This is a genomic window from [Clostridium] citroniae WAL-17108 (genome assembly GCF_000233455.1).
GTDB classification, from domain to species: domain Bacteria; phylum Bacillota; class Clostridia; order Lachnospirales; family Lachnospiraceae; genus Enterocloster; species Enterocloster citroniae.
The window spans coordinates 162032-246750 of sequence record NZ_JH376429.1; the positions used below are offsets into that span (position 1 = coordinate 162032).

The window sequence follows — 84719 nt, forward strand, 5'->3', positions numbered from 1 at the left end:
GCACGAGATGAACCTCTACCCATCGTGCCTACAGCATGACATTTAATGTGTCCGGCCACACGCTGAACGGATACTGAACCAGCGTTCCCAGGACATGCTTACGGCCAACAGCTGGAATGTGTGCCAGTACGCCGTGCTGCTCCACATGTTTGCCCAGGTAAGCGGCCTTAAGGCCGGAGAGCTGGTCCATGTGATCGCGGATGCCCATATCTATGACCGGCATATTCCCATGGTGGAGGAACTGTTAAAAAGAGAGCCCTATCCCGGCCCCACTCTGGCAATGGATACTTCCATCACTGATTTTTACCAGTTTACCACCTCCAGCTTCCGTCTGGAGGATTACCAGTATCACACCTTTGAGTCCAAGATCCCTGTGGCGATCTAAGACCATGGAGGACGGACCGGTGCCTGATCACGCGTCAGGCACCGGTCCGTTTTTAGGATACATATTGACTGTACTCCCCCTCCGGGATGGGATGCTCCAATCCCAGCACCCTGGGCCACAATCCCGTATCGTCAATGATAAATCCCATGATCATACCCATATGGCTGTGCAGATGTCTGAACTGTGCCAGCAACAGCGTAAACCTGTCATACTCACAATCCGGCGGATGATCCAATAGCTGTGCATCTTTCAGATCCAGAATATAGTTCCTTATCTTTTTGTCGATATCCCCAACATATCCATCCATCTCTGCCCTTGAGATCCGCTTCTCTGATATCACATCCAGGTTGTTCAGATCCTTCTCATGTATCTCTGGTTCCTGGTACATCCGGTCGCGGGGGTTGATGAGCCATAGGTCCAGAGAATGGAGCATGTGATAGATATGCTTCCAGCACGGCATGGCACAGTATGTTTTGTCCCACAGTTCATCCGGCACACAGTCGATCACATTTTTCACTTCCCACAGCGCCCGCCATGTCTGGTCTTTTATGACCGCAGTCAATGGATTCTGGTCCATGTACATCTTTCCTCCCTTAAAAGAGCCCCTCATTCTTTTGCTCCAGCACCTTGATGGCATGATAAAACAGTTCATTATAAGGGGTGGGGACTCCCAGCTCCCGTCCCATGCGTATCATGGCACCGCCAAACATTTCCACCTCTGTCCTGCGCCCTGCTTCAATGTCCTGAAGGGTGGACGGCTTATTCTTAGGAGGTACCACGGCAAGGCGCTCTGCCTGTTTTTCCATGTCCTCCTCCGTCAGCCTGACTCCCTTTTTGCCGGCCACGGCCACCACCTCCCGCATCAGGGCCTCCCGGATAAAGTTAGCGTCCGCGCTCACACTCCAGGCCCCAAAAGGGATTCCCAACACGGCTGCACTCTGGTTCTCGCTGACATTGCACATGTATTTATACCAGATGGCCCGTTCCATATCCTTTGGGACAATGGCGCAGATGCCCGCGGCTTCCAGCAGATCCTTCACTGACTGGACCCTTGGGGAAATGGTCTCATTTTTCCGCTCTCCAAATTCGATCCTGGCAACCTTAGGGTCAAAGACAGCCTGCCCATCCTTCATGACCACGCTCACCTTTGCAAGGGAATAAAGCAGGTTATCCCATCCGTAAACAGCGGCCACCATATCCTCGGCCTCCACCCCGTTTAGGGGGGCCATAATAAGGGTCTTTGGCCCAATCTGGTTCTTTATATCCTGGATTGCCTGGTTAAGGCCCGTAAATTTTGTGATGATAATGGCCAGATCCGGATAATCACCATTGCAGTCCTCCTCCGGGGACACCAGATGGAAACGGTAATTGACGCCGTTTACAGTTACGCCATCCCGCTCCAGCCTGTCCTTTCTGCTTCCCCCGGCAATAATCCTGAGTCTGTCCCCTAAGATTCCCTGTAGGTGGGATGCAAAAAAGCATCCGATGGCCCCCAGCCCAATAAGCGACACTGTTTTGATCGGTTTCCTTTGATTCATATCATAACCTTCTTTCTGTCTATACTTTGATACTGCGCTGAAGGGCCAGGGAGTAGATCATACGCTCCTTCACCCGTTTCCCGGTCAGCTGGGTCAAAGCCCGCTCATAGTAATCCAGCTGGACCCGGTAGCGCTCAGCCAGCATAGCCGCCCCCTGCTCCCTGTCATTTCCCGGAACCCGGTCCGTCTTATAATCGATCAGCACCAGTCCGTCCGGTTCATCCAGGTAGGCATCGATGATCCCCTGGATCAGCACCAGTTCATCTGAATCCCCCCGGTCCATTTCCCTGGCCGGGATACCGATGATAAACTGCTGCTCCTTGTGGATCCTTCCCTCTTCCTGTGCTTTTGCCATACGTTTTCCCAGCGGGCTTTTGAGAAAGGCCCATATATCCCGCCCGTTGATCAGTTCCCTGGACTCCTGATCCAGGTATCCCTTTTCCACCAGCGCCTCCAGGGCCTGCTCCGTCTCCTCCAGGCTTTGGATATGGATAAAGGAAATGTGTTCCAGGGCGGCGTGATAAGCGGTTCCCCTGAGTGCTCCCCTGCCGGATGAACCGGACGTCTCCCTTTCCGGCTCTGCCAGCGCTTCCAGCACAGCGCCCTCCGTGTCCGTGCCGGATGTGCCGATTGCCTCCGGGGCCCGTCCGATCTGGCTCTGCTTTTTAAGTTCGGACACGGAAATCATGGCATACAGCCCGGTATCATCCATATGGGGATATCTGTAGTTCACTGCCTGTTCCAGTTTTTCCCTCGCCTCTTTGTCGTATATCCTGGCGCTATCCACGGCCAGCAGATCCTCCTTGGTCATCCGCCTCATAACCTGGCGGCCGACCTCCTCTCCGATCAGCTCCCTAACCTGGACACAGGTCACTTCCAAGTGGGACTTTGGCACGGCAGGGCAGGCCATAAGGACCCAGTCCAGATAGGAACCGGCTGTGGCCAGCACCGTATAGGGAATCTGTCCCCCCACTGCCATGGAGTCCTTCCATTTGGAGCATTTATTTTCAAGGGACTTGTCCGAAGCTGTCATGATCAGCTTTTCCTTTGCCCTGGTCATGGCCACGTACAGGACTCTCAGCTCCTCACCCATGGTCTCCAGTTCCATACGCCGTTTCAGGGCCTGTTTCTTGAGGGTAGGCGCCTTCACCCGAAGGTCCAGGTCCAGATGGTCAGCCGCCACTCCCAGATCCGCATCCAGCAGTATCCTGCCGTAAGCATCCTGTTTATTAAACCGCTTGCCCATGCCGGCCAGGAACACCACAGGAAACTCCAGTCCCTTACTCTTATGAATGCTCATAATGCGGACCGTACGGTCCTGTTCACCTGCCACACTGGCCTCGCCAAAGTCCGTATCATATTTTTTCAGCTTCTCAATATAGCGCACAAAATGGAACAGCCCCTTATAACTGGTGGCTTCATAGGCAGCTGCCTTTTCCACCAGCATATCCAGGTTTCCCCTTCTGGTCTCTCCCGCAGGCATGGCGGATACATAGTCGTAATATCCGCTTTTTCTGTACACACGGTACAGCAGCTCATGGATGGGTAGATGTCTGGCCTCACTGCGCAGCTCACCGAGAAGCTCCCGCAGATAAGCCAGCTTTTTCCTGATGGAGGCAGCGGCTGTTTCAGGTACAGTTCCGGGATGTTCCCATTCCTCATCCATCCACAAGGTCCAGGCGCCATAAACACCCCGGTCCTGCCCTTTTTTGCTGTTCTTTTTGTAGGCTGCCATCATCCACGCCATCTCTTCATCATCCATTCCCACAATGGACGAGCGCATTACGGCCGCCAGGGGTATATCCTGCATAGGATTGTCGATCACGGACAGCAGACTCAACACGGTCTCCACTTCCACCGTGTTAAAATATCCGGTCCTGGTCTGGGCGCTGGCAGGTATGCCCTCGTTCATCAGAACATTTACAAACACCTCGGACCAGCCGGTCATGCTGCGAAGAAGGATGACCATATCCCCCAGCCGTGCCCTGCGGTATGTCTCCTTTGTCTTATCCCAGACCAGGAGCCCCTTTTCCTCACTTACCAGCTCCCGGATGCGCTTTGCGATCATCCTGGCCTCCAGTTCCCTGGCAGTGTAGTCCAGGGCATCCTCGTCCAGCTGCTTTAAGGCTTCCGCTCCCGTATCCACCATCAGCAGCTCCGTGGGCGTGCCGGCTGACAGGGAAATGCCTTCTTTCCGCTTCAGGGTTTCATCCACATTCTCCCCGCCCACTTCCTGGAAAGATGCTCCGGGATAAAGAGCCGTATCCTTTGTGTAGGTGATCCCGCCCAGATTCTTGGTCATAATCTGGTAAAATATATCATTGACACTGGTGAGAACGGATTCCCTGCTTCGGAAATTCTGCTGAAGTTCGATCATCTGGTAAGGACCATCCTCCGCTGAATAGCTTCCATATTTTTCCATAAACAATTCCGGCCTGGCAAGGCGGAACCTGTAAATGCTCTGCTTCACATCCCCCACCATAAACACATTGGGATGCCCGAACCGCTCCCTGGATATGCTGGTAATCAGGGCCTCCTGAACATAGTTGCTGTCCTGGTACTCGTCCACCAGGATCTCCTCAAACTGGCGGCTCAGCTCATCTGCTGCCGGGGACGGGCGGCGTTCCTTGTTTTCCTGCTCCTGCGCCTCCTCCGGCGCCTTCTCCAGCAGCACCTCCAGAGCCAAATGCTCCAGGTCATTAAAGTCCAGGACATTCCGCTCCCGTTTGGCTGCCCGGTACGCTTCATCGAACATTCCCGTAAGGTTTAAAAGCTCCGCGATGACTGTCTTGGTCCCCCGGATGCTCTCCACCACCTCCGCCGGGCTCTGGGCTCCGTACAGGTCCCTGCATTTTCCCACTGCCTTTTTCACCCGATCCCTGCATGCGGTGACAAACGCTTTCTTTTCCCCGTCAATATCCTTGCTGCGTATGGATGCCAGGCGGTCAAAGTTCATGTTTTTAAGGCTCTGGTACAGGACCTCAAAATTCCCCTGGGACGCAGCCTGTTCAATGGCCTCCAGCTTTCCCACATCACTGAGCAGCATGGGCTCGTATGCCTGTGGTCCGTTCTCTTCCCCGCACACTGAAAGGGCGGACCTAAGCTGTGCCGAAAGTTCCTCCATCTGCCGGGCCGTGTCCTGGAACAGGAACTGCATCCAGGGACTCTGCTCCATTTCCTCCAGGTTTCCCTCCTCCAGTTCAGCCCTGCAGTTGAGCAGCCATTCCCCCGGCCATGGATGGCTCTGGGAGAACTGCCATGCCTGGAGGATCACATCCTCGATTCCCCGGTCCGACTTACCCCGTCCAAAATGCTCCACGAATCCGGCAAATTCCTCCCTGCCTTCCTCATAGCATGCTTCCAGCATTTCCCCCAGAACATCGCTTTTTAACAGGGCCAGCTCCCCCTCATCTCCGATACGGAAAGCGGGATCTATATCCAGACTGTTAAAATGGTTCCGTATGATATTCAGGCAGAAGCTGTCAATGGTGGTGATCATTGCCTGGGGGATCAGGGCTGCCTGAAGCCACAAATGCTCGTCCTCAGGCCGCTCCTTCAGCTTCTGCTCCACGGCCGCTCCGATCCGCTCCCGCATCTCTGCCGCGGCTGCGTTGGTAAAGGTCATTACCAGCAACTGGTCAATATCCAGAGGGTGCTCCCCCTCACTGATCATCCGGATAATGCGCTCCACAAGGACCGCCGTCTTTCCGCTTCCTGCCGCTGCAGACACCAGCAGATTGCGGTTCCTGCTTTCAATCACTTTTTGCTGCTTTTCAGTCCATCTCACTGCCATCCTGTTCCTCTTTCCTGTCCGGCGATATCTCCGCCCAGATCTCCTCGGGCTTTAACCCCTTCAGTCTCCTGTATCCATATCCCGCCGTCTTGGTGTCAAAGCCGCACACCGCATGGTAAGGACAGTAATCGCAGGCAGTCCTGTCCGCCTGCTTACTGGGTTTAAGCTCCACATTCCCCTTAAGGATATCCTGCCCTGCTTCCTTCAGCTTTCGGTTCACAAACCGCCTTAAATCCTCAAACCGCCTGGTACTGGCCACGGATGACCGGCTCTCCTGCACATACCCGTCCTTGATGGCGACCGGTATCACATCTGATTCTTTCCGGATCTCCCTGTCCAAATGATTGATAATATCCAGCTGGCTGTTCACCAGACCGTTCATCCTCAGCTGACGCAGAATCTGCTTTTCAATCTCCTCCGCCGTCATTCCCTCCTGCTTGTCAGCCAGGGGATCGTTGATATGGTAATAGAAGATCCCGGCAGGGACCACTTCCTTTCCCGGATGATTCCTCTCCTCCATCTCCATGGCCGCGTCCATATAGACCACCAGCTGAAGCTGGAGTCCATAGTACAGCGCTGCCAGGTCAAAGGCAGTGGTGCCTGATTTGTAGTCAATAATCTTCACATACACATGCTCCTCATCCTCACACAGGTCCATCCGGTCGATGCGCCCCCGAAGCTGCAGTTCCTCATCCTCGGACAATCCGATGCGCATTGCTTTCAGGTTGTCAATGGAGGAAAAGGACACCTCAAAGCCAACCGGCTCAAAATCGCCTTTTTTTACCTGCTCTGCCAGGGCCCAGATGGTCCTGTCCGTGATCTGCTCGATCCTTCCGGCCAGATAGGCGTTGCGGGCTGAGTTCTGCATAATGGTGTTGCCGTATTCCTCCGTCACCTGGGACACGCATTCCTGCACCAGCTTCCTCCTGGCTTCCTCCGTCAGATTCCTCCAGTCCTGTCCGCTGTTCTTCATGACCTCAAAGCAGCGGTCAATGGACTGATGGAACAGGTTTCCCATGTCCACGGCCTCCAGCTCATACTCCTGGCGTTCCATCAGTTCCAGGCCGTATTTAAGGAAATGTGCATAGGCGCAGGAGGCAAACTGTTCCAGCCTGGTAACACTGCCCTGAAGGCTCTGGCCGTAAAGCGCCCTGGCCGCTGCCCTGCCTATCCCCCTCTCCTCATAGGAGTAAAAGGCAGCTTCCACCAGCTGTTTTACCTGTTCCCTGTGCTCTTTGGAGCAGTAAAAATATCTGTACAGTTCCAAAAAAGCGGCTTCCTCCCCGGTCCGTTCCTGCGGGTTTTCCCCCTGGCCCCCCTCCTTGTCTTCCCGCATCTTCCTCAGTCCCCTGATCAGATGTTCCCGGCCATCCTGCACGGTACGCACCGGCCACTCCACAGCGCTCTCATCCAGGGCCTCCAGTTTTGGAAACAGCTTTTCCACTTCACCGATCAGGCTGGAAGGCCTCTGGCTTTTGCCGTCTGCAGACATGCCTGCAAAGGTGAGGACAAGGCTCAGGGACGGCTTGGCCATCATAAGGTAGAGATAGAACTTCTGGATGCATCCATCCTCCCTGGACGTGGGCGCCAGTTCCATGTCCAATGCCTTAAACGCCTCCCTGTCCCTGTCTGAGAGAAGGCTTCCTCCGCTCTTTCTCTGCGGTACGATCCCCTCATTGACCCCCACAAAAAACAGTACCTTCACTGCCTCCAGGCGGCTTCTTGTAATGTCCCCCACCATCACCTGGTCTATGGTGGCCGGGATCACGCCTACTTTGATCTCCTCAAAGCCGGCATCCAATATCTGGGAATAATTTTTCCGATCCGCCTTCTCTGCGCCCAGAAGTCCTTCCAGTCGTCCAAACAGTTCCAGGACCATATCATATACCTGGCCGTATTCCCTGGCCAGATTCTCATCTCCGGGCATTCCCCTGTCCAGGAAAAACTCCTTGTAATCCTCCAGCTTTTCCTTAAGTTCCATGCGCTCCAGAAATTCCCTGAGGGCCGCTGTCACAGATGCAACCGTGGCGCCTTCCTCCTGGAAAGCCTCCCGCAGGGGACGCAGGGGTTCAAGGATCCACCGGCGGTATGCGTTCAGCTCCTTTAGATTCAGCTTTTCACTGCCCCTGTACTGCTTTTCCCACTGGGATTCCCAGCGTTTCCATCCCCGGATGCCCAGGGCTCTTACATAATTTTCCAGCCGATCTGTCATCTGTTCTACCTGGTCACGGGAACCATCAAACTCCTGGTCATTGTCAGACTTCTGAACGTCATCTAATTCCCGGTCATCCCATCCCTTCCTGGAATAGATCAGCCCTGTTTTCAGATACCGGAACACACTTTCATAGGAAAAGTCCCTGACCGTTTCCAGGGCTGCCCGGATCAGTTCTACCAGCGGATTCTCCATGATGCTCTTTTTATCATCCAGAAAATAGGGGATACCGGCATTATCAAACTGGTGAGCCAGCTCCCTTCCATAGGAGGACAAATCACCGGTGATCACAGCCGCGTCCCGGTAACGCATGCCTTTTTCCTGGACCATCTCCTGGATGCGGCTGCACACATAGGCTGCTTCCCCTGCAGGCCCCTGCCCCCTGTACAGCACAATGCGCTCCACCGGATCATTCCAGGAATTTCCATTGTACCGGTACAGGTTCTGTTCCAGGAAATCCAGCTCCGGGCTGTCCTTAAACCGCACCCCGGGCCGTTTGCCGCAGACCACGTCCTGCTTTTTTTCTATATCATGACGCAGCGCCATGTCTGCCAGGCGGCACACGGTATGTTTTCCCATGTAAAACAGATGCTGAATGCTCCCCTCCTTATAAGCGTTGGCCCTGGGGTCAATGGTCACGGAACACAGCACATCCCTGGCATAAAGGAGGAAAAGCTCCACAAGCCTGTACTGCACCGGTGTAAAGCCCGTGTATCCGTCCAGCAGTATGACACTGTCTTGCAGCGTCTTCCAGCGGGGAAGTTCCCTGCACAGGATATCCAGTATCTCCTCGGCCGTGATATAATGCTCTTCAATATACTCCTTAAACCCGCTGTAGATCACCTCCAGGTCCTCCAGCTTCTGCTCCAGAAGGGGACTATTAGCCTCCTTCATCACCTGTCTGAGCATGGGAGGAGTGATCCCATACTGGTAAAGCTCGGATATCTGGGATTTCAGCTGATTGATAAATCCGGCCTGTTCCAGATGGTGGCCGTACATGCCAAGCTCTTTTCTCTTTATGCCTGCCACCTTGCGGATGACCATGGATTTGCCCATATCATCCAGGACCACGGGAAGATGGATCCCCAGGTCCTCGAATACCCTGTAGGCCAGACGCTTAAAGCTTAAGATGTCGATATTCATAACCCCGTGCCTGGGGTGAAGCCGTATGATCTCCTTCTGGGTCTGCATGGTAAACTGCTCCGGCACCACCACCAGGTACTGTATATCCGGGTGGGCCATGGATTCCCTTATGGCTGTCTCATACAGATATCTTGTTTTGCCGGATCCGGCCCCTCCTAATATGAACTGTAATGCCACTTTTTTATCTCTCCTCTCATATTTCCCCCTGTACCATCATAAGCTTTAACAAACTATCTTAGAGGTCCTGACTATGAGCTCTAAAACCAAAATTGTGGTGCTTCGGATGAAAGAGATCATCTACACTGCAATCTTCGTAGGCCTTGCTATCCTTTTGATCACTCTCTGTTTCATCATGTTCCGCCCCAAAAAGGACGCCGCTGCTGTCTCTGCCAATGTCATCAGCTATGTCCCCGGCGTGTACAGCGCGGCACTGACTCTGGGCAGCGAAAATGTGAACGTGGAAGTAACCGTGGATGCCGACCGCATTAACTCCATTGACCTGGTTCCCTTAAGTGAAGCTGTCACCACCATGTATCCCCTGATGCAGCCCACCCTGGATGATCTGGCAAGTCAGATTGTAAGCACCCAGTCCACAGAGAACCTTACATATCCAAGCGCATCCCGCTATACCTCTACCGCACTTTTAAACGCCATCAATACGGCTCTGGACAAAGCAAAGGTAGATTAGCAGGCAAAAAAACAGCATCCTGAATATTGCAAAAAGCCGCTGCCCCAAACTTCAGGGGCAGCAGCCCTCTTTTGCTGTCAACTTTCCTTACGGAATTTTTTACTTTTGAAAACATATACATGGGCCACCAGGGTGGCTGCAAACAGGACCAGCAGAGCCATCTCCACCTGCCTGGGCAGACGGTTCATGCCCACTCCAAAGCTGCAGGCGGCATCGATGAGGAAGATCCACTTCTCAGCCCCGTACACCTTATCCAGATCATAATCTTCTTTCTTCGTGGATCCCACAAACATGAGGAAATCATTCCCTGTGAACAGATCGATCCCCTCTGCCAGGCACAGGGCCCCCATAAACATAAACAATAAATCCATTCTCTTTACCTTTGCGCTTTCGCGGTATCTGTATCCTTCTGCTCCACAAACCTGCGGATATTGGAAGCATTGGCAAACTTCTGGATGATACCGTCCCTGACGATCACCAGCGTGGGAGCCTGCATGATTCCAAATTTCTCCGCCAGTTCAGGGCGCTCCTCGGCATCCACCACCTGGTAGTCCCATCCCTTCAGAAATTCCTTGGCCGACCTGCAGTTTGGACATGTCTTGGTTGTAAACAGATACAGCTGAGCCGGAGCAGATGCCTTCTCGGACTTCACCTGACCGGGCTGAGCCGGCTTTACAGCGCTCTCCGCCACGATCCTGGACACTCCGTGTTTTAACTTGGAACGGCCGATATCATAGGAGGTGCGGTCCTTGTATTCCTGTGTCTTGCCCTCGTTCCAGTTCTGGACCGGACGGTAGTACCCCGTGATCCTGCTGTAAACTTCCGCCTTCCCGCCGCAGATCGGACAGGTGAAATGTTCACCGATCAGGTATCCATGGCTCTTGCAGATAGAGTAAGTCGGTGACATGGTATAGTAAGGCAGCTTATAATTCTCGGCAATGGTGCGCACCAGGTTCGCTGCGGCTTTCCAGTCAGGCAGCTTCTCCCCCAGGAATGCATGGAATACGGTGCCGGATGTGTACAGGGGCTGAAGTTCATCCTGGATATCCAGGGCATCGAATACATCCGCGGTATAGTTCACTGGCAGATGGGAGCTGTTGGTGTAGTATGGGGTCTCACCCTCCCCGCCGGCTGTGATGATCTCCGGATAACGCGCCCTGTCGTGCTTAGCCAGGCGGTAGGAGGTGGACTCCGCCGGTGTGGCCTCCAGGTTATACAAGTCTCCGTACATCTCCTGGTAATCGGACAGACGCTCCCTCATATGGTTCAGCACATCCTGGGTAAACTTCTGGCATTCTCTGCTGGTAAGATCCTTTCTCACCCATTTGGCATTCAGTCCGGCTTCGTTCATGCCGATCAGTCCAATGGTGGAGAAGTGGTTCTCAAAGGTCCCCAGATATCTTCTGGTGTACGGGTAAAGTCCCTGGTTCAGCAGCTTGGTGATCACCTGGCGCTTTGTCTTCAGGGAGCGGGCGGATATATCCATCATATGATCCAGCTTCTCATAGAAATCAGCCTCGTCCTTGGCCAGGTAAGCGATCCTGGGCATATTGATGGTGACCACGCCCACGGAACCGGTGCTCTCGCCGGACCCAAAGAATCCGCCGGTCTTCTTGCGCAGTTCACGCAGGTCCAGACGAAGACGGCAGCACATGCTGCGCACATCGCTTGGCTCCATATCGCTGTTAATATAATTGGAAAAATAAGGTGTTCCATATTTGGAGGTCATCTCAAAGAGAAGTTTGTTGTTCTCTGTCTCCGACCAGTCAAAATCCCTTGTAATGGAGTAGGTGGGTATGGGATACTGGAATCCTCGTCCGTTGGCATCTCCCTCTACCATGGTCTCAATAAAGGCCTTGTTGATCATATCCATCTCGGCCTTGCAGTCCTTGTACTTAAAGTCCATCTCCCTGCCGCCCACAATGGCATTCAGCTCCGCCATATCATTGGGTACGGTCCAGTCCAGGGTAATATTGGAAAAGGGAGCCTGGGTGCCCCAGCGGCTGGGGGTGTTCACGCCATAGATAAAGGATTCAATACACTTCTTTACCTCCGGATAGCTTAAATTATCTACTTTTACAAAAGGAGCAAGGTATGTATCAAAGGAGGAAAATGCCTGGGCTCCCGCCCATTCATTCTGCATAATGCCCAGGAAGTTGACCATCTGGTTGCACAGCACGGATAAATGCTTTGCAGGGGATGAGGTGATCTTTCCTGTGATCCCGCCCAGTCCCTCCATCAGAAGCTGTTTTAGGGACCAGCCCGCACAGTATCCGGTGAGCATGGACAGATCGTGAAGATGGATGTCCGCATTGCGGTGGGCATCGGCGATCTCCTGGTCATAGATCTCACTGAGCCAGTAATTGGCGGTGACAGCGCCGGAGTTGCTCAGAATAAGACCGCCCACTGAGTATGTAACCGTGGAGTTCTCTTTTACACGCCAGTCTTCCACCTTTACGTAGCTGTTGACCACGTCCTTGTAATCCAGGATGGTGCTGTTCATGTTGCGTATCTTTTCTCTCTGTTTTCTATATAAAATGTAGGCCTTGGCCACATCTGTATACCCGGTCTGCTCAAGGACATGCTCCACACTGTCCTGGATCTCCTCAACGGAAATCCTGCCGTCCTTCATCTTATTCTGAAAATCCGCAGTTACCCTTAATGACAGCAGCTCCAGAATCTCATTATTGTAATCCTTCTTTGTTGCCTTGAATGCTTTTTTGATCGCTTCCGTGATCTTGTTCAGACTGAACTCCGCAATCTCCCCATCCCTCTTTGTTACCTGAATCATACCACTTACTCCTTTCAAACCCTCACTACTGCCTCCCGGCTCAAATAGCCCATTCCACAGTGCCTGACGCCAAATCAGGAGGCATTAACTGAAAATATACGGCCCGCCCCAACCGGAGCGAGCTACGAACTCATTATAGCAGACCGCAAGGAAAAACACAATATCTATGCATAACTTTTTGCATCAAACTAGATATTGTGTCTTATTACCTGTACTTATAACTATTTTATCAAATCCCCGCAAAGCCTTATTCCGCCTGCCTTTGCGGCACAGGGCCGTCCATGGGGGGCGTTTTAAAAATGCGATCCGGGAACTCAGTCGGAATAAAGTCCCGCAAAAAGTTCTGCGGGCACATATGCTTTGACAGCAATGCCGTCATCTCTGTATTCCTCTTCCAGCAGCTGTCCGTATTTGCGGATGGTCTGGATGCGCCCGGCCTGGGAGTAGGCATATACCTTTTCCAGAAGGACGCGCCTGCTTCTGATAATGGTCAGAAATATTTTCTCCAGCTCATCCAGCCCTTCTCCGGTTTTAGCCGAGATCCTCACCTGGTAGTCTGAGGAAAAATCTCTTGGAACCTGCTGCAGGGGCTGTCCCTCCGATTCCATTTCCCTGAACCGGTCCGTCTTGTTAAACACGGTCACAACCGTTTTGTCCACGATCTCCAGCTCCCGAAGCGTCTCCTTGACCACATGCATCTGCATGTCCATCTGGGGATTGGCGCAGTCCACCACATGAAGGATGATATCGCTGTAGCGCGCCTCCTCCAGGGTGCTCTTAAACGCCTCGATCAGATGGTGGGGAAGCTTGCGTATAAAGCCCACCGTATCGGTTAAAAGGATCTGCTGCCCGTCCTCCAGATAAAAGCTTCTGGTGGTGGGATCCAGGGTGGCAAACAGCTTATCCTCCGCCAATATGCCCGCTCCTGTAAGGCGGTTTAACAGAGTGGACTTTCCCGCGTTGGTATAGCCCACAATGGCGGCTGTGAGGGCGAAATTCTTCTCCCGCTGCTGCCTGGTCACTTCCCTGTGCCGCTTTACATCCTCCAACTCTTCCTTCAGCTGCCCGATCCTCTGGTGGATCAGACGCCGGTCTGTTTCCAGCTTTTTCTCTCCCGGTCCCCTGGTCCCGATCCCGCCGCCCAGACGTGACAGGGAGTTGCGCATTCCAACCAGGCGGACGGCCCTGTATTTTAACTGGGCCAGTTCCACCTGGATCTTTCCCTCCCTTGTGTTGGCCCGGGCCGCAAAAATATCCAGGATGACCATGGTCCTGTCCATCACCTTGGTGTCCAGGGCATCCTCCAGGTTCCTCAGCTGCGCGGGTGAAAGTTCATCATCACAGACCACGCCCGTGGCGCCAAGTTCCCAGATCAGGTCCCTTACCTCATCGATCTTGCCCTTGCCAAGATACGTGCCCGGATGGACCCTTTCCCGGTTCTGCGTCACTCTGGCAATGGTCACGGCCCCTGCCGTGGCTGCCAGTTCCTCCAGCTCGTCCAGGGATGCCTCTGTGTGGTCCTCCTCCCCGGTGCTCACCGCTATCAGTATTACCTTTTCCTGTAATTCCTTTAAATCGATCAAATCTGCCATCCTATCTTGTTTTCAGGAACGCGATCTCGTGTTCCGCATCTTCATTGGAGCCAAAGGCGGTTACGTACTCCTCAAACAGCTCCAGGGCCTTCTGGTATTGGTTTAAGTATTCGTAGGCCACGGCCCTGTTATACGTCAGTTCCTTTAAAAGAGCCATATCTGAGGACGCATCCTCGGGCAGGGCTGCCGCTGCCTGGACCGCGGATGTCCCGGTGCCCAGCTCATATCCGGTCACCAGCGTTTCATACCCCTGCTCAAATGAATCAAGAGCACCCTGGTAGTCCTCCTCAGCCATCTGGCAAAGGCCCATCTGGTTATAAATCTGCCCATGCTTCATCCCTTCCTTCAGTGCATCCTGGTAAAAGCCCATGGCCTTTTCGTATTCTTTTGCATCCACATATGCCCCGCCTGCCGCCACCAGCGCTTCCATCTTTCCGGCCGATGCCTTTGCATCCTTTTCCAGAGCCGCTCCCGCCTGGTATTTTGCAACGGCATTTTCCGTATCCCCCATCTGGGAATAGCACATGCTCTGTGCATACAGATAGGAGGCTGTGGATGGCTCCATCTCTAAAAGCAGGTCATAGGTGTGGATGGACGCCTCATAATCCCGGAGCTTATACTCTGCCTCCGCCCTGTACATCAGGACATCGCTGTTAAATCCTTTGGATCTCTTGCCCGACTTTTCCAGGGCCGCGTCAAAGTCCTCAATGGCTCCCGCGTAATCCCCAGAAGCCATCTTCTGGGTTCCCTCCTGGCGCATCTGCCGCTTCTTGGAAGAAGCCACGGAGGAAACCGCCCGGAACGTACCCACGGCGATCAGACCAATGAGAAGGACGCATACCGCCCAGGCAATGACCGCCTTCATCACCCTTATCCTCCTGCGCTTCCTCCTCTTTGCATTGCTGCCCGGCTTTCCCGCCCCCTGGTAATATCCGTTTCCCTGGGGCCTGCGTCCGCTGTAATTTCCCCGTCTTCCCCGATTTGCCATATTCACCTACCTCGCATCCGTGCTTCCAAACCCGCCGTTGCGTGAGTCTTTGCAATCATCATCCACAGTGATCCCAAAGGGAAGAAAGATCCCCTGGGCAAATCCGGTCCCGGCTGAAAGTTCCACGGTCCTGCCCTCATTGGTGTCATTGGTCATCTTGACAAACATATGCCCCTGGTTGTCCGAATAAAAATAATCGCTGTCAATAATTCCCACCGTATTATTCAGCTGCAGGCGGAATTTAAAGCCCAGGCTGCTCCGCGGAAAGATCTGAAGCACCCATCCCTCCTCCATCTGGGCACGCACGCCGGTTGGGATCTTAAGCGTCTCCCCCGGCTTTAAGTTCACTGCCACCGGCGTAAAGAAGTCATATCCCGCAGAGCCTGACGTGGCGCGGCGGGGAAGCCTGATATCCTCATAGATCTCCCTGATCCGCTCCGCCGGTGTGTCCGGAAATGTATCAGCCCAGTCAGCCTGGAACTGTTCAAAACTTACTTTATAAAATTTAGCGATTCTCTGCATGATGCCTCCTGTTTTATATTTCATGAATAAAATGTCCTTATCAGTCTATCATAATCCCATGGATTTTTCTACTTTATTTTTCCATGCTTCAGTATTAGAATCCCCTACTTATATAAATTCATTTACAATGAGATGGATACTTCATTTTTAGAAGTATACGATACTGACATAATAGAGGGAACTTCATGAAAATCTCGTATAACTCTGAACCGAGAAAGAATCTCATCGGCGAGCAGATTTGCAGACTGCGCAAAGAAAGGCACCTGTCGCAGCGGTCCCTGGCAGCAAAGCTGCAGGTCCTTGGATACAGTTTCAGTGAGCTTACCATTTTAAGAATTGAAAAAGGCCAAAGGCTTGTCACTGACATTGAACTGAAGATACTCTGCAACTACTTCAACGTCAAACCAAATCAGATGCTGGGATTCGATGATTGATGCCGGTCCTTGTTACTGTTATTAAATTGTGCGGCCATATTCACTATATAGTACATAATTTATACATTGTTTTTCAGCCTAATGTTTTTTTCACCGCTAGGATACAATAATACAAAAGATTTCCTAGAATTCAGACAATGGTGGTGAGAACATGAGTTTTGAGCTGGAACGCATTGAAGAACTTTGCCAGGAACGCGGATGGAGTCATTACCGCCTGGCCATTGAGATGGATACATCCCCTAACAACATAGGCAACCTGTTCCGGCGCACAACGGTTCCCAGCATTCCTACCATCAGGCGTATCTGCGATGTGATGGGGATTACCATTGCCCAGTTTTACAGCACGGACGGTGTGCAGATGACCCTGAACCCGCAGCAGAAACGGGTGCTGGACCTGTACGATAAGCTGGACCAGACGGACAAACTGAGGGCCGAGGCTTACATGGAGGGCCTGTCAGCCAAGGATCAGTCCCATTAGAACAGACACGTGCGCCGCCGGGCGCACCACCCAATAAGGCATGGCTCCGGTTCCCACCAAAGCCATGCCTTAAATTTATATTACCTTATTTGTAACTGTTCAGGACATCCTATTTTCCCGCGGTCCGGAACTGTTACCTTTATTTTAAAGCACCTTCATCAGGGCTAGGATCATAAGCAGTACCCCGCTGATCCAGGACAAGTCGCATTTCCATTTGGACGCCACTTTACCGCCCAGCCACAGTCCGGCATACATCATGCAGACGCCCACTACAAAGGACAACCCCAGGGTGGCGCCTGTGGGGAGGTTCAAAAAAGCGGCCATGGTCCCCGCCACCAGGCTGTCGATGGACATTGCCAGGGCAAGAAAAACAGTCTCCTTCCATCCAAGTGAAAGGGATCCGTCCACATCCGCCGCCATGGGATCCCCGTATATACTCACAATCACCTTTAGCCCGGAAAGGTTAAAACTCAGGTTTCTCCTGATATGGCAGTTGCGGTTGATAAACGCTTTGATGCTGTAATCCAGGAGCTTGACAAATCCCAGGGCAAACAGGCATACAAAGCAGATGATCTTGGTAAGATCCTCAGGCATAAAGGCATCTATCAGACTCCCCATCCCCAGGGCCAGGCCCAGACAGCCGCTGCAGATCCCATTGAGCAGCGCCACCTTTCCCCATGTGACATGGACCCGGTTTGCACCATAGGCCAGGCTTGCCACAAAGGTATCTGTACAGAGAGCAAATACTAAAATCAGACTTCCAAACATGATCTCATCTTTTTCTTTTTATTTTATTATATTCCTCAAGTCCATGTTTGGGAATCTCACTTCCTCACTCTTCTTTTGTGGCAGCCGCCTCCTCCAGGACCGACAGCCCTGTCTCCTCCAGCTTAAGCTGCAGCTCTTCCTCCACCTGTGCCTTGATCTCCGCTTCCTGTTCCGGGTTTATGTCAGGCAGGTCCTGGACTGAACCGACCCCAAACCGTCTTAAGAATTCCTCCGTGGTGGCAAACAGTGCCGGCCGGCCCGGGGCATCCAGGCGGCCCACCTCATACACCAGATTATACTCCACCAGACGGTTCACCGCATGATCCGACTTTACGCCCCTTATCTTCTCTATCTCCATCTTAGTCACCGGCTGTTTATAGGCAATGATGGAAAGAGTTTCCAGCACTACCTCGGTCAGTACCTGCTTTTTGGGCGTGGCGGCTACCCGGATCAGGTTTTCATAATAGTCGGATTTGGTGCACATCTGGTAGCTGTCCTCCAGCTGGGTGATCTCCATCCCGCCTTTGGATCTTCGGTACCGCTCCATCAGACGCTCCACCGCCCGTTTTGCCACTGCCTGGTCCTGGCCGATGGCCACTGCCAGCCGGCGCAGCTCCACTGAATTTCCCATGGTAAAAAGAACAGCTTCAATAATGGCTTCCTGCTCTTTTTCATTCTCAGTGGGCGGAAAGGTAAACTCCATCTGTTCCGGCCCTTCCTGGGGCTGCGCGCCTCCATCCCTGCCGGCAGCGGCCGCTCCCGTACCCGCTGTGCTGATCGTCTTGCCGGCCCGGGTCTTAAGGCTCCCTGCAGCTGCTTCCAATGCTTCCACTTTATCCTTCTTGCTCATCATTCACCCATCCACTTATCATTAAAAATCGTCCATTCCCTCCAGGTCCAGATCCATGTCCCCGTCATCCTGATCCAGGGCCTCTATCTCCATATCCCCGAAGGTTTCTTCCTGCTTCAGCTGGATCTTGCCGATCTTCATCAGTTCCAATACGGCCAGGAAGGTGACCACCACTTCCAGCTTGTCCCCCTGCCCTTCCAGCAGCTGCCTGAAGCTGAAATGCCTCCTGCCTTTTGCAAAGGTGAGAAGCTGACCGATCTTCTGCTCCAGACTGACCGGCTCCCTTTTTATAGTACCGAAATTGCTTCTGATGGGGTCGATCTTATCCTCCTTGCGCTTCATCACCTGCTCAAAGATCCTCTGGAGCTTGGCCAGAGTGAGACCGTCCAGCAGTCGGTCCAGATCCACGGGCGGCTCATATTTTGCCACCTCAGGCGGCAGGGTGGAGGGCTTATACAAATGCTTCTGAGCCCCATCCTCCCGGTCGGCCAGTTCGTCCGCCATCAGCCTGTACCGCTTATATTCCAATAACCGCTGTACCAGTTCAGCCCTGGGGTCGATCTCTTCCCCTTCCTCGTCCACTTCCTTGGGCAGCAGCATTTTCGCCTTGATGTCTAACAGCGTGGCTGCCATGACAAGGAACTCGCTGACCACGTTCAGGTCCTCCCGCTCCATATGGCGCACGTAATCCAGGTACTGGGCCGTAATATCCACAATGGGGATATCATATATATTTACCTTGTTCTTTTCAATGAGATGGAGCAGCAGGTCCAGAGGGCCCTCAAAATGCTCCAGCTTGTATGATATGGTCTCCATGTGTCCACCTGTTCCCATTTATTGCTGAATTGCAACTGTTCAGGACGGCTCATCTTTTTGACCGGAAAAGCCGTCCTGGACTGTAACGCTGAATTTTATATTATCACAAATCCCTCTCTGTTTACAAGGGTCCTGTTATTTCCGCTGTTTTTTAAGGTACACCACCACCAGCTGTGGCCGGTTGTTTAACCGGATATTGATGGAGTGGGTCCCCAGTCCCCGGCTCACCACCATCCGCTTTCCCTGCTGTTCAAAATCCCCGGCGCACCAGGGCAGAAAAAACTGGTACTGGGGCGTCATGACTCCTCCCAGCACGGGAATCCGTATGGTTCCCCCATGAAAATGACCTGCCAGGGTCAAATCGGCCCCCCAGGCCGCATAGTCCGCAAAGTAAAGAGGTGAGTGGGCCAGAAGGATCCTGAACCTGTCTTTTCCTTCCACATGGTCTGTCCGCCCCAGCTTCCGGTCCAGATATTCCTTTCCCATGGAGGGCATTTTCTGGTACAGGGCCTTCCGGTAATAGCGCTTGCCCAGATCGATCCCAGAAATCAGGACATCTGTTCCCAAAGCCGCGGTTTCATCCTCCAGGTACACCACTCCCATGCGTCTTAAAGCGCTTTTGTATTCCTCATACAGAGTTCCGTATACGTCCCGCTCCCAGGTCATACGGTTTTCGTGGTTGCCGTTTCCATAATAGACCGGATACCGGTCTGCCAGCTGCGAAATCAGTTTTATGGGGACGCCCACATCCCCCGTCCCCTTGCACACCATCATATCGCCGCCGCACAGGACGGCGTCCGGTTTTATGCCGCGGACCGCCTCCACCAGCTGGCAGTTGTCCTGCCCGAATTCGTTGTTATGTAAATCCGACAAAAACACAAGGGTCCTGTCCTGATCCAGTTTATCTGATCCCATGGTCACTGCTTCCACGGAAAAATGTTTCTTCTCATATTCTGACAGGGCCAGGCAGGCGCAGCCCAGCCCGGCCATCCATGCTGCCGCTTCTTTCCACATATAATAGTTCTTCCTCTTAATACTCAAATGTTCCGTTTTTAAACAGACCGATGACATCGGACAGCACATCACACCGGGCTGCCAGCAGTCCGGATAGTTCCTCATCCGGCTCATCCTGGTCCGGCACCATCACGGGAAGGAACCCGCCCGCGTAGGCTGCCCTGATCCCGTTAAAGCTGTCCTCCAGTACCATACACTCCTCCGGATCTTCCCCCAGGGTGCCGGCTGCCAAAAGGAAGATCGCGGGATTTGGCTTCGCCTCCTCCACCATGTCTCCATATATGTAATGGTCAAAATATCCTTCCACCCCTGCGCTTTTTACATTTCCCTGGGTCCACTCCCGTCCGCTGGCCGTGGCCACTGCGGTCTTTATATTATGGGACTTCAGGTATTCCAGCAGTTCCTTAAGCCCCGGCTTAACCGGCGCCCCGTTTTTTTTCACCCAGTGATAGGAATACAGCCGCTTTTCCTCGCATATGGAATCAAAATCAATGTCAGGGCCATACTGCCTGATGAACGCCTCTTTCACCTTATCCGGCTTCGTCCCCCTCAGATCCCTGAAAAAATCCTTTTCAAATGTTATATTGTGCTTTGCCGCCGCTGTCTCCCAGCCCTCAAGCACAAGCCGTTCCGTATCAAACATAAGACCATCCTGGTCAAATATGACCGCCTTTACTTTCTTTGCCATGGTTCATTCTCCTTTTGCTCCGGGCGCCTGTCATCATAAGGGACTGGACAGGCCACTGCCCAATGCCAGTCCCTTTGTCTATGATATTCCTCTATCATGTCTGCCGACATTATATCATCTGCACCCGGCTTTGTAAAATCAAATTTCGCGGGGGAATATGCGCCAGAGCGTGTTTGGATACGGTTCTAAGCCTTGAGGAACCAGGGTGAAAGCTCCTGCCCTGCAAAATATCCCTGGTCATGGTGGCAGACCGGACAGAACTGGGGCGGTTCTTCCCCTTCATAAATATAGCCGCAGTTGGTACAAACCCAGCTGTTCTTTTCCTGGCGGTCATAAAGCCTTCCCTCGCCTAACAGGCCGGCCAGATACTGAAAGCGTTCGCCGTGGGTCTTCTCAATTTCCGCGATCATGCGGAAGGATGCTGCGATCTGGGCAAATCCCTCCTTTTCAGCAACCTCTGCAAAGGATTTGTACACCACATCATGCTCCTCATACTCATTGTGGGCAGCGGCATTCAACTGGGCCAGGGTATTTTCCTCCAAATCCACCGGATAACCTCCGTCAATGAATATGGTCTCCTTATCCAATGGCTTCAGATAGTTGTAAAAAATCTCGGCATGTTCCTTTTCCTGGTTTGCCGTGTATTTAAATACCATCTCCACCATGGGCATTTTCTGCTTTTTTGCCAGCCCTGCCGCAAAGGTGTAGCGGTTCCTTGCCTGGCTTTCGCCGGCAAATGCCCTCATCAGATTTTTTGCTGTTTCGCTTGTCTTAAAATCCGTCATAAAAATTCCTCCTTTTCTCAGTCGTGGTACCTGAATCTATGTTCACTCCTAACTATGCCCTGAAACCTTCTCTTTTATTCCCATTTTTACCAATCATTCTTGTAATTATAAGGCCCCCATGATATAATCCATTTATTGATAATAACGATTTAAGGAGGAGTACACTATGATCCGCTATGACCGCTTATGGGCCACCATGGAAGCACGTGGAATGACCCAGTACAGACTGATCAAACAGTACAGTTTCAGCGCCGGACAAATCGGCCGCCTGAAAAAGAACATGCACGTATCCACCCACACCCTTGACACCCTGTGCTCCATCCTGGAGTGCGATATCAGCGACATCATAGAGTATGTCCCCGATGAACTTCCCCAGCCAGAGGAAGTGCCGGCCGGCCAGAGCGCAGACACCCCGGATGATCGTGATCAGGCAGAGGGTCCCGGTCAGGAAGGGGATTATGGCCAGGGAGAAGATTCCGGCCAGGGAGAGGATTCCGGCCAGGAGGACACGCCTCCGGCCAAGCAGAAAAGGTCCGATCCGGCCAAGGGCGACAAGCCTGAAGCGGCCAAGAACGACAAACCCAAAAAAGCAGGCAAGTCCAAAAAGGGCGAAAAGGGTGATAAAAAATCATCCAAAGACGGGAAAAAGGGAAAAGACAGCAAGAAAAACAAATAAACATTCAGCCATATCCGCAGGCGGTCCGAGAATTTTCACTCTCTTCAGACCGCCTGTTGTTTATTTTCCACCTTTTTGATGTATTGTCGGATTTACTTTCCACGGACAAATGCTAGAATTGAGATATGAGAAACAACTGTTGATAAAACAAAGAACTGTTGATCAAGCAAGAGAGGGAGGAGCGATTTAGAATGAGGAAGTTTCAGAAAGTATCAGCATGTATCATGGCAGTAGCCCTTGCAGCCACAGGCTGTTCCGGCGGCAGTACCGGCACAAAGGCACCGGCTGAGCCGGCCAAGACAGAGGCGGCCGGGGAGGCAAAAGCACAGGCGGCAAGCGGGGAAGCGGCCGGGGAAGAGGATCCCGTACTGGTGGTTTACACGGCCCGCAGCGAGGCCCTGAACAATGCTGTGATCCCTGAGTTTGAAAAGGATACGGGCATCAAAGTTGAAGTTGTGGTGGCAGGGACCGGCGAACTTCTTAAGAGGGCCCAGTCAGAAAAGGATAACCCTCTGGGCGATATCTTCTGGGTAGCTGACCAGACCATGCTCTCCGCTTCCAAGGACCTGTTCATGGAGTATGTCTCCTCCGAGGACGGCAACATGCTGGAGGCATTCCGCAATACCACCGGATATTTCACACCTGCATTTGCAGACCCAACGGTCATGATCGTAAACAAGGACTTAAAGGGCGACATGAAGATCGATGGCTTTGAGGATCTTCTAAATCCTGAGTTAAAGGGCAAGATCGCTTTCGGCGACCCTGTAAACTCCAGCTCCGCATTCCAGTCCTTACTGGCCATGCTTTACGGCATGGGAAAGGACGGCGATCCCCTGTCAGACCAGGCCTGGGATTATGTGGACCAGTTCATCGCCAACCTGGACGGCAAGATGTGCAACAGCTCCAGCCAGGTATACAAGGGCGTGGCCGAGGGCGAGTATGTGGTAGGGCTTACCTGGGAAGATCCGGCAGCCAACTATGTTAAGGAAGGCGCAGCTGTAGAGGTTGTATTCCCGGAAGAGGGAGCCATATTCCCCGGAGAGTCCGTACAGATCTTAAAAGACTGCAAACATCCGGAAAACGCCAAAAAATTTGTGGACTACATGCTGTCCGAAAAGATTCAGAACGCAGTGGGCTCCAACCTGACCGTCAGACCCCTTAGAAAGGACGCCAAGTTAGCTGACTATATGACACCACAGTCTGAAATTAAACTGTTTGATAATTATGATGAGGGATGGGTTGCTGAACACAAGACAGAAATCACCAATCTGTTCAGCGAGCACATGGAGACATCCATGGATTAATGATTCCCGTCTGTTAAAAGGACTGCCCTGGACCTGACCACCACTCTGCCGCGGTGCCGTACCATGTTTGCGGTACGGCACCGCGGCACCAACCGCCTCCCCCGGCGGGAGTCGGTCAGATATGGCAGTCCTTTTCTGTTCCCAAAATAAGCTTTTCTGTTCCCAAAATCAGGACAATATCCGCCCGGGCGGTCGGGAGAAAGCCGGACGGACGCTTAATATTAAGGAGGATTTACAGGTATGAGTGTAGCGATCAACATTGAAAATGTCATCAAACGTTTTGGCAAGGACACTATTATAAACGGCCTTTCCCTGGACGTGCGGCCCGGTGAATTTTTTACCCTTCTGGGCCCTTCCGGGTGCGGAAAGACCACTCTGCTGCGCATGATCATCGGCTTTAACTCCATTGAAGGCGGCGAGATCAAAATCGATGGCAAGGTCATCAACAACATTCCCACCAACAAAAGGAACATGGGAATGGTATTTCAGAACTATGCCATTTTCCCCCACATGTCCGTGCGCGACAATGTGGCCTTTGGATTAAAGAACAGGAAAATGCCTCAGGCCCAGATAGAATCCCAGGTGGACGAAATACTGAAAGTGGTAAAGATCGATCACCTGAAAAAGCGTATGCCCTCCAAGCTGTCCGGCGGCCAGCAGCAGCGTGTGGCTCTGGCCAGGGCCATTGTCATCCATCCGGAGGTCCTTCTCATGGATGAACCCCTGTCCAACCTGGACGCAAAGCTGCGTGTGGAAATGCGCAATGCCATCAAGCGGATCCAGCAGCAGGTGGGCATCACCACCCTTTACGTGACTCATGACCAGGAGGAGGCCCTGGCCGTATCGGACCGGATCGCTGTCATGAACGGAGGCGTCATCCAGCAGATCGATACCCCAAAGAACATTTACCAGCGCCCTGCCAATCTGTTCGTGTCCACCTTTATCGGACTCTCCAACATCCTTGACGGCGCCATTGAAACCTCGGGCAATACCACCCTGGTGCGCATGGGCGATTACGCGGTTGCCATGGATAACCTGAACAGCTCCTGTGTTAACGGCCAGCCTGTCAAGGTGTCTGTACGTCCTGAGGAATTTATCCTGAACAGAGAGGCGGACCAGGGCATACCTGCCATTGTGCGAAGCAGCGTATTCCTGGGAGTCACCACCCACTATTTTGTGGAAACAGCGGACGGAAAAGAGATGGAGGTTATCCAGAATTCCGATATATGGGATATCATCCCTGACCACACCCCGGTACGCCTTGGGGTTCAGCCGGCTAAGATCAACGTATATAACCAGGACGGCAGCGAAAGCCTTATTGTCAGGAGGGAGCATTCATGAGGTATGCAGGAGAGAAAAAACTGAATATATGGATCGTCATGGCACTGGGAATCCTGGCCCTGTTCCTTCTCTTCGTGGTCTATCCCCTGGTCCTTGTGCTGTATAAAAGCGTGCTTACCGAGGAAGGTAAGCTGAGTTTTAGCTACTTTACAAAATTCTTTGCAAGAAAATATTACTGGAGCACCCTGGTGAACAGCTTTAAGGTAACTATTGTCTCCACCCTGGTGGCCGCGTTTTTAGGCCTGATCATGGCCTATGTGCTGCGGAGCGTAAAGATCCGTGGCAGCAAGTACCTGAACATCCTGATCGTGATCTCCTATCTCTCACCGCCATTTATCGGAGCTTACGCATGGATCCAGCTGCTGGGCCGCAACGGTTTTATCACCAAGATCCTCAACAGCCTGTTCCAGGTCAAACTGGGAGGTATTTACGGTTTTGCCGGCATTGTGCTGGTATTCTCACTCCAGTCCTTTCCATTGGTATACATGTATATTTCAGGTGCATTAAAAAACCTGGACAATTCCTTGAATGAAGCCGCGGAAAGCCTGGGATGCACAGCGTTCCAGCGTGTCATACAGGTCATCATTCCCCTGGTCATGCCCACCATGCTTGCCAGCTCCCTGCTGGTATTCATGAGGGTGTTCTCTGATTTCGGCACCCCCATGCTCATCGGCGAGGGATACAAGACCTTCCCGGTGCTGGTCTACAGCCAGTTTATGGGTGAGGTGAGTACGGATGACCATTTTGCGGCAGCTCTCTGTGTGATCGTCATTGTCATAACCCTGGTACTGTTCTTCTTCCAGCGCTATTTGGGAAACCGGTTCACCTACTCCATGACCGCCTTAAAACCCATGGAAGCGGAACACTGTACAGGGACCAAGAATATCCTGTCCCACCTGTTTGTGTATGCAGTGGTGTTTGTGGCCATCCTGCCGCAGCTGACCGTTATCTTCACCTCCTTCCTGGCAACAGGCGGAGGCACGGTTTACACCGGAGGCTTTTCACTGGAAAACTACAGGAATACCCTGTTCTCCAAGAACAACAACGGCGCTATTTTCAACACCTACCTGTTTGGCCTGTGCGCCATTGCCATTGTGGTGGTGCTGGGAATCCTTATCTCCTATCTCACCGTGAGAAAGAAATCCTTCCTCACCGGCATACTGGACACAGTGACCATGTTTCCCTATATCATCCCTGGATCCGTACTTGGTATCTCCTTCCTGTATGCATTTAACAGCAAACCCATGCTCCTCAGCGGCACGGCCATTATCATCATCATTTCCCTGTCCATCCGGCGAATGCCCTACACCATCCGCTCCAGCACGGCCATCATCGGCCAGATCAGCCCCAGTGTGGAGGAGGCTGCCATCAGCCTGGGGTGTACGGAGACAAAATCCTTTGTAAAGATAACCGTACCCATGATGATGTCCGGCGTGCTCTCAGGCGCTATCATGAGCTGGATCACCCTGATCAGCGAGCTCAGTTCCTCCATCATCCTCTACACCAGCAAGACCCAGACCCTGACCGTGGCCATCTACGCGGAAGTTATCAGGAGCAATTTCGGCAATGCGGCTGCTTATTCCACCATACTGACATTGACCAGTATCGTATCCCTGCTGGTGTTCTTTAAGGTAACGGGAAGCAACGATATCAGTATATAGAATCATAGAAGGATCCCTGTCTGGAACAGGAACTGAAACTATGGTATAATTAAGTTTACGGCCGCTCTCCTGGCTAAAAGAAGGGCGGCCGGCAGACAGAAGCTTAACAGGAGGCACTTATGGCAGCCAGCAATCAGTACAGGGATTATATTAAACGTTCCTTTCTCAGATATTCGTTTTCCATTATCAGCCTGCTGTTTGTGCTGGTGGGACTGTTTCTGTTCATCAATGTGGAATGGATCAGCGCCGGAGGAAATAAAAAGAACAACGCCCTGCTGGCAGAGATCCTGGACCGGCAGGTGGGCGATTATGAGAAAGGGCTGGTCCGGTTCACCTCGGATTACAGGATCCTGGAAGCCCTTAAGGACAAAGACAGCGGCCGGGTTACCGAGGTAAACCGGCTGCTTTATGAGTTTTCCACCCGGCAGTCCATCCGGTGCAGCTTTGTGCTCACGGACAGCGGCGGCACCATCGTTAGCTCCAACCTGTTTGAGGGAAACCGGGATATCTTTTTAAACAGCACGGTTTATCAGAGTTTATTCGAGAAAATGGCCCTTGAGCCGGATAAGATCTTCACCCTGCCAAGCAGGCTCAATTATGCCCATGGACAGGAGGGGGATCTGATCTTGTCCCGGGCTGTTTCAGACTCATCAAAGGTACTGGGGTATCTTTTTTTTGATCTGTCGGACGAACAGATCTATGAGACGGTTAGGAACTATCCCCTGGATGACGTGATCCTCACGGACCGCTATGATAACCTGATCTTTTCCATCGGCAGGCAGAGCGCCGATCCCATGGAGAAGTATCCGGCAGGCAAGTACAGGATGGAGTGGGAAAAGGGAAATGTGGTCAGGGTAAACGGCAAGCACTACCACGTACAAAAGGAAATGCTTCCGGAAAGCACCCTGGTGCTGTACACCCTGGTGTCCATGGAGTTCCAGAGGACCCTGGTGTCCTACGGCATGCTGTTTCTGGGCCTGGTGGGTATACTGATGCTGGTCATGATACCGCCGCTGACCTTTCGGATCACCAGGAAGAATCTGGAAGCCATTGATGAACTGCAGACCTCTGTGGCCGAGATGGGCCGTGGCAACATGGACTATAAGCTCAAGGGTCAGGTGTTTGATGAGTTTAAGGTACTGGGGGACGCGTTCCGCAAAATGGTCCTGCAGCGGGAGGAGCTGATGCTGCACAACAGTGAGCTGGCCGAGCGCAAGCGGGTGATGGAGATCAAGCAGCTGGAGGAACAATTTAACCCTCATTTTATCTTTAATGTGCTGGAGACACTGCGCTACGAGATCGTGATCGATGGAGCTAAGGCCTCCGACATGGTCATGGCTTTTGCCAACCTGATGCGCTACAGCATCTATTACGGAAGCACCATTGTCCCTCTTCAGACCGATATTGAGTACATCAACGACTACCTGCTCCTCCAGAAAATGCGCTATAACAGACGGCTGAACTATCATATCGACATACCGGAGGAGCTTTTGGGGTGCAGGATCCCCAAACTTTTACTCCAGCCCGTGGTGGAAAATTCCCTTGTCCACGGGATGAAGGATATACACTCTGTTTCCGTCACCATCAGCGCATGGATGGCAGAGGGGAATTTAAAACTCTGCGTGGAGGATAACGGCAGCGGCATCAGCAAAGAGAAACTGGAGGAGCTCAGGGAAGGCCTGGAGCAGGAGGACATTTACAGGGAGCATATCGGGCTGTACAATTCCCACCGGGTGGTAAGACTGCTCTACGGGCCGGCTTACGGTATGGCCATTGACAGCAGCCCGGGCAAGGGTACAAGGGTGGTCATCACCCTTCCCGCAGAGATGGAGGATGGTTATGTATAAAGTCCTGATCGTGGAAGATGAAGATATCATACGCAAAGGCCTGATGTTTATGGTGAACTGGCAGCAGGCCGGCTGTGTGGTGGCCGGTGAAGCCGCGGACGGCCTGGAGGGACTGGAGAAGATCAGGGAAACCAGGCCCGACATCGTAATCGTGGACATCAACATGCCGGTCATGGACGGCCTGGAAATGCTGGAAAAAAGCATACGGGAATACGGATATGACGCCATCATCGTGTCCGGGTACAGCGAATTTGAATATGCCAGAAAAGCCATCACCCTGGGGGTGACAGAGTATCTGCTAAAGCCTGTAAACTTTAATGAACTGTATGATGCCCTTGGAAAGATAATCCAAAAACAGATGGCTGCCGCCAGGCTGCGGGATGAGATGAAGCAGATCGACATGGAAAAAAAGAAACTGGGGATCCTGGACTCCCTGTCCCCGGAGGAGCTGGCCGAGGGCAATCCCCATGTGGAGTTCATGATGGATTACATCAGGGAACACTACTACTCCCGGGTATCCCTGACAGATGTAAGCGAACAGTGCGGCATGTCCTGCACTTATCTCAATGCCAAGTTCAAAAGCGGCACGGGCTACACCTTTAATGATTTTCTTAACCGCTACCGGATGCAGAAGGCAGTGGAGCTTTTAAAGGAAAATAAATACAAGGTCTACGAGATCGCAGACCTTGTGGGATTTTCTGACTATAAATATTTTATCAAGGTATTTAAAAAATACATTGGCTGTTCCCCTGTACGCTTTATCGAGGGCGGGGGGGAATCCTCCTGAATAAGGACCGGGACTTTCAGGGGGTCATGAAACCTTAAAATCCTCGCAGTAATTGGGCCGGCGGATATCCAGCACCATGGGCAGGTTTCCGTCACAGAACCGCTTATCCAGTGCTTCCATGCCGTATTCCAGCTTGTACTCGATCTCCTCCTTGTAGGCGGGAACCACCATATAGAAGTTGATCTCTTTCCCGTCTTCCGCCTTCATGGAGCCCATGTCACCGCCGGTCTGCACCAGGACCACCCCGCCCATCCGGGTATCCTGGCATAAGGGTTCATAATCCGGGCCGTTGGGTATGGTGTGGCCCCAGCCCAGCCAGGTACCGTACTCATGGGGAAACCGGGCCAGGTACTTGATCAGCCGTATGGGCCAGTACTGGGAATCCGGTATGTCGGAGTCCAGCTGCCCTGTCTCCCCCGGGTTCCATTCCTTTGGAAGGAACATAAAAAGTTCCCCATATTTTAGATCTTCCCTGTGGGCGATCTCCTCAGGCAGGGTCATGGGCAGGTCGCTCATACCGGTGGTGTACATCACATAGTAGGGTTTGTCCTCTCTGGGACGCATGATATTCACGTCAATGTGGACCAGATCCGACAATATCTCATGAAACACAAATTCCTCCCGGTCCGGAAACAGGGCGCCAAAATGTCGGGTGATCTCCTCCCCGTACTCCCCGTAAGCCTGGGGGGGACGCCACTCCTTGTCTTTCTTTTCATCATAATGATAGATCGGGCTTCCTCCCTTTGATACCGAATCAGCCTTTGGTCCCTTTTTCAGAAGCTTGTCCAGCAGTCCCATTATTATCCTCCTATTCTTTTTCGTGTACTCTCGGAGTCTCCCGGGGTACACTTACGTCTTTTTGTCTTCATAATATTTCTGCTTTTTCATATACATGTTCTTATCCGCCCTGCGGCATGTACTGAACAGGTTGTCATCCGCCTCCTCATCAAAGATGGCCGAACCCCAGGAGAATGTAAACTCCGGCCGAAAGGCCAGCTTGTCAAACTCCTTTTTAAGACGCGCCACAAAATCCTCGATCCCGGCCTGGGTGGCTTTTGGCATCATCACCACAAACTCATCACCGCCTATACGGTACATGACCCCTTCCCCGGTATGCATGTTCAGATAGGCCTTGGATATACATGTGATGTACCGGTCTCCCACATCATGGCCCAGGGTGTCGTTAATATGCTTTAAGCTGTTCAGATCGATCAGGATAAAACCGATCCCGGATTCCATCTTTTTGGCTTCCAGGTTATTCATATCCAGCTGATAAGCATTCCTGTTCTTAAGCTGGGTCAGATAGTCCATGTTGGACATGTCCCTGTAAAATGGGTTGGAAATACGCCGGAACAGGAACCTGGATACCAGGCAGGCGATCAGGCTGAACAGCAGGATAAACACGGGAAGGGCACGCCTTAAGTTCTGGTACGTCCTGTACTGATGGTCTGCCCTGAACTCAATCCCGATCACTCCGATCACTTCATCCCCCTCATAGATGGGCATATATGTAATGAAGATCTTTCCCCAGTCTGTTTTCTTGATCTCCTCCGGCATCACGATTTCACCCTGCATGGCGCGCTCCATGTCCGGATAAATCTCCCGCTCAATGGGGTCTCCGGGGTACCTGAAATCCTCTGCTCCCGGATCCAGACAGTCTATGACATACACAAATTCCCCGTTCTCGTCCATCTTAGCAGTGTAAAGGTACATGACCCCTGTGATCTCCCTGACCCGCTGGAACCTGTCATGCATCCTGGTATAGTTTTCCTTGAGCACATCCTCCCGTGCGGAAATATGCTTAAATGTATCCGGTTCAAAGCGCTCCCCGATATAGGTATAGATATGCTCCGCCTGGTCATTCAGGCTGCGCAGCATATCCCGGTAGGTAATCTTATACTGAACCATAAATATGGAATAAGATAAAAGAGCCACTATGACAGCGGTAAATACGGAAACCTGGATATCCACTCTTCTCCACATGGCTGATCTCATAATAACAGTTTCTCCTTTGCAGGCATCTGGCAGCATTCCCCTGCTTTTCCCAGTAATCTACTGTTATTATAACCTTCTGCTCCTGGTTTGTCCATGTGTGTCAGGAGACTTTTATATCTCTTTAACCTTCTGTTCCCTCCACCGGGACCATTACTTTCACAATATAATCCTCATAATCTGTCACGGTCAGCTCGTCCACCATCAGGTCCTCATACCACATCCGGCCGGTGGACAGCCCCCTATGCCTGGCAAAATCCGAGATCAGCCTGTATGGTATCTCCATATTCCAGTTATACCCCTTGTGGCACATTTCCACATAGTCTCCTCCCGGCCGCATCATGACCTTGGAGGACGAGGCTTTTTTCTCCAGCCTTGTATAAACTTTTACATACCGGTCATAGATCCCCTGCTCCAAATCCTCCCCCAGGCAGATGGAGCCCACGGCTCCCATGGCTCCGTGGTATTTCTCCTGCATCCTCACGTGTTCCGCTATGTCCACCGCCACCTTCCGCTCATCCTGGGCGCTGACATCGGATACCAGAAGGAAGTCCGCCCTGCGCTTCACCAGACTTGGGGTATCCAGGCTGGTGGTCAGCGCTTCCCTGATATTCTGCTTCTCATTGCGGATAAACCGCTTCATGTTCTTAAGGCGTTCAATCTCCTCATCGATCTGCGCCTCCTTATTATCCATCATGGCCATGAACCGCTCCGGGGAACGGTTCTCCATGTATTCCTTGATCTCCTCCAGGGGCATGCCCAGCTTCTGGAGGGCCTTGATCACCTCGAACACATCCATCTGCCAGACAAAATAATACCTGTATCCGTTTTCCCCCTTCAGGGCCGGGGACAGAAGGCCGATTTGGTCATAGTGGAACAAAGTGTGTTTTTTCACTCCCAGTATCCTTGCAAACTCTCCTGTTGTAAAATATAATTCTGAATGATTTTCCATATTCAATCTCCTCTTGACTATCGGGTAACCCTATACTATATGATAATACCTGCGGCTGAATTTAGCAACCTTTTAACAGCTCTCTTGTTGGGAGCCAGTTTACAAACAGGAGTTTATTATGAGTCATTCGTTATCTAAAAAATTCACATTCGGGTCGCTGCTTATGTTTGCCCTTCCCACTACCATTATGATGGTGGTCATGTCCCTGTATACCATTGTGGATGGTGTGTTCGTGTCCAGGTATGTCAGCACCAACGCCCTGTCATCCATCAATATCGTATACCCTGTGATCAACATTGTCCTGGGTATCAGCGTGATGCTGTCCACGGGAAGCAGCGCCATTGTAGCAAAAAAAATGGGCGAAGGACGGCCGGACAGCGCCCGACAGACCTTCACCACCATTATTTTATTAAATATCGGGCTGGGGCTGGTCATTGCCCTGTTTGGGAATCTGGCGGCCGTCCCCCTGTCCCGTCTCCTGGGTGCCAGCGAACTTTTACTGGAGGATTGCGTCACCTATCTCCGCTGGCAGCTGGCATTTGCGCCGGCCCTTATGCTCCAGATCCTGTTTCAGATGTATTTTGTCACCGAAGGCCGCCCCGGGATCGGGCTGTTCCTCACCCTGCTGGCAGGAGTCAGCAACGCGTTACTGGACTATCTGCTGATCGTGCCCCTTGGACTTGGGATCGCAGGAGCCGCCATTGCCACGGTGACCGGATATATGATACCGGCTGTCATCGGTCTTCTCTACTTTGCGTGTTCCAGAAGGTCCTTGTGGCTGGTACGTCCCCGCATGGAACGGGGGGAACTTAAAGACACCTGCATCAATGGTTCCTCCGAGATGGTGACCAATCTGTCGTCCGGCATCATCACCTTTCTCTTTAACCTGGCCATGATGCACTTTGCTGGGGAGGACGGTGTTGCGGCCATCACCATCATACAGTACTCCCAGTTCCTGTTAAACGCCCTGTTCATGGGATTTTCACAGGGTGTGTCACCGGTCATCAGCTTTAACTACGGAAGCAAAAACCACAATCAGCTCAAGCAGGTGTTCAGGACCTCCCTTATCTTTACAGCGGTGACCTCCCTGGCCACATTCCTGCTGGCCCAGGTCACAGGAAGCCTGGTGGTGGGAGTTTTTGCCAGGCCCGGCACAGCGGTCTACGCCCTGGCCCGCCACGGATTTACCATTTTCGCCTTCAGCTTCCTGTTCTCAGGCCTGACCATCTTTGCCTCGGCTCTGTTTACAGCCCTTTCAGACGGACGCATATCCGCTGTCATCTCCTTTGTGCGCACCTTTGGCCTTATTATCACAAGCCTTCTGGTGCTGCCGTTCCTGATCGGTATTGACGGAGTTTGGCTGGCCATCCCCATTGCGGAGTTTGGAGGAGTGATGCTGAGTATCTATTATATGAAGAAACTGAAGGACGTCTACCGCTATGCGTAAATCATCTGATGTCACCCTACACCCATTGATCTGACTCCGTTGTTCAGACTCTCTGGTTCAGATTCCCTTGATAAACTTAGTGGGTGACTTCAGCGTATACTTCTTAAACACGGAGCAGAAATGCTTATAATCCGTAAAGCCGGTGGCTTCGGAGATCTCACTGATGCGGTACTGTCTTGTGTTCAGCAGCATGACCGCCTGCTGTACCCTGTATTTGTTGAGGAAGTCCAGAAATGTCTGTTCTGTGACTTCCTTAAATTTTCGGCTGAGATAGCTGGCGCTGACCCCCAGATCCTCTGAAATCCCCTCAATACTGATCTTTTCGGCATAGTGCTCCTTGATGGTTCCGATGGCCTTTGACACATACTGATTCTCCGAAAGATCCAGCTGCATGTAATATTCCAGGTTCATGCTTCCCCCCTCCAGCTCCGCCTGTTCCAGCACATACTCCGCCTGCCTGGTACTGGCAATCTCCTCCCCCAGCCGTTTCATGATGTCTGCCAGCGCCTCCTCATCCACGGGCTTTAGCAGGTACTCACACACTCTGGCCTCAATAGCCCTTCTGGCATACTCGAAATCAGCATAACTGGTCAGAAGGATACTTTTAAAACGCACCTGTTCCGAAGCCTTTTTTATCATCTCTATCCCATCCATAAACGGCATACAGATATCTGTGATCACCACGTCCGGACGGCACTCCAGTATCTTCTCAAACCCTTCTTTTCCATCTCCTGCCTCCGCCACCACCACACAGCCCATGGAAAGCCAGTCCGTGGTATACACGAGCCCCTTCCTGATCATATCCTCATCTTCTGCAATTAAGACGCGCAGCATGCTTCCTCCTCCTGCTCATCCCACAGGGCCTAATATAGGACACCCGGGTACTGTATCTGATTCTACGTTTCCTCCCGGACCACGGGCAGGGTCACAACCAGGGTGGTCCCATGCCCCTCCGTGCTCCGGATCTCCACCCCATACGGCCTTCCGTACAGGATCGTAATCCTCCGGTGTATGTTGTAAAGGCCTGAATGCCGGCTGGTATTTTCCTTCTGCTCCAGCATGGCGTTCAGTTCACTAAGTGTCTCCTGGGGAATGCCCACCCCATCGTCACGGCAGATCATCATCAGCTTTCCCTCATGGATATACACCTTCATCTCCACCTTCAGGTTCAGCTGGTTCCCGAACCCGTATTTTACCGAGTTCTCGATCATGGGCTGAAGGACCAGCTTGGGGATCCTGCACTCCATGGCTTCCGGCTCGATCTCCGCCTGGAATCCAAGACGGGGGCCGAACCGGCGCTTTAGAATGGTCAGATAATTTTCCAGATGCTCCATATCTTCCTTCAGGGTCACCTGGTCCTTGCTGCCGTCCAGGCTGTAGCGCAGCAGATTGGACAGGGAAAATACCATTCGCTCCGCTGTGGCCGGTTCCAGCTTACACATATAACGTATGTTCTCCAATGTGTTGTAAAGGAAATGGGGGTTGAACTGGGACTCCAGCTGCTTGTTCTGGGCCATTGCCACCAGTTCGGTCATCTTCCGGTTATTCTCCATCTGCAGCTTCAGGCTGCCGATGGTCTCGTTGAACGCATCTGCAATAATGCGGAACTCATTGTCGCTGTCGATCTGGATAGAACTTTCCAGGTCGCCGGACCTGGCATTTTCCATCACATCCAGGATCCGGTAAAAGTCCTCGGTCTTTGTCTCCGTCACCTTCCTGGCCCGGAACAGCATCCACAGGGTCATCATGGCCAGGGCCGTGATCACCAGCATGCTGCTGAGAGACAGGGAAATAACAATGTTCTGTATGTCCGAGATGGAGTAGACGTTGAACAGCCGGTGGTACACCTGGCTGCCGGACACCAGGTACATCTGCTTGTCATAGGACAGATAATGTCCGGCCCGCTCCAGAACCCCCAGGACCTGGTTGCTTTTGCTGATAAAGTTATAATTGCTGCCAGCAAACACCCACCCATAGGAGTCCGTAATAATGGTCTGGGTCTCCAGGCGGTCCAGTATCTGCTGTATCTGGCTGCCTGGAATGGCGCACACCACATATCCCACGGTCTGCCCCTCCCGCTCCACGCTCCGTCCCAGGGCAATGGTGCTCTGCTGGCTCCGCCATCCCTCCACCAGCTTTACCGCGGTCTGTCCCGGGCGGCTGTCCATATACCAGAAGATTCCCCACGACACCCCCTCCGGCACGTCCAGGTAAGCCGGCCTGTCCCCACGGCTGGACAAAAGGATATTCCGGTCCCGGTCCATGACAAACAGGTCTCCCTTCACATCCAGGCTGTTGGTGATCCCATAGAATTCCTCAAATATTCCGGCCCTGCTCCTGGTGTCCATGGTTTCCCCAAACATTTCCGGCCTGGCGGACAGCTGTTTGATCCCGTCCTCATACCGTTTAAGGATCTGCTCCAGCTGTGCGGCCGCATAGGCGTTGTTCTCTTCCGTGATGCTCTTTCTCCCGTGGAGAAGGGCCGCCATAAAGAACAGGCCGCACAGCAGGGTGAAGATCACAGCCGGCACAATGGCATAGGAGATGAACATGTGCTGGAGTTCATCCCTGAAATATTTCTCCTTCTTCATCCGGCCTGCCCTCCATCGGACACCCGCCGGAAAATCTCTGCAAACCGTTCCAGCCACTCCTTTTTCCTGCTGTTGACCAGGTCCAGGTCATCATAGATGATATGTACTTTATCCTTGTCCGGCAGATACTCCGGCTCCTCCACATCCTTTCTCACCGAACGGCGGACCAGTCGGTCCGCGATCACGGTCTGGGCATCCTTTCCCGTGACAAAATCCACAAAATCCTTTGCGTCCGCCATATGGCGGCTGCCCTTGACAATGCCCACCACATCCGGGGTGGAAATGACGCCCTCCTTCATATAAACCAACCGGACCGGTTCCCCCTGGGCCACATAGTGGGCCCCTCCCTCCTCAAAGGTAAGCCCCACCGCAAACTGTCCCTCTGCCACTCCCTGGTAAACCTGAGCCGAACCGCCAAGGAGGGTTCCGTCCAGGTTCCGGCAGAACTGCTCCACATAATCCCATCCCTTTTCCGGGTCCCCGTCCCCCATGGCATAAAGCATGTTGATCAAATGCTCATAGGCAGAGGATGAGGTGGAGGGATTGCACATGGCGATCTTTCCCCTGAGCTCCGGCTTCAGCAGGTCTTCATACCCCTCCACCACCGTGTCCCCGATCAGATTGGTATTCACCATGATCACGCTGGGCATGTCCGTAAAACGGGTCAGGCTGCCTCCCGGGTTCTTAAATTCTTCCCGCACCATGTCCTCATTTTTACTTACATAGGGTTCAAACAGCTCCTGCCTGGGGCTGGTGGTGGAAAGGGAACCTCCCCAGAAAATGTCGCAGGCCGGCTCCCGGTGCTCCTCCACCATCTGAAGCAGTTCCCCGGTGCCCCCGGTCTGTACATAGGTCCTCACCCCGGTCCTGTTCTCAAATTCCGACACAATGGGGTTTATAAACTCCAACGGATGAGGGCAGTATATCACCAGCACCTCATCCGTCTCACCTTCCGCGGCCGCGGATTGCCCGCTGCCTGCGCATCCCGCCAGGCAGAGGGCAATCCCTATGGCCGCCATATATATGTTCCAATTCTTTTTCATCGGTTTCACGATCCTCACTGGTATGATACGAACATGTGCCATAACGTAACTGTTCTGAAAGGCTTATCTTCTTGACCGGAAAAACCGGTCCTGAACTGTTCCATCATTTTATTGTATCAACCGGCTTAAAGAATGTAAACCCCCTTGGGGTCGAAATCCAGATACGCCTTCTCACCCACCTCGTAGATGCGCCGGTTCACCGGATTATAGTCCGTGATCTCCAGCAGCATGGCTCCCACCATAACCTCATAGTACTGATAAGAACCCATGAAGGTGGACAGACTGACCGTTGCCTCTAAAAGCCCCTGTTCCGCCAGGGTTGCTCCCTCAGGCCGGATCACCAAAGTGGCATCCGCCCCCGGCTCTGCGTGGGCAAAGTTGTTAACCTCCAGCTCCTGTCCCACCACATCGATCACAGCCTTTTCACCGTTCACGGTTTTCACCTTTGCATCCAGGAAATTGGCCTCTCCGATAAAGTCAGCCACAAACTTGGAGGAGGGATGATAATAGATTTCCCTGGGCGTGCCGATCTGCTCCACCTTGCCCTGGCTCATGATAATGATCTTATCGGAAATGCTCATGGCCTCGGACTGGTCGTGGGTTACATAGATGGCCGTGATCCCCACCTTTTGCTGGATCTTTCGGATCTCCGTTCTCATGGTCACGCGCAGTTTGGCATCCAGGTTGCTCAACGGCTCGTCAAACAGCAGAACGCTGGGTTCAATCACCAGGGCCCTGGCTAGGGCCACACGCTGCTGCTGGCCGCCGGACAGCTGGTTGGTCATACGCGATTCCATTCCGTCCATCTCCACCAGCTTAAGGATATTCATGACCCGCTCATGGATCTCCTCCTTGGGAAGCTTGCGTATCTTAAGGCCATAGGCCACATTGTCAAACACGTTGTAATGAGGCAGAAGGGCGTAGCTTTGGAACACCATGGCCGTATCCCTTTTGTTGGGCGTCAGGGCATTGATGTTCTCATCCCCCAGGAAGATATCCCCCTCGTCCGGGCTCTCAAACCCGGCGATCATACGAAGGGTGGTGGTCTTTCCGCAGCCGGACGGCCCTAACAAGGTGACAAAGGATCCCGGCTCTATGTCCAGCGTTGTGTCCTGCACTGCATAGAACTCTTTTCCTGTTTTTGGATCCGTATATATTTTGGAAATGTGGTCCAGACGGACGCCTTTTTTCTGTTTTTCCATGTTATCTTCCTCCCTCTATTCCTCTGCCTTAATTTTCCTGCTGACACCAAAGAACTTCATCAGCGTATCCATCAGCAGCACAGCGCCGTATGTAATGATGATCAGCACGGTTGCGTAAGCACAGGCCACGCCGTAATTGCCTTTTTCCGCCTGTTCATTGATCTGGCAGGTGATAAGCAGAAAGTCCGGTGTCACCAGCAGGATAATGGCGGAAATTGCCGTGATGCTGCGCACAAATGCAGTCACAAGCCCGCTGAAGAATGAATCCTTGATCAGCGGCAGGGTTACGGTCATAAACACCTTGGCGGAACCCGCTCCCATGTCATAGGCGGATTCCTCAATGGACTTGTCGATCTGGCGCAGGGCGGAGATACCGCTTCTGGTGCCGGTGGGAAGGCTTCGCACAATGAACACAATGATCAGGATCAGACCTGAGCCGTAGAGGCCGCTCATGATGCCTGTTCCGAACAGCCCCCTCGCATAGCCGCGGATATATCCGATGCCCAGGACCGTACCGGGAACCGCCATGGCCAGCATGGATACAAATTCAATGAATCCCTTGGCCTTGAATTTTTTCTTGACCACAAGGTAAGAGATCACCATGGATAAAAAGGCGGTCAGCGGGGCCGCAATGGCTGAGAGCACGAAGGAGTCCTTAAACGCCTTTAACCCGCTGGTCTTAAACATATACTGGAACCATTTAAGGCTCAGGCTGTAATCCCTGCCCCACAGGGTGAACATGGCTCCAAAGGGAACCATGATGTACATCAGAAGGACAAAGGCCGCCACCAGTCCGCAGAATATGGTCAAAGGCACGGTCACGCTCCTGTCCTCGATCAGCATCCTCATGCGGGATGCCTTGCCGGTCAGGGTAGCCGCTGTCTTCTTTTCCAGATAATACTTCTGGATCAGGAACAGCACCACGGTCAGGGAAAGCAGCACCACGGCCATGGCAGCCGCTCCGGTGGAGTCATAGGCGCCTGTGACCTGGAGATAGATGGTGGTTGCCAATGTATCGTAGGAACCTCCGATAAGCATGGGGTTTGCAAAGTCGGCCACAGACTCGATGAAGGTGACCAGAAAAGCATTTCCCAGTCCGGGGAGCAGAAGGGGGAATGTCACGCTGGTGAACACTTTCCACCTGGTCGCTCCCATATCCCTGGTGGCTTCCTCCAGAGAGGGATCGATATTTTTTAAAAGGCCTTTTAACATCAGGTAGCACACCGGGAAAAAGGTCAGGGTCTGCACAATGGCGATCCCCTTTAACCCGTACACATTGGAATCATAGATTCCCAGCAGGGACCGGGTGATGATGCCGCTGCGCCCGAACAGCATGATCATGGAAAGGGACAGCACAAAAGGCGGGGACACTACGGGCAGCATGGATACCAGGGAAAACAGCTTTTCCAGTATTTTTGTTTTCAGCTTTACATAAACCTCCACATAGGCGAATAAAAGTCCGATGGCAGTGGACGTAAACCCTGTGATCAGGCCCAGCACCACCGTATTCTTAAATGCCTTCTGAAACCGTTCCAGACTTAAGACCCGTTTGAACACATCCAGAGTGACACCGCCCTCCTCTGTACGGAAGCTGTCAACCAACAGCATAAAAAGAGGATACAGGATAAACAGCGCCAGGAAGATGAGCAGTACCACGATCATGCTCACCAGGATGGGGTCTGAGAAAAATTTCTTGCGCTCAAGCTCTGCGCTTTGCTTTCTGGCCACGATGAGGCCCCCCTTTCTGTCCGGGAACGCCTGTGCGCTCCCCATTTACATGTCTGTTAAAGCAGAGAATGCTGCGTAATGTACGTTTGGCGCATTACGCAGCACTCCCTCAATAACCTAATCTATCATTCTCGGATCGATTACTCAGTCAGGAAACGGCTGCTGTCTGCGCTGTCTGCAGAGCTTCCCAGTGCCTCAAAGAAATCTTCTACATATTTGGCGCTGTTCTGTTTTGCATCCTCGAAGTCATAATCGATGGTATTGTTCATGTCCAGACCAAACTTGGTTGCTTCCTCTGGCTGGGTCGCATTGCTCAGAACCAGGAACTGGTAGGAGCCATTTTCTTTTGCATGGTCCACACAGTCAGGAGACAGTGCGTATTCGATCCACAGCTTGGCTGCGTTTGGATGGGTGCATCCGTTAAAGATCGCAGTTGCGCCAACCTCAAAGGAGGTTCCGTCTTCGGGTACGATCAGCTGGATATTGTCATATCCCTGAAGGATCTGATAAATACCGTCATGGAGGAAACCGATACCGATGACACACTCACCTGGGCCTACCATCTTGGATGGGCCGGAGCCGGACTTGGTATACTGGGAAATGTTCTTGTCCAGTTTCTTAAAGTATTCCATTGCCTCGTCATGGCCCTTCATCTGAACCATGGTGTTGATCAGCAGCTTTGCTGTTCCTGCGGTATTGGGGTTGGACAGCATGATCAGGCCCTTGTACTCTTCCTTTGTAAGGTCATCCCATGTCTTGGGAGCTTCCAGGCCAAGGCGGTCCAGTTCTTCGGTGTTCACCATGAAGCCCAGGATTCCTTTGTAGATCCCATACCAGCAATTGGTAGGATCCTTGTAATTGTCATTGATCAGGTTCTTTGCATTGATGGCATCGTACTCCATCAAAAGCCCGTCTGCTACCGCCTCGTTATAGGGATCGGTTGTTCCGCCGAACCATACATCGGCAGAAGGTTTGCCGGCTTCCTCAGAGATCTTGGTGTAAACTTCTGAGGTGGAAAGCCTCTGGTACTTGGTTTTGATTCCATACAGGCTCTCAAAGTTCTTGCATGCCGCTGACAGATATTCCTCCTCACAGGAACCGTATACGGTCAGCTCGCCCTCGGCCTTTGCAGCCTCGATCAGAGCGTCCATGTCACCGCCTGCCGCCTCCGCCGCAGTGGTATCTGCTGCCGTTTCCTTGGTCTCCTCCTTGGATGCCTCTGTTGCCGCAGCTGTTGCGGGAGCTGCTGTGGTTGGAGTCTCGGTCTTTCCGCCGCCGCATGCGGTAAGGCTCATTGCCATGGTGCATGCCAACAATAGTGCCAGTTTTTTCTTCATAATAAATACCCCTCCTATCTTTTCTGATGTTTTCATCATATCAGAAAAGATGGAGGGGAAAAACCGTGTTTCGAGTAATATTGTCGTGATTTCTGAACTTGTTCTGTATTTTTTTATCTATTATCCACAATCATTCCGCTACATAATTGCTGCAAAGGGATTGTTCCTTTCGCAAAAGCGCCATGCCGGCAGCTGCCAGCACCGCCTGGGTCAGTGGAACCGAGAGCCACACCCCATAAAGTTCCATGACGGGCGGCAGCCCAAAAAACAGAAGCAGGCATAAGACCACAGGTTCCCCATACACCATGACATAGGAGAACAGGTTCCGCTTGGTGGCATAAAAATAGGAGGTTGTTGTCCTGCAAAAGGCAATGAAGATAAACCCCAGGGAAAACACCGGCAGGCTTCCTGCCACTATGGATGAAACCAGGCCGGACGCTCCGAAAAACCCGGGTATCATTTCCCTTAGCAGGTACAGCGTTGCCGCATTGGCCAATGCCACTGAGACGGCAAAAATATACGCCATGTTTCTGACCTTTCCGGCCAATTCCGGCTTTCCGATCCCAAGATAAAAGCTCATAAGGGGCTGGCTGCCGTCACCGATCCCCTGAAGGAGCAGCTGTACAATGGCCACCACATAGGAGACCACCGCATAGGCAGCCACAGCCGCCTCCCCGCCGTACACGGACGCGCTCCTGTTGATCAGCATGATCACAATAAATGGGGAAATAGTAAGCCCAAAGGGTGAAATACCCGTGCCTATGATTTTTGCAGCCTGGCTCCCCTTTAAGATAAAGTCCTTCTTTTTCAGCCCGCGGATCCTGGACCACATAAAGACCAGGCAGGGAACCACGGTCACCCCCTGTCCGATCACCGTGGCCGCGGCCGCTCCCGCAACTCCGTAATGGTACACGGCCACAAACAGGTAATCCAGCACAATATTGGTGACAAACCCGGCGATCATGGAGACCATGGCGGTAACCGCTCCGTCATAATTCCTGATCAGGGGCGCAAACCCGGTTGCAAAAAACTGCAGCAGGGAGCCGCCTGCCAGGATCTGAATGTAGATCATGGCCTCCTGGTATACCCGTCCCTCTGCCCCTGATATACGGAGCACTGGACCGCATACCCCAAACAGCAGCGCCATCACAAGAAGGCCGCCTGACAGCAGCAGGGTCATGGTATTTCCCAGGCACTCCATCTCCTGCCCTTCCTCCTGTTTTCCCCTGTGGAGCGTGATCCAGACAGCGCCTCCCATCCCGATCCCCGTGCCTGCCGCCTGAACCAGCGCGGCCATGGGATAAGCGATATTTACAGCCGCCAGCCCCAGGTCACCAATGTTCCTTCCTATAAAAAAGCCGTCCACAATGGTATATAGTCCTGAAAATGCAAATGCAAGCATGGACGGCAAAACCGCTTTAAAAAAACGTTTTAACATGACAAACCTCCATTTCTCTGATACACTTACACCAGTATAAACCTTAAAGTTACTTGAAAGTCAATTACATTTTTATGAGAATACCCTTTTATGAGAATACTTTTTATGAGAGTACACTGATACGAATTGGAGGCAAATGAATGAAACAAAACATGAAGCAGATCAACCGGATTAAGGAAGTATCCGAACTCTTCCACATCCCCTCCTCCGCCCTGCGGTATTGGGATGATGAGGGACTGGTCCGATTTGAGCGCACCGCTGATAACAATTACCGCCGTCCCACCTCCCAGACCATGGTGGATATCTGCGATGTAATGTTTTACCGGAGCCTTTCCCTGTCCATTAAGGAAATAAAGGCCATTCCCGGAATGAGCGTGGAAGAGGTGGGCAAAACCCTGGACGCCAATGCAAAGCACCTGGAGGAGCAGATCGTCCTGATCCGCCGGACCCTGGACAAGCTGCACACACGGCAGGCCATGGTCCGCCACATCCTGGAGATGGACCACTCTCACTATGAGACGGCCACGGACCGGCTCCCCGCCATGAAGCTGTTTGCATCAGATGATAAGCATGCCCTTGAGGTCTATGTAAACGATCCCTACCAGACCGCGATTCTGATCCGTCCGGAGACATCACAGGAGACACAGTACGGGGTATTCCTGGACCCGGCACCATCCGGCATTTTACCTGACGGTCCGGATACGGCCATCACCGGCACCATCCTCCGCCCCGCAGACGCCGTTCCCTGCCTTTACCTGAAAGGTATCCTCAAGGTAAACGCAGCCCTCCCTTCTGCCCACAATGCCCGGGACTTTGTAAAGGCAGCCCGCGGGATGGGATACCAGACCGGGGCTCTGGCCGGCCGGTATCTTCTCACAGCCAGCGAGGGATACCGCTGCGACTACTATGAGGCATGGCTGGAACTGTTGTGAGTCGCGGCCGGAGCTGTTGTGGGTTGCGGCTGGAACTGTCATAAGCCATTGACGGAACTAAAATTCCAAATGGTAAAATTCCAAATATCCTATTGACTATCGGGTTACACTATACCTTACAATAGTACGGTTATCCGGAGCAGTAAAGCAGATCCGGCTGTTCCAACTGAAAGGAGAGTGTCCAGATGTATCTGATCCTACATTATCTGAAACGCTATAAAACTTATGTATTTTTTAATATCCTGGCCATCCTGGGCTTTGCCGCCGCGGAGCTTGGCATTCCCACCATTGTATCCAGGATGATCGACAACGGCATTGTGCTGAATGACCGCGCCTATATTTACAAAATGGGAGCCGCCATCCTGGCCGTGGCCATTGCCGGAGGGATCGGGAACGTCCTGTTGGCTTACTGCAGTTCCCAGGTGAGTACCAGGATCACCAGAGATATCCGCAATGACATCTTCAGAAAGGCCCAGGAATTTTCCCACACGGAATATAACAAGTTCGGAATATCCAGTATGATCACAAGGACCACCAATGATGCATTCATCCTGATGCAGTTCATTAATATCATACTGCGCACCGCACTGCTCACCCCTATTATGATCATCATCAGCATGTTCATGGTCATCCGCACCAGCGTGACCCTGTCCATGGTCATAGGGGGATGTGTTCCTGTCATCTGCCTGGGCGTGTATCTGGTTGCCAGGACCAGCAACCCCATCAGTACCAGACAGCAGAAAGGGCTGGACCGCCTGAACAGGATTACCAGGGAAAACCTTACCGGTGTCCGTGTGATCCGCGCATTCTGTAAGGATGAATATGAGACGGAGCGTTTTTCCGATGCCAATGAGGATTATGCCAAAAATGCCAGGAAGCTGTTTAAGCTGATGTCGGTGACCCAGCCATCCTTCTTTCTGCTGCTGAATCTGGCCGTATCCATAGTATTTATCCTCTCCAGCAGGCTCATTGACATGGGCAGCCTCCAGGTGGGCAATCTGGTGGCCTTCCAGGAATACATGTTCCATGCCATGTTTTCCATGATGCTGTTCTCCCTGGTGTTTGTCATGTATCCAAGGGCCGAGATCAGCGCCAGGAGGATCAAGGAACTTCTGGATGAACAGCCCCTGATCCAGAATCCTAAAAATCCCGTGCTCTCAGGGGATGAAAGCGGCACCCTTGTCTTTGACCATGTATCCTTCCAGTACCCGGACGGGGAAGCCCCTGTTCTCAGGGACATCACCTTTGAAGCCGGACGTGGGGATACCGTTGCCTTTATCGGCAGCACGGGCAGCGGGAAAAGCACGCTGATCAACCTGATTCCCAGGTTCTATGACATCAGCTCAGGAAGCATCCGCATTGACAATGTGGATGTGCGCAAATATGATTTAAAGGCCCTGAGGGAAAAGATCGGGTTCATTCCCCAAAAGGCCCTGCTGTTTACAGGAAGCATCACGGAAAATATCCGCTACGGCAAACACGATGCAGTGCGGTCCGAGGTGGAGCACTCCGCAAAAGTGGCCCAGGCCTATGATTTTATCACGGAAAAACCTCACCAGTTTGATGAAATGATCGAGGAAGGCGGCGGCAATGTGTCCGGCGGCCAGCGCCAAAGGCTCAGCATTGCAAGAGCCGTGGTGCGTAAGCCCGATATCTATATATTTGATGATTCATTTTCCGCCCTGGATTTTAAAACAGACGCAAACCTGAGAAAAAAATTAAAAGAGGAGACAAAGGGTGCCATTACATTGATCGTGGCCCAGAGGGTCACATCCATTATGGACGCCACCAAGATCATTGTCCTCAACGAGGGGGTCGTGGTGGGCATGGGAACCCACAGGGAACTTCTTAAAAGCTGCAGTATTTACCATGAGATCGCCACCAGCCAGCTGTCAGAGGAGGAATTAGCACAATGAAACAAAACAATACAGGAATGAAACGCCTGATTCCATATTTGAAAGCATACCGTTTTAAAATAACAGGAGCCATCCTGCTGATCATTGCGGCCTCCTGCCTGATCGCCATCAGTCCAACCCTGGAGGGCATGATCACCACCCAGCTGTTTAACGATGTGACGGCCGGACACGGGGTCAACTTCGCTGTCATTTACAGGATCGTAGCCACTCTGCTGGTAGTTTACCTCACAGGAGCCCTGTGCAACTGCTCCTACCAGTTCCTGCTCACTGATGCCATCCAAAGCGCCATGGTGGACCTGAGGAATGATGTGGAGAGCAAGATCAGACGCCTGCCCATCTCCTATTTTGACCAGAATCCCCTGGGGGATACCATGAGCCGCGTATCCAATGACATGGAAACCATATCCAATGCGCTGCAGCAGAGCTTTGCCCAGATACTCAATGCCATCCTGGGGCTCACCCTGGCTGTCGCCATGATGTTTTCCATTCAATGGAAAATGGCCCTGGCCTCCATGCTGATCATCCTTGGCTCTGTTGTTATATCCAAGCTGATCGTAAAAAAATCCCAGCCCCTATTTGAGAAGCAGCAGAATGCCCTGGGTGCGCTGAGCGGAGTGGTGCAGGAAAGCTTTACGGGATTTAATGAGATCAAACTCTTTGGAAAGCAGGAGGATGCCCTCTCAGACTTCATGAAGGCCAACAACGAACTCTGCCGCAACGGCTTCCAGGCCCAGTTCATCAGCGGCCTGATGTCCCCGCTGGTATCCTTTATAACCTATGTGGGCATTGGATGTATCGCCATCATGGGCGCCCTGTATGCCCTGTCCGGAGTCATCGCGGTGGGACAGCTCCAGGCATTTATCCGTTACATCTGGCAGGTGAACCAGCCGCTTTCACAGATGACCCAGCTGTCCTCCGCCCTCCAGTCCTCCGCCGCGGCCGTACACCGTGTATTTGAATTCTTAAATGAGCAGGAGGAAACAGAGGATGACCATTGTATCCCGGCGCCGGAGCATGTTGAGGGAAATGTAGTCTTTGATGACGTACATTTCTCCTACACAGCAGAAAAGCCCCTGATCCAGGGGCTGAACGCCAATGTAAAAAGCGGGCAGATGGTTGCTATCGTGGGACCCACCGGTGTGGGAAAAACCACCCTCATCAATCTTCTCATGCGTTTTTATGATGTAACGTCAGGCGCCATTCTTATTGACGGCATTGACATCCGCCATATGAAGCGGAAGGACCTGCGCTCCAAATTCGGCATGGTGCTTCAGGACACCTGGCTCTTTAAGGGCACGATCCGTGAAAATATTGCCTACGGAAAGGACGATGCCACGGACGGGGAGATCATCCGGGCCGCAAAGATAGCCAATGTACACCATTTCATAACCACCCTTCCGGAGGGCTATGACATGATACTAAACGAGGAGTCCAGCAACATTTCCCAGGGTGAGAAACAGCTTCTCACCATTGCCAGGGCCGTGCTGTGCGACCCGCCCATCCTTATCCTGGACGAGGCCACCAGTTCTGTAGACACACGTCTGGAGCACATGCTCCAGGATGCCATGCAGAATATCATGAAGGGCCGCACCTCCTTTGTCATCGCACACCGTCTGTCCACCATCCGCAACGCCGACCTGATCCTTGTGATGCGGGACGGCAATATCGTGGAGCAGGGCACCCACCATGAGCTGCTGGAAAAGAAGGGTTATTATGAGCAGCTCTATCACGCGCAGTTTGCCGAGATCCTGTGACATATCCTAAGTCAGCCGGGGCCGAAAAACCGAATCAGTTTCAGAGTCTCTCCCCCTGTCCCGCTTAGGGTAAACCCATCCATGGCAGCGGGGAGAAAGAACTGCTCACCCTTATCCAGTGTCAGAACGTCTTCACCGATCCTTATGACGCCCTTTCCTTCCAGCACATACAGGCCGGAACAGTCCCCATTTTTGGGGATCCGTAAGCCGTCTTCCCGGAGGGGCAGGCCCTCTCCCTGTGGGGGGATGGTCAGGCAGTCCATGGAGAAAAAGGGCGTATCTTCATATCCCACCAGGGTATCCACCCTTCCCTCCCTGCAGTCTATCTTTTTTCTTCTCTTTAAAAACCAGCGCTTCTTTGTCTCTTTCCGGGACAGACCTTCATAATGAAAGCAGTCAAACATCCGCTCAAATCCCAGACCCTGATGGCACATCGCGTCCTCCACACTGTACCCGGAGGGTGTCACCCGCTCCACCCGTATGGTGTAGTCCGTTGGTTCCTGGATTTCTGTCAGGAAGCACCCTGCCCCAATGGCATGGGGAACGCCGCCCTCGATCAGTACCGTGTCCCCTGGCTCCACCTCAAACCGGTGCAGGCACTGAAGCATCCCGTCTATATCCTGCCGGTCAAACAGGCCCATCCACTGCTGTCTTGTGACGCCTTCCTTAAATCCCATGTATACACACGGTTTTTCTCCATTGACGGTCCGGCCGCCCAGAATATGCCAACACTCCGTCTTTCCGTATTCGGATCCGAACAGCTCCCTTGCCTTATCCCTGTCAGGGTGCACCTGGACAGCCAGCCGCTCCGCGGAATCAATGAGTTTTACCAGCACGCCCATGGTAGTTCCCAGGCGTTTCACATGGTCTGTACCAAGGAACGAAGACGGATCAGACTGGATCACTGATCTCAGCGTGATATCCGTTCCCTGTACATGGCTCATGCCCTCCTCTTTTACAGACTCCCGACCCGGGTTTCTGGCAGCGACCAGGGAAACGATCCATTCCTCGGGGAAATGTCCGTCCGTTCCAACCGCGCATCCGTGGAACTCATCCAGCATTTTGCCTCCCAGATACGTCCTCCAGGCCCTTGCATGGTCCAGCCTGACCGGCAATCTGCTGCTAACCGGCAATCTACTGCTAACTTGCAATCCACTGCTAACTTGCAATCCACTGCTAACCTGCAATCCACTGCTAACCTGCGTTTGATCCATGTACTCCTCCCTAAAATCCGTTGTGATCGGACAGTTCCTTAAACCAGTGTCCGGATCTTTTCATGGTGATTTTGCATCCGTCATGGATATCCACCCGCAAAAGCCCATACCGGTTCTTGTAAGCATTGATCCAGGACCAGCAGTCAAATGGCGCCCACAGATGATACCCAAAACAATTGCATCCCTCTGATATGGCTTTGTGAAGGTACTTTAAATGCTCCTTGATAAACTCAATGCGGTAATCATCCTCCACCATGCCTGATTCCCCTATGTATTGCTCCTCGTCCTGGATTCCCATCCCATTTTCAGAGATATACCATGGGATATTTCCATAATTTTCCTTAATGTTCATTGCAATATCATAGATCGCAGGCTCATAGATCTCCCATCCCCTGGAGCGGTTCATCTTCTGCCCCTCAAACTCATAGGATTCATAGTATTTCTCCGGCATCAGCGGTCCCTCATAGGCAGTGGTCCTGGCCTTTGCCCTTCTGGGATGATAATAATTCACCCCCAGATAGTCCACCGTGTTCTCCCGGATGATATCCATGTCCCCTTCCCTGGTCTTAGGAAGGATCCCCTCCGCCTCTAAAAGGGCTGTCAATTCCTGGGGATACGTTCCCTTTACCGAGGGATCCAGGAAGGAGCGGTTAAAGATCAGATCCAGGGTGTCCGCCGCTTTCCGGTCTTCCTCCCGGTCCGGATCCTGGCAGTAGGTGGGGGTGAGGTTAATAATGATGCCGATTTTTCCGTCACACCTGCTTTTTCTGAATTCCGCAACCGCCAGACTGCTGGCCAGCTGCACATGGTAGCCCACCTGGGCTGCCTTTGCAGCATCACAAACAGCCGGATAGTGCCGCTGGTACAGGTATCCGGTTTCCGGGATGATAACCGGCTCATTAAAGGTTGTCCAGTACTTCACCCGGTCCCCGAAACGCTCAAAGCAGACTGCTGCAAATGCCGCAAAGGCGTATGCTGTCTCCCTGTTTTCAAAACCGCCTTTTTCCACCCAATACAGCGGAAGATCAAAATGGTGAAGGCACATCATGGGCTCAATTCCGTTTTCTATGAGGGCATTGATCACCTGGTCATAGAAACGGATCCCCTCCTCATTCACCTTGCCGTCACAGCCGCAGATGATCCTGCTCCACTGAATGGAGGTGCGGTAGGATTTGATCCCTGCCTGCTTCATCTTCTCTATGTACTCAGGGTACTTGTGGTAAAAATCAGAGGTCACTGACGGCCCCACCTGGCCGAAAAAGCGTTCCGGCTCCTTGTCAAACCAGTAATCCCACTCAGAGGCCACCCTGTGCCCTTCCCTGCTTCCTCCTTCCGACTGGGGACCGGAACTGGCTCCTCCCCATAAAAAACCTTCTGGAAAATGATATGTCATAACCTTACTCTCCTTCATTTATATTGTATGTTCCAATTGATCATGATATAGATAATAATAGAGCGCTCCGTACAGGTTTGCCTGGTTCCCGTTGGTACATGCACAGATATTGGGCCTCAGATAGCCCGGTCTCTGCCCGTCCAGCAGTTCCTCTGTCTTAAGGCGGATCCCCCGGATGATATCCGCATTGGCGCTGATCCCTCCGCCAATGGCGATCATTTCCGGGTCAAAGGAAAACTCCAGGGTAATGCATCCCACAGCCATCCAATAGTAAAATTCTTCCAAAAGTTCTGTGGCCAGCCCGTCTCCATCCATGGAACGGCAAACCAGTTCCTTTCCCGTGACAATTTCTTCAATGCCTTTGCGCTTCCTGTATTTCCTTGCCTGCTTTTCCAATGTGTAATCGCTCCAGGTGAGAAGTACCCCGTCCTTAAATCCCCCCATAGGGAAATTTCCAAACTCCCCGCGGTTCATGGTAACTCCCTTGTAGAGGTGTCCATGTTCCACCACAGCTCCTCCGATCCCTGTGCCGCAGATAACAAATACCACGTTTTTACAGTTCCTGGCCACACCCTTCCACAGTTCCCCCATGGCGGCGCATTTTGCATCATTGGCCATGGTTACCGTAAAACCGCCCAGGCGCTGTGACAGCAGTTTTTTTAATTCTACATCATGTATGTAGGGGACTGCACTGATCCCCCTGATGATTCCTTCCCGGCTGTGGACTTCCCCGGGAAAGCTGAAAGCCGCGCCTTGTATGTCCCACTGCTTCGAGGTTTTGAGGAAAATCTCCCGGATCTTATCTAAAAATGTTTCCAGGCCGGCTGCCGGTGTCTCAAATGAATCCCTCAGGCAGAATCTCCCCTGTTCATCCGACACCCCATACTTGACACCGGTCCCTCCCACATCAAAGACCAGTATCACAGCTCATCCTCCTGCCACCGGTAAATATATGCTGTATTTTCAGGAACTGTGAACTCCGCGGCCGGACCTGCAGCGGTCACGGCCCCTGTCATTACATTTTCAATGGAAACACCTTCCGGAAGCCCCTGGATACAAACCGGCTGCTTTACGGTATCAAAGTTGATCACCAATGCCGCGGACCACTCTCCGGCCCTGATAAAACTCACATGGACCCGTTCTCCCTTTTGCACAGTCACCATATCCGGGCAGCACTCCTTTACAAGGGGCATCACCGTGTCCTCCACTTCCCTGATGCTGTTTTTCTTCAGCTCCACACCCAGGAAGGAATTAAAATACAGGGTCTTTCCCTTACCGAATCCATGGAGCACCACGGCCGGGCTTCCGTCCTCCATGGTTCCCAGTACCTGGGCATCCTCCCGAACTTCCAGCTTCTGCTCCATGAAATTACAGGGGATCCTTTCACCTCCCAGGCAGAAGGAATGACCTGAATCCACGTCCGTCTCCACCAGACCAAAGAGGCTGCTCAGCTTCCTTCCCGGAATCCCTTCACAGGGCACCTCCCCGTACTCATTAACGCTTGCCAGCCTTGCGTCCGCGATCAGGAGGCCGCCCTGCTCCACAAACCGGGTGAGTCTGTCAGCCATATCACTGCTGATGCTCAGGATGGAGGGAAGCACGATGACCCCTGTATCCTCCTCATTCAGGTCCTCAAGATCTGTAAATTCCGGCAGCACCCCGTGATTCCAGAACAGGCGGTACCATCCTTCCACATCCTCGCTCCAGAAACTGTTATTCCACTTTAAAAACGCATCAAAATACAGCCTGGAGGAATAGGAGACAGCTATTTTCACCATGGGCTTTGCAATGGAGAAATCACCAAACAGATCCTCCTGTGCGCGGATCAGGGAGACCAGCTCCTTCACTTTCTCCGCCTTTTCATTGGGCGTCCCGTCCATTCTTGTAAGTCCCCGTCCCGTGGACTGGTATCCATGGAGGAAGGGACGCCATCTCCACAGCTGCATGCCCTGGGCTCCGGTGAACATGCACATCAGGATCCAGTCATACAGCTCCTGCCCGGTAACCTCGGATCCCGGTGTGAGCACAGACTGGGTATGGGTCTGCAGCTCATTGACCAGGTAGGGCTTGCCCGCCTTTCTGGCCGCCCCGGCCGGAATGCTGTAGTACATGGACATGGTCCACGGCGTATTCCTGTAGTTGCGCCCCCAGCTCTTGGGATAAAAGGTGGAGCCATAGATATCCGGTATTTTTGCTGTTGCAAACTCATCATTATTGCGAAGGGTCACATCCCCTGACAGGATCTGGGCGCTGGTCCCGTCTATGATAATGGGATGGCTGGTATCGTATTTCCTGGCCGTATCATATAGGAATCTGCAGATTTCCGTCAAAGTCACACTGCGGAACCGCTCATACTCCAGATCCGGCATGATGCTGCTCCATATGCTGTAGGCGGACCGTCTTTTTTCAGGGAAAATCTGTGAGAATCCCTCATACCTGCGGTACCATACCCGGTTCAGGTGTTCAATGGTCCCATATGTTTCCTTCAGCCACTCCTGGTATTTCCCAATGGTATACCTGTCATCGCTTCTGAAATGTGCCTCGTTAAACACATCATATCCGTATACTGCACTGTGGTCCTTAAAGGCATTGATGGCTTCCCGGAAAAATACATCAATGTATTCCCTTACCACAGGGTGATTCAGGTTGGCCCAAAAACAATTCTCGTTAAAATGTTCTCCCCGCTCATCATGGATCATCATCTCGCTGGTCAGGGCACTGTCAGGCATGAACTCCTGGGCCTGATTCTGGCCAAAGAGCTGAAGGATGGCCTTCATACCCAGCTTTTCACACTCATCCAGTACCATTCTGGTCTGATCAAATACCCACTCATGAGAATCCTTTGCCAGCCATGGGTTTCCCACCGGCCACAGCGTGATCAGATTACACCCGTATTCCTGCATCTGAGACAGATCCCTGCGGATCTCCTCCTGTGTGTAATCCTGTTCAATGATATAAACCGCGCCGAATAAAAACTGTTTCTTATCTTCCTGCTTCCTGTTTTCCTGCTTCATGTCTTCCTCCTTGATCCCACTGATAATCCCATTATAATGATCCAAAGGAAAACAAAAACCATAGATTCTACACTACTGTCCAATATTCTACACTTAACGGTTGCGGTAGGAAGTGGGAGTAAATCCTGTGTATTTCTTAAAGATAAAAGCAAAATATTTGTAATCGCTAAATCCTGTCTCCTCAGCAATGGCGTAAACCTTTGTCTCAGGCTCCGCGTCCATCCGCTTTTTGGCCTGTTCGATTCTGTATTTATTCAGCCAGTCCGTAAAATTCTCACCTGTCTCCTCCTTGAACACGCGGCTGAAATAATTGGGGGTCACATACACGGCCTGGGCCACATCCCCCACCTGGATGCTCTCGGAAAAGTGTTCCATGGCATAGGCAAGCCCTCCTGCCACAATCCCCTTGTACTTGCCGTTGCTCTGCCGGTCCACGGCTGCCAGGGACTCGCTGTATATGTCCTTCATCCACATTTCCAGATCTTGTGCCGTTTCATACTTTGATATCTCATTGTAGTAATAATAATTTTTTCCCAGCGCCTGTTCCGGCGACACGGAAAAATGCTCCAGCTGGCGCATGGCGATCAGCACCAGATACATACAAAACTGCTCCGTTCCCCTGCGCCCCAGGTCCTGCTCCATCACATATTTCTGGAACACCATTTCCAGCGCATCATAAACCCTGTTTTTATCCAGCAGTCTCACCGCATCGCTGATCTCCTGCTCCTCCTCAGGGGTAAGGAACAGCCTGGCATGTTCAGACCCGTTTCTGGGATCGCCCTCCCTTACAATGATCTGACTGCTCCCCTGTTTGATCCTCTCCTCCACAGCCTCGTCCGCTGACCGGTAGGAAATCTTAAGATCCTGTATGGCCTTTACCTTTTTTCCAATGCCCACGGATATGGAGACCCCGTAGTACTTGCGCATACAGAACTGGACTTCCTTGCAGCACCTGGTAATCTTTTTTGTCTCCTGGTCCGTGCCCAGGATCACCATCACCCTGGCCTCGCCCTCATCGCAGATAACAGCACTGCCGCAGGCTCCCAGCACTTCCTCGGCAATGTTGGACATGGCATATTTTAAAAGCCCGGCCTCCCGTTCCCCGCTTGCGATCAGCTGATAATAATAGTCAATACAGAAAATAATGATCTGATGCTCCTGCCCTGAAAAGTCCATGCCCAGGGCCCCTGCCTGCTCTGTAAAGGCAGTTTCACCAATCTCTCCCTGGAAATAGCGTTTCACACAGCGGTTGCGCATCATGGGAAGGTTTTCCTTTAAAAGCACGGTCTTCTGGGTCCTGCTGACAACAGTGGCATTTTCCTGACGGACCTGATCAGCCAGCTTCCTGACCAGTTTTGTCAGATCCTCTGTGTTAATGGGCTTTAACAGATAATCCGCCGCTCCCAGGCGTATGGCTTCCCTGGCATACTCAAATTCGCTGTAACCCGTAAGGAACACCACCCTTACCTTGGGAAGCTTTTCCTTTAATTCCTTTGCAAAACGGATCCCGTCCACAATGGGCATCCTGATATCCGTGATCACAATATCCGGCTTTTCCGTCAGGGCTTTTGCCATACCGTCCCTTCCGTTCCCCGCAGTCCCCACCACCTGCACATCCAGGCTCTCCCAGTCCACTGCCCTTACGATTCCCTCCCGGATCACCGGTTCATCATCAACCACCATCATTCTAATCATTTGATATTCCCCCTTTACGTATCGCCTCTCTATACAGCAGTCCTATCCCCTTCCAGGATAAAAGGCTGCACCACCCGCACGATCAACCCCTTTGGTATGCGTTTTTCAAACCGAAGACCGTATTCTTCCCCATAGCAGAGCCTGATCCGATCATTCACATTGGAAAGCCCCATGCCCTTAAGCCCTTCCCTGTACTGATCCATCAATGCCTTCAGTTCCTCCGTATCCGCATCCATACCGTCATTTTCCACGGTCATGATAAGATCATTCTCTTCCCTGTAAATCCTGATCCATATGGTACCCGGTTCCCCTGTGGGCTCCAGGCCGTGCACAATGGCATTTTCCACCAGGGGCTGAAGCACGAACCGCACGGTTTCGCAGCCCATTACCCCCTCGTCCGCTTCCACCGCAAACTCAATGGAATCCGTGTGACGGCATTCCTGGATCATGATATAGTTTCGTATGTGCTCCAGTTCCCCTGCTACCGTGGTAGTCTTTCCCGTATCCTTTACAGATGCCCGAAATAGTTTGGAAAGGGCTTCTATGAGACGGCAGGTCTCTCCCGCCTGTTCCATGCGGCTCATCCAGCAGATGGTATCTAGCGTGTTGTACAGGAAATGAGGATTGATATATGCCTGCATGGCCCGTATCTGTGCATCCTTTTCCCTGATCTTGGCCAGATACACCTGATTTACCAGCTCATCCAGCCTGGCGCTCATCCTGTTAAATGCCTTTGCCAGCAGGGACAGTTCCTCATACCCCGTCTCCGGCAGCTTCCGTTTAAAGTGATCTTCCTCAATATGCTTCATGGAAGACTCCAGCCGCTTTAACGGCCGGATCACAAACCGGGAAAGGAAAAATCCCGCCAGGGCGCACAGGACAACGGCCAATATGCCGGACGTGATCAAAAGCTGCCGGACCACAGCCGTCTCCCCGGATATCTGGCTTAAGGAAATCTGCTTCACCACATACCAGCCCGGATACTTTACCCTGGCGCAGGCTGTCATCACCGGAGTTCCGTCCACCTTCATCTGCTGGCTGCTGTACTCCTCATCCAGCTTCAGGTTGGGCAGTATTTCAGACACAGCCTTTCCCTCCTGGTCAGGGTCTGTGGAGATGATGATCCTGCCGTCCTCCACAATGTAATATGCTTCCCCGTCAGCGCGGTAATCATTTAACAGCCGTTTCAGGTTCTGCTTCTTGAAATAGATCTGCTGGAAACCAATGGGAATCCCAATATCATTGATGTCATGGATGCATCTGGCATATCCGTACAGCTCATCACTTCTCAAGTCCCCGTAATCCGCCACATGGATATCTGTCCGGAACAGAGGACCCCCGCTCTTTTCCATCAGCAGCTCTTTAACCGGTCCGCTGATCCCTTCCGTGACCGAACTGGAGCTGTAGCGCCTGCCGTCCAAGCGCACAAAATCCACGGCATAGATGTATTCCTCATATGCAATCTGGTTTAAAACATACTGGTTCAGGCTGTACCAGGCCTGTTCCACCTCATCCGGATCCCTGGCCAGCAGGTACTCGCGCACCATCTCATTCTGATAGAATGACAGGGAGCTGTTCTGCAGGTTTTTCATGATCCCTTCAATATTAGAAGCGATCTGGGATGTATTGCTTTGATTCAGGACCCTGACATTTTCCGTTATGATCTTACGGTACTGTCTGTAGGAGATAACTCCCAGTATGGCGGTAGGTACAATGATCAGCACCAGGATCACTGCAAATATGGTCTTTTGAAGACTTCCAAACATCCTTTTCCACAACATTTTCATCATTTCCTCCGATTGAGACTCCTGCCTCACAGGTGGGTGAATCCGCCTCTGAATGTTTTACGGTTCCCCTGAAAACGCATATAAGACAAGCTGTAAACAGCCTGTCTGACATGCAAAACGAATGATCGGTCTTAACCCTTAACCGCTCCCGCGGTCATGCCTTTCATAATCTGATTATAGAACAAAAGATACATAATCACCACAGGAAGTGTGGAAACCACAAGGGCTGCCAGCATCAACGGATAATTTACCGTATAGCTTCCCACAAAATTGGTAAGTCCAATGGGCATTGTCTTAAGAGAATTACTTCTGATCAATACCAGCGCCAGCGGAAATTCATTCCAGGTGTTCAGGAAGGTGAGGATGGCACTGGTGGATAACACCGGCCTGCACATGGGCATTACAATGGCAAACATGGTATGTAGAAAGGAGCTTCCGTCTATACATGCCGCCTCCTCGATCTCAATGGGCACGCTGGCCACAGAGCTTTCCACCAGAAACACTGCCACCGGAAGGGCGAATGCGATATAGGGCAATATCAATGTGTATCTTTTATTCAGGAGTCCCAATGACTTAAATTCCACAAAGATGGGAATCAAAAGAGCGTAAATGGGGATCAGCATTCCGGACAAAAACATATAGTACACAAATGTCCTTCCCCTGAATTTAAACCTGGACAGACAGTAGCCTGTCACAAAAGCGATCACGATCACAACGGCAACAGTGATCAGGGTGTTAAACATACTGTTCATAAAGTAGGAGCCGATGTTCCCCTCCTCAATGGCCCGGGCGTAATTGTCAAATATCAGCTTCTTTGGAAGGCTCAAAATATCCAGTGAAAACTCCTGATCTGTTTTCAGGGATGAGTAGATCATCCATATGATGGGGAAAATGCAGGTTACGGAAAACAATGTCACAAATCCGTTGGCAATCACTGTTTCCACGGCTTTTACCGCTTTTTTCATGCTTCCTCCTCCTTCTTTCTTCCAACCAGCTTACTGATAACGATCAGGCCCAGGCTCAGGATCAGGATCCCAATGGCCGCCGTACTTCCGTATCCGTAACGCATCCGGTTCATGGACACATTGTAGGCATAGAGGGCCACCACCTCAGAGCTGGTTCCCGGTCCTCCGCCGGTCATGACAAAAATCTGGTCAAATGTCTTCATATTTCCGGATATACACAGCATCACGGTCACCATCAGAGTGCTCTTAATAAGGGGCATTACAATGTAAAAGGACTTCTTCCACCCCGTGGCCCCGTCCAGCTCCGCCACTTCCAGGACGCTCTGGTCAATTCCCTGGATAGCTGCCAGCAGTATGATCAGGTAATATCCAATAAACTGCCACACCTTTGGGATGGCCAGGGAGCCGATTACAATGTCCGGGTTATCCAGCCACAGCTGGATATAGCGCTCCAGCCCCAGGCTCCGCATCAGTGTGTTCACAATTCCATACTCGGAATTATACATGATCCTCCACAAAAATCCTACCACCACTGCGGACAGCACCACCGGAAAGAAGATAACGGTTCTGTGCAGATTCTTAAACTTCAATATTCTGGACTGTAACAGCATGGCAATGATAAAGGCAATTCCGATCTGACCGATCACAGTCCAGAATATGAAGGTCAGGTTATTCATAAACGCACTCCAGAACGCCTTGTCGTGTATCAATTCCACATAGTTCCGGAATCCGATAAATGTCCTCTCAGGCCCGCCGTTCCACTCAAAGAAGCTGTTGTACACTGCCACGAACAGGGGCATGATGCAGCATATGGCGAAAATCACAAGCCCGGGGGCCAGCAATCCATAGATGACTGCGTTTTTGGGCCTCAATGCCTTACTCATATTCTTCACTCACTTTCAGTTATTTTCATACTCAGTCTGGATCCTCTGAGCCAGTTCCTCCGGTGTCACCCTGCCGATAAGCAGTTCCTGAAGTCCTCCCTGCATCACATCAATCACGCCTGAACTCAGCTGATGGTCATATACCGGGATAAAGGGCCTGCCTTCTGCAAATGCATCAAACTTAGCTGCCACGGTTTCAGTGATCTCCACATCTTCCCCTGGTTTTACCGCTGACAGAGTTCCCTCCTCAATGGCAGCCGTGCCATATTCAGGACCTGTCATAGCCTTCAACATATCCTTTACCACTTCCAGCTTCTCAGGGCTTAACTTAGAGCTGACCGCAATTGCCCATCCTGCGCCTCCTGTGATCGCTTCCGGATTGCCCTTTCCGCCTTCCACCATGGGAAGAGCTGCCATTTCCGTCACATTTTTCACATCATCAGGGCAGTTCTCATCAAAATTGGCAATGGCCCAGCTTCCGTCAATGGTAATAGCCGCCTTGCCGTTCATATACATCTGTCTCTGCTGTGCTCCGTCAATACTGTTCACGTCCTCGTTAAAGGCGCCTGCCGCCGCCAGGTCGCTGAGGGCCTGAAGGGAAGCTACAAACTCCGGATCCGTGAATTTTGCACCGCTGTTATCACGGATGCTCTGATACCACTCATCACCGGTGAGGCGGTTTCCAAGAGTGCTCATGATTACGGATTCCGCATTCCATTTCTCCTTGTTGCCCAACACGATGGGTGTAACTCCAATGGACTTCAGGTCTGGAATGATATCGATCAGTTCATCCCAGGTCTTGGGAAATTCCTTGATCCCCGCCTGAGCAAACAGGTCTGTATTGTAGAATACACATGTATTTGTCACCTGGAATGGAATAGCGTATATCTTTTCATCAATGGTGAAATTGGAGAACACGCCCTCCTTAAAATTATCTCTCCACTGTGGATCCTCTGCCAGGATATCATCCAGCGCGTACATTTTCCCGTTTTCCACAAATGTCTGAGCCATCTGTCCCTTTACCATAAACACATCAGGCAGTTCATCCCCTGCCGCCAGGGTCTGTACCTTGGTAGCCAGATCCGCATTGGATACGGACTCTTCATCCAGCACCACATTGGGATGTTCCTCCAGATACTTGTCTAACAATGGCTTCATAGCCTTGGTAACACCCTCTCCCGGTATAAAGAAGTCCAGCATGGATATTTCCACCTTTTCCTCCTTTTTTGTATCTCCACTCTGCCCGCAGCCTGCCATGGATACAGCCACAGCCCCCGCACATAAGATACTAAGTAAGCGCTTTAATGCATGTTTTCTCATAATGAAATCCTCCTCTGATTCAAATCCGCCGCAGCGGTTTCTGTTAACGGAATTATAGCAAAATCCCCTGACACTTATAATACAGCATATCCATTAAAATATCAGAAATTCTATACACCCTTTCTCTTTTCTGCCTTTTATATGGGGAAATGCCGTTGGTGCGGGAGGGGATGGCTGAGACGGGAGGGAATGGAGGATGGCTGAGTGGGTGGCGGCGTGGGGCAAACAGGCAAGATGAGGGATGCCGTCCATTGACGACATCCCTCAAACTGTAGAACTTATTATCTTGGACTGTGTTTGCTCCACTGCCCCGGTTATACTGCCTTAAGCCATGTTCCCTTGGGCATGCTTCTCCTGCTTTTTCTCCCCTGCTGCTTCCTGTACTTCCTCCTCAGGCAGGATCAGATTCAGCGTCACTGCTGTAATGGTGGCGATCACCACTGCGGATTCTCCAAAGATCGTCTTGGCCCAGTCAGGGAACAGGGCAAGGCATCCCCCTGCCTGGATCACACCGATTCCAAGGGCCACAGCCAGCCCCACCACGGAAGTATTCCTTGCTGTCAGCTTTTCCTTTGTGATCAGCTTGATCCCCGTCATGGTGATCATTGCAAATACGGAAACCGTAGCTCCCCCCAGAACACAGGAGGGGATGGTCGTGAGAAGGGAGGCAAACTTGGGGATGAATCCCGCAATGAGGATGATCACTGCTGCCAGTCCCAATACGCAGCGGTTCACCACTCTTGTCATGATTACAATGCCCACGTTCTGACTAAAGGTTGCCGTGGGAAGCCCGCCCACAAAGGCGCCAATGATACTGGCCACTCCATTTCCAATAATGCCGCCGCACATCTCCCGGTCCGTAGGCTCCCGGTCAAGTCCGCCTCCTGCAGTGGATGTAAAATCCCCGATTGCCTCCACGGAGCTGACAATGTACATAATGATCATGGAAATAATGGACGTGAGTTCAAACTTCATGCCAAAATGAAGAGGCATGGTGAACTGGAACCACCCGGCTGCTCCCACATTATCAAAGGAAACCATACCCATGGCCAATGCCACCAGATATCCCAGGAACATTCCCATAAGAATGGATGCCAGCTTGCAGATTCCCTTAGTAAAATAGTTAAAAAACAGTACAATTGCCAGTGTGGCCACAGCCACCAGCCAGTTTCTGGGACTCCCAAAATCCTCAGCCCCCACACCGCCTGCCATGTAGTTCACCGCCGTAGGGTACAGGGACAGGCCGATGGTGAATACCACAGTACCTGTCACCAGGGGCGGAAACAGCCTTGTAAGCTTTTTGTAGAACAGCCCCACCGCAACAGCTGCCAGTCCTCCCACCAGCTGGGCCCCAAATATGGTGGGAAGGTCAAATCTGCTTCCCAGGGAGATCAGCAGCGGTATGTAGGCAAAGCTGGCTCCCATGATGACCGGAAGGCCGGAACCGCAGAACCGCCCTAATGGAAACAGCTGGAGCAATGTGGCGATTCCCGATATGAGAAGCGCGGATTGGATCAGGATGATCTGCTGGGCCGGATCCACCCCGGTCACTCCTGCCAGGATAATGGCCGGTGTAACACAGCCCACGATCATGGCGACCACGTGCTGGACAGCCAGGGGAAGGGCTTGGATAAAACGGGGAATCCCGTTCAACTCAGTTACCTCTGCATATGCTTTTGTTTTATTCATATCTATCGTCTTACCTCTCTATTCTAAGATTCACAGAGCGGCAGCTTTTCCTGCCACTCCAGGTGGTGATACAGGAAAATGCTTAGCGACTGATATATTCCTCTACAACTGCATTTGCTTTTTCTACAATCTTCTCCTCATCCACACCGGCCAGTCTACCATCCCTGACCACGATCTTTCCATTTACAACCGTATAATCCACGCAGCCCTTTAATCCCACTGTGCACAGCACGGATTTGGGGTCAAACTGGGCTCCTACCATCTCAATGCGGTTCAAATTCACCAGGAAGAAATCAGCCGCCATTCCCACCTCAATACGTCCCAGTTCCTCCCTACCAAGGATGCGCGCGCTTCCCCTGGTGGCCATCTTAAGGATATCATATCCGTCAGGAGCTTCCTGGCTCCAGCTTAGACGGTGCAGCAGGTAAGCCACTCTCATCTCCTCCAGAAGATTGGACCCATCATTGCTGGCCGATCCGTCCACGGCCAGCCCAACAGGAACTCCCAGCTTAAGCATCTGTGGAATCAGCGCAACGCCAGAGGACAGCTTCATGTTGGACACAGGACAGTGGGCAACGCCGGTCCCCGTGTCAGCCAGGCGTTTTAACTCTCCCTCTGTAAAATGTATGCCGTGGGCATACCACACGTCCGGCCCCACCCATCCAAGGCTCTCCATATACTCTAAGGGGCGCATACCAAAGCGGGACAGGGTAAACTGCTCCTCATCCTTTGTCTCCGCCAAATGGGTATGAAGCCTGACCTTGAGCTTCCTGGCCAGCACGGCGGATTCCCGCAAAAGTTCCCCTGTGACACTGAAAGGGGAACAGGGGGCCAGGGCTACCTGATGCATGGAATACCTGCTGCCGTCATGATGCCTGGCCACGGCTTCCTCCGAGTCCTTCAGTATCTCATCCACGGACTGGACCACGCTGTCCGGAGGCAGTCCCCCATCCTTTACACTCAGGTCCATACTGCCCCTGGTTGCATGGAAACGCATCCCCAGTTCATCTGCAGCATGGAACTGGGCGTCCAAAAGCCCGCCTCCCACCGTACCGGGGAACACGTAGTGGTGATCCAGGCAGGTGGTGCAGCCGGTCTTTAGCAGTTCTCCCATACCAGTTAGGGAACTGTAATAAACCACGTCCTCATCCACGTGCTTCCAGATCTCATATAAAGTTTTCAGCCATGGAAATAATTCCATGTTCTGTACCTGTGGTAAATTCCGGCTGAATGTCTGATATAAATGATGGTGTGTATTAATAAGTCCCGGATACATCACCATATTAGATGCGTCAATCACATCCGCTGCTGTTTCTTCATTCTGTCCAATACTTTCAATTACTCCATCCCGTATAAATACGTTAACACCGTCAAGCAGCCTGTCATCAGCGTCACATGTCACAAGATGCTTAACGTTCTTTACGAGCAGGGTTCCTTTCATGATTACCTCCTGATGTAAATTCCTAAACATTCTTTGCTTCATAGACTATATGACTGGTATACTGCCGGCGGCACGGGTGTCCACGATGCACCCTCATACCAGAGTATGATCCATACCCTCTGTCCGGTATATATGATACCGGCCGTATGCCGCGTGGTCCCAGCTATGTTTTAAACAGCTATATAGATATGATTTTTCAAAGAGCAATAGATACTTAACCAATATATCAATGATTGGATATAAAATCAATATCCAATATATCAAATAATTTTTGCATATTTTTGTGAAAATCTAACAATTTTTGTATTTCATCTTCCCGGGAAGTGCAATGTTATCCCGGGAAATGCAGCGTCCCCCACACCGGCGGCGTGATCGTGGAAAGCACCTCCACATAATCCTCCGTTTCATTAATACATGTATGGGGTAAATCCTCCTCTATGATAGTAGTGTCCCCCTGATGCAGCACAATGGGCTTATCCCCCACTAAAACCGTCAGCATTCCCTTTAAAACAAGAAGCGTCTCCTCGGAATGATGAACAATGGGGATTTCCGAATCCCTGGACCTTGGTTCCAGAGTGGCTTTTATCATCAGCGTTTTCGGAGAAAAATTCTGGGAAGGGAGAGGAGTAAGGAATTCATATTCCACACTGCTTTTCTTAATGCGCACAGATAAGCGCTCCTCCCGGCGTATGGTAAGATTGTGATCATTTTTATGGTCATCCATCAAAACATAGAGAGGAACATCAAACTCCCTGGCAATCTTCCTCAAAGAGGAAAGAGATGGTTCCGCCTCCTCCCGCTCCACCTGGGAGATATATCCAATTGAAAGTCCGGTCCTCTCTGCCAATTCCTTGATGGTAAGATTCTGTTTCTTGCGGTATTCCCTAATATTTGTGCCTAACATACGAAACTCCTTCTTTGGTAGTATCCCTATTTTAACGTCTTATGCCCGCTTGCGCAAGATTTTTATGCAGAAACTTTCCTGGAATCCCCCAGAAACTTTCCTGGTGTCTCCCCAGGGATTTCTACAATAATAGACAGAAGTAGTTGACCGATATTTTAACCTATAGTAAAATTAGAAGATAATATTATGCATTAATTAAGATATATACATAATTCAGGAGGATGAAATGAAAATTACAGGGATGAACATTGAAAAAGTACAGATTCCGCTGAAGGAACCGTTCAAGGTGGCTTTTACAACTGTCAGCTATCTGGAAAGTGTACTAATCCAGGTGTCCACGGATAATGGCTGTATAGGGTTTGGGGAAGCAGCTCCCTTTGCCCCTGTGACCGGTGAAACCGTGGACGGAGTTATTGCTGTGCTGGAACTGTTCAAAACAGGGCTGCTGGGCATGGACCCCATGGATATCGAGGCAGTCCACGCCATGATGGACGGCGTTATTGTAGGAAACGGCGCTGCCAAATGTGCCGTGGACCTGGCAATGTACGATCTTATGGGAAAATCCATGGGGCTGCCGGTCTACAAACTGTTAGGCGGCTACAGCAACGTGGTGCACAATGATATCACCATTGGCATCAGCAGTCCTCAGTCCATGGCAGCGGAGGCCAAGCGCCTGGTGGAAACAGAAGGTTACCATATACTGAAGATTAAGGCAGGTATCAATTACAAAGACGACATCCTTGCCATGAAACTGATCCGGGAGGCAGTGGGACCGGACATCCGCCTTCGGGCCGATGCCAACCAGGGCTACAGCGTATCCGATGCGGTCTGTGCCCTGGAAGGTTTTAAGGAGTACGGCATAGAGGCCGTGGAACAGTGCCTGCCTCATTGGGATATGGAGGGATCTGCATTTATCCGCAGCAAAGTGAACGGGATCCAGATCATGCTGGACGAGTCCATCCATGGCCCGATGGATGCGGCCAGGGCCTGCCGTCTGGGAGCGGCCGATATCCTCAATATTAAACTGATGAAATGCGGCGGCCTGTATCCCGCCTCCAAGATCAACGCGGTCGCGGAAGCCAACGGCGTTACCTGCATGGTAGGCTGTATGCTGGAAACCAAACTAGCTATCACTGCAGGGCTGAGCCTGGTGGCAGCCAAGAAAAATGTGACCGAAGCAGACTGTGACAGCTTCCTGTATTACAAAGAAAACCCAATTGAAGGCGGATTCACTCAGGAACGGGATATATTTACCCTTCTGGACGAACCGGGATTCGGAGTGTATTTTAACATGTAATTCCCCGCATATCCGGAGGAATACAAAAACAACGAAAGAGGTGCATATATGCAATTCCCGATTTTTCAGACCACGGACGAACTGCTGACCGTTATTTTGGTTATGGTGGCATTTTCCCTGTGGGTACAGAGATTCAAAGCTTTTAAGTATGTAGGGCCCGCCCTCACGGTTATTGTGATCGGACTAGTCCTGGTAAACCTCCACATAGTGCCTGGGTACCAGGACGTATACGGTGTGGTGATCACCTACTGTGTTCCTATGTCTATTTCCATTTACCTGCTGAATATCAACCTGAAGGAGCTGGCAAAGCTTTCCGGCAAGGCCCTGGTCGGCCTGGTTTCAGCCGTGTTCAGCGTCTGCCTGGTGGCAACTTTGTTTGGAGTAGTCTTCAGCGGACAAATGTTTGAGGGCTGGAAAATAGCCGGTATGTTTGTGGGAACCTACACGGGAGGAAGTTCCAACCTCACTGCGATCGCAGTGGGTCTGGATGCAGCCAATGAGACCATTGCCGCCGCCAACGCCGCAGACTACGTGGTAGGCATGCCCACCCTGTTTTTAATGTTTGCGGCACCTGCTCTGTTCCAGAACGTACATTTTTTAAAAAGGATCTGGCCCTTCCGTCTGTCAGATGAAGATCGCATCGGCGATGGGGAGGAACCGGTTCTGATGGCTGAACAGAAATGGAGCATCCAGGACATTGCCTGGCTTTTGGCCATTGCAGTTACCATTGTGACCATTGCCACAAAGCTGTCCGCCTTCCTTCCCTCTGATTTTGCCAGCGCGGGAAGGATCCTCCTTATTTCCACACTCTCCATTGCCGCAGCCCAGATTCCGTCTGTGGGCAGGCTGAGAGGAAACTTAAACCTTGGTCTGTTCTTTGGAATGATGTACCTGTCCATCATTGGATTCAGCGTGGACCTGGCATCTTTCTTTGGCTCCACCATGACAATCACCCTGTTCTGCTTCTGCGTGATCATCGGAAGCATCAGTCTTCACCTGTTCCTTTCCAGAATGTTTAAGGTCCCGTATGAATATGTGATCCTGGGTATCACGGGAGCGATCGCAGACGGAACCACCGCATCCCTGGTGGCTTCCAGCGCCAAATGGAACCGCCTGGTCAGCGTAGGACTGCTCATGGGAGTGATTGGCGGCGTGTGCGGAAATTATGTGGGTATCATGGTGGCTTACCTGATCAAATTCATCATTGGCGCATAAGGAGGGATTGAATGGAACAATGGAATTTTTACCTGTCCGGTATTTTATATGGAATCTTCGAGCGGAGGGATGACCGGATCTTCCACCGTCCTCTGGACGTATACACCGGAATGCCGGGCGAATGGAAGGAACTTGCGGAGGATGACACCTGGTATCTGGAACTGGGAAAAATGAATGTCCGAAAAGCTCTGATGGAACTGGAGGCATACGAGGCAGGGATAAGGAATACTGAGACAAGAAACACCGCGGCAGAAAACACTGGGGCAAGAAATGCTGGGGCAAGAAATGCTGGGACAAGAAATGCTGGGACAAGAAATGCTGGGACATGGAATGAATTTAAGCGATTTGAAACTCCCGGCGGGGAGATATTTGAAAAAAGAGATGATAAGTCTTTTGTTCAGAGAAATATTAAATTCCCAAAAAATCTCATAACGGACAATGGTCAGGTAGCTGCTTTTGTCACCCCTTACCGCGACCAGTGCGCCGTACTTGTGAGAAACGGCCTGGAGGATAGGACCATTCTAAGCCAGTGGGCCGAAGTTAACCGGAATCCCCTCTGCACAGTGGAACATCCAGTAACGGAAATGGTGCCCATGCGTGACCAGGTCCGCCTGGCAACCGATATCTATCTTCCGTCAGGAGCCAAGAAGGTTCCCACCGTGCTGGTCCGCACCCCATATGGAAAAACCATGGGCATTTCCTGTTATTTTCGTTTTGTCCAAAGGGGCTATGCCGTGGTGATCCAGGATGTACGGGGCAGGGAGGACAGCGAAGGCGAATGGCTGCCCATGTACTACGAAGTGGAGGACGGGGACGATACCCTTTCCTGGATTGCCCGGCAGCCCTGGAGTGACGGCAATGTGGGTATGACCGGGGGCTCCTATCTGGGATATGTGCAGTGGGCCGCGGCGGCCAGTGAAAACCCGCATTTGAAGGCAATGCTCAGCAGTGTCTGTGCTGGCAGCCCCTTTGTGGATGTTCCCAGACGAGGCGGATGTTTTAATTCCGGCATGCTTGCCTGGGCTTTCCTGGTATCGGGACAGCATTCTGATCCCTCACTGATGGCGCGGGACGACTGGGAGGAAGTGCTGGATATCCGTCCCCTGGAAGAACTGGCTCCCAAAGCCCTGGGATATGATATCCCATTTCTGAGAAAATGGTTTTCCCATATGGATTATGACAAACTGTGGCAGCAGGGAAACTGGAAAGACAGAACCAACGCCCACCGCGTGCCTGCCCTGATCATGTCCGGCTGGTTTGACGATAACGGGATGGGCACCACGGAAGCCTTGGAACTTTACCACGATTATCAGGAGAAAAAGGTGATCCTTGGCCCCTGGATGCACGCCGGCAATGCGGATTACGATATCCATGGTTTCGCCCTTGGGACAAATGCCCTTCGCTATGATATGGACCTGATCTGTTTGGCATGGCTGGAACATTATCTCAAAGGAGTGGATAATGGCATAGACCGCACGCCGAAGGTGGAGTATTACACTATGGGAAGCAACCAATGGAAGACCGCAGACAACTGGCCGATTCCCGGCACCAGTGCACTGACCTTTTATCTGGACGGAGACCAGGAAGACGCAGCAGCGGTGAACAGAGGAATCCTGTCCGTAAGCGCTCCTGCGTCCCCTTCCTGGGATTCCTATGAATATGATCCGGAACATCCGGCCCTCCACCTTGTAGATATGTCGGAAAATGAACTGGAAGTGCCTGCGGATTACTCCCTTGAGGAAAAACGCCCTGATATCTTATGTTATTCCACCCAGGCATTATCCTCAGACCTGACCATTACCGGGGATGTGACAGCAGAGCTTTATCTCTCTTCCGACTGTGAGGATACGGATCTGGTCGTGCGCATCACGGATGTGGATAGGGAGGGACGTTCCATGAAACTGGCAGACGGTGTCCTCAGCGTACGGTACCGTAACCAGTTTGAACACCCGGACTTTATGGAACCGGGACAGATCTACCCTGTTAAAATCCGTACTACCAAACTGTCCCACACCTTTTGCAAAGGTCATTGCCTAAGAGTCACAATAACCTCCAGTGCAAAAAATTTTATCTTTCCAAACCGGAACACCAGAGATGGCTTTAACAGTGTGACGATCAAAACAGCCCACAACAGGATCCACCGGGGCGGAGCCCACGCTTCGCGGGTGATGTTTAGACAGGAAGTGTGATGGAGCGTTCTGAGGGGATTTCGATTTTTGTGACTTTCAAATTGATAAGATGATTCTATAATAAATGTCGAGGTATATGAAATTAATTCATACACCCCGACATTTTTCCTTTGGTATGATCGTAATTGAAAAATTACCAAGTTCAAATCTGCTACATGCACACAGTCTTCGCAGACTGTGACAGGCATGGGTGGACTTATAACCGCCATGCGCAGAATTTCAATCCACACAGTCCTCGCAGACTGTGACGTGTGAGTATCGATACTTACTATATGCATAGGTGATTTCAATCCACACAGTCCTCGCAGACTGTGACTAATTACTTGTTTCTCTCCGCTCATATATGCGGAATTTCAATCCACACAGTCCTCGCAGACTGTGACATCCGAGGGATAACATACCTGAAAATAGAACCATACATTTCAATCCACACAGTCCTCGCAGACTGTGACTCTAAATCTTAATTCTATAAAATAGGACAGCTCAATTTCAATCCACACAGTCCTCGCAGACTGTGACCTGGCTCCCCGGTGTTGCCCAGGTAAAAGCTTCGATTTCAATCCACACAGTCCTCGCAGACTGTGACAATGATATTGCTGGAATATAAAATCAATATAATAATTTCAATCCACACAGTCCTCGCAGACTGTGACGCTTTTGCAGCCAACTGATGAGGAGTTGCGGGAATTTCAATCCACACAGTCCTCGCAGACTGTGACTGGGGATTTAACGTGAGGGATTCGCACGGTCCAATTTCAATCCACACAGTCCTCGCAGACTGTGACCGGTCTTAGTATTCCAGGTTGTCCCACCATCCGTTATTTCAATCCACACAGTCCTCGCAGACTGTGACGGCAAATACCTATTTCATCTCTCGACCATGTCCACGATTTCAATCCACACAGTCCTCGCAGACTGTGACCCCTTCTTACCGGTCACCATCTCCGTGAATGCCTTATTTCAATCCACACAGTCCTCGCAGACTGTGACCAACCAGAGCAGATATCAATGAGGGCTTTGCTTTATTTCAATCCACACAGTCCTCGCAGACTGTGACGTTATATACCCGCAGCCAAATGCATTAAGCGGTATTTCAATCCACACAGTCCTCGCAGACTGTGACCGGCAATGCCCAACAGGTTTTAAACCGCGTATATATTTCAATCCACACAGTCCTCGCAGACTGTGACCAAGTTCTTTCCATCCGTCAAAAGCTAACAAAAGATTTCAATCCACACAGTCCTCGCAGACTGTGACAGCAACTTGAGGGCATGATTGGGAGCGGGTATCATTTCAATCCACACAGTCCTCGCAGACTGTGACAATCAACCGATTCCCCTTCTACCTGGGCATCCTTATTTCAATCCACACAGTCCTCGCAGACTGTGACGAATATCTTCCCTTAAAATAACCGTCCCAAAATATATTTCAATCCACACAGTCCTCGCAGACTGTGACGGCAATTATGCATGATATTTACTATTAAATACAACTTACCCTCATACACAATGCACAAATCTCTTTTCATATTATACTACATCTTCTCTCGAAATCAAATATTATGTGCTTTATTTTGGTGCGAATCTCCTAGACATTTTATGTTTGCTTGGGATTCGCACCATAATACTTGTATTCCCTTTTTCTGATAATATTTAATCCAAACTTTCAGTTTTGTACCCCAAAGCAATATTTATTCCAATCCCATAATATGTAAACATACACTTAACAATTGAACCGCTAAGGAGAGCAAAGAGATTTTTTTAAATTTCTGATATCAAGATCACTTAAATGATAATTCTCCAGCTTATCGTTTTCCACAATTTTGATTTCTTCACTATCTTTATGTTTTAATGTTCTTCTCGTTTCCGTAATGATAGATAAGGTCCAAATTAAAGTTTCAGAAAACAAGTCTTTCAAGGAATTGATATAAGCATTAACCTTCCCTACAGAATATGGACACTTGAGAAAAAGTAACATAAATAACACCGCGCCGAATGATTGTTTCTGTACAAGCAAAGGGCAAGAATGTAAAAAATTTGCAGCAACAAGCATAGGAAAAAATATCCTTTCAAAAAAAACGATCATTTGTGTCTACGACAGTAACGGTGATTTTTACTAGTTGAGAATATCCCCAACCTTAGGCAAATTAAAATTTGTTTAATCAAATATTGTTTCCCAGCTTTCACTTTTGTATGCTTTAAAACACATTTTCACCTGTTCAATTGTGTTTTTTTCTTCTGCAAGCTTTGGTATTTCATCTTCATTAAAATATTTAAATTCTGTTGTTTCAATATTTTCTTGAAACTGACCGCCAAGAACAGAGCAAAGAACAAATACTTTACATACACCATAGGCATATACTGGCAAATTGTGTTTAGTTCTATCTTGAACTGCAATTATTTTATCAGCAGAAACATCTAAGCCCGCCTCTTCTTTAACTTCTTTAATAGTGTTCTCTTTTACGGATACATTTACATCAACCCAACCACCAGGTAAAGACCATTTTCCATTATTTTCTTTTACAAGAAGAATCTTACCATTTTCAAATATAGCTGCCCTTGTATCTAGTTTAGGTGTCTGATAGCCAATTTCATTACAAAATAAATCTTTTACTTTTTCAATGGATATATCTGTTTTATGTGATAATATTTCAGCTGATATATCTCTAATTCTCTCAAATCTCTCTTTATCATAAATATCTTTACCATATGTCAATCCAGCTTGAGCAAGACTTTGTAATTCTATTGCCCACTCTAACCATTTTTCAATATTGTTCATATATCCCTCTAATATAAATTTATATTTATAGGCCCTTTTAACATATACATCATAGCTTTCGCATATGAATTTTACTAATATAATCCTGCTCTATGCGTTATAGCAATGTCAGAAACCCTCAACACGCGCTTTCGCCATTGCATGATATTTCCTTATATCTGCCCCATGGTTTTATATCATCATAAGAAATTCAGGCGCTATTTGGGCATCAAAGCATTAAAAATCATTTCTTTTTTAAGTGTTTTAGACTGATAAAAGGCCAAAAATGTTTTGATATAACATGCTTGTCTCTTTGAAAAGGATCCGCCATTTGTGCTGTCCACAACCAAACTTTATCATGCTCAAAAGTCACACTTTCTTTGGGTACCCCTGTCTTATATATGATTAACCCTGACAGGTGGCCATTTATTATAATGGAAAATATATTAAAAGAAACGGTATAAAGATCTGAGCTTACACCGTTTCTTATTGAACAAATTTAGATAAATTACTGCACCCAGCCCCCGTCACTTCCTACATAATACCCATCCGGTGTCGTGGTATTATGATACATTGCGCCGTCATCCCCGCAGTAATACCACACTCCGTTCCAGGGGATCCAGCCGGTTACCATATAGCCTGCAGCATTGAAAAAATACCACTGGCCGTCAATAAGCTGCCAATTGTTTACAGTATAGCTCTTATCCGCATTGCAGTACCACCAGCCCACATTATCCCTGAGCCAGGCACCGCTGTAGTTATTGCCTTCGCTGTCATATGAGCCATATCCGCTGTGCCCTGCGTTGATCTCATCCGCATCCTCAGAAGAGACATACCAGGTATCTGATTCCTCCCAGGAGCCCTTGTCTGAAGAGCTATAGACGCCCCTCACCTTAAACATATAATCGCCGCTTCGGGTGATATACTTGGAAAAGTCGTAACTGGTATCCGAGGTGGTGATGACAGAGGTAACGGAATTGTCATTACGGTACAGGCGCACCTCGTATTTTCTGGCATCACCGTCATCCTCCCAGTTGGCTATGCCGGATGACTCGTCCCATTCCAGTTCATAGACATCCAGGTCCCGGTCACTGCTTCCCTCCAGAGAATCCAGTGTGATATAGACAAACAATGTGCTGCTTTTTCTTGTCACGGAAGTAACCCTGCCATCCGCACCGCTCAGGTCCACATCGCTTTTGGAAAATCCGGAAGGGAAATAGTAATCATCCTCCGCATCTACCGTAACCTTCAGTTTGGGCTTGTCATTGTCATCCCATTCATCCTTTGGTTCGTTGGTCACTTCCACATCACTGACACTGTACCTGCCGGAATCAGAATATACATCCACATTGCTGGAACTGTCCCCGGCCTCGATCTCTGATTCCACCTCCAGAGATACGCTGTTGATCTCTGTTCTTGAGGCAGCCATAGCAGTGCTGCACATCAGAGTTAACAGTCCTCCGGCTATCCATATCATTGTCAGCTGCTTCACTCTCTTCATATTCCCCACTCCCTTTTTTGCTTTATAATGGGCTTCCTTTTTATCCCATTATATACGAAAACAGGATAAAAAGGAAGGGATGGAGGCCCAGATTCCCTCTGTTAATTTTCTCTGTTATCTCCCTTTACGATTTCCCTATATTATTCTCCTGCGTTATTTTCCTGTGTTTTTTCACTGTTTTTCCTCCATTGGCTGCCTTTGGCGGTTTCCTACCGCTTGTGGAACCGGGCCTTTACAAAAAGTGGATCTAATCCCAGATTTCCTGTGGATTCTGTATCCTTACCACGGCATAGAACATCTCTGGTGTAGGAATCATTGGAAGGTATACATAGTAGGAGGGAAGCCACTGTGTGGGACTGTACTTTTCCTTTGCCCGGGATAGATCCCGGAAACCATAACACTCATTCAGATGTTCATACACAAAACACAGCAGCCGTTCCACCAGATTGGCGCTGTTCTCCTCCAGACCGGCCAAAGGCGCTACGCCCAGGCTGCCAAACTCCACGCCCTCTTTCTTAAACACCTGAAACGCTTTATGGATGATCGTTTCCATCACACCTCCCGGCGCATCCTGCCCGTGCCTTGTGACATCGGCCATATACCCTTTTTTCCCAAGAAGGGAACAAACACGATAAAGGCGGTCGATGCATAGAAATAACGCTTATCCATAGGTTGTTCCAGCCCTACTGAGCCCAGTGTGAATTTTAGCAGTCCACTCTTCTTCTGAAGCCATTCCTGGGTAATCCTGTCAAATCCCTTTTCTATCTCTGTATCCCTCTGCTCCATCACCTTATATTCCCGTACCGTAACCCCGGCCTTGGCGGCATGGTTTATGTTCATAATGCTGAATATCCGGCCCTCTGCTTGTGCGGGGCTGGATCCAGGGTTTGACCGCATACAGAAAGGCGGCAAGAACACCCCCACCCTCCCCAGCTGAACCAGAAAAAAACCAACTCAAATCCAGGAACCCCCTTGGCTCGGGATATCCCTTCCCCATTCCGAAAATCCTCCCTAAAATAGACAAATGCAACGGCCGGGGCTCTATCCCCGGCCATGATAACTAAGTGGGCCGGATGGTGAAACCCAGAAAAACAACGGACAAAATTCATGCATAAGATAAGGACCGCAATACACCATTCCACCCTTTTTGCGCTTCATCTGCTGAAGGGACGCGGCCAGGAGCACAATGGAAAATGCCCTCTGGACCATCTTTCCCATTTCCAGTGAAACCTGCACCTTCTCGGATACGGGCAGGGACGGAAGGAAGCTGAGGATCAGCAGCGCCAGGGAGGCCAGCGCAATGATACTAATAATAGTATTTTCAAATCTGATACGGCGGTTCCGGCTCATGGTTACCTCTTTTCTTCCTATGCCTTCCATCAGGTACTCCTTTATACTCTGACAGCCTGGTACCGGGAATTTTACTTTTAGAATATCACCTGACGGATATCATTTCAAGGATTTTATCCTCCGGCACCTCCAGAGACAGTTTAAGGGAATAGGAATATGTTCCGTCTGTCCATAGTGCAAAGCTGTATCCTCCCTCATTCCCTTTCAGGGTGGCCCTGCCTATATCAAGTACTGCCTCTGTTTCATTTTCAAAAAGATTATAATCCCCTGATCGGTCCTCTGTACCAGCCCACATCCGGTATAAAGCGCTTTGGCCTTCACCACTGTAATCGATCTGGGCAACTTCTTTCCAGAATGCGGTATAAGTCTTATCAGTCACATCAAAGGGAAGGGAGGACAACTCAATGACCTCAAATCCCACTGCCTCGGAAAGACTCTGGAGGGAGGCGCATTCCTGGATATCCGGCACCACCTGGACTGCAGGATCCTTAGGTTCCATGGGAGCCTGTCTGAGAAGTCCTCCCGGATAAAGAGCCGTACCTGCCAATATCACAACAAGGCAGACCGCTGCTGCCAGTGTTTTTACATAAGAGGGCAATCCCTTCCTGGGAGGAGCCGGTACCAGGTTCATGTCCCGGATATTCCCCAGGATACGCCGGCTCATCTCATCCGTCACACTGACTCTATCCATAATCTGTTCATACCGTTTCCTCAAAATCATACACCTCCTTTAAGATTTCCCTCAGTTTTCCCCGCCCCCGGCTCAGGCTGGAACGCACGGTCGCCTCCTTCATTTTAAGGATTGTTCCAATCTGAGCCGTGGAGTATCCCTCGTAATAAAACAGGTGGATCACTTCCCTGTACCGGACAGGCAGTTCCCTTACTGCCTCCCACACAAAAGACAGATCCTCCCGCTGTTCCGCAGCCAGCGTATCCCTCTATTTCCCGGATCCGCTGTGCAAACACATGTTCCAAACATACACATATCATGTCTGTCCCCTGCCTCCTGACTATCTGACGTTCTTAACCAGCTGCTTCATTTCCCCGCTGCCCACAGCCTTGCGTACCCTGATTTCTCTGTCATGCGCTGCATCCCGAAAGATCAGTTCGATCATTCTCTCCTCTGACACACGTATCACTGGTTTTCCCCAGTCTTCCGGCATTTTCATGACCTGGATCTCAAAACCGGCTCTACGGCCGGCCTCATTAAGGCTCCCGCATTCCGTAAAGGGATTTACCATCCCCGCCATACTGCCTGCCAAGGCAGGCTCACCGGCAGCATCCAAGCCGCTGCCCATAGCCGGATCACATAACATCATGGCACAAAGTGTTAATACAGCTATTTCTTTCATCATAATTATTTCCTTCTTTCCTGATTCAATTAGACTGCCTTTTGGCGGTTCTGTTATAAATACAGTTAAGGAGATAAAAATGTTGCAAAAAATTATTAAATTCAAAAAAGGCTGCCGCCTGCAGTTGAAATTCAACTGTCTGCGATAGCCTCTTCCTATATCAGTTCAACTTAATAACACCTCTGTCCACATAGCTTTGGACCGCTGCCTTTATGGTTTCTACATTTGTGTACCTGGGTTCATACCCCAACAGGTTCCTGGCATTTTCTATACTGTAAAAGCCGCTTCTGGCAATGTGGAAATAAGTGTCGCTGGTTTCCGTTTCATCACCTATATACTCACACCAGTCTTTCCATGGGAGAAAACCGATCTTAGGCTCCTTTCCAAAAAATCCATACATGAGTTTTGCATAGCCGTACAGTGTGATGGACTGGCTGCCCACTGCATGGAAGGTTTCCCCTAACGCCTGATTCCGATGGGTGATCGCTTTAAAGAACATCTGCGCCACATCCTCGCCATGTACATGATGTAAGGTCTCCATTCCGAAATTAGGAAGGAAGATCTCCTCCCCTTTAGCTATTTTTTCAAACACAACCGGTGTTTTATTGGCCCAGGGATTCATGATGGTCCAGCCCGGACCGGAGATCTGTCCCGGCATAATGATCGTTGCAGGAAAACCGGCTGTGTGATACTGCTCCCTCAGGTAAATCTCACTTTGGAATTTATTAAAACCGTAATCATCCAATGGTGCTTTCTGCAGATCAGCAGGATCAGCAGGCAGTATTTCGGCCCTGCCATGGGCCCATACGGAAGAACAGAACAGGTAGTGGGAAAGCTTTGTACCCTTTAGAGCTTCTGTCGTTGCCTTTGTATCTTCTATATGGAAATTGATCAGATCGACCACAATGTCCGGCTCCATGCCTGCAATCTTATGAGCAAATCCTTTGTCCTTTTCCCTGTCCATGATCACAGGAGTCACATAATCCCATGCCTCATCCTCCACATACGGCCTGCTTATTCCACGGGTAATATTGATAACCTCATAGCCGGCACGGACAAGCATTGGAATAAGATATGTACCAATGTGGCCGCATCCGCCTGTCACAACAACATTCATTGAATTCCTCCTTTTCCGATAGAACACATTATAGTCTTTCTAACAATTATACACCCCGTCATCCGTGGCCAGCAAGTCAAATCCCCCCCATCAGTTCTCTCATCACCCGATCATCCAGGCGTCCAGTGATCAGGATATTTCCTTCCGGCCCATTAAATGAAATACCGTTCCAGAGAGGTCCCTCCCATATCCGGATGCCATATATCTCTCCTGCTGTTCCCCCTACCAGGCTCCGGGCTTTTTGATCCAGAAGTTGTCTCTGCTGTTCCGGTATAAGGAATTCCGCCTTGGAAAATATCTGTTCCCATCCGTCACTGTACTTTGCATGTTCTGTAAACAATACATAGTGCCCGGTGCAGCCATTCATTCCTCTACATCATTAAATGCCAGCCGGAGTGCATGTATGAAACGATCATAAGAATAATCCTCCAGCCCATTGCAGAGAATGCAGTCCTCCATGGTATCCGTGGATATTCCAAACAGGGCTACATCCACATCACCTGCAGGGTAGAGGATGGTTTTAGCGTTTCAGGTTTTCAATAATAATTTCCCCTTGATCCCCAAATGGCGGAGTCAGTGAATATGCTAAATATGACATTTACTATCAATTATTGTATACATTTCATTATAACAGCCGGAATTAAGCTATATCAGTTTCCATTAAATATAGAGGGGGGATTATATCTATTACACAATGGAAAAAGGGATACCTGGGAAAAATATTTTAACCTTTTCTTTTTGCCGTAGCTCAATGCAAAAAGCCGCAATCTCATAATAGAAGATTGCGGCTCTTTAACACTTTTTTTCTACAGCTTCGGAATATTCAAATCAAACATGCTTGCCAGCGAAAACCAGGAACCGTCATCCGCATAGTGAACAAGGGTGGCATACGCACTTCTTGTCACAAAACGACCTTCAGGGGAATGGTTCGCACACACATGCACCACTTCTTCCGGCAATTCACATGTGATTGCGATGTAAGTTCCATAAGCCGGGTGCCGCACATTGGGGGCTCCTGTTGTCTTATGGTTTTCTCCCCAGCGCTTTCTGTTCTCAGGACTATACTCATAAGGCTTGCCTACATCGTGCAGGAGTGCGCTGGCTATTAATATGTCTTTGTCCAGTCCTAAATCCATTTCATAAGCCCTGGATAGATTTTCATACAGACTTAGCGTATTGTATCCAACCGCGCGGATGTGCATACTCTGGTCTCCCAGCGCACTGGCCTCGGGCATACCGGAGCCTGGCATTTCTTCAATTTGTTTAAAGCCGTTGATCTGTAACGCATACGTCCATGCATCCGCAGTCTTGTTTCGCAGTTCCTCATTCTGAATATCCATAATCTGAGGAAGGGTCTTAAAAACTCCCTCCCGTATTTCCTGATCAAGTTCAATCGGTATCATACCACAACTTCCTTTCCTTTTATAAATAGTTTATTCCATTTAAATGATCAAATTAGGTAACCATGTGGTGAGCGGAGGACAATAGGTCACAATCAGCAGTGCGATACAATTAACTGCCAGCAGCGGAAGCATTGCCTTGGTAATTCTTTCAAATGAAAGACTGCTCACATTTGACAGGGTAAACAGCACCATACCCACGGGCGGAGTCAGCATACCTATTGTGATATTCAGGATGCAGACAATGCCAAAATGCAGCGGGTCAATACCAAAGGATGCGATCACCGGCATCAGGATCGGCACCAGAATCACAAGAGCGGCCAGGCTCTCCATAACCATTCCCACCAAAAGTAAAAAGAGATTGATAACCAGAAGGGCAACGAATTTATTTGTAACCACGCTCAGGAACAAGGCTGCCAGCTTACCTGGGATTTGCTGGGCCGTAATAATGTATCCAAATGCATTGGCACAGCTCACGATAAAGAGTACGCTCATCGCGCTGGTAAGTGTATCATCCATGATTCCAGGCATATCCTTCCACTTCAGATCCCGTGTCAGAAAGCCCTGAAGAAGCGCATATAACACAGCTACCACTGAAGCCTCTGTAGGAGTACAGATCCCTGTTATGATCCCTCCTAAAATAATAATCGGAGTCAGCAGCGCAGGGAAAGATGTCACGAAGGATCTGCTTAAATCCCGGAACCCTCCAAAGGGTGTACGGGGATAATCGCGTTTCTTAGCCACTATATACACGTATATCATTTGCACAAATGCCAGACAACATCCCGGCAAAATTCCCGCAATAAACATTTTTCCCACAGATACGCCGCTGGCCACACAGTAGACCACCCCCGATATGGTAGGAGGAATAATCGGCCCAATGCAGGAAGATGCTCCAGTAATAGCTACTGCAAACTCCTCATCATAGCCATTATCCTTCATAGCTTTAATTTCGATGGCTCCCAGACCTCCGGCATCAGCCACCGCCGAACCGGACATTCCTGCAAAAACCACAGACGCCAGTACATTGGCATGCCCAGACCTCCAGGAATCCATCCTATCGTCTTCTTACAGAAGTTAAAAATCCGATCCGTCACCCCGCCCCGGTTCATAATATTGCCTGCCAGTATAAAGAAACTCAAAGCCAGCAGCGTAAAGCCGCTGGAGCCCTGTACGGCTCGGGAAACGATCATGTTCAGGCTTTCCCCATACACCATGGAATAAATGATAGAACTGCACAGCATGCAGTATGCAACGGGCATGCGTATGATCATAAATCCAAAAAAGCATAAAAATAACAATGCCATCCCCCATTATCCCCTTTCTCTCAATTCCTTGTTGATACAGCGGAACACCTCAATCAGACGCAGCAGGATGTAACAGGCCGCCAGTATAAACCCCACTGTAATAAAACAGTAAATCCAGCTTTGTTTCATCCACGGAATTGTATTCATCTGAATATTCTTTTTAAGAGTAAATTTCCAACTATATTTAATCATGTAACAAGTACAAAACAGCATGATGCCGTTAGATGCCAGATCAAACAGCCATTGTACGGGACGCGGGACCTTGTCGTAGACCAGGGATAATTCCGTATGCTGCTTCTTATGAAAACAATAGCCAATCCCTGCAAAAGCCAGCGTGCCCTGCATCATAGTAATTACCTCATCTGTCCAGATGATTGGATTATTGAACGCAAAGCGCATGATCACATGCAGGGACAGCACTAACAGCATGAATGTCATCACAGCTATAAAAAACGTCCTCTGAACATGATAAACTATGCTTTCTAACTTCTTTACCATACCGCACTCCTTTTTTTGTGAAATTGAAAGCCGGACAGGGCCGGCTTTCTCCTGCAGAGCTTACATTGCCTGAATCGCCTCGTACATACCATCAACCCACTGATCTTTAAACTGGTCGTACATAGGCGCAATCTTTTCACGGAAGGATTCAATATCAGGCTCTACGATTTCACTGTAATTTCCAATTTCTTCAATATAGCCCTGTTCCTCCTCGATCGCCTTGGTATTATGCTCCTTGGCAACTTCCCTGGCGCAGTCATACATAATATCGATCTGCTCTTGTGTCAGCTTCTGCATAGCCGTATCGCTCATGAAGATACTCAGCATCTGGAACTGGTGATAGGTCAGATTCATATAATCCTGAACCTCATAGAACTTCATTGCAGAAATGGAAGCAGGAGGATTCTCCTGTCCGTCCACAGTGTGCTGCTGAAGCGCCAGATAGGTCTCGTTGTACGCAATCGGCGTAGGAGAAGCGCCTAACTGGGTAAATGCAGCAATCGGGAGGGGTTCATTGGCCGCGCGCATCTTTAATCCGGCCAGGTCATCGGCGGTGTTCAGCGCCTTTCCCGAGGTTGTCATCTGGCGGGCTCCATAATACAGATCTGCAAGGATATGTACGTTGCATGCCTCTGCCAGACCGTCAACTAACGTCTGATGGGAATCACTGTCGTAAAATTTCATCATGTGATCCAGATCCCTGAACATGTAAAAGGCTTCAACAATAGTAAACGGTGTATAGCGTGACGTATACTGGCCCGTAGCGGAAATATATAAATCCACATCTCCCTCTGAGCAGGCTTCTGCAAGTTCTGTATTAGTTCCAAGTGTCTCGCTGGGATATACGTCAATATGGATCGCGCCTCCTGACCGTTCTTCCACCAATGCGGCAAAGTTCTCCGCAGAAGTGTTGATCAGATGCTCGGTAGACTGTGTATGGCCCAGGCGGAGAGTAACTGTTTCTGCGCCGGCCGCTGCCCCTGAATCAGCTGTTTGCGCCGCTGCCTCTGTCTGTGCCGCAGCGGAAGCTCCGGTTGTATCATTCTTGTTGTCTGACGAAGTACCGCAGGCTGTCAATGACATGGCTAAAACAAGTGACATCGTAACTCCCATAACCTTTTTAAACTGTAATTTTTTCATAATGTCTCTTCCTTTCCTTTTTATCCTTTTATTATATCTATTATTCATTCCCCAATCGCTGGCCGCCTGTTTTTATGCAGACCTTTCTCCATCCCGGCTATTGGTATAAAATCAAAGCTATCATCTCAAGGGGAACATCGCCCGCATTTTCTATTGCATGTCCTTCCCCGGCTCCGGTAAACGTAACATTCCCCGCTGATACGGTCCGGATAACGCCGTTATCATTAAATTTACCGACTCCACTTAAAATATAGTATGTTTCAGATTCATTTTCGTGGATATGATAGCCGATTCCAGCCCCCTGATTCACCGTGGTATGCGCAAAAATTCTCCCTTTACCATACATATCCTCCTCTCCATCTAACAGGGAACGCACTGTTATCTCCCCTACCCCATGGAAAGGGGCCGGTTTGCTTTCATATGGCACTTCCTCTTTTTTTCTGACCATTGTATCTCCTCCCGTTTTTTATAAGCACAATATATTCTTATTGCATGCTTAAAGTATACAACACGGTTTTTAGTATTTCAATAGCAGAATTGCTTAGATTTTAAATATATTTTTATGCATTTTCACCTAAATATGACACAAACCATATGGATACTTTTCACAAATCCCCCCCCTCTTTTTATAGTGATTTTCAATCTTGTATAATAGTAGGAATCGGCTTATAATAATCATGTTGTATACTTTTTGTTCTTGTTCTATAACCATATTTTGAGAAAAGAAGGGGTTACTTATGCCAAAAACCGGAAATCGTGATTTGAAAAATCATGCCTATCAGATAATAAAAGAGCGTTTGATCAACTGTATTTATGAGCCCGGTTCTTTCATAAATGAAAGCCAGCTGGCAGCGGACCTTGGTTTAAGCCGTACGCCTGTCCGTGAAGCCATCAACCGGCTGGAATCGGAAGGGCTTGTAAAGGTCATGCCTAAAAAGGGGATTTTCGTGTCAGATATCCAGCTCAGTGATGTCCTGCAGATTTTTCAGGCCAGGATTGAGATCGAGCCGGTAGCGCTCGGCATGGCAGCCCCTCATCTACCCACAGAGGAACTCCTGCATTTCCGCAATACCTTTACCCAGGATTTTCCAGACATTCAAAATGCCTTCCGCCTGGATACGGCCATGCATCTTTTTATCATTGAGTATTGTGGAAACCGCTATATTATTGATATGATGCATAAATTGTTTGATGATAACACAAAGGTAGTGATTGCCAGTAAACAGAACAGGGTGCAGATCCATGATGCCCGTTTAGAACATCTGGATATCATTAACACTTTAATTGACAAAGATTATGAAAAAGCCGCCATATTAATGAAAACACATATCGAAACCTGCCGCCGCGCCGCACTGGATTATTTTTATTCCATGGAATCCTACAATACCATTTCACCTGAGACATATAAAAATCATCTAAAAATATTGTAAGGAGATTTTATGCTGCCAAACCATACTGTCTATCCGTCAATGGAACTGCTTATCCTGGAACGCTTTGCGGACCGCTGCGCCAAAGTCACCGGGCAGACCGGACTTTTTCATACCCTGCTTCAAGACAAAGTTCCTGCAAAAATAATCGTGGAACAACTTACAGGCCGGACAAACACCCTGGTGTACGATGATGCCGGCCATCCATCCCTGATGGTAAGGATTCCTTGTTTTTGTCTGGAACAGGTGATTCCCCATGCCGGAAATGCCGTTCATCCCATGTTCCGGACATCCCGGGGCCAGGTACAATATGTCTGGATCTCCAAATACCAGAATATCACGGAAAAAGGACGTGCTTACAGCCTTCCGGACCAGGGGCCCAGGAATTTTATCAGCTACGATGAAGCGCTAGAATGCTGCCGGGCCAAGGGGCCGGGCTGGCATCTGATGACGAATTACGAGTGGGCCGGGATTGCCCTGTGGAGCCGCGCCCGGGGAATTGTCCCCCGTGGAAATAATTCCAATGGAAGCGACTGCGGACACCCGGAAGATACCTGCACCCTGATGTCCCCCTCGCCGGACGGCTCCGGCGGACCGGCCCTGACCGGAAGCGGACCCGTTTCCTGGGCTCACGACCATACGATAAACGGTATCTTCGACTGCAACGGCAATGTGGCTGAATGGGTTGGAGGTATTCGGATGCTGGACGGAAAGCTTCTGTGGCTGAAACCGGAGTATTCTGCCAACAGTGAGGCCCAACGGCGAAACAGCTCCTTTTGGAACTCCATGCTGCCTGATGGCCGGTTCATGCCCGCTGATTTCCCCAATACCCTTCATTTTGACTATACATGCCCGCCGCCTTCTGCCGGAGGAACCCCTGATTTCGCCCTGGCGCTCTCCCGCACATATCCGCAGCATCTATACGAACAGCCGGTTCCCGGTATGGATACCACATATGGCCACATGCCCTTTTCTGATTTCTCCTGTCTTACAGAATTGTCCGCTCAGGCCTTGCTTTCTCTCCGCGCGGCCTGTGTTTTTCCTATGGAACATGCCTGCGCTCCCGGTGATCTGTATTTTCGCAATCATGGGGAAATGGCTGCTCTTAGGGGCGGGCACTGGTATCACGAGAAAAGCGCGGGTATGTTTTGGCTGAATCTGGCACACACTCCGTCCTATACGGCCAGGCGTATCGGCTTTCGCTGCGCCTGGATCCCGGATGAAGATATTGCTACCGGATGAAGATATTGCTATCTGAAACGTTCTGTCTCCATTACAAACGTATCCCCGGCCGTGCAGCCTCCGTCCACGAATACAGTCTGTCCCGTCATGTGGACGGAGCCAGGTGAGAGCAGCATGATCACAGGCGCCACCAGCCATTCTGTCCGCCCTGCGCAGCCCCGCGGTATACTCTCTATCCGCTTTTCATATGATCTTGGATTCTCTTCAATCTGTTTCCTGTTAATATCCGTGACTATCATCCCGGGCGCCACTGAATTGACATTAATACCCTGTTGGGCCCATTCAATTGCCAATGCCCTGGTAAAGCTGTCCACTGCAGCCTTGCTGGAGGCGTAGGCTGTGTAGTATGCCTTCCCTTTCACAGTACTGAGGGAGGAAATGTTAACAATACGGCCTTTCTTTGCTCTTAGCATATAGCCTCCCGCATATTTACAGCAGATTGCCACTGATGTAAAGTTTGTGTCCATAACCTTCTGGAAATCACTGAGCGTCATCTTCTCCAGGCTTTCAATTATATTCATTCCTGCTGCATTTACCAGTCCGTCAATTCTTCCAAAGTGCCGGTCAATCTGTTCCATTGCCGCTTTTACAGCCTCCTCATGGGTCAGATCCGCAATAACACAGAGTACATCCTTTTCTGTGGATAAATTCGGGCAATGAAGCGCCTCCAGAACTTTTTCCCGGCTTTTTGAGTTTCTTACAACAGCCGCCACCCTGCCGCCCAAATCCCGGATCGCCCGGCACAGCTCCAAACCGATACCTCCTGCGGCGCCTGTAACCACGATCACTTGGTCTCTTATGCCATACAACTGATCCAATGTGTAACTCATCTGTCAATTCCTCCTACTACAATATATTTATGGTTAATATCCCTTACATCCAGTAAGGAATTATCCATCTTGTTGCTTAAGCTGTTAGAATGTAAGAGCAATCGGTATAGCGGATTCCTCCTTGGGCTTTGCGCCCGTAAATAAGTCTGCTAACCAGCTCTTCATTCGCAGCATTCGTTTTATGCAGGTTGAGCCGTCCTTTGGAATGCGTTCGTGTCACACCACAGTAGATTGAATGGGCAATGAGTAAAACTGGTATTGACCAATTGCTACCTAAGATAAAGGAGTGACATTTTTATGAGCATGAACGCAGTAGGTATTGATGTTTACCAAACGAAGAGCACCGTGGCTATCCTAC

71 protein-coding genes, 2 pseudogenes and 1 CRISPR repeat array are annotated in these 84719 nt (G+C 50.7%); of the genes and pseudogenes, 19 read left to right on the top strand and 54 right to left on the bottom strand.

Features of this window, described 5'->3' with window-relative positions; genetic code table 11:
• A pseudogene (locus tag HMPREF9469_RS25445) lies at positions 1-385 on the top strand (thymidylate synthase); the annotation flags it as partial.
• A gap of 52 nt (positions 386-437) precedes the next feature.
• Here the strand turns inward: HMPREF9469_RS25445 and HMPREF9469_RS25450 are convergent.
• From HMPREF9469_RS25450 to addB, 4 genes are read right to left on the bottom strand one after another with little or no spacing between them, the layout of a single operon-like run.
• Positions 438-962, bottom strand: coding sequence for a hypothetical protein (locus HMPREF9469_RS25450; protein WP_007868944.1), 525 nt, complete (start codon positions 960-962; stop codon positions 438-440).
• 16 nt (positions 963-978) lie between these two features.
• Positions 979-1923 carry a ketopantoate reductase family protein gene (locus tag HMPREF9469_RS25455; protein ID WP_007868946.1) on the bottom strand — a complete coding sequence of 315 codons (945 nt, stop codon included), beginning with the start codon at positions 1921-1923 and terminating at the stop codon, positions 979-981.
• 19 nt (positions 1924-1942) lie between these two features.
• Positions 1943-5716 carry a helicase-exonuclease AddAB subunit AddA gene (gene addA / locus HMPREF9469_RS25460; protein WP_007868949.1) on the bottom strand — a complete coding sequence of 1258 codons (3774 nt, stop codon included), beginning with the start codon at positions 5714-5716 and terminating at the stop codon, positions 1943-1945.
• Positions 5697-9248, bottom strand: a complete 3552-nt coding sequence (gene addB, locus HMPREF9469_RS25465; RefSeq protein ID WP_007868951.1) for a helicase-exonuclease AddAB subunit AddB — start codon at positions 9246-9248, stop codon at positions 5697-5699. Before addB ends, addA begins: the two co-directional genes overlap by 20 nt.
• 73 nt (positions 9249-9321) lie before the next feature.
• Between addB and HMPREF9469_RS25470 the strand changes: the two genes are divergently transcribed.
• The gene (locus HMPREF9469_RS25470; RefSeq protein WP_007868952.1) at positions 9322-9759 is read left to right on the top strand and encodes an FMN-binding protein; all 438 of its coding nucleotides are present in this window, start codon (positions 9322-9324) and stop codon (positions 9757-9759) included.
• Positions 9760-9836: 77 nt separating this feature from the next.
• Here the strand turns inward: HMPREF9469_RS25470 and HMPREF9469_RS25475 are convergent, their stop codons facing one another.
• The 5 genes from HMPREF9469_RS25475 to HMPREF9469_RS25495 all read right to left on the bottom strand — a co-directional run bounded on the left by HMPREF9469_RS25475 (position 9837) and on the right by HMPREF9469_RS25495 (position 15652).
• The gene (locus tag HMPREF9469_RS25475; protein WP_040417322.1) at positions 9837-10130 is read right to left on the bottom strand and encodes a hypothetical protein; all 294 of its coding nucleotides are present in this window, start codon (positions 10128-10130) and stop codon (positions 9837-9839) included.
• Between the two features lie 5 nt (positions 10131-10135).
• On the bottom strand, positions 10136-12550 hold the full coding sequence (locus HMPREF9469_RS25480) for a ribonucleoside triphosphate reductase (protein WP_007868959.1): 2415 nt from the start codon (positions 12548-12550) through the stop codon (positions 10136-10138).
• A 314-nt stretch (positions 12551-12864) separates the two neighbouring features.
• Positions 12865-14142, bottom strand: coding sequence for a GTPase HflX (gene hflX, locus HMPREF9469_RS25485; protein WP_040417325.1), 1278 nt, complete (start codon positions 14140-14142; stop codon positions 12865-12867).
• Between the two features lies 1 nt (position 14143).
• The gene (locus HMPREF9469_RS25490) at positions 14144-15130 is read right to left on the bottom strand and encodes a tetratricopeptide repeat protein (RefSeq protein ID WP_007868964.1); all 987 of its coding nucleotides are present in this window, start codon (positions 15128-15130) and stop codon (positions 14144-14146) included.
• A gap of 6 nt (positions 15131-15136) precedes the next feature.
• Complete coding sequence (locus tag HMPREF9469_RS25495; protein ID WP_007868968.1) at positions 15137-15652, bottom strand: dCTP deaminase/dUTPase family protein; 516 nt, start codon at positions 15650-15652, stop codon at positions 15137-15139.
• A gap of 185 nt (positions 15653-15837) precedes the next feature.
• Here HMPREF9469_RS25495 and HMPREF9469_RS25500 point away from each other — a divergent pair, with 185 nt between their 5' ends.
• Positions 15838-16086 carry a helix-turn-helix transcriptional regulator gene (locus tag HMPREF9469_RS25500; RefSeq protein WP_007868982.1) on the top strand — a complete coding sequence of 83 codons (249 nt, stop codon included), beginning with the start codon at positions 15838-15840 and terminating at the stop codon, positions 16084-16086.
• A 151-nt stretch (positions 16087-16237) separates the two neighbouring features.
• Complete coding sequence (locus HMPREF9469_RS25505) at positions 16238-16564, top strand: helix-turn-helix domain-containing protein (protein ID WP_007868984.1); 327 nt, start codon at positions 16238-16240, stop codon at positions 16562-16564.
• A gap of 144 nt (positions 16565-16708) precedes the next feature.
• Here the strand turns inward: HMPREF9469_RS25505 and HMPREF9469_RS25510 are convergent, their stop codons facing one another.
• The 6 genes from HMPREF9469_RS25510 to rbr form a co-directional block, all read right to left on the bottom strand.
• A complete protein-coding gene (locus HMPREF9469_RS25510) occupies positions 16709-17332 on the bottom strand; it encodes a manganese efflux pump MntP (protein WP_007868987.1) in 624 nt (207 codons plus the stop codon).
• Positions 17333-17396: 64 nt separating this feature from the next.
• Positions 17397-18182 carry an SMC-Scp complex subunit ScpB gene (scpB, locus tag HMPREF9469_RS25515; RefSeq protein ID WP_007868990.1) on the bottom strand — a complete coding sequence of 262 codons (786 nt, stop codon included), beginning with the start codon at positions 18180-18182 and terminating at the stop codon, positions 17397-17399.
• Positions 18183-18203: 21 nt separating this feature from the next.
• On the bottom strand, positions 18204-18998 hold the full coding sequence (locus HMPREF9469_RS25520; RefSeq protein WP_007868994.1) for a segregation and condensation protein A: 795 nt from the start codon (positions 18996-18998) through the stop codon (positions 18204-18206).
• A gap of 135 nt (positions 18999-19133) precedes the next feature.
• Positions 19134-20012, bottom strand: coding sequence for a metallophosphoesterase (locus HMPREF9469_RS25525; RefSeq protein WP_007868997.1), 879 nt, complete (start codon positions 20010-20012; stop codon positions 19134-19136).
• A 16-nt stretch (positions 20013-20028) separates the two neighbouring features.
• On the bottom strand, positions 20029-20700 hold the full coding sequence (locus tag HMPREF9469_RS25530; protein ID WP_007869000.1) for an HAD family hydrolase: 672 nt from the start codon (positions 20698-20700) through the stop codon (positions 20029-20031).
• A gap of 185 nt (positions 20701-20885) precedes the next feature.
• Complete coding sequence (gene rbr / locus HMPREF9469_RS25535) at positions 20886-21485, bottom strand: rubrerythrin (protein WP_007869001.1); 600 nt, start codon at positions 21483-21485, stop codon at positions 20886-20888.
• Between the two features lie 166 nt (positions 21486-21651).
• On the opposite strand from rbr, the gene HMPREF9469_RS25540 reads away from it, so the two are divergent.
• The 6 genes from HMPREF9469_RS25540 (at position 21652) to HMPREF9469_RS25565 (ending at position 29101) form a co-directional block, all read left to right on the top strand.
• The gene (locus HMPREF9469_RS25540; protein ID WP_007869005.1) at positions 21652-22161 is read left to right on the top strand and encodes a helix-turn-helix domain-containing protein; all 510 of its coding nucleotides are present in this window, start codon (positions 21652-21654) and stop codon (positions 22159-22161) included.
• Positions 22162-22352: 191 nt separating this feature from the next.
• Positions 22353-23465 (top strand): extracellular solute-binding protein, encoded by a 1113-nt coding sequence (locus tag HMPREF9469_RS25545; protein ID WP_007869008.1) that lies wholly within the window; start codon positions 22353-22355, stop codon positions 23463-23465.
• Between the two features lie 240 nt (positions 23466-23705).
• The gene (locus HMPREF9469_RS25550; RefSeq protein ID WP_007869011.1) at positions 23706-24806 is read left to right on the top strand and encodes an ABC transporter ATP-binding protein; all 1101 of its coding nucleotides are present in this window, start codon (positions 23706-23708) and stop codon (positions 24804-24806) included.
• Positions 24803-26467, top strand: a complete 1665-nt coding sequence (locus tag HMPREF9469_RS25555) for an ABC transporter permease (protein WP_007869013.1) — start codon at positions 24803-24805, stop codon at positions 26465-26467. The genes HMPREF9469_RS25550 and HMPREF9469_RS25555 overlap by 4 nt, the downstream gene beginning before the upstream one ends.
• A gap of 119 nt (positions 26468-26586) precedes the next feature.
• Complete coding sequence (locus HMPREF9469_RS25560; protein WP_007869015.1) at positions 26587-28314, top strand: sensor histidine kinase; 1728 nt, start codon at positions 26587-26589, stop codon at positions 28312-28314.
• A complete protein-coding gene (locus HMPREF9469_RS25565) occupies positions 28307-29101 on the top strand; it encodes a response regulator transcription factor (RefSeq protein WP_007869017.1) in 795 nt (264 codons plus the stop codon). The genes HMPREF9469_RS25560 and HMPREF9469_RS25565 overlap by 8 nt, the downstream gene beginning before the upstream one ends.
• A 24-nt stretch (positions 29102-29125) precedes the next feature.
• Here the strand turns inward: HMPREF9469_RS25565 and HMPREF9469_RS25570 are convergent, their stop codons facing one another.
• The 3 genes from HMPREF9469_RS25570 to HMPREF9469_RS25580 form a co-directional block, all read right to left on the bottom strand.
• Entirely contained in the window at positions 29126-29899 is a 774-nt protein-coding gene (locus HMPREF9469_RS25570; protein WP_007869018.1) for a suppressor of fused domain protein, read from the bottom strand.
• A 51-nt stretch (positions 29900-29950) separates the two neighbouring features.
• The gene (locus tag HMPREF9469_RS25575) at positions 29951-31096 is read right to left on the bottom strand and encodes a GGDEF domain-containing protein (protein WP_007869020.1); all 1146 of its coding nucleotides are present in this window, start codon (positions 31094-31096) and stop codon (positions 29951-29953) included.
• A 121-nt stretch (positions 31097-31217) separates the two neighbouring features.
• Positions 31218-32045: a MerR family transcriptional regulator gene (locus HMPREF9469_RS25580; RefSeq protein ID WP_007869024.1), complete on the bottom strand. Its 828-nt coding sequence runs from the start codon at positions 32043-32045 to the stop codon at positions 31218-31220.
• A gap of 118 nt (positions 32046-32163) precedes the next feature.
• Between HMPREF9469_RS25580 and HMPREF9469_RS25585 the strand changes: the two genes are divergently transcribed.
• Positions 32164-33492 carry an MATE family efflux transporter gene (locus HMPREF9469_RS25585; RefSeq protein WP_007869027.1) on the top strand — a complete coding sequence of 443 codons (1329 nt, stop codon included), beginning with the start codon at positions 32164-32166 and terminating at the stop codon, positions 33490-33492.
• Between the two features lie 57 nt (positions 33493-33549).
• Here HMPREF9469_RS25585 and HMPREF9469_RS25590 read toward each other — a convergent pair whose 3' ends face one another.
• The 7 genes from HMPREF9469_RS25590 to HMPREF9469_RS25620 all read right to left on the bottom strand — a co-directional run bounded on the left by HMPREF9469_RS25590 (position 33550) and on the right by HMPREF9469_RS25620 (position 42831).
• Complete coding sequence (locus HMPREF9469_RS25590; RefSeq protein WP_007869029.1) at positions 33550-34326, bottom strand: response regulator transcription factor; 777 nt, start codon at positions 34324-34326, stop codon at positions 33550-33552.
• Between the two features lie 62 nt (positions 34327-34388).
• A complete protein-coding gene (locus HMPREF9469_RS25595) occupies positions 34389-36083 on the bottom strand; it encodes a sensor histidine kinase (protein ID WP_007869031.1) in 1695 nt (564 codons plus the stop codon).
• A complete protein-coding gene (locus HMPREF9469_RS25600) occupies positions 36080-37126 on the bottom strand; it encodes an extracellular solute-binding protein (RefSeq protein WP_007869033.1) in 1047 nt (348 codons plus the stop codon). The genes HMPREF9469_RS25595 and HMPREF9469_RS25600 overlap by 4 nt, the downstream gene beginning before the upstream one ends.
• Before the next feature lie 125 nt (positions 37127-37251).
• Positions 37252-38328 carry an ABC transporter ATP-binding protein gene (locus HMPREF9469_RS25605; RefSeq protein ID WP_007869034.1) on the bottom strand — a complete coding sequence of 359 codons (1077 nt, stop codon included), beginning with the start codon at positions 38326-38328 and terminating at the stop codon, positions 37252-37254.
• 15 nt (positions 38329-38343) lie between these two features.
• The gene (locus HMPREF9469_RS25610) at positions 38344-40056 is read right to left on the bottom strand and encodes an ABC transporter permease (RefSeq protein ID WP_007869037.1); all 1713 of its coding nucleotides are present in this window, start codon (positions 40054-40056) and stop codon (positions 38344-38346) included.
• Positions 40057-40196: 140 nt separating this feature from the next.
• A complete protein-coding gene (locus HMPREF9469_RS25615; protein ID WP_007869040.1) occupies positions 40197-41393 on the bottom strand; it encodes an ABC transporter substrate-binding protein in 1197 nt (398 codons plus the stop codon).
• A 130-nt stretch (positions 41394-41523) separates the two neighbouring features.
• Positions 41524-42831: an MATE family efflux transporter gene (locus tag HMPREF9469_RS25620; protein ID WP_007869042.1), complete on the bottom strand. Its 1308-nt coding sequence runs from the start codon at positions 42829-42831 to the stop codon at positions 41524-41526.
• Positions 42832-42971: 140 nt separating this feature from the next.
• Between HMPREF9469_RS25620 and HMPREF9469_RS25625 the strand changes: the two genes are divergently transcribed.
• The 3 genes from HMPREF9469_RS25625 to HMPREF9469_RS25635 all read left to right on the top strand — a co-directional run bounded on the left by HMPREF9469_RS25625 (position 42972) and on the right by HMPREF9469_RS25635 (position 47433).
• The gene (locus HMPREF9469_RS25625; protein ID WP_007869044.1) at positions 42972-43763 is read left to right on the top strand and encodes a MerR family transcriptional regulator; all 792 of its coding nucleotides are present in this window, start codon (positions 42972-42974) and stop codon (positions 43761-43763) included.
• Between the two features lie 185 nt (positions 43764-43948).
• Positions 43949-45679, top strand: a complete 1731-nt coding sequence (locus HMPREF9469_RS25630) for an ABC transporter ATP-binding protein (RefSeq protein WP_007869046.1) — start codon at positions 43949-43951, stop codon at positions 45677-45679.
• Positions 45676-47433 carry an ABC transporter ATP-binding protein gene (locus HMPREF9469_RS25635; protein WP_007869052.1) on the top strand — a complete coding sequence of 586 codons (1758 nt, stop codon included), beginning with the start codon at positions 45676-45678 and terminating at the stop codon, positions 47431-47433. Before HMPREF9469_RS25630 ends, HMPREF9469_RS25635 begins: the two co-directional genes overlap by 4 nt.
• A gap of 11 nt (positions 47434-47444) precedes the next feature.
• Here the strand turns inward: HMPREF9469_RS25635 and HMPREF9469_RS25640 are convergent, their stop codons facing one another.
• From HMPREF9469_RS25640 to HMPREF9469_RS25695, 12 genes are all read right to left on the bottom strand, one after another.
• Complete coding sequence (locus HMPREF9469_RS25640) at positions 47445-48647, bottom strand: type I phosphomannose isomerase catalytic subunit (protein WP_007869054.1); 1203 nt, start codon at positions 48645-48647, stop codon at positions 47445-47447.
• Between the two features lie 10 nt (positions 48648-48657).
• A complete protein-coding gene (locus HMPREF9469_RS25645; RefSeq protein WP_007869057.1) occupies positions 48658-50040 on the bottom strand; it encodes a glycoside hydrolase family 1 protein in 1383 nt (460 codons plus the stop codon).
• 18 nt (positions 50041-50058) lie between these two features.
• Entirely contained in the window at positions 50059-50964 is a 906-nt protein-coding gene (locus HMPREF9469_RS25650) for an ROK family protein (protein WP_007869059.1), read from the bottom strand.
• Positions 50961-53054 (bottom strand): beta-galactosidase, encoded by a 2094-nt coding sequence (locus HMPREF9469_RS25655; RefSeq protein WP_007869060.1) that lies wholly within the window; start codon positions 53052-53054, stop codon positions 50961-50963. The genes HMPREF9469_RS25650 and HMPREF9469_RS25655 overlap by 4 nt, the downstream gene beginning before the upstream one ends.
• Positions 53055-53147: 93 nt before the next feature.
• Complete coding sequence (locus HMPREF9469_RS25660) at positions 53148-54749, bottom strand: response regulator (RefSeq protein ID WP_007869061.1); 1602 nt, start codon at positions 54747-54749, stop codon at positions 53148-53150.
• 29 nt (positions 54750-54778) lie between these two features.
• Positions 54779-56536, bottom strand: a complete 1758-nt coding sequence (locus tag HMPREF9469_RS25665) for a cache domain-containing sensor histidine kinase (RefSeq protein WP_007869062.1) — start codon at positions 56534-56536, stop codon at positions 54779-54781.
• Positions 56537-56667: 131 nt separating this feature from the next.
• Complete coding sequence (locus HMPREF9469_RS25670; protein WP_007869063.1) at positions 56668-57501, bottom strand: carbohydrate ABC transporter permease; 834 nt, start codon at positions 57499-57501, stop codon at positions 56668-56670.
• On the bottom strand, positions 57498-58385 hold the full coding sequence (locus HMPREF9469_RS25675) for a carbohydrate ABC transporter permease (protein ID WP_007869064.1): 888 nt from the start codon (positions 58383-58385) through the stop codon (positions 57498-57500). The genes HMPREF9469_RS25670 and HMPREF9469_RS25675 overlap by 4 nt, the downstream gene beginning before the upstream one ends.
• A gap of 15 nt (positions 58386-58400) precedes the next feature.
• Positions 58401-59705: an extracellular solute-binding protein gene (locus tag HMPREF9469_RS25680; RefSeq protein ID WP_007869066.1), complete on the bottom strand. Its 1305-nt coding sequence runs from the start codon at positions 59703-59705 to the stop codon at positions 58401-58403.
• A gap of 324 nt (positions 59706-60029) precedes the next feature.
• On the bottom strand, positions 60030-61394 hold the full coding sequence (locus tag HMPREF9469_RS25685; protein ID WP_007869070.1) for a uracil-xanthine permease family protein: 1365 nt from the start codon (positions 61392-61394) through the stop codon (positions 60030-60032).
• Between the two features lie 82 nt (positions 61395-61476).
• Positions 61477-62835 (bottom strand): 8-oxoguanine deaminase, encoded by a 1359-nt coding sequence (locus HMPREF9469_RS25690; RefSeq protein WP_007869073.1) that lies wholly within the window; start codon positions 62833-62835, stop codon positions 61477-61479.
• 331 nt (positions 62836-63166) lie between these two features.
• A complete protein-coding gene (locus HMPREF9469_RS25695; RefSeq protein ID WP_007869076.1) occupies positions 63167-63739 on the bottom strand; it encodes a helix-turn-helix domain-containing protein in 573 nt (190 codons plus the stop codon).
• Between the two features lie 226 nt (positions 63740-63965).
• Between HMPREF9469_RS25695 and HMPREF9469_RS25700 the strand changes: the two genes are divergently transcribed.
• From HMPREF9469_RS25700 to HMPREF9469_RS25710, 3 genes are read left to right on the top strand one after another with little or no spacing between them, the layout of a single operon-like run.
• Complete coding sequence (locus tag HMPREF9469_RS25700; protein ID WP_007869079.1) at positions 63966-65036, top strand: mandelate racemase/muconate lactonizing enzyme family protein; 1071 nt, start codon at positions 63966-63968, stop codon at positions 65034-65036.
• Between the two features lie 48 nt (positions 65037-65084).
• Positions 65085-66251: a DUF819 family protein gene (locus tag HMPREF9469_RS25705; RefSeq protein ID WP_007869081.1), complete on the top strand. Its 1167-nt coding sequence runs from the start codon at positions 65085-65087 to the stop codon at positions 66249-66251.
• Positions 66252-66262: 11 nt separating this feature from the next.
• Complete coding sequence (locus HMPREF9469_RS25710) at positions 66263-68440, top strand: CocE/NonD family hydrolase (RefSeq protein WP_007869083.1); 2178 nt, start codon at positions 66263-66265, stop codon at positions 68438-68440.
• A gap of 216 nt (positions 68441-68656) precedes the next feature.
• Positions 68657-69898: direct repeats of the CRISPR family, unit length 33 nt; unit sequence ATTTCAATCCACACAGTCCTCGCAGACTGTGAC.
• A 279-nt stretch (positions 69899-70177) separates the two neighbouring features.
• On the opposite strand, the gene HMPREF9469_RS25715 is transcribed toward HMPREF9469_RS25710, so the two are convergent.
• The 16 genes and pseudogenes from HMPREF9469_RS25715 to HMPREF9469_RS25785 form a co-directional block, all read right to left on the bottom strand.
• Positions 70178-70492, bottom strand: coding sequence for a hypothetical protein (locus HMPREF9469_RS25715; protein ID WP_007869085.1), 315 nt, complete (start codon positions 70490-70492; stop codon positions 70178-70180).
• Positions 70493-70597: 105 nt separating this feature from the next.
• Complete coding sequence (locus HMPREF9469_RS25720; RefSeq protein WP_007869087.1) at positions 70598-71218, bottom strand: NUDIX hydrolase N-terminal domain-containing protein; 621 nt, start codon at positions 71216-71218, stop codon at positions 70598-70600.
• Positions 71219-71705: 487 nt separating this feature from the next.
• Positions 71706-72698, bottom strand: a complete 993-nt coding sequence (locus HMPREF9469_RS25725) for a PspC-like choline-binding domain-containing protein (protein WP_007869089.1) — start codon at positions 72696-72698, stop codon at positions 71706-71708.
• A gap of 247 nt (positions 72699-72945) precedes the next feature.
• Positions 72946-73251 carry a phosphatidylglycerol lysyltransferase domain-containing protein gene (locus tag HMPREF9469_RS33145; RefSeq protein WP_007869090.1) on the bottom strand — a complete coding sequence of 102 codons (306 nt, stop codon included), beginning with the start codon at positions 73249-73251 and terminating at the stop codon, positions 72946-72948.
• Entirely contained in the window at positions 73251-73538 is a 288-nt protein-coding gene (locus tag HMPREF9469_RS33150; protein WP_007869092.1) for a hypothetical protein, read from the bottom strand. Before HMPREF9469_RS33150 ends, HMPREF9469_RS33145 begins: the two co-directional genes overlap by 1 nt.
• 201 nt (positions 73539-73739) lie before the next feature.
• Positions 73740-74078, bottom strand: coding sequence for a hypothetical protein (locus HMPREF9469_RS25735; protein ID WP_007869094.1), 339 nt, complete (start codon positions 74076-74078; stop codon positions 73740-73742).
• Positions 74079-74133: 55 nt separating this feature from the next.
• Positions 74134-74763 (bottom strand): hypothetical protein, encoded by a 630-nt coding sequence (locus HMPREF9469_RS30835; protein ID WP_050814490.1) that lies wholly within the window; start codon positions 74761-74763, stop codon positions 74134-74136.
• Positions 74747-74977: an RNA polymerase sigma factor gene (locus HMPREF9469_RS25745; protein WP_082197802.1), complete on the bottom strand. Its 231-nt coding sequence runs from the start codon at positions 74975-74977 to the stop codon at positions 74747-74749. The genes HMPREF9469_RS30835 and HMPREF9469_RS25745 overlap by 17 nt, the downstream gene beginning before the upstream one ends.
• An 81-nt stretch (positions 74978-75058) precedes the next feature.
• Positions 75059-75403 carry a hypothetical protein gene (locus HMPREF9469_RS30840; protein ID WP_007869099.1) on the bottom strand — a complete coding sequence of 115 codons (345 nt, stop codon included), beginning with the start codon at positions 75401-75403 and terminating at the stop codon, positions 75059-75061.
• Between the two features lie 157 nt (positions 75404-75560).
• Complete coding sequence (locus HMPREF9469_RS25755; RefSeq protein WP_007869100.1) at positions 75561-76517, bottom strand: NAD-dependent epimerase/dehydratase family protein; 957 nt, start codon at positions 76515-76517, stop codon at positions 75561-75563.
• Positions 76518-76593: 76 nt separating this feature from the next.
• A complete protein-coding gene (locus tag HMPREF9469_RS25760) occupies positions 76594-76884 on the bottom strand; it encodes a hypothetical protein (protein WP_040417336.1) in 291 nt (96 codons plus the stop codon).
• A gap of 439 nt (positions 76885-77323) precedes the next feature.
• Positions 77324-77920 carry an HDIG domain-containing metalloprotein gene (locus HMPREF9469_RS25765; RefSeq protein ID WP_007869101.1) on the bottom strand — a complete coding sequence of 199 codons (597 nt, stop codon included), beginning with the start codon at positions 77918-77920 and terminating at the stop codon, positions 77324-77326.
• Positions 77921-77959: 39 nt separating this feature from the next.
• Positions 77960-79224, bottom strand: a pseudogene (locus HMPREF9469_RS25770) (TRAP transporter large permease).
• A 6-nt stretch (positions 79225-79230) separates the two neighbouring features.
• Positions 79231-79722: a TRAP transporter small permease gene (locus HMPREF9469_RS25775; protein ID WP_007869107.1), complete on the bottom strand. Its 492-nt coding sequence runs from the start codon at positions 79720-79722 to the stop codon at positions 79231-79233.
• A gap of 60 nt (positions 79723-79782) precedes the next feature.
• Positions 79783-80862 (bottom strand): sialic acid TRAP transporter substrate-binding protein SiaP, encoded by a 1080-nt coding sequence (locus HMPREF9469_RS25780; protein ID WP_007869108.1) that lies wholly within the window; start codon positions 80860-80862, stop codon positions 79783-79785.
• Between the two features lie 97 nt (positions 80863-80959).
• The gene (locus HMPREF9469_RS25785) at positions 80960-81310 is read right to left on the bottom strand and encodes a cupin domain-containing protein (RefSeq protein WP_007869110.1); all 351 of its coding nucleotides are present in this window, start codon (positions 81308-81310) and stop codon (positions 80960-80962) included.
• Between the two features lie 289 nt (positions 81311-81599).
• Here HMPREF9469_RS25785 and HMPREF9469_RS25790 point away from each other — a divergent pair, with 289 nt between their 5' ends.
• Both HMPREF9469_RS25790 and HMPREF9469_RS25795 read left to right on the top strand, forming a co-directional pair.
• Positions 81600-82292 carry a GntR family transcriptional regulator gene (locus HMPREF9469_RS25790; RefSeq protein ID WP_007869119.1) on the top strand — a complete coding sequence of 231 codons (693 nt, stop codon included), beginning with the start codon at positions 81600-81602 and terminating at the stop codon, positions 82290-82292.
• A 9-nt stretch (positions 82293-82301) separates the two neighbouring features.
• On the top strand, positions 82302-83531 hold the full coding sequence (locus HMPREF9469_RS25795) for a hypothetical protein (protein WP_007869123.1): 1230 nt from the start codon (positions 82302-82304) through the stop codon (positions 83529-83531).
• Positions 83532-83539: 8 nt separating this feature from the next.
• Here the strand turns inward: HMPREF9469_RS25795 and HMPREF9469_RS25800 are convergent, their stop codons facing one another.
• Complete coding sequence (locus HMPREF9469_RS25800) at positions 83540-84361, bottom strand: SDR family NAD(P)-dependent oxidoreductase (protein WP_007869128.1); 822 nt, start codon at positions 84359-84361, stop codon at positions 83540-83542.
• Between the last annotated feature and the right edge of the window lie 358 nt (positions 84362-84719).

Bases quoted from the DNA above. Each gene is read 5' to 3' on its own strand.
- HMPREF9469_RS25450 (WP_007868944.1), bottom strand. From the start codon at position 962: ATGGACCAGAATCCATTGACTGCGGTCATAAAAGACCAGACATGGCGG.
- HMPREF9469_RS25455 (WP_007868946.1), bottom strand. From the start codon at position 1,923: ATGAATCAAAGGAAACCGATCAAAACAGTGTCGCTTATTGGGCTGGGG.
- addA (WP_007868949.1), bottom strand. From the start codon at position 5,716: ATGGCAGTGAGATGGACTGAAAAGCAGCAAAAAGTGATTGAAAGCAGG.
- HMPREF9469_RS25470 (WP_007868952.1), top strand. From the start codon at position 9,322: ATGAGCTCTAAAACCAAAATTGTGGTGCTTCGGATGAAAGAGATCATC.
- HMPREF9469_RS25475 (WP_040417322.1), bottom strand. From the start codon at position 10,130: ATGGATTTATTGTTTATGTTTATGGGGGCCCTGTGCCTGGCAGAGGGG.
- HMPREF9469_RS25480 (WP_007868959.1), bottom strand. From the start codon at position 12,550: ATGATTCAGGTAACAAAGAGGGATGGGGAGATTGCGGAGTTCAGTCTG.
- hflX (WP_040417325.1), bottom strand. From the start codon at position 14,142: ATGGCAGATTTGATCGATTTAAAGGAATTACAGGAAAAGGTAATACTG.
- HMPREF9469_RS25490 (WP_007868964.1), bottom strand. From the start codon at position 15,130: ATGGCAAATCGGGGAAGACGGGGAAATTACAGCGGACGCAGGCCCCAG.
- HMPREF9469_RS25495 (WP_007868968.1), bottom strand. From the start codon at position 15,652: ATGCAGAGAATCGCTAAATTTTATAAAGTAAGTTTTGAACAGTTCCAG.
- HMPREF9469_RS25500 (WP_007868982.1), top strand. From the start codon at position 15,838: ATGAAAATCTCGTATAACTCTGAACCGAGAAAGAATCTCATCGGCGAG.
- HMPREF9469_RS25505 (WP_007868984.1), top strand. From the start codon at position 16,238: ATGAGTTTTGAGCTGGAACGCATTGAAGAACTTTGCCAGGAACGCGGA.
- HMPREF9469_RS25510 (WP_007868987.1), bottom strand. From the start codon at position 17,332: ATGTTTGGAAGTCTGATTTTAGTATTTGCTCTCTGTACAGATACCTTT.
- scpB (WP_007868990.1), bottom strand. From the start codon at position 18,182: ATGAGCAAGAAGGATAAAGTGGAAGCATTGGAAGCAGCTGCAGGGAGC.
- HMPREF9469_RS25520 (WP_007868994.1), bottom strand. From the start codon at position 18,998: ATGGAGACCATATCATACAAGCTGGAGCATTTTGAGGGCCCTCTGGAC.
- HMPREF9469_RS25525 (WP_007868997.1), bottom strand. From the start codon at position 20,012: ATGTGGAAAGAAGCGGCAGCATGGATGGCCGGGCTGGGCTGCGCCTGC.
- HMPREF9469_RS25530 (WP_007869000.1), bottom strand. From the start codon at position 20,700: ATGGCAAAGAAAGTAAAGGCGGTCATATTTGACCAGGATGGTCTTATG.
- rbr (WP_007869001.1), bottom strand. From the start codon at position 21,485: ATGACGGATTTTAAGACAAGCGAAACAGCAAAAAATCTGATGAGGGCA.
- HMPREF9469_RS25540 (WP_007869005.1), top strand. From the start codon at position 21,652: ATGATCCGCTATGACCGCTTATGGGCCACCATGGAAGCACGTGGAATG.
- HMPREF9469_RS25545 (WP_007869008.1), top strand. From the start codon at position 22,353: ATGAGGAAGTTTCAGAAAGTATCAGCATGTATCATGGCAGTAGCCCTT.
- HMPREF9469_RS25550 (WP_007869011.1), top strand. From the start codon at position 23,706: ATGAGTGTAGCGATCAACATTGAAAATGTCATCAAACGTTTTGGCAAG.
- HMPREF9469_RS25555 (WP_007869013.1), top strand. From the start codon at position 24,803: ATGAGGTATGCAGGAGAGAAAAAACTGAATATATGGATCGTCATGGCA.
- HMPREF9469_RS25560 (WP_007869015.1), top strand. From the start codon at position 26,587: ATGGCAGCCAGCAATCAGTACAGGGATTATATTAAACGTTCCTTTCTC.
- HMPREF9469_RS25565 (WP_007869017.1), top strand. From the start codon at position 28,307: ATGTATAAAGTCCTGATCGTGGAAGATGAAGATATCATACGCAAAGGC.
- HMPREF9469_RS25570 (WP_007869018.1), bottom strand. From the start codon at position 29,899: ATGGGACTGCTGGACAAGCTTCTGAAAAAGGGACCAAAGGCTGATTCG.
- HMPREF9469_RS25575 (WP_007869020.1), bottom strand. From the start codon at position 31,096: ATGAGATCAGCCATGTGGAGAAGAGTGGATATCCAGGTTTCCGTATTT.
- HMPREF9469_RS25580 (WP_007869024.1), bottom strand. From the start codon at position 32,045: ATGGAAAATCATTCAGAATTATATTTTACAACAGGAGAGTTTGCAAGG.
- HMPREF9469_RS25585 (WP_007869027.1), top strand. From the start codon at position 32,164: ATGAGTCATTCGTTATCTAAAAAATTCACATTCGGGTCGCTGCTTATG.
- HMPREF9469_RS25590 (WP_007869029.1), bottom strand. From the start codon at position 34,326: ATGCTGCGCGTCTTAATTGCAGAAGATGAGGATATGATCAGGAAGGGG.
- HMPREF9469_RS25595 (WP_007869031.1), bottom strand. From the start codon at position 36,083: ATGAAGAAGGAGAAATATTTCAGGGATGAACTCCAGCACATGTTCATC.
- HMPREF9469_RS25600 (WP_007869033.1), bottom strand. From the start codon at position 37,126: ATGAAAAAGAATTGGAACATATATATGGCGGCCATAGGGATTGCCCTC.
- HMPREF9469_RS25605 (WP_007869034.1), bottom strand. From the start codon at position 38,328: ATGGAAAAACAGAAAAAAGGCGTCCGTCTGGACCACATTTCCAAAATA.
- HMPREF9469_RS25615 (WP_007869040.1), bottom strand. From the start codon at position 41,393: ATGAAGAAAAAACTGGCACTATTGTTGGCATGCACCATGGCAATGAGC.
- HMPREF9469_RS25620 (WP_007869042.1), bottom strand. From the start codon at position 42,831: ATGTTAAAACGTTTTTTTAAAGCGGTTTTGCCGTCCATGCTTGCATTT.
- HMPREF9469_RS25625 (WP_007869044.1), top strand. From the start codon at position 42,972: ATGAAACAAAACATGAAGCAGATCAACCGGATTAAGGAAGTATCCGAA.
- HMPREF9469_RS25630 (WP_007869046.1), top strand. From the start codon at position 43,949: ATGTATCTGATCCTACATTATCTGAAACGCTATAAAACTTATGTATTT.
- HMPREF9469_RS25635 (WP_007869052.1), top strand. From the start codon at position 45,676: ATGAAACAAAACAATACAGGAATGAAACGCCTGATTCCATATTTGAAA.
- HMPREF9469_RS25640 (WP_007869054.1), bottom strand. From the start codon at position 48,647: ATGGATCAAACGCAGGTTAGCAGTGGATTGCAGGTTAGCAGTGGATTG.
- HMPREF9469_RS25645 (WP_007869057.1), bottom strand. From the start codon at position 50,040: ATGACATATCATTTTCCAGAAGGTTTTTTATGGGGAGGAGCCAGTTCC.
- HMPREF9469_RS25655 (WP_007869060.1), bottom strand. From the start codon at position 53,054: ATGAAGCAGGAAAACAGGAAGCAGGAAGATAAGAAACAGTTTTTATTC.
- HMPREF9469_RS25660 (WP_007869061.1), bottom strand. From the start codon at position 54,749: ATGATTAGAATGATGGTGGTTGATGATGAACCGGTGATCCGGGAGGGA.
- HMPREF9469_RS25665 (WP_007869062.1), bottom strand. From the start codon at position 56,536: ATGAAAATGTTGTGGAAAAGGATGTTTGGAAGTCTTCAAAAGACCATA.
- HMPREF9469_RS25670 (WP_007869063.1), bottom strand. From the start codon at position 57,501: ATGAAAAAAGCGGTAAAAGCCGTGGAAACAGTGATTGCCAACGGATTT.
- HMPREF9469_RS25675 (WP_007869064.1), bottom strand. From the start codon at position 58,385: ATGAGTAAGGCATTGAGGCCCAAAAACGCAGTCATCTATGGATTGCTG.
- HMPREF9469_RS25680 (WP_007869066.1), bottom strand. From the start codon at position 59,705: ATGAGAAAACATGCATTAAAGCGCTTACTTAGTATCTTATGTGCGGGG.
- HMPREF9469_RS25685 (WP_007869070.1), bottom strand. From the start codon at position 61,394: ATGAATAAAACAAAAGCATATGCAGAGGTAACTGAGTTGAACGGGATT.
- HMPREF9469_RS25690 (WP_007869073.1), bottom strand. From the start codon at position 62,835: ATGAAAGGAACCCTGCTCGTAAAGAACGTTAAGCATCTTGTGACATGT.
- HMPREF9469_RS25695 (WP_007869076.1), bottom strand. From the start codon at position 63,739: ATGTTAGGCACAAATATTAGGGAATACCGCAAGAAACAGAATCTTACC.
- HMPREF9469_RS25700 (WP_007869079.1), top strand. From the start codon at position 63,966: ATGAAAATTACAGGGATGAACATTGAAAAAGTACAGATTCCGCTGAAG.
- HMPREF9469_RS25705 (WP_007869081.1), top strand. From the start codon at position 65,085: ATGCAATTCCCGATTTTTCAGACCACGGACGAACTGCTGACCGTTATT.
- HMPREF9469_RS25710 (WP_007869083.1), top strand. From the start codon at position 66,263: ATGGAACAATGGAATTTTTACCTGTCCGGTATTTTATATGGAATCTTC.
- HMPREF9469_RS25715 (WP_007869085.1), bottom strand. From the start codon at position 70,492: ATGCTTGTTGCTGCAAATTTTTTACATTCTTGCCCTTTGCTTGTACAG.
- HMPREF9469_RS25720 (WP_007869087.1), bottom strand. From the start codon at position 71,218: ATGAACAATATTGAAAAATGGTTAGAGTGGGCAATAGAATTACAAAGT.
- HMPREF9469_RS25725 (WP_007869089.1), bottom strand. From the start codon at position 72,698: ATGAAGAGAGTGAAGCAGCTGACAATGATATGGATAGCCGGAGGACTG.
- HMPREF9469_RS33145 (WP_007869090.1), bottom strand. From the start codon at position 73,251: ATGGAAACGATCATCCATAAAGCGTTTCAGGTGTTTAAGAAAGAGGGC.
- HMPREF9469_RS33150 (WP_007869092.1), bottom strand. From the start codon at position 73,538: ATGAACATAAACCATGCCGCCAAGGCCGGGGTTACGGTACGGGAATAT.
- HMPREF9469_RS25735 (WP_007869094.1), bottom strand. From the start codon at position 74,078: ATGGAAGGCATAGGAAGAAAAGAGGTAACCATGAGCCGGAACCGCCGT.
- HMPREF9469_RS30840 (WP_007869099.1), bottom strand. From the start codon at position 75,403: ATGATGAAAGAAATAGCTGTATTAACACTTTGTGCCATGATGTTATGT.
- HMPREF9469_RS25755 (WP_007869100.1), bottom strand. From the start codon at position 76,517: ATGAATGTTGTTGTGACAGGCGGATGCGGCCACATTGGTACATATCTT.
- HMPREF9469_RS25760 (WP_040417336.1), bottom strand. From the start codon at position 76,884: ATGAATGGCTGCACCGGGCACTATGTATTGTTTACAGAACATGCAAAG.
- HMPREF9469_RS25765 (WP_007869101.1), bottom strand. From the start codon at position 77,920: ATGATACCGATTGAACTTGATCAGGAAATACGGGAGGGAGTTTTTAAG.
- HMPREF9469_RS25775 (WP_007869107.1), bottom strand. From the start codon at position 79,722: ATGGTAAAGAAGTTAGAAAGCATAGTTTATCATGTTCAGAGGACGTTT.
- HMPREF9469_RS25780 (WP_007869108.1), bottom strand. From the start codon at position 80,862: ATGAAAAAATTACAGTTTAAAAAGGTTATGGGAGTTACGATGTCACTT.
- HMPREF9469_RS25785 (WP_007869110.1), bottom strand. From the start codon at position 81,310: ATGGTCAGAAAAAAAGAGGAAGTGCCATATGAAAGCAAACCGGCCCCT.
- HMPREF9469_RS25790 (WP_007869119.1), top strand. From the start codon at position 81,600: ATGCCAAAAACCGGAAATCGTGATTTGAAAAATCATGCCTATCAGATA.
- HMPREF9469_RS25795 (WP_007869123.1), top strand. From the start codon at position 82,302: ATGCTGCCAAACCATACTGTCTATCCGTCAATGGAACTGCTTATCCTG.
- HMPREF9469_RS25800 (WP_007869128.1), bottom strand. From the start codon at position 84,361: ATGAGTTACACATTGGATCAGTTGTATGGCATAAGAGACCAAGTGATC.